This window comes from Polymorphospora sp. NPDC050346 (assembly GCF_040655695.1).
In the GTDB taxonomy this organism is placed as follows: Bacteria; Actinomycetota; Actinomycetes; order Mycobacteriales; family Micromonosporaceae; genus Polymorphospora; species Polymorphospora lycopeni.
The window spans coordinates 303,686-419,028 of the sequence record NZ_JBFAKM010000001.1 but is presented as its reverse complement, the minus strand read 5'-3'; the positions used below and the strand labels follow the sequence as shown (position 1 = coordinate 419,028).

General features: G+C 72.8%; 91 protein-coding genes and 3 pseudogenes (2 of these 94 running past the window's edge). 58 read left to right on the top strand and 36 right to left on the bottom strand.

Annotated elements, in window-relative coordinates; all coding sequences use genetic code 11:
• The 6 genes from AB0I42_RS01700 to AB0I42_RS01675 all read left to right on the top strand — a co-directional run.
• Window positions 1-493 carry the 3' portion of a sigma-70 family RNA polymerase sigma factor gene (locus AB0I42_RS01700; RefSeq protein WP_357533166.1) on the top strand. Its footprint begins 275 nt before the window's first position, so only the last 493 of its 768 coding nucleotides appear in the window; its start codon lies off the left edge, out of view; its stop codon occupies window positions 491-493.
• Window positions 468-941 carry a hypothetical protein gene (locus AB0I42_RS01695; protein ID WP_357533164.1) on the top strand — a complete coding sequence of 158 codons (474 nt, stop codon included), beginning with the start codon at window positions 468-470 and terminating at the stop codon, window positions 939-941. The genes AB0I42_RS01700 and AB0I42_RS01695 overlap by 26 nt, the downstream gene beginning before the upstream one ends.
• A 911-nt stretch (window positions 942-1,852) precedes the next feature.
• Window positions 1,853-4,543 carry a sugar-binding protein gene (locus AB0I42_RS01690; RefSeq protein ID WP_357533162.1) on the top strand — a complete coding sequence of 897 codons (2,691 nt, stop codon included), beginning with the start codon at window positions 1,853-1,855 and terminating at the stop codon, window positions 4,541-4,543.
• A gap of 204 nt (window positions 4,544-4,747) precedes the next feature.
• Complete coding sequence (locus tag AB0I42_RS01685) at window positions 4,748-5,266, top strand: hypothetical protein (RefSeq protein WP_357533161.1); 519 nt, start codon at window positions 4,748-4,750, stop codon at window positions 5,264-5,266.
• A gap of 142 nt (window positions 5,267-5,408) precedes the next feature.
• Window positions 5,409-6,731 carry an ABC transporter ATP-binding protein gene (locus AB0I42_RS01680; protein WP_357533159.1) on the top strand — a complete coding sequence of 441 codons (1,323 nt, stop codon included), beginning with the start codon at window positions 5,409-5,411 and terminating at the stop codon, window positions 6,729-6,731.
• A gap of 197 nt (window positions 6,732-6,928) precedes the next feature.
• The gene (locus tag AB0I42_RS01675) at window positions 6,929-8,458 is read left to right on the top strand and encodes a cellulose binding domain-containing protein (protein WP_357533439.1); all 1,530 of its coding nucleotides are present in this window, start codon (window positions 6,929-6,931) and stop codon (window positions 8,456-8,458) included.
• Between the two features lie 57 nt (window positions 8,459-8,515).
• On the opposite strand, the gene AB0I42_RS01670 is transcribed toward AB0I42_RS01675, so the two are convergent.
• Complete coding sequence (locus tag AB0I42_RS01670; RefSeq protein WP_357533158.1) at window positions 8,516-9,970, bottom strand: serine/threonine-protein kinase; 1,455 nt, start codon at window positions 9,968-9,970, stop codon at window positions 8,516-8,518.
• Between the two features lie 174 nt (window positions 9,971-10,144).
• Here AB0I42_RS01670 and AB0I42_RS01665 point away from each other — a divergent pair, with 174 nt between their 5' ends.
• From AB0I42_RS01665 to AB0I42_RS01645, 5 genes are all read left to right on the top strand, one after another.
• Window positions 10,145-10,981: a patatin-like phospholipase family protein gene (locus AB0I42_RS01665; protein ID WP_357533156.1), complete on the top strand. Its 837-nt coding sequence runs from the start codon at window positions 10,145-10,147 to the stop codon at window positions 10,979-10,981.
• A 28-nt stretch (window positions 10,982-11,009) separates the two neighbouring features.
• The gene (locus tag AB0I42_RS01660) at window positions 11,010-12,032 is read left to right on the top strand and encodes a 1-acyl-sn-glycerol-3-phosphate acyltransferase (protein WP_357533154.1); all 1,023 of its coding nucleotides are present in this window, start codon (window positions 11,010-11,012) and stop codon (window positions 12,030-12,032) included.
• A 9-nt stretch (window positions 12,033-12,041) separates the two neighbouring features.
• Window positions 12,042-12,365, top strand: coding sequence for a divalent-cation tolerance protein CutA (gene cutA / locus AB0I42_RS01655; RefSeq protein ID WP_357533152.1), 324 nt, complete (start codon window positions 12,042-12,044; stop codon window positions 12,363-12,365).
• Window positions 12,366-12,432: 67 nt separating this feature from the next.
• The gene (locus AB0I42_RS01650; RefSeq protein ID WP_357533150.1) at window positions 12,433-16,413 is read left to right on the top strand and encodes a hypothetical protein; all 3,981 of its coding nucleotides are present in this window, start codon (window positions 12,433-12,435) and stop codon (window positions 16,411-16,413) included.
• 148 nt (window positions 16,414-16,561) lie between these two features.
• Window positions 16,562-17,599: an acyl-CoA desaturase gene (locus AB0I42_RS01645; protein WP_357533149.1), complete on the top strand. Its 1,038-nt coding sequence runs from the start codon at window positions 16,562-16,564 to the stop codon at window positions 17,597-17,599.
• 55 nt (window positions 17,600-17,654) lie between these two features.
• Here the strand turns inward: AB0I42_RS01645 and AB0I42_RS01640 are convergent, their stop codons facing one another.
• Window positions 17,655-18,428 (bottom strand): hypothetical protein, encoded by a 774-nt coding sequence (locus AB0I42_RS01640; protein ID WP_357533147.1) that lies wholly within the window; start codon window positions 18,426-18,428, stop codon window positions 17,655-17,657.
• 159 nt (window positions 18,429-18,587) lie between these two features.
• Here AB0I42_RS01640 and AB0I42_RS01635 point away from each other — a divergent pair, with 159 nt between their 5' ends.
• Together AB0I42_RS01635 and AB0I42_RS01630 are read left to right on the top strand one after the other, a co-directional pair.
• Window positions 18,588-18,884, top strand: coding sequence for a 4a-hydroxytetrahydrobiopterin dehydratase (locus AB0I42_RS01635; protein ID WP_357533145.1), 297 nt, complete (start codon window positions 18,588-18,590; stop codon window positions 18,882-18,884).
• Window positions 18,881-19,993, top strand: a complete 1,113-nt coding sequence (locus tag AB0I42_RS01630) for an FHA domain-containing protein (RefSeq protein WP_357533143.1) — start codon at window positions 18,881-18,883, stop codon at window positions 19,991-19,993. Before AB0I42_RS01635 ends, AB0I42_RS01630 begins: the two co-directional genes overlap by 4 nt.
• Before the next feature lie 100 nt (window positions 19,994-20,093).
• On the opposite strand, the gene rocD is transcribed toward AB0I42_RS01630, so the two are convergent.
• From rocD to AB0I42_RS01615, 3 genes are all read right to left on the bottom strand, one after another.
• On the bottom strand, window positions 20,094-21,305 hold the full coding sequence (rocD, locus tag AB0I42_RS01625; RefSeq protein ID WP_357533141.1) for an ornithine--oxo-acid transaminase: 1,212 nt from the start codon (window positions 21,303-21,305) through the stop codon (window positions 20,094-20,096).
• Window positions 21,302-22,111, bottom strand: coding sequence for a dimethylargininase (gene ddaH / locus AB0I42_RS01620; protein ID WP_357533438.1), 810 nt, complete (start codon window positions 22,109-22,111; stop codon window positions 21,302-21,304). The genes rocD and ddaH overlap by 4 nt, the downstream gene beginning before the upstream one ends.
• A 306-nt stretch (window positions 22,112-22,417) precedes the next feature.
• On the bottom strand, window positions 22,418-23,149 hold the full coding sequence (locus AB0I42_RS01615) for a thrombospondin (protein ID WP_357533139.1): 732 nt from the start codon (window positions 23,147-23,149) through the stop codon (window positions 22,418-22,420).
• 116 nt (window positions 23,150-23,265) lie between these two features.
• On the opposite strand from AB0I42_RS01615, the gene AB0I42_RS01610 reads away from it, so the two are divergent.
• Entirely contained in the window at window positions 23,266-24,078 is an 813-nt protein-coding gene (locus tag AB0I42_RS01610) for a DNA-formamidopyrimidine glycosylase family protein (protein WP_357533138.1), read from the top strand.
• A 3-nt stretch (window positions 24,079-24,081) separates the two neighbouring features.
• On the opposite strand, the gene AB0I42_RS01605 is transcribed toward AB0I42_RS01610, so the two are convergent.
• Both AB0I42_RS01605 and AB0I42_RS01600 read right to left on the bottom strand, forming a co-directional pair.
• Window positions 24,082-25,452 carry an FAD-dependent oxidoreductase gene (locus AB0I42_RS01605; protein ID WP_357533136.1) on the bottom strand — a complete coding sequence of 457 codons (1,371 nt, stop codon included), beginning with the start codon at window positions 25,450-25,452 and terminating at the stop codon, window positions 24,082-24,084.
• A gap of 1 nt (window position 25,453) precedes the next feature.
• Complete coding sequence (locus AB0I42_RS01600; protein WP_357533134.1) at window positions 25,454-26,593, bottom strand: glutamate--cysteine ligase; 1,140 nt, start codon at window positions 26,591-26,593, stop codon at window positions 25,454-25,456.
• A 230-nt stretch (window positions 26,594-26,823) separates the two neighbouring features.
• On the opposite strand from AB0I42_RS01600, the gene AB0I42_RS01595 reads away from it, so the two are divergent.
• The 4 genes from AB0I42_RS01595 (at window position 26,824) to AB0I42_RS01580 (ending at window position 31,033) form a co-directional block, all read left to right on the top strand.
• Complete coding sequence (locus AB0I42_RS01595) at window positions 26,824-27,129, top strand: DUF6412 domain-containing protein (protein ID WP_357533437.1); 306 nt, start codon at window positions 26,824-26,826, stop codon at window positions 27,127-27,129.
• 121 nt (window positions 27,130-27,250) lie between these two features.
• Window positions 27,251-28,042, top strand: coding sequence for a membrane protein insertase YidC (locus AB0I42_RS01590; RefSeq protein WP_357533132.1), 792 nt, complete (start codon window positions 27,251-27,253; stop codon window positions 28,040-28,042).
• Between the two features lie 226 nt (window positions 28,043-28,268).
• The gene (locus AB0I42_RS01585; RefSeq protein ID WP_357533130.1) at window positions 28,269-29,678 is read left to right on the top strand and encodes a cellulose binding domain-containing protein; all 1,410 of its coding nucleotides are present in this window, start codon (window positions 28,269-28,271) and stop codon (window positions 29,676-29,678) included.
• Window positions 29,679-29,689: 11 nt separating this feature from the next.
• A complete protein-coding gene (locus tag AB0I42_RS01580) occupies window positions 29,690-31,033 on the top strand; it encodes a cellulose binding domain-containing protein (RefSeq protein ID WP_357533129.1) in 1,344 nt (447 codons plus the stop codon).
• 92 nt (window positions 31,034-31,125) lie between these two features.
• On the opposite strand, the gene AB0I42_RS01575 is transcribed toward AB0I42_RS01580, so the two are convergent.
• On the bottom strand, window positions 31,126-31,788 hold the full coding sequence (locus AB0I42_RS01575; RefSeq protein ID WP_357533127.1) for a DedA family protein: 663 nt from the start codon (window positions 31,786-31,788) through the stop codon (window positions 31,126-31,128).
• 140 nt (window positions 31,789-31,928) lie between these two features.
• Between AB0I42_RS01575 and AB0I42_RS01570 the strand changes: the two genes are divergently transcribed.
• The 3 genes from AB0I42_RS01570 to fabG all read left to right on the top strand — a co-directional run bounded on the left by AB0I42_RS01570 (window position 31,929) and on the right by fabG (window position 33,724).
• A complete protein-coding gene (locus tag AB0I42_RS01570) occupies window positions 31,929-32,351 on the top strand; it encodes a helix-turn-helix transcriptional regulator (RefSeq protein ID WP_357533125.1) in 423 nt (140 codons plus the stop codon).
• The gene (locus AB0I42_RS01565) at window positions 32,300-32,872 is read left to right on the top strand and encodes an ATP-dependent Clp protease proteolytic subunit (RefSeq protein ID WP_357523961.1); all 573 of its coding nucleotides are present in this window, start codon (window positions 32,300-32,302) and stop codon (window positions 32,870-32,872) included. The genes AB0I42_RS01570 and AB0I42_RS01565 overlap by 52 nt, the downstream gene beginning before the upstream one ends.
• 93 nt (window positions 32,873-32,965) lie before the next feature.
• Window positions 32,966-33,724: a 3-oxoacyl-ACP reductase FabG gene (gene fabG / locus AB0I42_RS01560; protein WP_357533123.1), complete on the top strand. Its 759-nt coding sequence runs from the start codon at window positions 32,966-32,968 to the stop codon at window positions 33,722-33,724.
• A gap of 6 nt (window positions 33,725-33,730) precedes the next feature.
• On the opposite strand, the gene AB0I42_RS01555 is transcribed toward fabG, so the two are convergent.
• Both AB0I42_RS01555 and AB0I42_RS01550 read right to left on the bottom strand, forming a co-directional pair.
• Window positions 33,731-34,120, bottom strand: coding sequence for a hypothetical protein (locus AB0I42_RS01555; RefSeq protein WP_357533436.1), 390 nt, complete (start codon window positions 34,118-34,120; stop codon window positions 33,731-33,733).
• A gap of 28 nt (window positions 34,121-34,148) precedes the next feature.
• Window positions 34,149-34,520 carry a hypothetical protein gene (locus AB0I42_RS01550; RefSeq protein WP_357533122.1) on the bottom strand — a complete coding sequence of 124 codons (372 nt, stop codon included), beginning with the start codon at window positions 34,518-34,520 and terminating at the stop codon, window positions 34,149-34,151.
• A 150-nt stretch (window positions 34,521-34,670) separates the two neighbouring features.
• Here AB0I42_RS01550 and AB0I42_RS01545 point away from each other — a divergent pair, with 150 nt between their 5' ends.
• The 4 genes from AB0I42_RS01545 (at window position 34,671) to AB0I42_RS01530 (ending at window position 37,677) form a co-directional block, all read left to right on the top strand.
• On the top strand, window positions 34,671-35,291 hold the full coding sequence (locus tag AB0I42_RS01545; RefSeq protein ID WP_357533120.1) for a hypothetical protein: 621 nt from the start codon (window positions 34,671-34,673) through the stop codon (window positions 35,289-35,291).
• A gap of 83 nt (window positions 35,292-35,374) precedes the next feature.
• Complete coding sequence (locus AB0I42_RS01540; RefSeq protein WP_357533118.1) at window positions 35,375-36,043, top strand: Pr6Pr family membrane protein; 669 nt, start codon at window positions 35,375-35,377, stop codon at window positions 36,041-36,043.
• Between the two features lie 29 nt (window positions 36,044-36,072).
• Window positions 36,073-36,987: a Gfo/Idh/MocA family oxidoreductase gene (locus AB0I42_RS01535; RefSeq protein ID WP_357533116.1), complete on the top strand. Its 915-nt coding sequence runs from the start codon at window positions 36,073-36,075 to the stop codon at window positions 36,985-36,987.
• A 150-nt stretch (window positions 36,988-37,137) separates the two neighbouring features.
• A complete protein-coding gene (locus AB0I42_RS01530; RefSeq protein WP_357533114.1) occupies window positions 37,138-37,677 on the top strand; it encodes an STAS domain-containing protein in 540 nt (179 codons plus the stop codon).
• Between the two features lie 89 nt (window positions 37,678-37,766).
• Here the strand turns inward: AB0I42_RS01530 and AB0I42_RS01525 are convergent, their stop codons facing one another.
• Window positions 37,767-39,149 carry an Hsp70 family protein gene (locus AB0I42_RS01525; RefSeq protein ID WP_357533113.1) on the bottom strand — a complete coding sequence of 461 codons (1,383 nt, stop codon included), beginning with the start codon at window positions 39,147-39,149 and terminating at the stop codon, window positions 37,767-37,769.
• Complete coding sequence (locus AB0I42_RS01520; protein ID WP_357533111.1) at window positions 39,133-41,208, bottom strand: Hsp70 family protein; 2,076 nt, start codon at window positions 41,206-41,208, stop codon at window positions 39,133-39,135. Before AB0I42_RS01520 ends, AB0I42_RS01525 begins: the two co-directional genes overlap by 17 nt.
• Before the next feature lie 525 nt (window positions 41,209-41,733).
• On the opposite strand from AB0I42_RS01520, the gene AB0I42_RS01515 reads away from it, so the two are divergent.
• Both AB0I42_RS01515 and AB0I42_RS01510 read left to right on the top strand, forming a co-directional pair.
• Window positions 41,734-43,671: a sensor domain-containing protein gene (locus AB0I42_RS01515; protein ID WP_357533109.1), complete on the top strand. Its 1,938-nt coding sequence runs from the start codon at window positions 41,734-41,736 to the stop codon at window positions 43,669-43,671.
• Window positions 43,635-44,279: a response regulator transcription factor gene (locus AB0I42_RS01510; RefSeq protein ID WP_357533108.1), complete on the top strand. Its 645-nt coding sequence runs from the start codon at window positions 43,635-43,637 to the stop codon at window positions 44,277-44,279. The genes AB0I42_RS01515 and AB0I42_RS01510 overlap by 37 nt, the downstream gene beginning before the upstream one ends.
• A 192-nt stretch (window positions 44,280-44,471) precedes the next feature.
• On the opposite strand, the gene AB0I42_RS01505 is transcribed toward AB0I42_RS01510, so the two are convergent.
• Window positions 44,472-44,663, bottom strand: coding sequence for a DUF2795 domain-containing protein (locus tag AB0I42_RS01505; RefSeq protein WP_357533106.1), 192 nt, complete (start codon window positions 44,661-44,663; stop codon window positions 44,472-44,474).
• A gap of 192 nt (window positions 44,664-44,855) precedes the next feature.
• On the opposite strand from AB0I42_RS01505, the gene AB0I42_RS01500 reads away from it, so the two are divergent.
• Window positions 44,856-46,160 carry an erythromycin esterase family protein gene (locus AB0I42_RS01500; RefSeq protein ID WP_357533104.1) on the top strand — a complete coding sequence of 435 codons (1,305 nt, stop codon included), beginning with the start codon at window positions 44,856-44,858 and terminating at the stop codon, window positions 46,158-46,160.
• Here the strand turns inward: AB0I42_RS01500 and AB0I42_RS01495 are convergent.
• Both AB0I42_RS01495 and AB0I42_RS01490 read right to left on the bottom strand, forming a co-directional pair.
• The gene (locus AB0I42_RS01495; protein WP_357533102.1) at window positions 46,142-47,002 is read right to left on the bottom strand and encodes an enoyl-CoA hydratase-related protein; all 861 of its coding nucleotides are present in this window, start codon (window positions 47,000-47,002) and stop codon (window positions 46,142-46,144) included. The two genes, AB0I42_RS01500 and AB0I42_RS01495, sit on opposite strands and share 19 nt — an antisense overlap.
• Before the next feature lie 81 nt (window positions 47,003-47,083).
• Window positions 47,084-47,869, bottom strand: a complete 786-nt coding sequence (locus AB0I42_RS01490) for an AraC family transcriptional regulator (protein WP_357533100.1) — start codon at window positions 47,867-47,869, stop codon at window positions 47,084-47,086.
• Window positions 47,870-47,959: 90 nt separating this feature from the next.
• On the opposite strand from AB0I42_RS01490, the gene AB0I42_RS01485 reads away from it, so the two are divergent.
• A complete protein-coding gene (locus AB0I42_RS01485) occupies window positions 47,960-48,445 on the top strand; it encodes a VOC family protein (protein WP_357533099.1) in 486 nt (161 codons plus the stop codon).
• Between the two features lie 46 nt (window positions 48,446-48,491).
• On the opposite strand, the gene AB0I42_RS01480 is transcribed toward AB0I42_RS01485, so the two are convergent.
• The 3 genes from AB0I42_RS01480 to AB0I42_RS01470 all read right to left on the bottom strand — a co-directional run bounded on the left by AB0I42_RS01480 (window position 48,492) and on the right by AB0I42_RS01470 (window position 51,246).
• Entirely contained in the window at window positions 48,492-49,223 is a 732-nt protein-coding gene (locus AB0I42_RS01480; protein WP_357533098.1) for a lysophospholipid acyltransferase family protein, read from the bottom strand.
• A 72-nt stretch (window positions 49,224-49,295) separates the two neighbouring features.
• Entirely contained in the window at window positions 49,296-49,709 is a 414-nt protein-coding gene (locus AB0I42_RS01475; protein ID WP_357533096.1) for a MerR family transcriptional regulator, read from the bottom strand.
• A 40-nt stretch (window positions 49,710-49,749) separates the two neighbouring features.
• Window positions 49,750-51,246: a SulP family inorganic anion transporter gene (locus tag AB0I42_RS01470; RefSeq protein ID WP_357533095.1), complete on the bottom strand. Its 1,497-nt coding sequence runs from the start codon at window positions 51,244-51,246 to the stop codon at window positions 49,750-49,752.
• 214 nt (window positions 51,247-51,460) lie between these two features.
• Here AB0I42_RS01470 and AB0I42_RS01465 point away from each other — a divergent pair, with 214 nt between their 5' ends.
• Window positions 51,461-52,372 carry a Wzz/FepE/Etk N-terminal domain-containing protein gene (locus AB0I42_RS01465; RefSeq protein WP_357533435.1) on the top strand — a complete coding sequence of 304 codons (912 nt, stop codon included), beginning with the start codon at window positions 51,461-51,463 and terminating at the stop codon, window positions 52,370-52,372.
• Between the two features lie 43 nt (window positions 52,373-52,415).
• On the opposite strand, the gene AB0I42_RS01460 is transcribed toward AB0I42_RS01465, so the two are convergent.
• Window positions 52,416-53,447 (bottom strand): PHB depolymerase family esterase, encoded by a 1,032-nt coding sequence (locus tag AB0I42_RS01460; protein WP_357533093.1) that lies wholly within the window; start codon window positions 53,445-53,447, stop codon window positions 52,416-52,418.
• 187 nt (window positions 53,448-53,634) lie between these two features.
• On the opposite strand from AB0I42_RS01460, the gene AB0I42_RS01455 reads away from it, so the two are divergent.
• A complete protein-coding gene (locus tag AB0I42_RS01455) occupies window positions 53,635-54,366 on the top strand; it encodes a siderophore-interacting protein (RefSeq protein WP_357533091.1) in 732 nt (243 codons plus the stop codon).
• Window positions 54,367-54,400: 34 nt separating this feature from the next.
• On the opposite strand, the pseudogene AB0I42_RS01450 reads toward AB0I42_RS01455, so the two are convergent.
• Window positions 54,401-54,508 (bottom strand): annotated as a pseudogene (locus tag AB0I42_RS01450) (DNA-binding response regulator); the annotation flags it as partial.
• A 2-nt stretch (window positions 54,509-54,510) separates the two neighbouring features.
• Window positions 54,511-54,666, bottom strand: a pseudogene (locus AB0I42_RS01445) (DedA family protein); the annotation flags it as partial.
• 224 nt (window positions 54,667-54,890) lie between these two features.
• Between AB0I42_RS01445 and AB0I42_RS01440 the strand changes: the two are divergent.
• The 3 genes from AB0I42_RS01440 to AB0I42_RS01430 all read left to right on the top strand — a co-directional run bounded on the left by AB0I42_RS01440 (window position 54,891) and on the right by AB0I42_RS01430 (window position 57,896).
• The gene (locus tag AB0I42_RS01440) at window positions 54,891-55,223 is read left to right on the top strand and encodes a metalloregulator ArsR/SmtB family transcription factor (RefSeq protein ID WP_357533089.1); all 333 of its coding nucleotides are present in this window, start codon (window positions 54,891-54,893) and stop codon (window positions 55,221-55,223) included.
• The gene (locus AB0I42_RS01435) at window positions 55,220-55,687 is read left to right on the top strand and encodes an SRPBCC family protein (protein ID WP_357533088.1); all 468 of its coding nucleotides are present in this window, start codon (window positions 55,220-55,222) and stop codon (window positions 55,685-55,687) included. The genes AB0I42_RS01440 and AB0I42_RS01435 overlap by 4 nt, the downstream gene beginning before the upstream one ends.
• 178 nt (window positions 55,688-55,865) lie before the next feature.
• Window positions 55,866-57,896: a glycerophosphodiester phosphodiesterase family protein gene (locus AB0I42_RS01430; protein ID WP_357533086.1), complete on the top strand. Its 2,031-nt coding sequence runs from the start codon at window positions 55,866-55,868 to the stop codon at window positions 57,894-57,896.
• 49 nt (window positions 57,897-57,945) lie between these two features.
• Here the strand turns inward: AB0I42_RS01430 and AB0I42_RS01425 are convergent, their stop codons facing one another.
• A complete protein-coding gene (locus AB0I42_RS01425; protein ID WP_357533084.1) occupies window positions 57,946-59,028 on the bottom strand; it encodes a carboxymuconolactone decarboxylase family protein in 1,083 nt (360 codons plus the stop codon).
• A 43-nt stretch (window positions 59,029-59,071) separates the two neighbouring features.
• Window positions 59,072-59,857: an alpha/beta hydrolase gene (locus AB0I42_RS01420; protein ID WP_357533082.1), complete on the bottom strand. Its 786-nt coding sequence runs from the start codon at window positions 59,855-59,857 to the stop codon at window positions 59,072-59,074.
• 247 nt (window positions 59,858-60,104) lie between these two features.
• Between AB0I42_RS01420 and AB0I42_RS01415 the strand changes: the two genes are divergently transcribed.
• The 3 genes from AB0I42_RS01415 to AB0I42_RS01405 all read left to right on the top strand — a co-directional run bounded on the left by AB0I42_RS01415 (window position 60,105) and on the right by AB0I42_RS01405 (window position 62,608).
• Window positions 60,105-60,653 (top strand): DoxX family protein, encoded by a 549-nt coding sequence (locus tag AB0I42_RS01415; protein WP_357533080.1) that lies wholly within the window; start codon window positions 60,105-60,107, stop codon window positions 60,651-60,653.
• A 140-nt stretch (window positions 60,654-60,793) separates the two neighbouring features.
• A complete protein-coding gene (locus AB0I42_RS01410) occupies window positions 60,794-61,516 on the top strand; it encodes a DUF899 family protein (RefSeq protein WP_357533079.1) in 723 nt (240 codons plus the stop codon).
• A 123-nt stretch (window positions 61,517-61,639) separates the two neighbouring features.
• Entirely contained in the window at window positions 61,640-62,608 is a 969-nt protein-coding gene (locus AB0I42_RS01405) for an ATP-binding cassette domain-containing protein (RefSeq protein ID WP_357533078.1), read from the top strand.
• Window positions 62,609-62,648: 40 nt separating this feature from the next.
• Here the strand turns inward: AB0I42_RS01405 and AB0I42_RS01400 are convergent, their stop codons facing one another.
• The 3 genes and pseudogenes from AB0I42_RS01400 to AB0I42_RS01390 form a co-directional block, all read right to left on the bottom strand.
• On the bottom strand, window positions 62,649-63,860 hold the full coding sequence (locus tag AB0I42_RS01400; RefSeq protein WP_357533463.1) for a hypothetical protein: 1,212 nt from the start codon (window positions 63,858-63,860) through the stop codon (window positions 62,649-62,651).
• 15 nt (window positions 63,861-63,875) lie between these two features.
• Window positions 63,876-64,088, bottom strand: a pseudogene (locus tag AB0I42_RS01395) (helix-turn-helix domain-containing protein); the annotation flags it as partial.
• Window positions 64,089-64,309: 221 nt separating this feature from the next.
• Complete coding sequence (locus AB0I42_RS01390; protein WP_357533076.1) at window positions 64,310-64,993, bottom strand: hypothetical protein; 684 nt, start codon at window positions 64,991-64,993, stop codon at window positions 64,310-64,312.
• Between the two features lie 322 nt (window positions 64,994-65,315).
• On the opposite strand from AB0I42_RS01390, the gene AB0I42_RS01385 reads away from it, so the two are divergent.
• The 12 genes from AB0I42_RS01385 (at window position 65,316) to AB0I42_RS01330 (ending at window position 83,700) form a co-directional block, all read left to right on the top strand.
• Window positions 65,316-66,152 carry a crotonobetainyl-CoA--carnitine CoA-transferase gene (locus tag AB0I42_RS01385; RefSeq protein ID WP_357533074.1) on the top strand — a complete coding sequence of 279 codons (837 nt, stop codon included), beginning with the start codon at window positions 65,316-65,318 and terminating at the stop codon, window positions 66,150-66,152.
• Complete coding sequence (locus AB0I42_RS01380) at window positions 66,149-67,426, top strand: cysteine desulfurase (RefSeq protein WP_357533072.1); 1,278 nt, start codon at window positions 66,149-66,151, stop codon at window positions 67,424-67,426. The genes AB0I42_RS01385 and AB0I42_RS01380 overlap by 4 nt, the downstream gene beginning before the upstream one ends.
• A 25-nt stretch (window positions 67,427-67,451) precedes the next feature.
• Window positions 67,452-68,318, top strand: a complete 867-nt coding sequence (locus AB0I42_RS01375; protein ID WP_357533070.1) for a class I SAM-dependent methyltransferase — start codon at window positions 67,452-67,454, stop codon at window positions 68,316-68,318.
• Window positions 68,315-69,454, top strand: coding sequence for an aminotransferase class I/II-fold pyridoxal phosphate-dependent enzyme (locus tag AB0I42_RS01370; protein WP_357533068.1), 1,140 nt, complete (start codon window positions 68,315-68,317; stop codon window positions 69,452-69,454). Before AB0I42_RS01375 ends, AB0I42_RS01370 begins: the two co-directional genes overlap by 4 nt.
• Window positions 69,455-69,489: 35 nt before the next feature.
• Window positions 69,490-70,812, top strand: coding sequence for an aminotransferase class V-fold PLP-dependent enzyme (locus tag AB0I42_RS01365; RefSeq protein WP_357533066.1), 1,323 nt, complete (start codon window positions 69,490-69,492; stop codon window positions 70,810-70,812).
• A 213-nt stretch (window positions 70,813-71,025) separates the two neighbouring features.
• Window positions 71,026-71,898 (top strand): DUF1702 family protein, encoded by an 873-nt coding sequence (locus tag AB0I42_RS01360; protein ID WP_357533064.1) that lies wholly within the window; start codon window positions 71,026-71,028, stop codon window positions 71,896-71,898.
• A gap of 33 nt (window positions 71,899-71,931) precedes the next feature.
• A complete protein-coding gene (locus AB0I42_RS01355; protein WP_357533062.1) occupies window positions 71,932-73,824 on the top strand; it encodes a VCBS repeat-containing protein in 1,893 nt (630 codons plus the stop codon).
• Window positions 73,821-74,954 carry an enediyne biosynthesis protein UnbU gene (locus AB0I42_RS01350; RefSeq protein WP_357533060.1) on the top strand — a complete coding sequence of 378 codons (1,134 nt, stop codon included), beginning with the start codon at window positions 73,821-73,823 and terminating at the stop codon, window positions 74,952-74,954. The genes AB0I42_RS01355 and AB0I42_RS01350 overlap by 4 nt, the downstream gene beginning before the upstream one ends.
• The gene (locus tag AB0I42_RS01345; protein WP_357533058.1) at window positions 74,951-80,560 is read left to right on the top strand and encodes an SDR family NAD(P)-dependent oxidoreductase; all 5,610 of its coding nucleotides are present in this window, start codon (window positions 74,951-74,953) and stop codon (window positions 80,558-80,560) included. The genes AB0I42_RS01350 and AB0I42_RS01345 overlap by 4 nt, the downstream gene beginning before the upstream one ends.
• A 6-nt stretch (window positions 80,561-80,566) precedes the next feature.
• Window positions 80,567-80,980 (top strand): acyl-CoA thioesterase, encoded by a 414-nt coding sequence (locus AB0I42_RS01340; RefSeq protein ID WP_357533057.1) that lies wholly within the window; start codon window positions 80,567-80,569, stop codon window positions 80,978-80,980.
• A gap of 324 nt (window positions 80,981-81,304) precedes the next feature.
• Window positions 81,305-82,213: an SDR family oxidoreductase gene (locus AB0I42_RS01335; protein WP_357533055.1), complete on the top strand. Its 909-nt coding sequence runs from the start codon at window positions 81,305-81,307 to the stop codon at window positions 82,211-82,213.
• A complete protein-coding gene (locus AB0I42_RS01330; RefSeq protein ID WP_357533053.1) occupies window positions 82,210-83,700 on the top strand; it encodes an MFS transporter in 1,491 nt (496 codons plus the stop codon). Before AB0I42_RS01335 ends, AB0I42_RS01330 begins: the two co-directional genes overlap by 4 nt.
• Window positions 83,701-83,764: 64 nt before the next feature.
• Here AB0I42_RS01330 and AB0I42_RS01325 read toward each other — a convergent pair whose 3' ends face one another.
• From AB0I42_RS01325 to AB0I42_RS01315, 3 genes are all read right to left on the bottom strand, one after another.
• Entirely contained in the window at window positions 83,765-84,403 is a 639-nt protein-coding gene (locus AB0I42_RS01325; RefSeq protein ID WP_357533051.1) for a flavin reductase family protein, read from the bottom strand.
• 19 nt (window positions 84,404-84,422) lie between these two features.
• On the bottom strand, window positions 84,423-85,661 hold the full coding sequence (locus AB0I42_RS01320; protein ID WP_357533049.1) for a hypothetical protein: 1,239 nt from the start codon (window positions 85,659-85,661) through the stop codon (window positions 84,423-84,425).
• 70 nt (window positions 85,662-85,731) lie between these two features.
• Entirely contained in the window at window positions 85,732-86,910 is a 1,179-nt protein-coding gene (locus tag AB0I42_RS01315; RefSeq protein WP_357533048.1) for a cytochrome P450, read from the bottom strand.
• A 503-nt stretch (window positions 86,911-87,413) separates the two neighbouring features.
• Here AB0I42_RS01315 and AB0I42_RS01310 point away from each other — a divergent pair.
• The 7 genes from AB0I42_RS01310 to AB0I42_RS01280 all read left to right on the top strand — a co-directional run bounded on the left by AB0I42_RS01310 (window position 87,414) and on the right by AB0I42_RS01280 (window position 105,996).
• Window positions 87,414-91,901 carry an amino acid adenylation domain-containing protein gene (locus AB0I42_RS01310; protein ID WP_357533046.1) on the top strand — a complete coding sequence of 1,496 codons (4,488 nt, stop codon included), beginning with the start codon at window positions 87,414-87,416 and terminating at the stop codon, window positions 91,899-91,901.
• A 114-nt stretch (window positions 91,902-92,015) separates the two neighbouring features.
• Window positions 92,016-92,219 (top strand): MbtH family NRPS accessory protein, encoded by a 204-nt coding sequence (locus AB0I42_RS01305; protein WP_212826898.1) that lies wholly within the window; start codon window positions 92,016-92,018, stop codon window positions 92,217-92,219.
• Window positions 92,220-92,254: 35 nt separating this feature from the next.
• Window positions 92,255-95,647 (top strand): amino acid adenylation domain-containing protein, encoded by a 3,393-nt coding sequence (locus tag AB0I42_RS01300; protein WP_357533045.1) that lies wholly within the window; start codon window positions 92,255-92,257, stop codon window positions 95,645-95,647.
• Between the two features lie 60 nt (window positions 95,648-95,707).
• On the top strand, window positions 95,708-97,003 hold the full coding sequence (locus AB0I42_RS01295; RefSeq protein WP_357533043.1) for an LLM class flavin-dependent oxidoreductase: 1,296 nt from the start codon (window positions 95,708-95,710) through the stop codon (window positions 97,001-97,003).
• On the top strand, window positions 96,996-98,795 hold the full coding sequence (locus tag AB0I42_RS01290; RefSeq protein ID WP_357533041.1) for a fatty acyl-AMP ligase: 1,800 nt from the start codon (window positions 96,996-96,998) through the stop codon (window positions 98,793-98,795). Before AB0I42_RS01295 ends, AB0I42_RS01290 begins: the two co-directional genes overlap by 8 nt.
• Window positions 98,792-104,434, top strand: a complete 5,643-nt coding sequence (locus AB0I42_RS01285) for an SDR family NAD(P)-dependent oxidoreductase (RefSeq protein WP_357533039.1) — start codon at window positions 98,792-98,794, stop codon at window positions 104,432-104,434. The genes AB0I42_RS01290 and AB0I42_RS01285 overlap by 4 nt, the downstream gene beginning before the upstream one ends.
• Complete coding sequence (locus AB0I42_RS01280; protein ID WP_357533037.1) at window positions 104,431-105,996, top strand: APC family permease; 1,566 nt, start codon at window positions 104,431-104,433, stop codon at window positions 105,994-105,996. Before AB0I42_RS01285 ends, AB0I42_RS01280 begins: the two co-directional genes overlap by 4 nt.
• A gap of 111 nt (window positions 105,997-106,107) precedes the next feature.
• Here the strand turns inward: AB0I42_RS01280 and AB0I42_RS01275 are convergent, their stop codons facing one another.
• The 4 genes from AB0I42_RS01275 to AB0I42_RS01260 are packed head-to-tail and all read right to left on the bottom strand — an operon-like array spanning window position 106,108 to window position 110,907.
• Complete coding sequence (locus tag AB0I42_RS01275; protein ID WP_357533035.1) at window positions 106,108-107,649, bottom strand: 4-hydroxyphenylacetate 3-hydroxylase N-terminal domain-containing protein; 1,542 nt, start codon at window positions 107,647-107,649, stop codon at window positions 106,108-106,110.
• Complete coding sequence (locus AB0I42_RS01270) at window positions 107,646-109,181, bottom strand: PLP-dependent aminotransferase family protein (RefSeq protein WP_357533033.1); 1,536 nt, start codon at window positions 109,179-109,181, stop codon at window positions 107,646-107,648. Before AB0I42_RS01270 ends, AB0I42_RS01275 begins: the two co-directional genes overlap by 4 nt.
• Window positions 109,178-110,212 (bottom strand): 4-hydroxyphenylpyruvate dioxygenase, encoded by a 1,035-nt coding sequence (hppD, locus tag AB0I42_RS01265; RefSeq protein WP_357533031.1) that lies wholly within the window; start codon window positions 110,210-110,212, stop codon window positions 109,178-109,180. Before hppD ends, AB0I42_RS01270 begins: the two co-directional genes overlap by 4 nt.
• On the bottom strand, window positions 110,212-110,907 hold the full coding sequence (locus AB0I42_RS01260; protein ID WP_357533029.1) for an O-methyltransferase: 696 nt from the start codon (window positions 110,905-110,907) through the stop codon (window positions 110,212-110,214). The genes hppD and AB0I42_RS01260 overlap by 1 nt, the downstream gene beginning before the upstream one ends.
• 117 nt (window positions 110,908-111,024) lie before the next feature.
• Here AB0I42_RS01260 and AB0I42_RS01255 point away from each other — a divergent pair, with 117 nt between their 5' ends.
• A complete protein-coding gene (locus AB0I42_RS01255; RefSeq protein ID WP_357533027.1) occupies window positions 111,025-112,320 on the top strand; it encodes an AarF/UbiB family protein in 1,296 nt (431 codons plus the stop codon).
• 30 nt (window positions 112,321-112,350) lie between these two features.
• Here AB0I42_RS01255 and AB0I42_RS01250 read toward each other — a convergent pair whose 3' ends face one another.
• From AB0I42_RS01250 to AB0I42_RS01240, 3 genes are all read right to left on the bottom strand, one after another.
• Entirely contained in the window at window positions 112,351-112,944 is a 594-nt protein-coding gene (locus AB0I42_RS01250; protein ID WP_357533025.1) for a methyltransferase domain-containing protein, read from the bottom strand.
• A gap of 219 nt (window positions 112,945-113,163) precedes the next feature.
• On the bottom strand, window positions 113,164-113,790 hold the full coding sequence (locus AB0I42_RS01245; RefSeq protein ID WP_357533023.1) for a DUF6073 family protein: 627 nt from the start codon (window positions 113,788-113,790) through the stop codon (window positions 113,164-113,166).
• 177 nt (window positions 113,791-113,967) lie between these two features.
• The gene (locus AB0I42_RS01240; protein WP_357533021.1) at window positions 113,968-114,870 is read right to left on the bottom strand and encodes an ABC transporter permease; all 903 of its coding nucleotides are present in this window, start codon (window positions 114,868-114,870) and stop codon (window positions 113,968-113,970) included.
• 334 nt (window positions 114,871-115,204) lie between these two features.
• On the opposite strand from AB0I42_RS01240, the gene AB0I42_RS01235 reads away from it, so the two are divergent.
• A protein-coding gene (locus AB0I42_RS01235) for a winged helix-turn-helix domain-containing protein (protein ID WP_357533019.1) crosses the window boundary here: on the top strand, window positions 115,205-115,343 show its 5' portion. 368 nt of this gene lie beyond the right edge of the window; 139 of the gene's 507 nt are visible here — the first part of the coding sequence; it begins with the start codon at window positions 115,205-115,207; the stop codon falls past the right edge of the window.

Genomic DNA, 115,343 nt, shown 5'->3' with positions numbered 1-115,343 from the left:
CGACGTGAACCAGACCGTGTGGCTTCGCCTGGTGGAGCAACTCGACCGGCTGCGGGAGCCGAGGGCCCTGGCCGCCTGGTTGGCGACGACCTGCCGGCGCGAGTGCTACCGGCTGGTCCGCATCGGCCGGCGCACCCAGCCCTTCGACCCGTACGACGACGCCGGGCACGCACCCGGTTCGCTGCTGGTCGACGCGGCGAGCCCGGACGAGGACCTGCTGCGCGCCGAACGGCACCAGGCGCTGCGGGAAGCGTTCGCTCAACTTCCGCCACGGTGCCAGAAACTGCTGTCGCTGCTCGCCGCCGACCCGCCGGCCAGCTACCGGCAGGTCGGCGAACGGCTCGGCATGCCGATCGGAAGCGTCGGCCCGACCCAGGGCCGATGCCTGCGCAAACTGCGGAGTTGCCCGGCCCTCGTGTCGTTCCTCGCGACGGGCCCCGACACCGAGCCGACCGGAGGTGAGCGCGATGCAGCCGTGGCTGCCGAATGCTGACGACAGCCTGCTCGCGGAGCTTGGTGCGGCACTGCGCGATCCCGGGCCGGTGCCCGAGGAGTTCCTGACCGCCGCCCTGGCGGCGTTCGCCTGGCGGACCGTCGACACCGACCTGGCGATCGCCGAACTCACCTTCGACTCGGCGTGCGATCCGGCGCCGGCCGGCCCGGTCCGGTCGGCGGGAACCGCCCGCTCCGCCCGTACCCTGGCCTTCCGCACCGGGCCGGTCAGCGTCGAACTCGAGGTCACCGGTGCCGGGATCGTCGGTCAGCTCACCCCGGCCAGCGGTGGCCTGATCACCGCTCGCACCCCGGACGGTCGCTACGACGAGAGCCCGATCGACCAGGTCGGCTTCTTCTCGCTGGGACCGCCGCCGGCCGGACCGGTCCAGCTCTGGGCGCGCACCGGCGGCCGTACGCTCGCGACCGCCTGGGTCAGCCTGCGCTGAGGCCGTGCCGGCCGGCGGGCGACCCGTCCGTGGTGGAGCAGGCCGTGGGTCCCGTCACGGCCTGCTCCGTACACCGGCCACCCGGCGCGTCTCCCCACCGATGTCGGCGGGTGGATATCAGTACGGAGGGCGATCGAGGCGGCGGGATACCTCGGCCGTGGCCGGGCATCGTCAGATGGCGAAAGCAGCGGCGAACGGGGCGTAGCCGCCGGGCAGGTGATTCCCCGCCCTCGCCGGCCGCGCCGGGCGTTCAGGTCAACGCGTGGCGGGCAGCCCAGCTGAATCCACTTTGGACGGCAGTGGGGCGGCCGGGACCACCGGGTGGTTGCTCGACCTCACGGCTCGGTGGGCGGGTGGGTGGCACCCTTTCTTCTTACGGCGAAGAAAAAGAGTCGTCAAGTAACGAGATGGTCTCGGTGTGTGGGGTCGTGTCGGCCGCGCTGGGCGGGTGCCGATGAGTTTGAATGTTCTCCCAGGTCATAGTGGTGTTGACGGTCCCATTGGACGGTCCACAGGGGGTGCGCGCGTTGCTACCGCGCCGCTCGCGTCCGGCTGGTAGGTCCTGCGGTCGGGGTACTTTGTTTCTTCGGGGAGGTAAGAAAGTCCCCGAGAACTATTGACGAGGAAGCGACAAGATCCTTAGCGTTACCGACCGAAGGCCTTCCGGTGGTAAGGAACCTTCCCTGCCACCGCTCCGTACCCGCTCGGTCATCCCCGCTGAGCGCGCGTCGTCGTGCCGTCGCCGCGGCGCGGCCGACCCGTAACCGTCAGTGAGACCGGATGTCGGTCTTCTGCCGGTTGCTAACCATCCAGCATGGCTGGGCGCGAAAGAAGCATCCGAGAGCCCCGGCCCGGACCCCCCGAACGTCCCCCCGGGACGCAGCACCCTGTTCCAGATAAGAGGTATGCCCATGAGGTGGCGCACCACCGCCGTGATCGCCATGTGCGGTCTGCTCACACTGAGCCTGGCCCAGCCGGTTCAGGCGAACCCAAGCAAGGATGCCGTCGACCTGGACGTCATGTTCATCGGCGCGCACCCCGACGACGAAGCCGGCCAGCTCGGCATGTTGGGGTACTGGAACGAATTCCACAACATGAAAGCCGGTGTCATCACCACGACCCGCGGCGAGGGCGGCGGCAACGCCACCGGCCTGGAGGAGGGGCCGGAACTCGGCATCCTGCGCGAGGCCGAGGAGCGTCGCGCGGTCGGCTGGGCCGGTATCGAACACATCTACAACCTGGACGCGCTCGACTTCTACTACACCGCGAGCGCACCGCTGACCGAGCAGGTCTGGAACTACGAGAGCAGCCTGTCCCGGATCGTGCGGGTGCTGCGCACCACCCGGCCCGAGGTCATCATCACGATGAACCCCTCGGCCACCCAGGGCAACCACGGCAACCACCAGGAAGCGGCGATGCTCGCCGTGGAGGCCTTCTACGCCGCGGCCAACCCGGCGGCCTTCCCGGAGCAGATCACCGAGGAGAAGCTCAAGCCGTGGCGGGTCTCCCGGATCTTCCAGTCCGGCGGTAGCGGGTCGAGCAGCACCGGCCCCGCCTGCGAGACGACCTTCACCCCGGCGCGGCCCGACAACGTCATCTTCGGCACCTGGCAGGGCTACGAGTCGGCGCGGCACGCCGGCACCCGGTGGAACCAGGTCACCGCCTGGGCCCGCCGCGAGTACGTCTCCCAGGGCTGGGGCGGCGGGGCCGACCCGACATCCAACCCCGCCAACATCAACTGCAACCGGCTGACCCTGATCGACAGCCGCACCCCGTACCCGGCCCCGAACGTCGGCGCCGGCACTGCGGCGCTGCAGGGTGCCACCCTCCGGGCCCCGGGCGGGCTGCCGCTCGGCACCGAGGTGCACGTCCAGCCCGAGCAGTGGGAGGTGCTCGCCGGCGTACCGTTCAAGGTGAAGACCGTGGTCCGCGCCGGGCAGGCGATCGCGGGCGGCAACGTCTCCGTCACCGCGCCGGAGGGCTGGACCGTCCGCGGCAGCGGCAGCCTCGGCTGGATCGGCCCGAACAAGGACATCGAGGCGACCTTCACCGTCACCCCGCCCCAGAACCTGACGGCGGGCACCAGGTTCCGGCTGGACGCCACGTTGACCAGCAAGAACGACGGCACCGGAACCAACAGTGCCCTCGTACAGGCGGCGGCACCGGTGCGGGGCACCCTCGAGCCCCTGCCCGAGGTCGGCAACTTCCGGGAGTGGACCCAGCGGCTCAAGGTGCAGACGCTCGACGCGCTCATCGAGTCGATCCTGAGTATCCCCAGCGGCGGCACCCGCGACGTCCGGGTCGACCTCACGAACCACAGCCACGAGGTCCAGGCGGGCACGGTCAAGCTGCAGGTACCGGCCGGATTCACGGTGGCCCAGCAGGACCTTCCCTACAGCGGTCTCCAGCCCGGCACCAAGGGCGCGGTGACGTTCACGGTGACGAACAGCGACGCGTCGCTGCCCACCGCCAACCGGGCGCCGAACAACGGCGCCTACCCGGTGCAGATCGTGACGAGTCACAACAGTGGCAGTGCCACCGAACCGGGGGTGTTCAACCTCGTGCCGGTCACCGCCATCCCGAAGGCGACCAGCGCCCCGGTGGTCGACGGCACGGCCGGCCCGGGTGAGTACACCGGCGAGGTCATCGACATCTCGACCCGCTGGGAGGGTACCGCCGCGCCGGCGGCGGACATCTCCGGCACCGCGCAGCTGACCTTCACCCACGACGCCCTGTACGCGCTGTTCTCCATCACCGATGACGTACTCGGCACCGTCCTGCCCGCCGAGGACTGCAAGCGTCCGCGGCGCAACGACAACATCGAGTTCGGTATCGACCCGCGCGGCGACTCGGCCAACACCTCCACGGTGTTCAACGTCGCGCTCTTCCCGATCACCAAGGACCCGGCCAACGGCAACCCGCCGTGCTTCGCCCGGGAACGGGACAACCACCAGGGCCCCGGCCCGGAGACGGCGCCCGGCATGCAGGTGGCGTCCGTTGTCACCACCGACCCGTACGTCGGATACCGGATCGAGGTCAAGATCCCGTTCAGCGTGCTGCCGGACACGATCGACCCGAGCCGGATGGGCATGAACATCCTGGTCAACGACTCCGACACGCAGGACCTGACCGCGCAGACCCGGGTGGGCTGGTCGACCTGGAGCGGGGTGCGTGCCGACCCGTACCGCTGGGGCGTGGCGACGCTGGACGGACTGGCGAACCAGCCGTCGGCGCCGAAGGCTCCGATCATGCCCGACACCGCCGCGATGAGCGTCAACTCGCCGCAGACCATCCTGCAGTCGAGCATGGACAAGGTCGCGCCGGGCGGCTGGCCGGCGCTTCCCAAGAACACGATCACGGTGCCGAAGCTGCTCACGTCGGACGAGGCGGTCACGCTGCGGCTGCGCGCCAAGGCTGCCGGTACCGCCAACGTGTACGTGTGGGACGGCAGCAAGGTTCTGGCCCAGAAGACGGTCGAGGTGACCGGCAACAACCTGGACCTGGTCCTGCCGCTGGCCGCGCCGTTGCCGGCCGGTTCGACCCTGCTCGTCTCCTACGAACGGGACGGCGCCACCACCGGTGTCGCCTACGTCCTGAGCTGACCGCGGAAACCTGATGGGCCGGACGATGTCCGGCCCATCAGGGCGTCCGGACCCGGTCCGCGACGACGGAACCGTGACCCGTCGGTGGTGGACTTCGGCCGGATCACCGGATGCGGGGTGGCACGATCCGGGGATCAAGGCCGAGGTGGCGAGCCGTAGCGTGTTCGGCAGACAAGCCATTGAGGCGTCACGGAGGGAACGACGATGAGCGACTACTCGACCAGCATCGATGTTGACGGCGACGGCACCTGGGACGAGCACACCGTCCACGAGCAGGCCGACGGCAGCGTGGAGCTGCACGCGGACATGAACGGTGACGGCCGGGTCGACTTCATCGGCCACGACTACGACGCCGACGGCCTGGTCGACGCCAGCGAGTACGACCGCAACCACGACGGCGTCTTCGAGACCCAGATGCGTGACACCGACGGTGACGGCTGGCAGGACGAGGAGATCGCCGACCGTAACGGCGACGGCGCCGTCGACCTCGCCGGCACCGACTACAACGAGGACGGGACGCTGGAGAACGTCGTCCTCGACAACGACTTCAACGGGCTGATCGACACCTTCGTCCAGGACACCGACCTCGACGGCCGCCAGGACACCATCGGCTTCGACTTCAACGAGGACGGCAACACCGACGCGGTGGTGCAGCACCCGAACGTGACCGAGTACGTCGACCCGGTCCAGTACCCGAACGTCAACCCGCTGCTGTCGAACTGACCCGGGGCGTACCGACGGTGGTTTGTCGATGACGGTGGGTCGGCCCGGTGCCGGCCCACCGTCGTACGTACCGAGGTTTTGCCAGCCAGACCCTGGCGTACGCCCGTCCCAGCGCTGACGATTGGGGCGGGAGGTGATCGCCTTGGTCGCCATCGCCACCGACCGGTTGACGAAGATCTTCGACGACGGCACCGTCGCCGTCGACGACGTGACCATCGACGTGCGGTCCGGGGAGTTCGTGGTCCTGCTCGGACCGACCGGGTGCGGCAAGTCGACGGTGCTCCGGCTGGTGGCCGGCCTGGAGCGGCCCACCTCGGGCGAGGTCCGGTTCGACGGCCGGGTGGTCGACGACATCGAGGCCGGCGACCGGGGCGTCGCCCTGGTACGTCAGGACCACGCCCTCTACCCGCACCTGACGGTGGCGCAGAACATCGGCTTCCCGCTGCGCTCGGGCAGCGACGCCGGTCCGGAGGTGACCGGCCGGATCGCCGAGCTGGCCGGGCAGTTGGGCATCACCGACGTGCTGCACCGGCTGCCCGGAAACCTGTCCGGCGGCCAGCGGCAGCGGGTCGCGATCGCCCGGGCGCTGGCCCGTCGCCCGGCGGCGTTCCTGCTCGACGAGCCGCTGTCCCACCTGGACGCCGGAATGCGCGCCGACCTGCGTGCCGACCTGACCGCGCTGGCCCGGCGCAACGGGACGACCACGATCTACGTGACCCACGACCAGGTCGAGGCGATGTCGATGGCGGACCGGGTCGCGGTGCTGCGCCGGGGGGTGCTGCAGCAGATCGGCCCGCCGTCGCAGGTGTACGGCGACCCGGCGACCGTCTTCGTCGCCGCCTTCCTCGGCAGCCCGCGCCCCAACCTCTTCCAGTGCGCCGTATACGCCGGCGACGGCCGGGTCGTCCTCGACCTGGGTACGCAGGTGATCGACTTTCCGGCCGACGATCCGCGCGGCGCGGTCCTCGCCGCCCGGCACACCGAGCGGGCGACGGTGGCCCTGCGGGCGGACGCCCTGCGCCCGGCCCCGGCCGACGCCGAAGGGCCGGTGCTGCACGGTGTCGTACGGGTGGTGGAGAACCTGGGGCACGAGGCGCTGGTGCACCTGGAGACCGGCGGCGTGCCGACCTCGGCGGCCGAGTCGAGGCTGGAACTGCCGGATTCCGTACGGCCGCTGTCCGGGCTGCTGGCCGAGCCGGAGCGGCCGGCGCGGGGCGGGCGGTGGTCGGGGCTGGGGCGCCTCATCCCGCGCCAGCGCGGCGGCGGGCGGCCGACGGCACGGACCCGCTACGGGTTCTATCCCGTCTACGACCCGGAGTTGCCCGACGACGAGTCGGCCGCCGGTGACCTGGTGGTCCGGGTGCCGGTGCCGGCGACGCCCCGGACGGGTGAGCGGATGACGGTGTCGGTCGACCTGGACCGGCTGCTGCTCTTCGACCGCGCCGGCGACCGTATCCGGCTCTGACCGCCGCTGGCCGGCACCGACCCGGGCGACGAGCGGACCGCCCTGCCGGTATGGCGCACTTCAGGCAAATTTCAGGGACGTCGTCGGGCTCCGCCCTGGACATTAACAGTTAACAGTCCTAATAATTGGCCAACTGTTCGACAGCGGCCGATGCCGCGCCGGGTTGGGAGGGACTGGTGATGAGACGCTCCAGGTCGTTGTTGCTCGCCGTGGTGTCGGCGTTGGCCGTGAGTGCGGGGGCGGTGTGGGTGGCGGGGCCGGCCCTCGCCGCCGGCCCGTCCGCGACGTTCGTCAAGACGTCGGACTGGGGTTCCGGCTGGGAGGGGAAGTACACGGTCACGAACGGCGGGGCGACCGCCCTGTCGTCGTGGGCGGTGGCCTTCACCCTGCCCTCGGGTTCCTCGGTCGGTTCGTTCTGGGACGCCGACATGACCCGGTCGGGTCAGCGGTTCACGTTCCGGAACCGCTCGTGGAACGGCAGCCTGGCGCCGGGGGCGTCGGTGTCGTTCGGGTTCATCGCCACCGGTTCGGGATCACCGGCGGACTGCACGCTGAACGGCGCGGCCTGCGGCGGCGGCACCCCGCCCACCACGCCGCCACCGACGACCCCGCCACCGACGACCCCGCCCCCGACCACGCCGCCGCCCACCACGCCACCCCCGACCACGCCACCGCCGACCACCCCGCCGCCGAACTCCGGGCTGCCGAAGCGGGCGCTCATCGGCTACCTGCACAGCAGCTTCGCCAACGGCTCCGGCTACGTGCGGATGGCCGACGTACCGGCCTCCTGGGACATCATCAACCTGGCGTTCGGCGAGCCGACCTCGGTCACCTCCGGTGACATCCGATTCCAGCTCTGCCCGGTCGCCGAGTGCCCGAACGTCGAGACCGAGGCGCAGTTCATCGCCGCGATCCGGGCCAAGCAGCAGCAGGGCAAGAAGGTGCTGATCTCGATCGGCGGCCAGAACGGGCAGGTGCAGCTCACCACCACCGCCGCCCGGGACCGGTTCGTCAGCTCGGTCGCCGCGATCATCGACCGGTACGGCCTCGACGGCCTCGACATCGACTTCGAGGGCCACTCGCTGTCGCTGAACACCGGCGACACCGACTTCAAGAACCCGACCACCCCGGTCATCGTCAACCTGATCTCCGCGGTCCGGTCGCTGAAGCAGCGGTACGGCAGCCGCTTCATCCTCACCATGGCGCCGGAGACGTTCTTCGTGCAGCTCGGTTACCAGTACTACGGATCGGGGCCGTGGGGCGGCCAGGACCCGCGGGCCGGTGCCTACCTGCCGGTGATCCACGCGCTGCGCAACGACATCACCGTCCTGCACGTGCAGGACTACAACTCCGGTCCGATCATGGGACTGGACAACCAGTACCACACGATGGGCGGCGCGCTCTTCCACATCGCCATGACCGACATGCTGCTCGCCGGGTTCCCGGTGGCCGGCAACACCAACAACGTCTTCCCGCCGCTGCGCGAGGACCAGGTGGCGTTCGGCACCCCGTCGTCGACCTCGGCCGGCAACGGCTACACCGCCCCGGCGGCCGTCCAGCAGGCCGTCACCTGCCTGGTACGGGGCACCAACTGCGCCGGCTACACGCCGCGCAGCGGCACCAACCCCAACTTCCGGGGCCTGATGACCTGGTCGATCAACTGGGACCGCTTCTACGGCTGGGAGTTCCAGAACTCGCACCGGCCATTCCTCAACGGGCTGTCGTAACACCCGTACGGGACGCAAGGGGGCGCGGATTCCGCGCCCCCTTCGCCGTCTGCCGGGTCAGACCGGCGGTGCCGATCCGGCGGTGGCGAGCCGGTCGAGCCCGGCGCGCAGCGCGCTGGCGTACTCGGGGGTGATCGCCCCCTCGTCGACCCGTAGCGCGATCTTGCTGCGCATGTGCTCGACCGGCCCGCCGACGTCGACCGGTCCCCGGGCCGCCGCGTTCCGCAGGTTGCGCAGCAGGTTCTGCAGGTCGAGCCCGGCGTCGTCGCGGATCGCGCCGGCCGCCAGCCCGGCGGTGACGATCTGGTCGAGATCGGCCACCGCCTCCGGCACGCTCGGGCCGGCGGTTCCGCCCGGCCCGGGCGTACCGGTCGGCGGAAGCCCGGTCGGCGGCCCTCCGGTCGGTGTCCCGCCGGGAGTGGGGCGGCCGGTCGGTCCTGGACCGGGCGACGGTCCACCGGTCGCCGGACCGTCGGGCGGCACGGCGTCCGGCGAGAACAGCGACGTCGGCCGGGCGGTGCCCGGTAGGCCGTCGGCCGACGGCGGCCGGTGGTCGTCCCGGGGCCAGGTGAACGCCAGTACGACCGCCGCGAGCGCCGCGACCGACGCGGCGGCCAGCACGGCGAGCCGCAGCGGCACGGCGCGCGCGGACGGCGCGGCCGGCTCCGCGACGGGGGGTTCGGGCGTGAGCTGCGCGCGCAGCACGAGCCCCACCTGGTGGGCGGTGGGCCGGTCGCGCGGGTCGCGGGCCAGGCAGTTCAGGCAGACGTCGGCCACCGCCGGAGGCAGTCCCTCCACACCGGACAGGGGCGGTGGTTCGGCGTCCGGCCTGCTGCGGGCCAGGTCCTCCCAGGTGTTGGCCGGGAACGGCACCCGGCCGGTCAGCGTCTCGTAGAGCAGGACCCCCAGCGAGTAGGTGTCGGTGGCCGGCTGGGCCGGGGTGCCGTCGAGCCGCTCCGGCGCGACGTACGCCGGCGTGCCGAACGTCTCGCCGTCGGCGTCCTCGTCGGGCGCGCCGACGTGCGTGGCGATGCCGAAGTCGAGCACCTTCGCACCGGTCGCGGTCATCATGATGTTGGCAGGGGTGACGTCGCGGTGGACGATGCCGAGCCGGTGCGCGGCGGCCAGCGCCTCGGCGACCTGGGCGCACACCTCGACCGCCTCGGGCCACGGCAGCGGGCCCTCGGTGAGCCGGGACTCCAGTTCCTCGCCGGAGAGCAGTTCCATCACGACGAAGGCGGTGACGGTGCCGTCGGGCGCGACCGTCTCGCCGTAGTCGTGGACCGACGTGACGTGGGGGTGTACGAGTTGCGCGGCGGCCCGGGCCTCCTCACGGACCATGCCGCGGAACCGGGCGTCGGCGGCCAGTTCCTCCGCGAGCACCTTGAGCGCGACGACCCGGTCGAGCAGTTCGTCGCGGGCGCGCCAGATGACGGACATCCCGCCCGCACCGATGCGGTCGATGAGGCGGTATCGGCGGGCGAGCAGACCGCCGGGGTGGAGCGAAGACATGTGGGCACCTGTCCGGGGTGGGGGGCGGTATCAGGCTGCGGGACGGAAAACACTCTGTCAACGGCTTGTAACGCATCGGTGCGAATCGTTTGAAACATGTCGCTCTCGGGCAACTCCGGGTAAGTGGCCGGCGGTGCGGGACGGACCCGAAGCCGGTCGTGCCAGGATGAGGCCATGGTCAACGGTCCGGTGGGGTTCGTGCTCGGTGGCGGCGGCGTGCTCGGCGCCGTCGAGGTGGGCATGCTGCGCGCCCTGTTCCGCGCCGGCTACCGCCCCGACATCGTCGTCGGCACCTCGATCGGCGCCGTCAACGGCGCCCTGGTCGCGGCCGACCCGACCGAGGCGGTCACCGAACGGCTCGTACGCCTGTGGGCCAGCCCCGAGGCGAGCGAGGTGTACGGCGACTCGGTAGCCCGGCAAGTGCGCCGGTTCGCCGCCCGTACCCACCTGCACTCGCCCCGGCCGCTGCGCAAGCTGCTGGAGAGCGCACTCGGCGCGGAAACCACGATCGAGGAGCTGAAGGTGCCGTTCCGGTGCTGCGCGGCGAGCATCGAACGCGCCGCCGAGCACTGGTTCGACCGTGGCCGGCTGGTCGACGCCGTACTGGCCTCGGCGAGCGTGCCGGGGCTGCTGCCGCCGGCCGAGATCGACGGCGAGCACTTCGTCGACGGCGGCATCGTCAACTCCATCCCGATCGGCGCGGCCGTCGACGCCGGCGCGAAACTGATCTTCGTACTCCAGGTCGGTCGGGTCGAGCGGCCACTGACCCCGCCGCGGCGGCCCTGGGAGGTGGCGCAGGTCGCCTTCGAGATCGCCCGGCGGCACCGCTTCGCCCGCGAGATGGCCGCCCTGCCCGACGGCGTCGAGGTGCACGTCCTGCCGACCGGCGGCGGGGAGTCCCGCGACGACACCCCCTGGGCCTACCGGGACATGGCCGCCGTCGGGCGGCGGATCAGCCGCGCCTACACCGCCTCCCGCCGCTACCTGTCGACCAACGTGGCGGACCGATGACCACGGCGACACGCACCGGGCGCCGCTGATGCGGATCCCGCCCCGCTGGCTGCGCCGGCTCCTGCTCGGCCCGGCCGTCGTCCTGCTCACCTTCCTGTTCGTGACCACCCTGCCGATCTGGCTGCTGGTCGCCGCGGCCGCCTCGCCGCTGGTCCCCGGCTACCTGCGGCCGCTGCGTGTGCTGTGGATGCTGACCTTCTACCTGGTCTGGGACGCCGCCGCGCTGATCGCCCTCTTCGTCCTGTGGCTCGCGTCCGGGTTCGGCTGGAAGAAACGGTCACCGGCGTTCCAGCGGGCCCACTACGTGCTCACCGGCTGGTTCCTCACCGCACTCTTCTGGCAGGTGAAGTGGACGCTGCGGCTGAGTATCGAGGTGGTCGGCACCGACCCGGACACCGCCCTGCCCGGCCGGCCGGAGATCGTCGTGAGCCGGCACGCCGGTCCCGGCGACTCGTTCATCCTCATCCACGCGCTGGTCAACTGGTACGCCCGCGAGCCGCGCATCGTCCTCAAGGACACCCTCCAGTGGGACCCGGCGATCGACGTCATGCTCAACCGGCTGCCCAACCGGTTCGTCGCACCCGGACACCAGCCCGGCGAGACGATCGAGCAACAGATCGCGCACCTGGCGACCGGGCTCGACGACAACGACGCCTTCGTGATCTTTCCGGAGGGCGGCAACTTCACCCCCCGCCGCCGGCTGCGCGCCATCGCCCGGCTGCGGGCGTTGGGCCTGGACCGGATGGCGAAGCGGGCCGAGGGGATGCGCAACGTGCTCGCCCCCAAACCCGGCGGGCTGATCGCGGCGCTGGACGCCGCACCCGACGCCGGCGTCATCTTCGTCGCGCACACCGGCCTCGACCGGATGCTCACCGTCGCCGACGTGTGGCGCGAACTGCCCATGGACAAACGCATCATCATGCGGTTCTGGTCGGTGCCACCCGAAGACGTACCGACCGGCGAGGCGGAACGGATCGAGTGGCTGTACGACTGGTGGAAGCGGATCGACGAATGGATCGACGAGCACCGTCCCGAGCCCGGTGGGGCGTAGGGTCGGCGGGTGGACCAGATTCACGTCGTGACGACCGTCGTCGACGCCCGCTCGGTGGCCGAGGTGCTCTCCGCCGCGGCCGTGGCCGGCCGGCTCGCCGCCTGCGCGCAGGTGAGCGGGCCACTCGACAGCACCTACTGGTGGGACGGCCGGATGGAGAGCACCCGGGAGTGGACGGTGCGGTTCAAGACCGCGCCCGACCGGGTCGACGCGCTGGTCGAGCACATCCGTGGCGCCCACCCGTACGACGTACCGGAGATCCTGGTGGCCGCGGTCGGCAGCGCCAACCCGGCCTACACGGCCTGGGTACACGAGCACACCCGACCGGCCTGAGTAGTCGGACCCCGGCTGAGTACGCACACTCTGTGACCACCCCGCCGGCGACGGAAATCATGCGACTGTGACCGAACCCGCGCCCGTCTACCCCTGCCCGGCCTGCGGCGGCACCGCCAACCTGGCGGTCGGCTGCCGCCGGTGCGGCCGGGCGCCCGATCCCGTCGCCGCCGAGGTGATCCGGCTCGACTACCAGATCCGCGTGCTCGCACCCCAGGTCGAACAGGCCCGCCAGCACCACCTGTCGCTGGCCGCCGCGCTGCGCGACGCCCAGCAGCGGCGCCAGGCCCTCGCGGTCCGGGTACGCGCCGCGACCCTCGCCGCCCGCCCGGCGACCCGGCCGGCACCCGTACCGCCGCCGGGCACCGTCGCGCCGCGTCCGGGGGCGCCGGTCCCGGCCGGGGTCGGCGCACCGGACGCCCCGACCGGGCCACCCGGCCCCGGGGCGGCTGGATGGCCGGCCGCCCCCGGGTACGGCGTGCCGGGCGGCCCGGCCGTGCCGGCCCGGCCGGAAGCCTCCACCCGGACGGTGCAGAACATCCTGTTCATCCTCGGCGGCCTGCTCTTCGGCACCGCCGCGATCGTCTTCACCTCCGTCGCCTGGGCCACCTACGGCGTCGTCGGCCGGGCCGCGATCCTGGCCGTCGTCACCGGGCTCGCGCTCGCCGTACCGCCGCTGGCCAGGTGGCGCGGGCTCACCGCCACCGCCGAGACGTTCGCCACCATCGGCCTGCTCCTGGTCCTGCTCGACGGGTACGCCGCCTGGTACGTCGACCTCTTCGGCCTCGCCGGATCGGCGGGTACCCGGTACGCCGGGCTGGTCTGCGCGGTCACCGCCCTGGTCGCCGCCGGGTACGCCGCGCTGACCCGGCTGTGGGCGCCACGCTACGTCGCACTGCTGGTCGCCCAGCCGGTCCTGCCGCTGCTGGCGTACGACCACCGGCCGGACCCGCTCGGGTGGGCACTGGTCTACGCGGCGGTCGCCGCCGGCAACCTGCTCGTCCTCCGGCTGGCCCGCCACGCCGTCGTACCCGTATCCGTCGTGCCCGGAGCTGTCACGCCCGGAGCCGTGACGCAGGGTGCCGTATTGCCGGGCGCACTCGCGCCCGGCGCCGGTCCGGTGCCGGCCGGTGCCGCGCCGGGCGGCGGCCGGCGGGTCGCGTTCCGGGTCGTCGGCTGGGTCGGGTACGCCGTCATGCTGGCCGTCGCGGCGATCAGCTCCCTGATCGCGCTGGTCGTCGCCGACGTGGCCGGACCGGTCGCCGTCGTCGGGCTGCCGCTCGTGGTCACGGCCCTGCTGCTGGTCGCCGCCGGTGCCGTGGCCGGCAGCGCGGTCCTTCGTGGACTGGCCGGCGCCGTCCTGGTGGTCGTGCTCGCGGTCGCGGCCCTGCGCCCGGTCGCCGAGGTACGCCCGTCGCTGCTGCTGGTGGCCGCCGCCGTGGTCGCGCTCGGGCTGGCCGTCGCCGTCACGGTGACCGCCCGGCCGCTGCCCGCCGCCGTGCGTACCGGCCACCGGATCGGCGCGCTGCTCGTCACCGGGGTCACCGCGCTGGTCACCGTGATCGCGACCGCTGTCGTCGCGGTGGCCACGATGGCCACCGCGCTGCCGGGCAACGACACCAGGGTCCCGTTCGACTGGCAGGTGCCGGTGGCGGTGCTGGTGGTCACCGGCGCACTCGTGGTGCTGCTGCCGCGGGCCGGCCGCGACGCCACCGCCGTCGTCGGCGCGGGCCTGGCGGTGCTCGCCCTGCCGGCCGCCGTGCCGATGGCCGGCTGGCCGGTCGCGGCGGTGGACCTCGCCGCGGTGGCGGCGCTGCTGTTCGCCGCGCTGTGGCACCGGGCCGTCGTCGGAGGCGTGCTCCGGGCCGGCACCGGCGCCGTCCTGACGCTCCACGCGGTCGGGGTCGGTCTCGCCCGGCCGTCCACGGCGACCGGCACGCTGGCCGTCGTACTGCTGCTCGGGCTCGCGGTGGCCGCCGTCGCCGATCGCCTGCCCGCCGGACCCGGCAACGGCCTACCCGCCGGACCCGGCGGCGGCCCGCCCGCCGGACCGGGCGACGCGGACGGTGCCGGCGCCGCCGGGCCGCTTCCCGGCGCCGTGGCCGGGCCGGCCGGCGGCGCGAACGTCACCGGCCCGGCCGGGCGCCCCGCCCACCGGCGGCCGATCGGCGGGCTCGCCTTCGCCGCCGCACTGGTCACCTGGCCGGCGCTGGTCGTCGCCGGGCTGGCCACCGCCACGATCGCGGGCTGGTGGCAGGCGAGGGCCGCGCTGCTCGCCGTCGCACTGCTGCTGCCGGTGCCGGTCCTGGTCCGGCGGCTGCGGCCGGCACTGCTGCCGTACGCCACCGCGGCGGTCGCGGTCGCCGTGGTCGCCACCGCCACGGCGGCCGGCGGCGGGCCGTACGACGAGCCACCGGCGGTGTACGCCGCCGTCGGCATCCTGCTGCTCGTCACCACCGCGCTGCTGGTCGCCTGGACACCGGGGCGGATCCTCGCCGCCGCGGCGACCCTGCCACTGCTGGCGATCGCCGTGGTCACCGTCGTGCCGGCGGTCGTCGGGGTGCTGCTTGCGCCGTACGCGTGGCTCGGGGAGATCTGGTCGGGTCGGCCGGCCGGCGGAGTGCCGACCCCGTCGCGGCGGTGGTTGGTCGAGTCCGGGCTCGACTCCGCCGCGCCCGCCCTGGCGCTCGGCGTGCTCACGGTCGCGATCTGGCTCGCCGCCCATCTGCTCCGCCCGGCCGCCGCTGGATCGGCCACCGCCGGGCCGGCCGCCGCCGGGCCGGCCATGGGTGGACCGGCCGCGGGTGGACCGGCCACCGCCGGGCCGGGCATCGGCAAGCCGGCCATCGCCGGGCCGGGCGCTGTCGAGCCGGCCACCGCCGGCCGGGGGATCGGGTGGTGGCAGGTGCGGGCCCGGCTCGCCACCACCGCGGCGCTACCGGTCGGCGTGGCCGCCGTCCTGGTCGCGCTGACCGTCGCCGGCACACCGTGGCCGGTCGTACCGGCGGTGTCGCTCGCCGCCGGGCTGGCGTACCTGCTCACCGCCGCCCTCGTGCCGGTGCGGACCGGGGCGGTCCTGGTCGCCGTACCGGTGGGGGTCGCCCTGACCGGGGCCGGCCTGGCCGGTGCGTTGCCGACCGAGGGCTCGACGATCGCCGCCCTCGGCCTGGTCGTCGCCGGCGCCGCCACGGTCGGCGTCGCCGGCCGGGGCCGGGGCGGCCGGATCGCCGGCTGGCTGGTGGCGGTCGTGGCCGGGTTGACCCTGGCGGCGACCGTGGCGCTCGCGGCCGACCTGCCACTGCGGCTGGTCGCGCTGGCGGTCCTCGGCGGCGCGGCGGTGGCGCTGGCCACCGGCACCGTGCTGCGGTTCCGGCGGCCCGCCGAGTCGGTGGCCGTCGAGGCGCTCGCCCACGCCGGGGCCCTGGTCGCGCTGCTGCTCAGTCTCGGCGGGATCCGGTACGTCGCCGCGGTGTTCACGCTGTGGGGCGTCGCCGTCGGGGTCCGGGCGCTGTGGGCCGGACCGGTGCCGGGCGCGGCGTTCCTGCACCGCCGCCGGGTGCTGGTCTGGGCGGCTCTCGGCAGTGAGCTGGTCGCCTGGTGGCTGCTGCTGGTCGCCGACCGGGTGGCGGTCCTGGAGGCGTACAGTCTGCCGGCAGCGGCCCTCGCCCTCGTCGCCGGCTGGCTGGCCGCCCGGTCCGGGCTGGGGAGCTGGTCCGCGTACGGTCCGGGGCTGGCCGCCGGCCTGCTGCCGAGCCTGGCCTCGGTGCTGGTCGGTGACGACCAGCCGATGCGCCGGCTGCTGCTGGGCACCGGCGCGGTGCTGGTCGTCCTCGCCGGTGGTGCGGCCCGCCGGCAGGCGCCGGTGGTGCTCGGCGGGGCCACCGTCGTCCTGCTGGCCCTGCACGAGTTGGTCGCAGTCTGGGACCTGCTGCCCCGGTGGATCTTCCTCGCGATCGGCGGTCTCGCGTTGATCGCCCTGGCCGTGACGTACGAGCGCCGTCGGCGTGACCTGGCCCGGCTGCGCGCCGCCGTCGGCCGGATGACCTGACCCGGTAGGAGGGGACGTATGGGGGGTGGGGTTAGCCCTACCCCCCATACGGGGGTGGCCAGGATTACCGAAAAGCCGGACTAAAAGGATGCTGGACGGCAGCGCGCGGCTCGACGACGGAGCGGCGACTGAGCGAACAGGGAGATCCATGACTGTCGGCGCGGTGGCGGAACGCACGCTGCAACGGGGAAGTGACTTCGCGCGGCTTTCCCGCCGGATCAACGAGGCCGGGCTGATGCGTCGCCGGCCGGGCTGGTACGCGGCGAAGATCGCGCTGACCGTGGGGCTCTTCCTGGGCGGCTGGGCCGCCTTCTTCCTCGTCGGTGACAGCTGGCTGCAACTGCTCGTCGCGGTGTTCCTCGCCTTCGCCACCACGCAGGTCGCCTTCCTCGGCCACGACGCCGGGCACCGGCAGATGTTCCGCAAGCGCCGGATCAGCGAGATCTCCGGTCTGATCGCCGGCAACCTCGCGGTCGGGCTCAGCTACGGCTGGTGGATCGACAAGCACAACCGGCACCACGCCAACCCCAACCACGAGGAGCACGACCCGGACGTCGAGGCCGGCGTGCTGGTGTGGACCCAGGAGCAGGCGGCGCAGACCAGCGGGTTCGGCCGGTGGATCGTCGAGCGACAGGCGTTCCTCTTCTTCCCGCTGCTCACCCTCGAAGGCCTGGCCCTGCACGTGGCGAGCGTGAAGGCGCTGCTGGGCAGCACCCCGATCCGGCACCGGCGCACCGAGCTGCTGCTGCTGGCCGTGCACACCGTCGGCTACTTCGCCGCGGTCTTCGCCGTGCTGTCGCCGCTCAAGGCGATCGCGTTCATCGTCATCCACCAGGGCCTCTTCGGGGTCTACATGGGCTGCTCGTTCGCCCCGAACCACAAGGGCATGCTGATGCCGACCGACGAGGACGACCTCGACTTCCTGCGCAAGCAGGTGCTCACCTCCCGCAACGTACGCGGCGGCGTCTTCGTCGACTTCGCGCTCGGCGGCCTGAACTACCAGATCGAGCACCACCTCTTCCCGAGCATGCCGAGGTCGAACCTGCGCCGGGCGCAGCCGATCGTCGCCGCCTACTGCGCCGAGAACGGCATCCCGTACGAGGAGACCAGCCTGGTCGACTCCTACCGGCAGGGGCTGGCGCACCTGCACGAGGCCGGCGCGCTCCTGCGGGCCGAGCGCCGCTGACGCCGTACGCGAAAATGGGCGACGCCGACCGGCGTCGCCCATTCTTTGCCTTCGCTCAGCGGCCGAGGAACTGCATCAGCGAGTCGGGTGCCTCGACGGTCTGGCCCGCCGGCGGTGCGGTGACGTTGACCGGGGAACCGAAGTCGGAGTACGTCATCTTGAGCGTGCCGAGCGTCGGCTCGACCGACGTGAGGTCGATGTCGAGCCCGGTGAGCCGGCCCTGCGCGTCGGTCGTCGCGGTGAACGGCAGCGCCTTCGCGTTGTCGCCCAGCGCCTGCTGGATCCCGAAGCTGCCGGCCGGCGTCTGGCTCAGGTCGAGGGTGCCGGAGAAGTTGGTCGGGCCGTCGCGCCGCGCCTCGACGACCGACTTGATCATCCGGTCGGCGCCGGCCGGGTCGCCCTCGGGCAGGATGTCGAAGTCGGTGCCGGCGAGCCGGGCGACGTCGACGCGTACCCATTTGTCGCCGACGTCGGGCAGCCCGGGGACCTTGAGGTAGACGGTCTTGTCGACCGCCACGACCTCGATCTGCACCGCCTGGCCCTGGCCGGTGTCCAGCGCCATGGTCATCGTGCCCCGGTCACCCTGCGGGTCGAGTTGGCCCCGGCTGCTCAGGCCGGTCGCCTCCATGGTGACCCGCAGGCTGTCGTCGTTGAGCCGCTTCGCCGCGGTGCTCAGCGCCTCGACCGCGGCCGGGTCGGCCGAGGGGGCGGAGGTCGCGGATCCGGTCGGTGCCGGGGACGCCCCGGTGCCGTTCTGGTCGGCGGGCGCGGCGCAGCCGGCCACGCCGAGCGTGAGTACGGTGACGAGGCCGAGCCCCGTGGTCGCCATGCGTGGAATCTGCCTCATTGGCACAGGGGTAACCGTTCGCGCGGAACGGTAAACATCGATCACGGGATGCCGGTGGGGTGCGCGGCGCCGGGATCGCGGACAGCCAGCGGTGGCGGGCGCGCGGCGGGCGGACGAGACCGCCGGCGGTACAGTCTGCGCATGGCAAAGGTGCTGGACACGGACGCGTTGCGTGGCGAGCTGGCGGGGCTCGAAGGCGACTGGGCCGGCGACTCCACGGCGATCACCCGCACGGCGGAGCTGCCCGGTTTCGTCGAGGCGATCGCGGTGGTCGACCGGGTCGCCGTGGTCGCCGAGGAACTCGACCACCATCCCGACATCGACATCCGGTGGCGCACGCTGACCTTCCGGTGCGCCACCCACTCCGAGGGCGGCGTCACGGAGCGTGACATCGAGCTGGCCCGGCGAATCGACGAGATCATCGGAGCGGCGACATGAGGTTCGAGATCAGCAAGGTCCTCGACGCGATCGAGGGCCGCCTGACCACCGACCCTAAGCTGGCCCGGGCCGTGCTCGACCTGGCCGAGGTGGTGCGCTACGTCGACTTCGACGGCGGCCGGCCGGCCACCCTGCTGCGGCTCGGCATGGTGGTCGACGCACTCGGCCGGCAGCTCGCCGAGGAGAACGTCCCGGTCTACGTCGTGGTGCACCGGGCGCTGCTGTCGGACGCCGACCTGACCTCCAACGAGCGGATGGTGGTCCGCCGCTGGGCCGACGACGGCGTCGTCGAGGTCCTGCCCAATCCCGGTGAGCGGGTGCTGGAGGTCGCCGACCTGCTCGGGCTGCCGGTGCTGAGCCGGTCCCGCTTCGACAACGCCGTCGGCCGCTACCCGTGGCTGGCCGACCAGCCGGGCCGGCTGCTCGCGCCGGTCCCCGCGGCCGGCGGCCCGGCGCTGGTCGCCCAGGTCGGCGGCGGGCACGAACCGACCTCGGCGGCACCGTCGCCGGTCGGCGTGCAGTTGCTCGGCCGGATGTGGCGCTGCCCCGACCCGGAGTGCTCCAGCTTCGGCTCGATGCGGGTCGGCCGGTCCGGCGGGCAGCCGCCGCCGACGTTGCGGACCGGCATGCCGACCTGTCCCCGGCACGACGAACGGCTCACCGACGCGGGGCACCGGCCCCGGGCGGAGCTGTTGTCGGTACGTATCGACGGGATGGTCCGGCGGCGGTTCGTGGTCGCCGCCGACGAGCCGGTCGTGGTCGGCCGGGCTCCGGAGGGTGGCGGGATCATCCTCGGCCAGTGGCTGACCGACGAGGCCCGGCGCTGGATCAGCCGCAGCCACGTCCGCTTCGAGTTGCAGGGCAGCGAGCTGGTCGCGCACGACGTCAGCACCAACGGGACCGGGGTGCGCCCGGGCGGCTCGACCGACGACGACCAGCGGGAGACGCTCAAGCGGCAGGCCCGCCCGCTCGGCCCGACGGACGTGGTCGAACTCTACGCGGGGGTGCAGATCGGCCGGTCCCGGCTGTGGCAGACCGGCGGGGTGGCCAACCCGACGTCGGTGATGGCCGAGGCACCGACGATGGCGATCCGGATCGCCGACCGCTGAGCCACCGGCCGTCCGGCCCGGCGGTCGACCGGGTCGCGGGGCGGTCGGTTGAGGAGAGCGGACCGCCCGGCCCGCGAACCGCGGGCCGGGCGGTCCCGGATCAGTGCAGTACGGCGGCGAGCTGGGCGATCGCGTGGTCGATCTCGGCCGCCTCGATGACCAGCGGCGGAGCGAGCCGGATCGTCGAGCCGTGGGTGTCCTTGGCGAGCACGCCCCGCTCGGCGAGCCGTTCGCACGCCTGCCGGCCGGTCATCAGCGCCGGGTCGATGTCGACGCCGGCCCACAGCCCCCGGCCGCGTACGGCGACCAGGCCCTCGCCGACCAGCGAGCGCAGGCCGGCGTGCAGCCGTACGCCGAGTTCGGTCGAGCGGCGCTGGAACTCGCCGGTGCGCAGCAGCCGTACGACCTCGGTGGCGACCGCGCAGGCGAGCGGGTTGCCGCCGAACGTCGAGCCGTGCTGGCCGGGGCGCAGCACGCCGAGCACGTTCCGGTCGGCGGCGACCGCGGAGACGGGCACGATGCCGCCGCCGAGCGCCTTGCCGAGCACGTACATGTCCGGCCGGACCCCTTCGTGGTCGCAGGCGAACGTCTCACCGGTCCGGCCCAGACCGGACTGGATCTCGTCGGCGATGAAGAGCACGTCGCGTTGCGTGCACAGGTCGCGTACGCCGGGCAGGTAGCCCGCCGGCGGGACGACCACGCCCTGCTCGCCCTGGATCGGCTCGATCAGTACGGCGACCGTGGTGTCGTCGATCGCGTCGGCGAGCGCGGCGAGGTCGCCGTACGGGACGATCTTGAACCCGGGGGTGTACGGCCCGAAGTCGTCGCGGGCGTCCGGGTCGGTGGAGAAGCTGACGATCGTGGTGGTGCGGCCGTGGAAGTTGCCGTCGGCCACGATGATCGTCGCCTGCCCGTCGGGCACGCCCTTGACCTGGTAGCCCCACTTGCGGGCCACCTTGATCGCGGTCTCGACCGCCTCGGCGCCGGTGTTCATCGGCAGCACCAGGTCCTTGCCGCACAGTTCGGCCAGTTCCCGGCAGAAGGTGGCGAACTGGTCGTGGACGAACGCCCGGCTGGTCAGCGTGAGCCGGTCGAGCTGGGCGTGGGCGGCGGCGATCAGGATCGGGTGCCGGTGGCCGAAGTTGAGCGCCGAGTAGCCGGCCAGGCAGTCCAGGTAACGCCGGCCGTCGACGTCGGTCACCCAGGCGCCCTCGGCCTGCGCGATGACGACCGGCAGCGGGTGGTAGTTGTGCGCGGTCCAGCGCTCGGCGTCGCCGATCGCCGCCGGGGTACGCATCCGTTCGACGATCACCGGTTCGCCTCCCGCAGTTCGAGGGTGCAGCACTTCGGGCCGCCGCCGGCCTTGCGCAGTTCGGACATGTCGACGCCGATGGTGTGGTAACCCCGCTCACGCAGCGCGGCGGCCAGTCCGGTCGCCTGCACCGGCAGGACCACGTTGCGGCCGTCGCTGACCGAGTTCAGCCCGAACACCGCGGCGTCCTCGGGCGTGGCGATCACCGCTTCCGGGAAGAGCCGGCGCAGCACCGCCCGGCTGCCCGGCGAGAACGCCTCGGGCAGGTAGGCCACGTTGTGCTCGTCGAGCACGAAGAGCGCGGTGTCGAGGTGGTAGTAGCGCGGGTCGACCAGTTGCAGGGTCACCGTCGGTCGCCCGAAGAGTTCCTGCGCCCGGGCGTGCGCGGCGTGCGTGGTGCGGAAGCCGGTGCCGGCGAGCAGCAGGTCACCGACGAGCAGCAGGTCGCCCTCGCCCTCGTTGACGTGCTTGGCCTCGTGCACCTCGAACCCGGCCCGCGACAGCCAGGAGGCGTACGCGGGTGCCTCGTCGGCGCGCTGCGGGTCGCGGAACTGCACGGCGAGGGCCTGCCCGTCGACGACGGTGGCACCGTTGGCCGCGAAGACCATGTCGGGCAGGCCCGGCACGGCCGGGATCTCCTCGACGGTGTGGCCGAGGTCCAGGTAGACCTGCCGCAGCGTGGTCCACTGCGCGATCGCCAGGTCGGCGTCGGTCGGCGCGGTGGGGTCCATCCACGGATTGATCTTGTATTCCACGGCGAAGTACGTCGGCCGGCACATCAGGTAGCGCCGGCTGGTGGCGTCCAACGACATCTGTCCTGCTCCCGTGATCGGCGCGCCCGGCCGGGTTCGGCCACTGGGCTGGCGCTTGTCGCCAACGCTATGCGGCCGGCTTCGGCGGCATCTACCGTTCAGGGTTGCGTTCTGTCGCGGATCGTTGCGTGGATCGGGGCAGCGACCATCGAATCGTTGCGTCGCCCCGCGAGTGACCCCGGACAGCGTTGAGGGGCGGCGAACCGCCGCCCCTCAATATGTGCTCTGCCAGAGGTGAACCACTTCGGGCGAGACTGCGGAACCGGTGAACCACCGCTTCCGTGCCAGCTCAGGTACCCGTCAGAAGCGCTCGATAAACTGTGTGTCAAGCCACTCTCGGAACCGCAGGACGGTGTCACCGTCCGTGGTCGGCCAGGCGAACTGGCCGGTCATCGCCAGGATGCCGATGACGACCGCCGCGAGCCCCAGCACCAGGCCCAGCAGGGCCTCCGTCTTGCCCGAGATGTGGCGCCGGGCGGTGGCCGAGATGCCCGCCACCCCGAGCAGGGCGCCGACCGCGCCGATCCCGATGCCGTAGCCGGCCAGCGCGCCGGTGAGCACGAAGAGGATGCCGGCGACACCGAGGATCAGGCTGATCGTGGCCAGCAGGCTGGTCCGGGGACGCGGGCCGGTCGGCGCGACCGGCCGCCCCTCCTCGGTTTCCGGCGTACGGTCGACGACCGCCGTATCGGCACCGCCCATGTCCCGGCGGTCGGCGCTCAGGTCCTCGGTGACGATCCGGCCGGTACGTGCCATTTCATCCCGGTCTGACCTGCGGTCAGGTGCCGGCGGCAGCACCGGCTCCGGCTTGCGGGTCTCGGTCCGCGTCCTCGTCGGGGCGGCCCCGGTCGCCGACCGGCTGCGGTAGGTCGTCGCCTCGTCACCCGGGCGGCCGGCGGTCGGGGCGGCATCGGCGGGAGCGGGCCGGGGCATGGTGGCGGTCGGGGTCGGCGCTTCCGAGCCGGCGGGACGCTCGTCGTCCCGCGTCGGCGCCGTCTCCTCCCGGCGCGCGAACGAAGGAATCCTTACCACAGCACACCTCCTGGTCAGTGCGTGGTGCCTCGGTGATGGCGCCTACGCGGGGAACACCATCGGAGTACCCCGATGGCCGACGAACCATGCCCGGGCCGCGGGGATAGGGTTTCGCTGTGCCTGAAGGTCACACCATCCACCGCCTCGCCCGCCGCCACCGCGAGCTCTTCGCCGGTGACAAGGTCACCGTCGCCAGTCCGCAGGGCCGGTTCGAGACCGGCGCCGCGCTGCTGTCCGGCACGGTCCTGCGCGACACCGAGGCGTACGGCAAGCACCTGCTGCACCACTACGAGAACGACCTCGTCCTGCACGTGCACCTCGGGCTGTACGGCAAGTTCACCGACGGCGCGGGGGAGCCGCCACCGCCGGTCGGCGAGGTACGGATGCGGGTCGCCTCCGACGCGTACTGGCTCGACCTGCGCGGACCGACCGCCTGCGAGGTGCTCGGCCCGCCCGAGACCCAGACGTTGCGGGACCGCCTCGGCGCCGACCCGCTGCGTGACGACGCCGACCCGGGCGCCGCGTACGCGCGCATCCGGCGCGGCTCGACCGCGCTGGCCGCTCTCCTGCTGGACCAGTCGGTGGTGGCCGGCACCGGTCTGATCTTCGTGACCGAGGTGCTCTTCCGGGCCGGGATCGCACCGACCACCCCCGGCCACCGGCTGACCCCGGCCGCCTGGGAGCAGATCTGGACCGACCTGCGCGAGCTGATGGCCACGGCGGCCGGGACGGGCGTCATCGACACCGTCCGGCCCGAGCACCTGCCGGAGGCGATGGGGCGGGCGCCCCGGGTCGACCGGCACGGCGGCGAGGTCTACGTCTACCGCCGGGCCGACCTGGCCTGTCACGTCTGCGGGACCGAGGTCCGGCGCGGCACGCTGGGCGGCCGCAACTCCTACTGGTGCCCGACCTGCCAGCCGGCCGGCTGACGCTCAGCCCCCGGCCAGCGCCTCGACCGCCCGCCGGGCGGCGATCAGCACCGGATCCCAGACCGGGGCGTACGGCGGGGCGTACCCCAGGTCGAGGCCGGTCATCTCCTCCACCGTCATCTGGTTCCACAGGGCGACGGCCAGCGGGTCGATCCGCTTCGCCGCCTCGGACCGGCCGACGATCTGGGCACCGAGCAGCAGCCCGCTGCGCCGCTCGGCGAGCAGCTTGACCGTCATCGGGTCGGCGCCGGGGAAGTATCCGGCCCGGTTCGTCGACTCGACCTTCACGGTGACGAACTCGTAGCCGGCCGAAGAGGCGTCCTGTTCCCGCAGCCCGGTACGCGCCACCTCCAGTTCGCACACCTTGGTGACCGACGTACCGATGACGCCGGGGAACGTCGCGTAGCCGCCGCCGATGTTGATGCCGGCCACCCGGCCCTGCTTGTTCGCGTGGGTGCCGAGCGGCAGGTGCACCGCCTGCCCGGTGAGCCGGTGCACGGTCTGCACGCAGTCGCCGGCCGCCCACACCCCGTCCACCCCCATCACCCGCATCCGCAGGTCGACCTGGATTCCGCCGGTCGTCCCGACCGGCAGGCCGGCCCGCCGCGCGAGCGCGGTGTTGGGGCGTACGCCCAGGCCGAGCACGACCACGTCGGCCGGCAACTCGCCGGCGTCGGTGACCACCGCCGCCACCCGGCCGGCGCGCTCGGTGAGCCCGGTGACGGTGACCCCGCTGCGTACGTCGATCCCGAGCCCGACCAGCGCGTCGCGGACCAGGACCGCCATGTCGGGGTCGACGGTCGACATCGGCTGGGGACCCCGCTCGACCAGCGTCACCGACAGCCCGCGCCGGATCAGCGCCTCGGCCATCTCCACGCCGATGTAGCCGCCGCCGACCACGACCGCCGTACGCGGCCTCGGGTCGCCGTCGAGCCAGGCCCGCAGCGCCGAGCCGTCGTCGAGGGTCTGCACCCCGAACACCCCGGCCGCCGCCGTCCGCGCCCACGGCGGGTCGACCGGCACCGCACCGGCGGCGTACACCAGCTGGTCGAAGTGCTCGCGGACCTCGCCCCCGCCGTCGAGGTCGCGGGCCACCACCACCCGGCGGTCCAGGTCGATGGCGGTGACCTCGTGCCGGAGCCGTACGTCGATCCGGTACTTGTCGCGGAACACCTCCGGCGATCGCGCGACCAGGTCGTCGCGGCTGTCGACCAGACCCCCGATCCAGTACGGGATCCCGCACGCCGAGTACGACGTGAAGTGGCCCCGTTCGAAGGCCACGATCTCCAGCTCGTCCGGACCCAGCCCGCGGCGGGCCTGGGACGCCGCCGACATGCCCGCCGCGTCGGCGCCGACGACAACCAACCGGGTCAACTCAGCTCCTCGTCGCCGCGGCCAGGTGGTCGACCACGCTGCCCAGATCACCCGTACGGTCGTGCACGGCGCGCTGGCGGGCCGCCCCGGAGCCCTGACTGCGCAGCTTCTCCAGCAGCGGGGTGACGTTGTCGAGGTCGCCGTGCCGGGCCAGTTGCGGGCCGACCCGGTCGACGAGCCGGAGCAGCAGTTCCCAGGCCGGCCGCAGGCCGCCGCCGAGCAGGTCGACGGCCAGCCCCTCCAGCCCGTCGTGTGCCGCCCGCCAGTGCGCCGACACCAGCAGGTGGTGGTCGATCCGGGGCGCCGGCCGGCCGGCGGCGATGTCGTCGAGGGCGGCGCCGACCAGACCGCGTACGAGGGCGGCGACCAGGATCGTGTCGTCGAGGCTGGCGCAGACGTCGCCGATGCGGATCTCGACGGTCGGATAGCGGGCGGACAGCCGCGAATACCAGTAGAGCATCCCCTCGTCGAGGATCACCCCGGACTCGATCAGCTCCCGCAGCAGCCGCTCGTAGTGTTCGTGCGAGTCGAGCCAGGGCATCGGGCCGACCGACGGCCACCGGTTCCACAGCATCGAGCGCCAGCTCGCGTAGCCGGTGTCGCGGCCGGCGTAGAACGGCGAGTTGGCGGTCGCGGCGTGCAGCACCGGCAGCCACGGGCGCAGGTGGTCGAGCACCCGGACACCGGTTTCCGGGTCGGGTACGCCGACGTGGACGTGCATCCCGTTGAGGCCCGGCCCGGGCACCAGCATCCCGTACCGCTCGATCATCCGGTGGAACCGCGGATTGTCGACCAGCGGCGGCACCGGGCCGTCGACCGGGCCGGTGCCGACCGCGAGCAGTCGTACGCCGGCCTGTTCGGCGGCGTCGGAGACGCCGGTACGCAGCAGCCCGAGCGAGTGCCGCAGCGCGTCGAGGCAGAGCCCCGGCGGGCTGCCGATCTCGATCTGGCTGGTCTGGAACTCGAGCTGCACCTGACCGCGCAGCTCGGGCGGTACGTTCGCCAGGACCGCGTCGACCGCCGGCGCGGCGATCCCGGTCGCGGCGTCGACGAGAAGGAATTCCTCCTCGACCCCCACGGTCAGTAACTCCGACGTGCCCGCCGTCGCGGGTCTCACCTGCTCGGCCACCCCACCGGCCATCGCCGCCACCGCCGTTCTTCACCCCGTTGCCCGGGCGGATGCCCGCGCCTGCCGTCCTGACTACCCACCGTCGCCGGCCGGGAAAACGCATCCCTTCTCATCCGGCCGCGCGTCGGCCTGGTCCGGCCGGGTCCGTTCGGCCGCGCGTCGGTCTGGTCCGGCCGCGTCCGTTCGACGCGGGGCGGTGTCGGAACTGGCGGCGGAGCCGTAAGCTGGGCTGCGTGCCGGGGATGCTGATGAGCCTGATGGGCCTGTGGGCCTTCGCCCTGGCCCAGTTCGCCGCGCACTCCGCACACCCCGCCGAGTTGCTGGCCGGGGCGACCGTCGCCGTCGCGGCGCTGCTCGCGGTCGCGGTCGCGGTCCACCTGGTGGTCGCCGGCCCGCGGGGCGCGGATGAGAGCACCCGCGCCGGCGCGACGCTGCGTGAGCGGGCCCGTCGTAGATCTCTGCCCCGCCTGCTCGATCCCGACGCCGCCGGCCGGCCACGGCCGCGAGCACCCGCACCGGGCCGGGTCCATCCCGTCCCGGCCGTGTAGCACCACTTTTCCTCCGCCGCTGCGCGGTCGATTCCACCGCACCTAAACCGTCCACATCGGACTGTCAAGCCGGGCCGCCGCGTGCCGCCCGGACACGGAATCGAACCCAGAGGGATCACCCATGCTCGCCTTCGCGCCCCTCGACGCCGCGGTCACCGCCGCGTCGACCGCCGTCACCGCCCTGGCCGACCTCGTCGCCCCGCTCGCCGGCGGCGCCGCGACCGCCGCCGCCATCGTCCTGTTCACCTTCGCCGTACGACTGCTGATCTCGCCGCTGAGCTGGGCGCAGGTACGCGGCGAGCGGAGCCGTACCGCGCTCGCCCCGCGACTGCGGGAGATCCAGCGCAAGTACGCCGACGACCCGGCCAGGATGCAGGCCGAAGTCGTCGGCCTCTACCGGTCGGCGGGTGCCTCGCCGCTCGCCGGCTGCCTGCCGGCCCTGCTCCAGGCACCGTTCTTCCTCGTCATGTACCGCCTCTTCACCACCGCGGACCCGGATTCCGGGCTGCTCGCCGAGCGGCTTGCCGGGGTGTCGCTCGGGCACCACGTCGCCGACGGGCTCGGCGGGGCGGCGGGACCGCTGTTCGCCGTACTCTTCGCGGCCCTGCTGGTGCTGGCCTGGTGGTCGTCGCGGCGGATGCGCCGTACGGCCGCCCTGGCCGCGGCGGCCGGCGCCGGGACCGCCACGCCCGCGAAGGCGGCGGGCCGGGCGGGGGAGTCGCAGCCCGACGTGGCGGCGCTGCTCGGCCGGATCATGCCGCTGCTGCCGTACGGGACCCTGATCGTCGCGGCGGTCGTCCCGCTGGCGGCCGTGCTCTACCTGGTGGCGACGACGGCGTGGACGGCGCTGGAGCACGCGGTGCTGCGCCGGCCGCAACCGGCTCCGCTGGCCGTTCCGGTGCCCGGCCGGTGAGTCGCCGGCCCGGCCCGTAAAGATCCGCGTGATCAGGGGCGGTGGCCGGCGACGCGCCGGCGACCCGCGCGATTTGGTCCCTGATCACGGGGATCTTGGGGTGGGACTTCAGGCAAATTTCAGGGACCGGGTCGGGGAGCGCTCTGGACATTAACAGTTAACAGTCCTAATAATTGGCCAACTGTTCGACGGCGGCCGATGCCGTGCCGGGTTGGGAGGACTGGTGATGAGACGCTCGAGATCCTTGTTGCTCGCGGTGGTGTCCGCACTCGCCGCAGGTGTGGGTGCGGTCTGGGTCGCCGGCCCGGCGCTGGCGGCGGGACCCACCGCGACGTTCGTCAAGACGTCGGACTGGGGCTCCGGCTGGGAGGGGAAGTACACGGTCACCAACGGTGGCGCGACCGCGCTGTCGTCGTGGGCGGTGGCGTTCAGCCTGCCGTCCGGTTCGTCGGTCAGTTCGTTCTGGGACGCGGACATGACCCGGTCGGGCCAGCGGTTCACGTTCCGCAACAAATCCTGGAACGGCAGCCTCGCGCCGGGCGCGTCGGTGTCGTTCGGCTTCATCGGCACCGGCTCCGGTTCGCCGACGGACTGCACGCTGAACGGCGCGGCCTGCGGCGGCGGCACCCCGCCCACCACGCCGCCACCCACCACCCCGCCGCCGACCACGCCACCACCCACCACCCCGCCGCCGACGACGCCGCCACCGACCACCCCGCCGCCGAACCCCAACGACGGCCTGCCCAAGCACTTCCTCACCGGCTACTGGCACAACTTCGACAACCCCGCCGTCGAGCTGCGGCTGCGTGACGTACCGAACGAGTACGACCTGATCGCCGTCGCGTTCGCCGAGGCGACCAGCACCCCCGGCCAGGTCACCTTCGGCATCGACCCCGGCCTGTCGGCGTCGCTCGGCGGATACACCAACGCCCAGTTCAAGGCCGACGTCGCGACCCTGCACCAGCGCGGCAAGAAGGTCATCATCTCGATCGGCGGCGAGACCGGCCGGGTCCAGGTCAACGACTCCGCCTCGGCGACCGCGCTGGCCAACAGCCTCTACTCGATCATCCAGGAGTACGGCTTCGACGGCGTCGACATCGACCTGGAGAACGGCCTCAACCCGACCTACATGGCGCAGGCGATGCGTGCGCTGCGCAGCCGGATCGGCGCCAGCCTGATCATCACGATGGCGCCGCAGACCATCGACATGCAGAACCCGACGGTGTCGTACTTCAAGCTCGCGCTCGACATCAAGGACATCCTGACCGTCGTGCACACGCAGTTCTACAACTCGGGCTCGATGCTCGGCTGCGACCAGATGCAGGCGTACTCGCAGGGGTCGGTGAACTTCATGACCGCGCTGGCCTGCATCCAGCTGGAGGCCGGTCTGCGGCCCGACCAGGTGGCCCTCGGCCTGCCGGCCGGACCGGGCGCGGCCGGCGGCGGGATCGTCGCCCCCGCGATGGTCAACCAGGCGCTCAGCTGCCTGGCCCGGGCGACCAACTGCGGCAGCTTCCGCCCGCCGCGCACCTACCCCGGCATCCGGGGCGCGATGACCTGGTCGATCAACTGGGACGTCTCCAACGGCAACAACTTCGCCCGCACCGTCAAGCCGCACCTGGCGACGCTGCCATGACGGGAGTACGCATGAAGATCAGACCGCTCCGCACGGCGGCGATCGCCGCCGGCCTGGCCGCCGCCGTCGCGGCGACCACCCTGGTCCTGGCCCCCTCGGCCGCCGCGGCCACCGCCACCTACGTCCGCACCTCGAGCTGGGGCAGCGGGTACGAGGCCAAGTTCACCGTCACCAACAACACGTCCTCGGCGATCAGCTCCTGGACGGTCGCGTTCGACCTGCCGACCGGCTCGCGGGTCAGTTCCTTCTGGGACGCCGACCTCACCACCGCAGGTCAGCGGGTGACCGCCCGGAACAAATCGTGGAACGGCGCCCTCGGGGCGGGGGCGACCGCCTCGTTCGGGTTCATCGTCGCCGGCTCCGGCGACCCGACCAACTGCACCGTCAACGGCACCTCGTGCGGTGGCGGGCCGGTCCCGACCACGCCCCCGGTCACCACGCCGCCGCCGACCACGCCCCCGCCGACCAACCCGCCCCCGTCCGGGGCGATGCGGGCGGCGCCCTACATCTACTCGTGGGGCAGCGTCCCACCGATCAACACGATCATGCAGACGACCGGCATCCGCTGGTTCACCAAGGCGTTCATCCTGTCCGGTGGTGGCTGCACCCCGGCCTGGGACGGCAGCCGGCCGCTGCTCGGCGGCACCGACGCCGCGCAGATCGCCCAGATCCGGGCGGCCGGCGGCGACGTGATCCCGTCGGTCGGTGGCTGGAGCGGCAACAAGCTCGGCCCGAACTGCTCGACCCCGCAGGCCCTGGCCGGCGCGTTGCAGCAGGTGGTGACCGCGCACAACCTCAAGGCGATCGACCTCGACGTGGAGAACACCGACGAGTTCGAGAGCGAGGTCGTGCAGGACCGGATCCTGAACGCGCTGAAGATCCTCAAGCAGAACAACCCGAACCTGAAGACGATCGTGACCATCGGTACGGCGACCACCGGCCCGACGTACTGGGGCACCCGGATGATCAACCGGGCGGCGGAGTTGCAGGCCAACGTCGACGTCTGGACGATCATGCCGTTCAACTTCGGCGGCGGGGCGAACATGTACACCTCGACGGTCAGCGCCGCCGAGGGGCTGAAGAACACGCTGAAGACCGCGTTCGGCTGGTCCGACGCGACGGCGTACGGCCGGATGGGCATCTCCGGGATGAACGGCCGGTCCGACCAGAACGAGATCACCACGCCGCAGCAGTGGACGCAGATCCGCGACTGGGCGAAGTCGAAGAACCTGGCCCGGCTGGCGTTCTGGTCGGTCAACCGGGACCGGCCGTGCCCGGGCGGCGGCCTGAGTTCGGAGTGCAGCAGCATCGCGCAGCAGAACTGGGAGTTCACCGCGATCACCGCGGGATTCTGACCGGACGGTAGGAGGCTGACCGCGGCGGGCGGAAACCCGCAGCGGTCAGCCTCTCCGGCGTGAACCGTCACGCGGTCAGCCCTTCCCGGCGGTCAGCCTTCCGGGCGGCCGGCCGAGGCGGCCTTCGCCCGTCGCTTGCGCACCTTCTTCACCACCCACCAGGCGATCAGCACCACGAAGAGTCCGATGATCCCGTAGTCGAAGTAGTTGTAGTACCGGTCGACCTCGTGCCAGCGCGAGCCCAGCGCGAAGCCCAGACCGATGAAGATCGAGTTCCAGATCCCGCTGCCCAGCGTGGTCAACGCGGTGAACTGCACCAGCGGCATCCGGTCGGCGCCGGCCGGGATCGAGACCAGGCTGCGTACGACCGGCACCATCCGGCCGAACAACACCGCCCACCGGCCGTGCCGCTCGAACCAGCGGTCGGCCTTCTCCAGGTCTTCGAGATCCACCAGCGGCACCCGGTCCAGCCAGCGTTTCAGCCGGTCCTCGCCGACCGCCGCGCCGAGCCAGTAGAGCAGCAGCGCGCCGAGCACCGAGCCGGCGGTCGCCGCGATGGTCACCAGGACGACGTCGACCCGGCCCTCGCCGGCCAGGTAACCGGCCATCGCCAGCACGATCTCGCTCGGGATCGGCGGGATGAGGTTCTCCAGCGCGACCAGGAGGCCGACGCCCACCTCGCCCATCGACTCGATGACACCGGCGACCCAGCCGGTCAACCCGCCGATCTCGGTCGGCTCGGCGGCAACGGCCATGGGGCATGCTCCCTCACCTGGAATCCTGCCTGATCCCGTTCTCTACCCCGGTGATCACGGAATCACACCCGGCGGGGCGCGGGCATACCTCGCGGTCACCGGGCGGGCAGAATGGGGTGACGGACACGGAGGTGGTCGGAATGTCGCTGTTGCGGTGGGCGATCGGTACGGTGCTGCGGCGTACCCGGCACGCGCAGGGGCGGATCCTGCGCGAGGTCGCGGCGGCGGCCGGTGTCTCCGTGCAGTACCTCTCCGAGATCGAACGCGGCCGTAAGGAGGCCTCGTCCGAGATCCTCGCCGGCATCTGCCAGGCCCTGGACCTGCCGCTGGTCGACCTGCTCGAGGAGGTCCGCGCCGAGTTGCTGCGGGGCGGCCGGGGGGCGGGCGGGCCGCGGGTCCGGCTCCGGGCCGCCGGTCAGCTCTTGGCCGCCGGCCATGGATCTGCCGTGGGCAGATCCGCCTCGGGCAGAACCACGGGCGTCCGGGACCGCCGGTCCCGCACGCTGGTCACATGCAGCAGCCCCCGACGTCGTACGACGCCCAGCTTTTCGACCAGCTCCTGAAGGAACGCATCGTCCTGCTCGGCAGCGAGGTGACCGACCAGACGGCCAACGCGGTCTGCGCCCAGTTGCTCCTGCTGGCCGCGGCCGACCCGAAGCGCGACATCCACCTCTACATCAACTCTCCCGGCGGCTCGGTGAGCGCCGGGCTCGCGATCTACGACACGATGCGGTTCATCGGCAACGACGTGGCCACGATCGCGATGGGCCTGGCCGGCTCGATGGGGCAGTTCCTGCTCTGTGCCGGCACCGCCGGCAAGCGGTTCGCCCTGCCGCACACGCGGATCATGATGCACCAGCCGTCGGGCGGCTTCGGCGGCACGGTCGCCGACATCAGGATCCAGGCGGAGAACATGCTCTTCGTCAAACGGACCGTCCAGGAGCGGATCGCGTTCCACACCGGACAGCCGGTCGAGCAGATCGAACGCGACGCCGACCGGGACCGGTGGTTCACCGCCGAGCAGGCCCGCGAGTACGGCCTCATCGACGCCGTCATCAGCGCGACCACCGAGGTGCCCGGGTAGCCGACCGGCGGCCGGCGGTCCGGTGCGCGGGCGCCCGGGCGGTCACCGGGTTAGGCTGCGGCCCCAGGTTCGTCACCGGCGAAAGGTCGCAGCATGTTCGAGGAGTCCCGCGTCGCCCTCGTCACCGGTGCCGCTCGCGGCATCGGGGCCGCCACCGCCCGCCGGCTGGCGGTCGACGGGTTCACGGTGGCCGTGCTCGACCTCGACGAGGCGGCCTGCGCCGACACGGTCGCGCAGATCACGCGGGACGGCGGCCGGGCCCTGGCCGTCGGCGCGGACGTGGCCGACGAGACCGGGGTGCGGGCGGCCGTCGACCGGGTCGCGGCCGAACTGGGCCCGCCCGCCGTCCTGGTCAACAACGCCGGCGTGCTGCGCGACAACCTGCTCTTCAAGATGACCGAGGCCGACTGGGACACGGTGCTCGGCGTACACCTCAAGGGGGCCTTCCTGGTCACCCGGGCGGTGCAGAAGCACATGGTCGACCAGCGGTACGGCCGGATCGTCAACCTGTCCAGCACCTCGGCGCTGGGCAACCGGGGGCAGGCGAACTACGCCGCGGCCAAGGCGGGCATGCAGGGCCTCACCAAGACGCTGGCGATCGAACTGGGCCCGTTCGGGATCACCGCCAACGCGGTGGCACCCGGCTTCATCGTCACCGAGATGACCGCCGCCACCGCGGCCCGGCTCGGCGTCGACTTCGCGCAGTTGCAGGAGCGGGCCGCGGCCGAGACCCCGGTACGCCGGGTCGGCCGGCCCGAGGACGTCGCGTACACCATCGCCTTCCTGGCCAGCGAGGGTGCGTCGTTCGTGTCCGGGCAGGTGATCTACGTCGCGGGCGGCCCGCGCGACTGATCCGGCTCAGGCCCGGGTGGACCGGGTCCGCCAGAGCCAGAGCAGGCCGAGCGCGGGCAGCAGGAGCGGGATGTAGCCGTACCCCTCGCCGAAGCCCGACCACACCGTGTCGTCGGGGAACGCGGACGGGACGAGCAGGCTCGCGGTGCCGACGACGAGCACCCCGACGAGTTCGATCGTGCAGCACACCAGCGCGATCCGCCGGCCGAGTTCGCCGGCCCGGGCCAGGCCGTAGGTGGCGATGATGTAGACCACCGCGGCGAACGCCGACAGCAGGTAGGCCAGCGGCGCCTCGCCGAAGCGGGTCGCGATCTGCAGGCCGGCGCGGGCGGTCGCCGCGATCGCGAAGAGCAGGTAGACGGCGATCAGCACCCGGCCGGGGCCGCCGTTGAGCATCCGCGACACCCGGGTGTCCGTACGCGGTTCAGACACCGGCCACCTCCCAGGTCTGCTGCAGCCGTACGACCAGCACCGGGATGACCAGGCAGACGACGGTGACGATGATGGAGCCCCACCGGGTCGGTTCCATCCGGGCGAGCACGGCGGCGATCGGTGGCAGGCAGACGATCGTGGCGAGGTAGCCCCAGAAGGTGCCGGGCTCGGCGGGACTTTCCCCACCGGCGATCGCCACCAGGGCCGCGACGCCGAGGGCGAGGATCGCGACCTCGACCACGGCGAGGCCGATCAGGTGGGACCGGTCGGGGGCCCGGTCGCGCACGGTCGCGACCAGCCCCCACGCCGCCAGCGCGAGGGCGAGCACGATCGTCAGGGTTTCGAGAGCGCCGTTCACGGCCACACTCTACTAACGCCTGTAGTAAGGCGATCCGCGGATGGCGCTTCTGGAATCGATCATGTGAAACAGATCAATATGCGGCTATAGTTCTCGGGCATGGGCGGGACGGGCATGTGGGCTTTGCCGGTCGTAGGCGGATGTGTCCTGTTGGCCATGGTTGTCCTCGCGTTGATCCTCGACCGTCCGCGTGGGCCCCGCCCCGACCTCGGGCAGCTTCGGGCCGAGGCCACCGAGCTGGCCGCGCACGCGGTCGCCGCCCAGGAGCGGGCCGGCCGGGCCGGTGCGGCCGCGGTCGAGGTCCGCTCGGCGGCGCTGGCCGCGCGGCGGGCCCGCGACGAGGCGTGGACCGCCCAGGAGCGGGCCGCGAAGGGATACCACCTGGCCTGGCAGGAGGTGCTGGCGGCGCGGGAGACGGCGGGGGCGGTCGACGGCGCCGGCGGCCGGGACCGGACGGTGACCCGGGCGGCGCTGTCGGCGTACCGGCGGGGCGACATCTCGATCGACGAGCTGCGCCGGGTGTGGTCCGGCGCGGACGGGGCCGACCCGGTGCTGGCCGAGCGCGAGCGGGCCGCCGAACGGTGGCGGATGCGGGAGCTGGGGGCGCGGCGGGTCCACGACCGGGCCAACCTGGCGCTGCGCCGGGCCGACGAGGCGGCCGGGATCGCCGAGTGTGCGGCGCGGGCGCTGCTCGACGAGGCCGTGGTGGCGGCGACCGAGGCGCACGAGGCGATGCTCGCGGTCGAGTGGCGGGCGAGCCGGTCCCGGTTGCGCTGACGTCGCGTACGGGCGGGAGAATTCCGACAAAAGTGGCAAGTGTCGTCCGGGGTGGCGGCGGTCGGGACTGATAGCTTCCGCTCATGATCGATGGTGGTCGCCGGGTGGCCGTCGCCCTGCGGATCGTGACCGTGCTGGCGGTGCTGGTCGGGGTCGGGGTGACCGCGGTCGGCGCCGACACCCTGCCCGGACTGCTGCCCTACTTCACCATCCAGAGCAACCTGCTGCTCGGCTGCTTCGCCGCGTACGCCGCCCTGCTCGCCCGGCGCGGCGGGCAGCCGCCGGCGGTGGTCAAGGGCGCGGTCACCACCTACATGGTCATCACCGGGCTGGTCTACCACCTCGTGCTGATGAACGGCGCCGGTGAGTTCTCCATGGCCGACGAGGCCGCCGCCGCGTCGGCGCTGCTCCAGCTCGGTAACCAGCTCACCCACACCCTGACCCCGATCCTCGCGGTCCTCGACTGGCTGCTGCTCGACCGGTCCCGGGCCCGCTTCCGGTACGCGCTGCTCTGGCTGGCGTACCCGCTGGCCTACCTGGCCTTCGCGCTGGTCCGCGGCCTGGTCACCGGGACCTACCCGTACCCGTTCGTCGACGTGACCGAGCTGGGCTACGGCGGGATCGCCGTCAACACCCTGGTGTTCGGCGGCGCCTTCTACCTCATCGGGCTGGCCGTCGTGGCCGCCAACCGGGCGGTGACGAGACCGCGCCGGGGGCGCGGAACGGCCCCGGCCGCCGGTCGGGCAGACTGACCGGCGACGAGGCGACCGGAGGGGGCGGGATGGGACTGCGGTTCGGGCTGTTCGGCACCGGCAACTGGGCGGCGAATGCGCACGCCCCCGCGATCGTCGGGCATCCGGGGGCCGAACTCGTCGGCGTCTTCGGCCGCGACCCGGCCAAGGCCGCCGACCTCGCCGACCGCTACGGCGCCCGCCCCTACCACGACGTCGACGAACTCATCGCCGACGTCGACGCGGTCGCCGTCGCACTGCCGCCCGACGTGCAGGCCCAAATCGCCGTACGGGCCGCGCAGGCCGGCAGGCACCTGCTCCTCGACAAGCCGCTCGCGCTCGACCTCGCCGAGGCCGACCGGGTGGTCGACGCCGTACGGCGCAGCGGGGTCGCCTCGGCCGTCTTCTTCACCAACCGGTTCCGCGGTACCGTCGTCGACTTCCTCGACCGGGCGGTGACCACCGGCGGCTGGACCGGCGCCCGGGCGATCCTCTTCGCGTCGATCTTCGAGCCGGGCAGTCCACACCTCGGCTCGACCTGGCGGCGCCGGCACGGCGGGCTGTGGGACGTCGGGCCGCACATGCTCTCGGTGGTCGTACCGGTGCTCGGGCCGGTCACCCACGTCGCCGCGATGGACGCCCCGGACCACACCGTGCACCTGCTCCTGCGGCACGCCGGGGGCGCGGCCAGCACCATGTCGCTGACCGTCGACGCCCCACCCGCCGCCCGGACGAACGAGGTCACGTTCTACGGGACGGCGGGGCTGGCGACCGTGCCGCCCGGCGAGACCACCGCGGTCGAGGCGCTCACCACCGCCGTCGACCTGCTGCTCGACGAGATCGCCACCGGGGCCCGGGGCGGGCTGCTCGACGTCCGGTTCGGCCGCGACGTGGTGGCCGTACTCGCCGCCGCCGAACTGGCCCGGTCCGGCGCCGGCACGGTGGCGGTCGCCCCGGCCCGCTGACCGGCGGCTGGGGGACATCCCCCGTACGCCACTCAGGGTCGGCCTCCTACCCGGGGCCTACTCCGTACGGCCCGGTCTGCGCCGAAGGGGCAGGCCCGACTCCGCTGTCAGCAGGTCGCGGATGTCAGAGGGGGTGCCTAGGCTCGGTATGTGGAGCTGATCAGGGTGCAGGCACTGTCGACGACCCGTCTGGACGTGACCGTGGACGCCGCCGGTGACACGCTGGAGGTGCGGGTCGTCGGGGAGATCGACATCGCCAATGTCGACGAGTTCCGGGTGCTGCTGTGGTCGCTACCGGCCGGCGCGACGACCGCCCGGGTGGATCTGTCCGGCCTCGAGTTCCTCACCGCGGCGGGGGTCCGTGCGCTGATCGCCGCGCACCTGCGGCTGCGCGCCCGGGGCACCCAGCTCGTGCTGTGCCGGCCGACCCCGCTGGTTCGGCGCGTACTGCGGATCAGCCGGGTGAACCGGGTCATCCCGGTCGTCGGCTCGGCCCGACCGGCCGCGGACCAGCCGTCCGCCGGACAGTGGGGCGGCGAATCGCGAGGAGCCGAGCGGCCCGCCAGCCGACCCGGCGTCGAGCGGCCGGGACCGGAGAAGGTGACGTCGGACAAGGCCGGCCAGCGGGTCTGGCAGCCCGGCCCGCTCCGCGACGCCCACCACCCGGTCCGCTGCGGCCGGGCCGCCTGACCAGGGTTCCGATCGGTCGGCCGAGCACTGGCCGGGCGAGCACCGGCCGGGGCCGCCCCGCCGGTGCTCGGGCCGCGCCGGCCAGGGGCTCAGTGCCGGGCCAGCGCCAGCCAGTCCTGGCTGGTCACGTCGGTCCCCGGCTGGACGAGCAGGCGTTCGAGGGTGCCGGGGTTGGCGGCGGTCAGATCCCAGATGGCACCGCTCGGCAGCCGGGTACGGGCCAGCCGGGTGCCGGCCGAATAGACCTCGCCGGGCCGGACCAGCCAGCGCAGCAGCCGGGTCGAGCCGCCGGGGATGCCGAACGACAGCGGTGCGATCCGTTCCGGTGACGACCACGCCGGCAGCGTCCGCGGCCCGCTGCGGGCCAGCCAGCGGGCGGCACCGAGCACGGTCGCCAGTTCGGGGTCGTCGGCGGTACGGATCGGGCGGCCGAAGGCACGCCGTACCGTCTCGGTGACCGCCGGCATCCGCGACCCGCCACCGACCAGCAACACCGCGTCGACCTGGTGGGCCGCGACGTTCAGGCGGTCGAGCATGGCCGCGCAGCACTGCGCCGTACGGCTCAGCAGCGGCGCCGCCAGGGTGGCCAGCTCGGTGCGCGACAGCCGGTAGGCGGGCACGTCCGGCAGCAGGTAGTCCTCGACCGTGGCGGTGTCGCTGAGCCGGTGCTTGATCCGCTGCGCGAAGTCGGTCACCGCCATGCCCAGCCGCAGCGTCGCGGGCGCCGACGGGCTGGCCGCCGCGGTCCGCAACAGTGGAGCGAGCCACTGCTGCCCGTCGCTGTGGATCTGGGCGGCCAGCAGGGCGTCGATGTCGCGGCCCCCGTCGTCGATGGCCGCGTGCCCGAGCACCTCGTGCCGGCGTTCGTCGATCCGCACCAGCGCGGTGTCGAAGGTGCCGCCGCCGAGGTCGTAGACGAGTACCAGGTCGCCGTTGCCCAGCGGTGGCCCGGCGACCGGGGCGAAGGCGGCCGCGACCGGCTCGGGCAGCAGTTCGACGGTTTCGAAGCCGGCCGCCTCACCGGCGGCGACCATCTGCGCCCGGCGGGTGTCGGCCGGGGCGGTGGCCGTGGGATCGAGCGGGGTCGGCGCATAGGTGGCCGGTACGGTGATCACCGCCCGCTCGATCCGCCCGCCGTGCAGCCGTTCGGCCTCCGTACGCAGGGCCACGAGCACGGCCGCCACCTGCTCGATCGGCCGGAACCGCCGGTGCCCGAGCACGGTGGGGGTGTCGGCCGCCAGGCCGCGCTTGAACTCCGTGGCGTAGGCCGTCGGATCGGACCGTTTGCGCTGCTCGGCGGGGCTGCCGACGAGCATCTGCGCGCCGTCCCAGTAGACGGCCGAGGGCCAGCTGCGCAGGCCGGTCGCCGGCTCGGGCACCAGGGACACCGAGTCGCCGCGGACCACCACGGCCGACGACGAGGTGGTGCCGATGTCGATGATCAGCACCGGCTTGTCAGACGTCGTAGACATCGACCAGGCTCCGTTCCTCGGACTCCCAGTTGACCAGTAGATAGCGGCTGTCGGCGCTGAACCCGACCCGGCCCTGGTGGCCGGCGCTGCCGCGTAGGCGGAACAGTTCGTGGTCGGTGGTCGCGTCGTGTACGGCGACGACCGGATCGCCGTTCGGCGCGGGGCTGGCGTCGGCCCTCAGCTGACCGTCGGGGCTGGTGGTCGTCGTGCCGAAACCGTCCCGGCCGCTCAGCTCGGCGAAGCCCGGATGCTGCCGGCGCCAGTGCTCGTCGCTCAGCCGTTCGAGCCGGCTGCCGGTGCGCAGGTCCCACAGCGTCGTCGCGGCGCGGCGGCGTAGTCCGACCCCACGGCTGCCGCCCTCGGTGGCCAGCCGCCACGCGGTCTCGTCGACCAGGACCTTGAACGGCCCGCCGGGATCGCGGAACCGGGTGTTGAGCTTGCCGGTCTCCACCTCCCACACCGAGAACCACCCGTCGGCGTCCCAGCCCACGAGGCAGAACCGCCCGTCCGGGTCGACGAACACCCGGCCCCTGGTGGTCGCGTCCACGCCGGCCTCGGGGCGGAAGTCGCCGAGCACCGCCCCGTCGAGCAGCGAACGTAGCCGTACCGACGGGGCCCGGGTGCACTCCACCAGCAACTGCCGGTCGGCGTGCAGTTGCCAGACACCTCGCGACTCCAGGTGCAGGCGGCGGTTGGGCGCGTCGAGCGGCATGCCCCCGCGGTCGCGGGCGGCACCGGCGACCATGACCGGGCCGACGGGTCCGCCCGCGGCGGACCGGTGCGAGACCAGGGTGCCGGACCGGGCCACGGTGAGGTCGAAGACCCGCTCGTCGGCGGTGCGGACCCGGGCGACCGGCTCGCCGGCCGCGAACGGCGCGCCCTCGGGGACCAGCCAGCGCTGCAGCCGTCCCACGCCGCCGGGGATGTCCCAGGTGAGTGGTTCGACCTGCCAGCGGGGTCGCTCGGCGGGAACGACCCGGGCGGCCGCGCCGGCCGCGTAGCGGGCCGCGCCGCGCAGCACCGCCAGTTCGGGCTCGCCGGAGCGGCGTAACGGGTGGGCGGTGGCGCCGTCGCGGAACCCCAGCCCGTCGAGCATCCCGGGTACGACCATCTGCAGCCGGGCGCCGCCACCGGCGAGTACGACGGCGGCGACGTCGGCCAGGGTGAGCCCGTGCTCGCTGACGAGCGCGTGGCAGCTCTCCACCAGCCAGTGCAGCGCCGGGGTGGCGATCGCGGTGAGCCGGTCGCGGGTGAGCCGGTGCGGCGGGCTGAGCGCGGTCAGGTGGTCGACGACTTCCTCGCCGCCGCCGCTGAGCTGGTGCTTGAGCTGCCGGATGAAATCGATCATCTCGTAGTAGGCCCGCAGGCCGGGATCGCCGGGCGCGGCGAGCAGCGGTTCGAGCCAGTCCCGGGCCCGCTCCCGCAGATCGTTGATCAGTTGGGCGTCGATGTGGTGGCCGGCGGCGCTGCCGCGCTGCGACAGCAGGGTGGTGTGGCTCCCGTAGACCTGGACCAGACCGACCGTCCAGTTCGTACCGAGATCGCAGACCAGCACCAGCGCGCCGGCCGGAAGGTTGTCGCTGACGTCGGGGTCGAGTGCGGCGGCGACCGCGTCGGGCAGCAGTTCGACGTCGGTGAAACCGGCCGCCTCGCCGATCCCGATCATCAGGTCGCGGCGGGGGTCGCCCGGCTCGTAGTCGGCCGGCACGGCGAGCGAGAGGCGGGACGGCGGGCTACCCAGCAGCCGTGCCGCCTCGGCGCGCAGGACACTCACGAACAGGGTCAGCGCGTCGACCCCGCTGATCTCCCGGTCCTCCAACCGCATCGAGGCATGGGCGTCGAGGGCCCGGCGCGGCCCCTCGATGTAGCGGCGGGGCAGGGTGCGCTTGCACAACTCGGCGGCGGTGCCGACGACCGGTCCGGCGTCGTCGAGGCAGATGGCGGACGGCCAGCTCGACCCGCCCCCGGGTTCCTTGACAAGGGTGACCTGATTGCCGTCGACGAGCGCGGCCCGGGTGCCTGACGTGCCGAGGTCGACCACCAGGATCGGTTCGCTCACCGTAATCCCCCACACGTCGTCGGTCATCACTATCCGAAGTAGTGCGGGCATAGTGTCCGCGAGGGGTACACGTTCCGTCCAGCCTTGATACGGCACTGTGTCCGCACCCCGGACGGAGTGCGGTTACGTGAAATGAGGCCGTAACCGAGCAGAACCGGCCATCCGGTCGAGGTGCTGCGCCGAACGCCGTACGTGCGGTCGAACGCGAGTGACCGAAGGCTGCCAGGCATGACGCTCCGTGACGGTTCAGCATCGCGTCGGGCCGGGCGCCTGTCGGCCGTACCCGACGGTCCGGGGACCGGGACGGGCGACGGAGGTCAGCCGGCCGGGATCGCCCTGACCTGACCGGAACCGCAGGGAGGGCGGAAAGACTCTTACCTACCCAATCGGGCGTATATCACGGCTTGTCGATGTATGGGGGTCGCAAAGCTCGCCGTGACCGTCACCGGGGTGGGGTTAGCCACACCCCGGGGTGGCGCGCAGGGTCAATGCCGGCACGAACACCGGTCGGCCAGACTGGTCGACATGACAGGCGAGCTGGTCCGGCGGCACACGGGGGCCGTCGTACGCGGGTTCGCCCTCGGCGGGCTCGCCGTCGCCGCGGCCGTCTCGTTCACGCTGCAGATGGCGCTCTTCGTGCCGGGGTTCATCCTCGGCATGGTCTTCCTGCTGCCCCGGCCGCTGGTCGTCGCCAGGTGGCTGCCCGACCTGGCCCGCCGGCTCGCCGGGCGCTGGTCCGGCGTCGAGATCTCCTCGCCGTACCGGCCGCGTCCGCAGCCGCCGCAGCCCGGCCCCGACGGGCTGTACGAGCGGGACCGGCAGCTCTACCGCAGGCCGTGGTTCCCGGCGTGGATGGACCGGATCGACTGGGTGCTCGGCGACACCGCCACCTGGCGCGACCTGCGCTGGGCGTTCCTCGAACCGGTCGTCGGCGGGCCGCTCGCCGTGCTGCCCGCCGCACTGGTCGCGGGCGGCGGGTGGCTCGGGTACGTCGGTGTCACCGATCCGACCGGGGCCGGCTGGTGGGCCGTCCCGCTCGGCCTGCTCGCCGCCACGGCCGGCGTCACCGTCGCACCGGCGCTGCTGTCGGCGCACGCCCGCTGGACCCGGCTGCTGCTGCGCCCGGTGAAGCCGGTCCTCACCCCCGTCAAGCGGTGGATCCTGCTGCGGCTGCTGGTGCTGGTCCGGATGCTCGCCCTGCTCGGCCTGACCCTGCTCGTCGTACCGGTCGGGGTGCTGAGCGCGCTCGCCGTCATCCTCTCCTACGGGGTCGGCCTCATCGTCGTCCTCCCGCCCGTCGTCGAGCACTCCCGCCCGCTGGCCAACCTCCGCCGCCGGCTGGCCCGCTGGTCCGGGGTGGACATCCCCGAGCCGTACCGGCCCAGGCCGTCCCTGCAGCGTCGCCCCGACGGGCTCTACCAGGTCGACAAGGCCCTGTACAAGACGACCCGGATGGCCGCCTACGCCCAGCGGGTGACCTGGCTGAACCGCGACCCGGCGAGCTGGCGGGACATCATCTGGCAACTGCTGGACCCGCTGGTCGGGGGAGCGCTGCTGACGGTGCCGCTCGGCGCGATCGGCTACGGCATCTGGGGACTGGCGCTGCCCCGGTTCACGGTTCTCATCGGCCTGCGGGGCGACGACCTCGGACCCTGGCACGGCAACGTCGCCGGGAACGGCGCGGCCGCCGTACCGGTCGGGTTGGCGCTGGCCGCCGCCGGCCTGGTCGTCGCACCACGGCTGCTGCGCCTGCACGGCCGCTGGACGGCGCTGCTGCTCGGCCCGACACTGCGGGCCCGGCTCGCGCTGCGGGTGCGGCGGCTGACCGAGACCCGCGCCGACGCCACCGAGGTGCAGGCCGCCGAACTGCGCCGCATCGAGCGCGACCTGCACGACGGCGCGCAGGCCCGGCTCGTCGCCCTCGGCCTCACCCTCGGCGCCGCCGAACAACTCGTCGAACGCGACCCGGCCGTCGCCCGCGAACTGATCGCCGAAGCCCGCGACAACGCCGCCCGGGCCCTGACCGAACTGCGCGACCTCGTACGCGGCATCCACCCGCCGGTGCTCGCCGAACGTGGCCTCGGCGACGCCGTACGGGCGCTGGCCCTGGACTGTCCGCTGCCCGTCGAGGTGACCGTGGACCTGCCGGGCCGGGCGGAGGCCCCGGTGGAGTCGGCGGCCTACTTCGCGGTCAGCGAGCTGATCACCAACGCGGTGCGGCACGCCGGGGCGGGCCGGATCGCCGTCGACATCGGCCACCGCGACGACACCCTGCGGATCGTCGTCACCGACGACGGCCACGGCGGCGCCGACCCGACCCGCGGCACCGGGCTACGCGGCATCGAACGGCGGCTCGGTACATTCGACGGCGTCGTGACCGTCGACAGCCCGCCGGGCGGTCCGACGACCGTCGTATTGGAGCTGCCGTGCGTGTTGTCCTCGCCGAGGACCTCTACCTGCTGAGGGAGGGGTTGTCGCGGCTGCTCACCGCGCACGGGTTCGAGATCGTCGCGGCCGTCGAGACCGGCCCGGAACTGCACGAGGCGCTGATCGGGCTGCGACCCGACGTCGCGGTCGTCGACGTACGGCTGCCGCCGACCCAGACCGACGAGGGGCTACAGGCCGCGCTGGCCGCCCGCCGGGAGATCCCGGGCCTGCCGGTGCTGGTGCTGTCGCAGCACGTCGAGCAGTTGTACGCCCGCGAGCTGCTCGCCGACGGGTCGGGCGGCGTCGGCTACCTGCTCAAGGACCGGGTCTTCAACGCCGACCAGTTCGTCGACGCCGTACGGCGGGTCGCGGCCGGCGGCACCGCGATGGATCCCGACGTCATCGCCCGGCTGCTCACCGGCACCGGCCGGGCCGGACCGCTCGCCCGGCTGACCCCACGTGAGCGCGAGGTGCTGGAGCTGATGGCGGAGGGGCGCTCGAACAGCGCCATCGCCCAGCGGCTGTTCCTGAGCGAGAGCGCGGTCGGCAAACACACCGCGAGCATCTTCGGCAAACTCGACCTGACGCAGTCGGACGACGACAACCGGCGGGTGCTGGCCGTGCTGGCGTACCTCAACGGCTGACGGCCTGCTCCCGGCCGTGGGCGGCGCGCTTCGGCCGCCGGCCGGTGCGGTGCGGCCGCGTGCCGGTGCGGGCTGGACGGCCGGCGGCCGTGCTGGTTCGGTGGCCCGGCCGGGTGGCGCGGGGTGGACGGCCGGTGTCGGTCGGTCTGGTTCGGTGGCCCCGGCCGGGTGACGCGGGATGGGCGGCCAGGGTCAGCGGAGCGGGCCGAGCGCGCCGGTGACCTCGGCGGCGGAGCCGAACCGGTCGACCGACAGCGAGCGCAGTGCCTGCATCGTCTTGGTGTCCGCGCCGCTCTCCTGCGCCCGCCTGATCAGATCCTCCTTCGACACCGGATAGTCCAGGCCGCTGAGCTGTTCCTCCCACGGAAGCTGCTGACTGGTCATGACCACCCCCGTACCCGCAAACCCCCGTCCACACTCCCGCCCCGCCCCTTTCGCGTTGATCAAGGAGAAAGCGTGCCCGTCTTATGGCGGATTGCCGCTTAACTTCTCCTTGATCAACGCGGCGGGTGGGGGGCGGGGCGGCGCGGGGTGGGGGTGGGGGTTTGGTGGTGGTAGGGGTGGGTAGGAGTTGGTATGTCCTTGTATGACGCTAACCTCGGCGAGAACGACGCCGGCTGGGGTGGGACGTTGGGGCGGATCGCCCACCGGCTGGCCGGCCCGGACGACTTCGACCCCCTCCTCGCCCGGATCGGCGACGCCCGGATCGTGCAACTCGGCGAGGCGAGCCACGGCACGTACGACTACTACCGGCTGCGCGAGCAGCTCACCCGTCGGCTCGTCACCGAGTACGGGTTCTCGTTCGTCGCCGTCGAGGGAGACTGGCCGGACTGCGACCGGGTGCACCGCTCGGTCACCGGCGTACCCGGCGCCGATCCCGACCCGCAGGTCGCGTTGCAGCGGTTCGAGCGGTGGCCGACCTGGATGTGGGCCAACGCGGAGGTGGCCCGCTTCTGCCGGTGGCTGCGGGCGTGGAACCTCGACCGGTCGCCGGAGCAGCGGGTCGGCTTCCACGGGCTCGACGTCTACAGCCTCTGGGAGTCGATCCACGCGATCCTCGACCATCTGGGGGAGGACGACCCGCCGGCCCGTCGCGCGGCGGAGGAGGCGTACCGCTGCTTCGAGCCGTTCGGTGGCGACCCGCAGGTCTACGCGATGGTCGACGACGAGTGTCAGGGCGAGGTCGTCCGGATGCTCACGCAGCTGCGGACGCGCGCCGCCCGGGACGGCGCCGACCGCTTCTCGGCCTGGCAGAACGGCGAGGTGGTCGCCGGGGCCGAGCGCTACTACCGGGCGATGGTCCGGGGCGGCCCGGATTCGTGGAACGTCCGCGACACCCACATGGCCGACACCCTCGACCGGCTGCTGACCTTCTACGGCACCGGTGCGAAGGCCGTGGTGTGGGCGCACAACACCCATGTCGGGGACGCCCGGGCGACCAGCATGACCCGGTCCGGGCTGGTCAACATCGGCGAGCTGGCCCGGGAGCGGTACGGCCCCGACGACGTGGTCCTGGTCGGCTTCGGAAGCTATCGGGGCGAGGTGGTCGCCGGCAGCGAGTGGGGTGCGCCGGCGCAGGTGATGGAGTTGCCGCCGGCCCGCCCGGGGTCGCTGGAGGACCGGCTGCACACGGTGCTTCCGGAACGCGCCCTGCTGGTCTTCCCGCGCGAGGATCGGCCGGCCTGGCTTGCCGCGGAGTTCGAGCACCGGGCGGTCGGCGTCGTCTACGACCCGGAGGTCGAACGCTGGGGCAACTACGTGCCGACCCGGCTCGGCGACCGCTACGACGCCTTCGTCTGGTGCGACCAGAGCACGCCGTTGCACCCGCTGTCGGCCCGGATGGTGCCCGGCGAACTGGAGACCTATCCGGCCGGCGTCTGACCGGGGCCGGGCGGGTTCCAGGTGAACCTCGGTGCGCGGCGCTCGTGGAACGCCGCGACCCCCTCGGCCAGGTCACCGGCGGTCCGCATCTCCCGCTCCCAGTACGCCACCCGCCCGGCACCCGGGTCGGCGCCGCCGTGCCGGGCCGCGGACGCCAGGGCGACGTACTCCTTGGCGGCGGACTGGGTGAGCAGGGACCGTTCGGCCAGTGTCGCGGCGAGGGCGCGTACCCGGTCGGCCAGCCGGTCGGCGGGCACCACCTCGTCGACCAGCCCGATCCGGGCCGCGTGCGCGGTGTCGACGAGTTCGGCGGAGTAGAGCAGGTATTTCGCCGCGGCCGGCCCGACCAGCTCGACCAGCCGGCGGGTGGTGGGCAGCGGGTAGACCACGCCCAGCCGGGCCGGTGGTATCCCGAACCGGGTGCCGTCGGCGGCGATCCGTAGGTCGCAGGCGACGGCGAGCTGGCAGCCGCCGCCGACGCAGTGGCCACGGATCTCGGCGATCGTCGGTTTCGGGAACGCCGCCAGCGCGGTTTCGGCGACCACCGCGGCGATCTGGCCGTCCCCGCCGTCGCCGCCGACGCCGAGCAGTTCGTCGAGCGAGCCGATGTCCGCGCCGGCACAGAACGTGTCGCCGGCCCCGGTCAGCACGAGCACCCGTACCCGGGGGTCGGCGGCGAGCCGGTCGAGCAGCACCGGCAGCTCCCGCCACATTCGTACGGTCATCGCGTTGCGCTTGGCCGGGTTGTCGATCCGGATCGTCGCGGTGCCGCCGGCCACGTCGAGCCCGAGCCCCGGACGGCCCGCCGCCCGGTCCCCGCCCAGCGTCCTGTCGTCGGCCATCGACCACTCCTCCCACGCGTGCACCGACCCTACCGGCCGGTAACGCGAGCTGGCGCCACACCCGCCCCGGTACGGCGCGGGTCAGGCGCTCACCGGCTGGACGTGGCGGCGGCAGGCGTCGGCGTACGCGGCCGGGGTCATCCCCACCGCCGCGCTGAAGTCGCGGATGAAGTGCGACTGGTCGAAGTAGCCCAGGTCGGCGGCGACCTCGCTCCAGTTGGCCGGCCCGTCCTCCGCCAGCCGGGCGGCCGCCTCGTGCAGCCGGTAGCGCCGGAGTATCCACTTCGGACTGACTCCGACGTAGCGCTGGAAGAGCCGCTGCAACGACCGGGACGACAGCCCGAACCGGGTCGCCACCTCGTCGACCCGGACCACCGACCGGTCGTGCAACAGGGTCCGTACGATCCGCCCGACCCGCTCGACCTCGGGATCCGGGGCGGGCCGGCGGGCCCGCAGGTGGCGCTCGGCGATCGTCGCCAGCGCGTCGAGATCCGGGCCGGCGGCCGCCAGTTCGCGGGCCAGCCGGGCGGCGTCGGCCGCGCCCCAGAGTTCGGCGAGCGGCCTGGTCTGGCCGGTGAGCCGGGCGACCGGGCCGGCCAGGAACGGTGCGAACCCGCCCGGTCGGAACTTCACCCCGAAGACGTGGCCGCGCCCCCGGTAGCGGTAGGTGAACACCGTGTCGCCGACCCCGGCCACGGCGACCGGTCCACCGGTGGCGAACAGGTTGACGCACGGGTGGGGGAGCAGGCTGACCGAACCCTCCCGGTCCTCGGGAAGGTCCCAGCGGACCAGCCAGTGCCGCTCGACGAGGCCCGCGAGGTCGGCCGAGGCGGGCGCCCGGTCGAGGTCGAAATCCCGGGCGCGCACGCCGAGCAGGCCGTGGCGGCTCGCGGTCGGCGCCGGAAGGTGTCGCGTTTTTCCAAGCGGTGGCCGGTCCACCAGAGCAGCATGCACCATATGACCGACAACAAAACCCCTGCTCGTGGGCCGGCGCCGGCCGGCACGCAACGCCTGATGCCGTACGTCACCGTCAACGACTCGGCCCGGGCCGTCGACTTCTACCGCGACGTGCTCGGCGGGGAGGTGCTGACCAGGATCGACGGTCCGGACGGCGAGATCATCCACGCGGAGGTGCGGCTCGGCGACTCGGTCTTCCAGCTGGGTGCCCCGATGCCCGACCTCGGGCTGGTCGGACCGCCGGAGCAGGGCAACGCTTTCACGTTGACGTACTGGGTCGAGGACCCGGACGCCGTCTTCGCCCGCGCGGTGTCCGCCGGGGCGACCCCGCTGTCGGCGGTCGGCGACGCGTTCTCCGGCGACCGGATGGGAGTGTTCCGCTGCCCCTTCGGGCTGCGCTGGTGTGTGGCCCGGCACGACCGCGACATACCGGTCGAGGAGATCCGGGCCGCCGCGCTGGCCTGGACCGCCGAGGGCGACGACTGAGCGCACGGAGGTGGTGCCGCCGGACGGGCCGGCGGCACCACGGCGGTCAACGGGCCGGGGCCGCGTCGTCGAGTGCCGCCGCCTCCTGCGGCGTCGGGGCGCTGCCACCCAGATGCGCCGGCTGCCACCAGCCGTCCTCGGGCCCGGACGGCAGGTCCGGATAGTCGCGCTGGGCGCGGTCGACCAGCGTGGAGAGCGCGGTGTGCAGCTCGGCGGTGACCGCCTCCTGGTCACGCTGCGTGGGCACCGGCTCGCCGATCAGGATCGTGATCGGCACGTGGCGGGTGAACGTACGGGGCCGGCCCTTCGTCCACAACCGCTGGGTGCCCCAGATCGCCATCGGGATCAGCGGGACCTTGGCACTGTGCGCCATCCGCGCGGCCCCGGTCTTCAGCTCCTTGACGGTGAACGACCGGCTGATCGTGGCCTCCGGGAAGACGCCGACCACCTCGCCGTCCTTCAACTTGGCCAGCGCCTCGCGGTAGGAGGCGATCCCCGCGTTGCGGTCGACCGGGATGTGTCGCATGCCACGCATCAGCGGCCCGGATATCCGGTGGTCGAACACCGACTTCTTGGCCATGAACCGCACCAGCCGGCGGGCCGGTTGGGCGCCGAGACCGCAGAAGATGAAGTCCAGGTAGCTGACGTGGTTGCTCGCGATCACCGCCCCGCCCTGCCGGGGGATGTGCTGCTCGCCCTCTACCCTGATCCGCAGGTCCAACACCCGGAACATCGCCTTTGCGGTGGCGATGACGGGCGGGTACACCAACTCCGCCATGGGATGAACCTAGCCGGCTTCGCTGGGAGGCGCCCGGCAGCCCGCCCCGGCGGGCGCCGGACCTACGCCGGGTCAGCGCCGGTGGATGTCGAGCTGGTCCTGCATCTGGCGGGCGAAGCCCTCGGCGGTGGCGAGCTGGTCCCGCAGCGCCTGCACGCGCGCCATCGCCGCCTGGTGGAACATCGCCAGCCGTTCGAGCAGGGCGGTCCGCTCGTCGCCCGGGTCGGTGCCGGACAGCGCGTCGAGCAGGTCGAGCAGGTCGCGCATCTCCTCCAGGGTGAACCCGAGGGGCTTCATCCGCTTGACCACGGCGAGGCGGTCGAGGTCCGGCTGGGTGTAGAGACGGAACCCGCCGTCGCTGCGGGCCGACGGGACGATCAGTCCGGCCTCCTCGTAGTGGCGGATGGTGCGGATGCTCAACCCGACCCGCTCGGCGGCCTCGCCGATCTGCATGAGCTGATTGGATCCCTCACTCCGCTCGGTCATGCGCCCCCTCGCTCCGCTCGGTCATGTCACCTAGTGTCCATCAGTGTCCGACCTTCAGTTGACCGGCCAGGGTGGCGTGCATCCGGGCGCTCGACTCGTTCAGTCCGGTGATCTCGACGGTGGTGCCATGGGCCGCGTACCGGGTGACGATCGCGTCGAGCGCGGCCACCGACGAGGCGTCCCAGATGTGCGCCGCCGACATGTCGATCACGACATGGTCCGGGTCGGAGGCGTAGTCGAACCGGGTGACGATGTCGTTGCTGGACGCGAAGAAGAGTTCGCCGTAGAGGGAGTAGATCCGGGTGCCGCCGTCCGGGTCCAGCACGCTGGTGACCTCGACCAGGTGGGCGACCCGCCGCGCGAAGATCACCATGGCCGCCAGTACGCCCAGCACCACGCCGATGGCGAGGTTGTGGGTGACGATGGTGGCGGCCACGGTGGTGACCATCACGATGGTCTCGCCCCACGGCATCCGCCGCAGGGTGGCCGGCGCGACGCTGTGCCAGTCGAAGGTGGTGGCCGAGACGACGATCATCACGGCGACCAGGGCGGCCATCGGGACCATGGCCACCACGTCGCCCAGCACCACGACCAGGACCAGCAGGAACACCCCGGCGAGGAACGTCGACAACCGGGTACGGGCGCCGGACGTCTTCACGTTGATCATCGTCTGGCCGATCATCGCGCAGCCGCCCATCCCGCCGAAGAGGCCGGTCACCACGTTCGACACACCCTGCCCCCAGGACTCGCGGGTCTTGCTCGACCGGGTTCCGGTGATGTCGTCGACGAGCTTGGCGGTCATCAGCGACTCCATCAGCCCGACCAGGGCCAGGCCGAAGGCGTACGGGGCGATCACGCGCAGCGTCTGCCAGTCGTACGGGATGTCCGGCAGGCCGAGGGTGGGCAGGCTGTCGGGTAGCTCGCCCTGACCACCCACCGTCGGTACGGCCACGTGGGCGAGTGCGGTGAAGGCGGTGAGCGCGACGATGGCGACCAGCGGGGCCGGGACCGCGGTGGTGATCCGCGGCAGCCCGACCATGATCACGAGGGCGGCGGCCGCCAGGGGATAGACCAGCCAGGGAACGCCGAGCAGGTGCGGAACCTGCGCCACGAAGATCAGGATCGCGAGGGCGTTGACGAAGCCCACCATCACGCTGCGCGGGATGAACCGCATCAGCCGGGCGACCCCGAGCAGCGCCAGTACGATCTGGATCAGCCCGCCGAGGATGACGGCCGCCACCAGGTGGTCGACCCCGTGTGTGCGAACCAGCGGTGCCACGACGAGGGCGACCGCGCCGGTCGCCGCCGAGATCATCGCCGGCCGGCCGCCACAGATGGCGATGGTGACGGCCATCGTGAACGACGCGAAGAGCCCGACCCGGGGGTCGACCCCGGCCAGGATCGAGAACGAGATCGCCTCGGGGATCAGGGCCAGGGCGACGACGAGGCCGGCCAGTGTCTCGGTGCGCAGGACCCGGGGGGACAACCAGGAGGGGCGGGACAGGCGCGGTCCACGGACCGCCGATGGTGCTGGCAACGCGCGACTCATTCCGGGGTCGAAGGTGGGTGGGGCGGCGAGCCCCGGGCAGACCCTACTCTCTGGTTAGAGGAGAGTTGCCCCATCCGTGCGGTGGTCATCGTCACCGCCCGCCTGCCGGGACCGGCGCATCTGTCTTCTTACGAGAGAGTAGAGTTGCCGGCCTTAGGATGGTCGTCATCCACGGCGGCGCACGGATTGTTGGGGGCCAGCGATCGACCTCTTCGAGATCCTGCTGGTGGCCGTACGCCGCTGGTACGTCTCCGTGCCGGCGGTCCTCGTCGCGATCCTGACCGCGGTGGCGGTCGGATTCGTCATGCAGCCCGAATACAAGGCATCCGCCACCGTCCTGCTGATCCCGCCGACGGTGAACCCCAACGACCGCCGGCCGACGCCGGCGAGCGCCACCCCCGTGGAACGCAACCCGTGGCTCAGCCTCGGCGAGGTCGGCATGGCGCAGGCGGTCCAGGTTTCCCTCACCGCCCCGCAGGCCCGCCAGCGCGTGGAGGCCGCCGGTGGCGTCCCGGACTACGAGGTCGGGCACACCGTCCGCACCGGCCTGCTCACCATCGACGTCGCGGCGCCGACGCCCGAGCAGGTGGCGGTGACCGTCGACACGGTCACCGCGCTCATCGCCGAGGAGGTGGTCGAGCGGCAGCGTGACTACGATCCCGGCCCGGGCGAGGCGATCGGCACCCAGTTGCTCGACAGCGGCGCCGGCGTCGTCACCTCCCGCTTCCACATCCTGCGGACCCAGTTGATCGTCGGTGCCGTGGGGATGGTGCTCGCCACCGTGTTCGTGGTCTCCTTCCACGCGATCGCCCGCCGCCCGTCCCGGAGCCGCCGGGAGCAACTCGCGTCGGCCAGCCGGTCCGGCACGGGCAGCGTCGGAGTGGCCAGCGTGGGGGCGTCCCGGATCGACCCGGCCAGCCCCGAAGCCGCCCGGGTCGACCGGGACGTCCGCCCGGCGCGGCCCGGAAACGGCCGCGCCACCGGCGCCGCCTCCGTCGGCCGGGCCGGCAGCGTCGGAGTGGCGAAGGTCGTCGGACCGGCACCACCCTCGGCATCCGCGCCGCCGCCCGCGCCGGCCACCTGGCCGCCCGCGCCGCCCGGCGGGCGCGGCTGAGGCCACGCGATCCGGCCCGGCGTCCGGCGGCGGGCGAAGCGGGTCAGCCGTCCAGCCGGCGGACCATGTTCATGATGGTCTCCAACTGGGCTCCGCCCTTGATCGCGTAGTTGGTCGCGCCGAGGTATCCCCACCAGTCCCAGCAGCCGTTCGGGTTGACCGCCGACGGGACCGCCTGCGGGTACAGCACGATCAGGCGGTTGGTGTCGGCGTACTGGTTGAGGTTGGCCCGGTCGACGAAGGCCGTGCCCACCTCGGCGTGCCCCTGCTTGCAACCGTGCAGCGCGACCAGCAGCCGGCAGGACTGGCCGGCGGCGCACGACGCCGGCACGTACGCGAACCCGGTCGGGCCCATGCTCAGCCCGGGCGCGTAGCCGTTCACCGCGAAGCTGTTCTGGTTGAAGCTGACGAGCTGCCCGCCGAGCGCGCCGGTGTTGCGCGGGCTGACCGAGCCCAGCAGCTTGCGCAGGAAGGCGTTCTGCGGGTCGGTGCCGCAGTCGTTCAGGTACGGCTGTGCGGTGGCCGAACAGCCGACCGTCCCGTACGGCGTCACCCAGCCGTGCCCGGCCGGCGAGCCGGTGTCGTACTGCACGCTGGCGCCGAAGTGCTGGTAGAAGTTGACCAGCGCGTCGTTGACCGGCTTCTTCACCACCGTGTCGCCGGTGCCGCGGAAGGCGTAGACGGGCCGGCCGGACAGGTTCGTGACCGGATCGATCCACCCGTACGCGGCCCACAGCGGCGGATACGTCTTCAGGGCCGCCAGGTTGGTCGGCCACAGGTCGTCCATGCAGCCGTACGTGGCCTGGGCGGCGTTGAACTGGGCGCAGTAGTAGGGGCCGGCGGCGAAGATCGCGGCACCCCTGATCCGGGCCGAGTAGGCCAGGTGCAGTTGGGTGGCCATGTAGCCGCCGGACGAGACCCCGGCGACGTAGACCGCCGACACGTTGTAGGTGTTCAGTGAGCCGGGCACCGGTGGTCTGGTCGGTGGGTCGGCGGCCTGGGCGGCGGTCGCGGGTAGGACGGTGAGCAGGGCCGCCGTGGCGGCCGCGGTGATGGCGCGGACGAGGAACTTCATGGGTCCTCCTGTTCCGGGCCGGGCCGGTGGGCGCGGCATGCGCCGAGGTTAGGGGCGGCGGGAGCGGGCCGTACATCGATGTGGGTGACATGTTTCGGCCGCCCGGAGTGTGGCGCACCCCACAGGTGGCGTTCGATTTAGGTTAGGCTAACCTCTGCGGGTTGGATGTCCGCGATTCGGAGTCGGCATGGGCGTGAACTGGCAACGGGGTGTGCTGCGGCTGCTCAACGTCGCGAACCATCCGGTCGAGGTCGTCGCGGTCCGCGACATCACCCCCTGGTACCGGCGGATCACCTTCGCCGCGCCCGAACTGCTCGAGGTCGTCGAACCGTTCCCCACGCTGTGGCTCCGACTGTGGATCCCGAACCGGAACGGCACGCTCGTGCAGCGCGGCTACACCTTTGTCGGCATCGACAGGTCGGACGCCACCTTCACCCTCGACTTCGTGCTCCACGACGTCTCCGGCCCGGCCGGCGACTGGGCCCGGGCGGCGACGGTCGGCGCCACCGCCGAGGTCGCGCTCACCCCGGCGAAGATCTCGGCACCCGACGGCACCCGGACGATGATCCTCGCCGGTGACGCCACCGCGTTGCCCGCGATCAACACCTGGCTGGAACACCTGCCGGCGGACGTACGGGCCGAGGTCTATCTCGCCGACAGTCATCCGGACCGTGCGGACCTGCCGGTCGTCGACCGCGCGAACACGGAGCTGACCTGGGTCGACGCCACTTTGGACGGTGCCCCGCTCGCCGCGGCCGTCGCCGCCACCGGCACCGGCCCGGCCGGCGTCTACGCCTGGGCGGCCGGCGAGAAGAACCTGGTGAAGGCGCTGCGTCCGGTCTTCGCCGAGCGGCTCGGGCTCGACCGGCGGCAACGCTTCACGCAGTTCTACTGGATCCGGGGCCGGGCCGCCGGCTGAGCCCGGATCGACACCGGCCCGTGCGCGCGGACGGCTAGGAACCGAGGTAGCGCAGGATGGCGAGAACCCGGCGGCTGTAGCCGGTGGCGTGCGACAGGTCGAGCTTGTCGAAGATGGTGTTGACGTGCTTCTCGACGGCGCTCGGTAGAGCGCGAGCGCACCCACCACCGAGCCGAGCGTCGTCCAGAGGATCGCGCCGGCCAGGCTCATGTCGCCCCTGCTCGCGGTGAAGCCGGCGAGCGGCAGGATCACCTCGCTCGGGATAGGTGGAAAGAGGTTCTCCAGGGCGATGACGAGGCCGACCAGGCCACCGGTTTCGTCGTTGGCGGGCGATGACGCCGCGGTCTGAAGCATGATCTGAAGCTATGAACCGGTCGGACCCGCCACCATGAGGTCCACCGCCCGGGGCGAATGGGCGGACCACACCGGCGCGGGTGCGGAAAACCCCAGGTTCGGCTTGACGGCACTGCTGTGACCTGTATATTCAACTCATCGGTTAATCAACCAATTGGTTGAGAGGAGAGATGACGGCAGATCCGGTGAGCACCGTGTTCGCCGCGCTCGCCGACCCGACCCGCCGGGCGATCCTGGCCCGGCTGGCCGAGGGCGACGCGACGGTCAACGAGTTGGCGGAGCCGTTTCCGGTCAGCCTCCAGGCCGTCTCCAAGCACCTGAACGTGCTGGAGCGGGCCGGGCTGATCGTGCGGACCCGTGAGGCGCAGTGGCGGCGCTGCCGACTCGACCCCACCCCGCTTCGCTCCGTCGCCGAGTGGATCGACCAGTACCGCCGGCACTGGGAAGGGCGGTACGACGTGTTGGACGACTACCTGCGTGAACTGAAGGAGAGACCGCGATGACCAACGACCTGAGCGTCGAGCACCCGTCCGACCTCGAGATCACCCTCAGCCGGGCCGTCGACGCCCCGCGTGACCTGGTGTTCGCCGCGCACACCCAGGCAGAGCACCTGAAGCACTGGTGGGGCCGGGGCAATCCGCTCGACGTCGAGATCGACTTCCGGGTCGGCGGCAGGTACCGCTACGTCGAGCACACCCCGGACGGCGAGAGCCACGCGTTCCGTGGCGAGTTCCGGGAGATCGTCCCGAACGAGCGGATCGTGCAGACCTTCGAATACGAGCCGATGGCCGGCCACATCCTGGAGGAGACGGTGGTGTTCGAGGAGCGGGGCGGCCAGACCGTGGTGACGAGCACGTCGCGCTTCGCCAACAAGGAGGACCGGGACGGCATGGTCGCCTCCGGTATGGAGGACGGCGCCGCCGAGTCGTACGCCGTCCTCGACAACTACCTCAAGACCCTCGCCTGATCGGCGGGCGTGGTGCCGGCCCGTGCCGGCACCACGCCGCGTCCATCGAAAGCCGATCGATGCGAGGTGGTCGGCATCGGTTCACGCCGATGTCGACCGTCGATCGCCTGCGCGCCGCCCGGCCTCACCATGCTGGCCGCCGACCGGCGGGACCCGCCCGCCGCGGAGGGAGACCAGCGTGCGCAAGACACGCCGTATCACCACGGCGGTGCTGGTGGCGGCCACGGTGCTGGCCGGCACCCCGGCCCTCGCCGCCCCCGCCAAGGGCAAGACGTTCGACCTGCAGGCCCACCGGGGCGGGCTCGGCCTGCGGGTGGAGAGCAGTCTCGCCTCGTTCGGCAACGCGCTCCGCCTCGGGGTGGGCACGCTCGAACTCGACGTGCAGATCACCGAGGACGGCCAGGCCGTGGTCACCCACGACCGCCGGGTCGCGGCCAACAAGTGCGTCGACACCGCCCCGGTCACCCCGGGCGACCCCGAGTTCCCCTACGTCGGCAAGTACGTCAACACGCTGACCCTGGCGCAGGTCCGGACCCTCGACTGCGGCACGCGGACCCTGCCCGAGCATCCCGGCCAGCTCGCCGTGCCGGGCTCCACGATGCCGCTGCTGCGAGACGTGTTCGCGCTGGTCAAGCGGTACGGCGCCGACGACGTCACGCTCAACGTCGAGACCAAGGTCGAGGCCGGCGCGCCGCACGAGACCGCGCCCCGCGAGCAGTTCGTCCAGGTCACCGCCGCCGAGATCCGGGCGGCCGGGCTGCTCAAGCAGGTCACCATCCAGAGCTTCGACTGGGGCGCGCTGATGCGGATGCGCCAGGTCGAGCCCCGGCTGCCGCTGGTCGCGCTGACCAACTACGACTTCCTCCAGACCGGCCAGCCGGGCCGGTCGCCGTGGCTGGGCGGCCTCGACATCGACGACTTCGGCGGCGACCCGATCAAGGCGATCAAGAGCTTCGGGGCGAAGACCTTCTCGCCCGTGCACGGGTTCCCGCAGAACGGCTCGGTCGCCGACCCCGGCTACCGGCCGTACGTGACGAAGGAGATGGTCGACCACGCCCACCGCAACGGCATCAAGGTGGTGCCGTGGACGGTCAACGACGTACCGACGATGGCCAAGCTGATCGACGACGGGGTGGACGGGATCATCACCGACTACCCGGACCGGCTGCGCGGGCTGATCGCCGGTCGCGGCTACCGGCTGCCGAAGGCGTACGTGGCGCCGTTCGACATCCAGGCGCACCGGGGCGGCAAGGCGACCCGACCGGAGAACACCCTGCCGGCATTCGCCAACGCACTGTCCAACAAGGACATCTCCACTCTGGAACTGGACACCGGCGTGACCTCCGACGGCCACCTGGTGGTGTCGCACGACCGCACCGTCAACGGCTCGCACTGCGTCGACACCGCACCGGTCCGCCCCCGCGACCCGAAGTTCCCGTACGTCGGCAAGCCGGTCCGGGAACTGACGCTGAAGCAGATCAGGACGATCGACTGCGGCTCGAAGACGACCGAGCCGACCCAGGTGCCGGTGCCCGGCGCCCGCATCCCCACCCTCGACGAGGTCTTCTCGCTGGTGAAGGGGAGCGACCGGCCCGACGTACGGCTGAACATCGAAACCAAGATCAGCCCGCTGGTGGCGGACACGGCCCCGTACCGCAACTTCACGGCGAAGCTGGTCCGGGCCGTCGAGAAGGCGGGCTTCGTCGACCGGGTCACCATCCAGTCCTTCGACTGGCGGACCATCCGGCACGCCAAGAAGCTCAACCCGCGGATCGAGACGGTCGCCCTGGTCTGGCAGTACGGCCCCGCCGAGTGCGCCGGCCTCGCCGACGAGTGCTCGCTCCAGACGGTGTACGGCGACCCGTCGGTGCGGAGCCCCTGGACCGGTGGCCTGGACTGGTGGCGTCACCGTGACCTGGGCAAGCTGGCCCGCGCCGCCGGGGCCGGCACCGTCTCGGCGAACTGGCAGGTGCACGACCCGGGGCAGGGCACGGTCGCCTCGGCCGACTGGTACCTGCGGGAGAACCCGGCCTACTACCACGGGCCGGACGTGCCGGTGCTCCAGCGGCGCGACGGGCTGAAGGTGGTGCCGTACACGGTGAACGACCCGGTGATCATGCAGCGGGTGATCGATCTCGGGGTCGACGGGATCATCGCCGACGACCCGGAAACGCTGATCAGGGTCGCCATCCGCAACGGCCTGCGCTGATCGGCGCGGGTGGCCCGGCCCGGGCGGGCCGGGCCACCCGGCGGGCGGTTCAGGGGTGGCGGGCCGGCTCGCCGGGGAAGCCGGCACCGTCGCGGGGGCCGGCCAGTCGGGCGCCGATCCGGCGGCTGGCGGCCAGCGCCGCCCACGCGCAGAGCGCGACCAGGTCGGCGTCGGTGGCACCGGTTCGCCGGAACGCGTCGACGGCCGGCTGGTCCACCCGGTAGGCGGCGAACGCGACCAGCATCGCCAGCCGGCCGGCGGGCCGGTCGGCCTCCGCCAGCCCGGCCACCGGTTCAGCCAGCCAGGACGGGTCGAGCGGCCGGGCGGTGCCGTCCCAGGCGTCGAGTTCACGCCGCACGAGTTCGCGTACGGGGGCGGGAACCGACCGGGTGGCGGCGGCCTCGACGGCGGCGACGGCGGCACCGAACGCCGCGGCGACGTTCGGGTTCGTCGCGGTCCACCAGAGGTCGGCGGGTGGCTCGGCGGCCGGCAGCAGGCCGAGCGAGTGGCCGGCGGGGTGCGATCGACCGGCCTGCCCGACGATCAGCCGGCCGAGCACCTTCATGACCGGCCCCAGCGCCTGGCGCGGCACCCCGGGCGGCAGCGGAATGTCGTACAGCAGCACGTTGACGACCCGGTTCAGGTAGTGCATCAGCACCGCGCTGCCCACGATCTCCGGCGTGTGTGCGGGCGGGAAGGGCAACTCCCGCCCGGGGGACGGCGTCGTCACCCAGTCCGCGATGGCGTCGAGGCGTGGGCCGGGCCGGCCGGCCCGCGTGCCGGGCAGCATCGCCTGCCGGCCCAGGCTCTGCGACATCTCGTTGTGCACGGTGATGCAGTACGGGCAGGTGTTGGCCCGCGACACCGCGGCCGCGATGGTCTCCTTGGTCAGCCGGTCGACGGCGCCTTCGACGATCACGGTCTCCCGCAGCAGCAGCCAGCAGGCGGCGAGCACCTCGGGTGCCGGGGCGTGCAGCGCGACCGGCGGCGCCAGCACCCCGAAGTCGCGCTCCAACTGCCGGTAGACCTCGGCGACCAGGCCGCGCGCCGCGCCACGGCGGACCGGGGCCACGTGCCGGACCTGGGTGAGCCCCAGCATGCCGAGCACCGGAACCAGGAGCTTCTTCGACATCGCACTCTCCTTCCGCCGCTTGGCACACCGGTCGGTGGCGCGGTCACCGCCAGCCGGCGAGGCCCGCCGCGAGCGCCGTGGCGAAGCCGGTCGGGTTTTCGTCCATCATGGAGTGACCGGCGTCGGGCACCTCGTACGCCGGGATGCCGTGCGCCGCGAAGGCGCCGACGTCGACACCGGACCGGGCGCCCACCACCACCGCCCGACCCATCGGCAGCCGGTAGAGCTGGTCCCGGAAGCCGGGGTCGCGGGGTTGCCGCAGCGAGCGGCCGCTGCGGTGCATGGCGTGCGGTGCGGCGGCCCGGACCGCGGCGGCGAAGTTGCCGGCCCCGGTGTGCCCGTCGGCCGCGGCCTTCGCCAGCATCTCGACCAGTTCCCGGTGGCCCCGCTCGACGAACTCCGCCTCGTCGAGGTCGGCCAGGTAGGGGCTGAGCATGCCGCGCCCCCGGTCCAGCGCCGGTTCGGCGAGCAGCAGGTATCCGACGAGGTCGGGCCGGGCGGTGGCCAGGGTGATCGCGACGGCGCCACCCATGCTGCTGCCGACCACCGCGCAGCTGGTCAGGCCGAGGTGGTCGAGCAGGGCGGCGACGGTCGCGGCGTGGGCCTCGATCGTGTAGGAGAAGTCGGCCGGCCGGTCGCTGAACCCGACACCGAACGGGTCGACCAGGATCCACCGCCGGTCGCGGATCGCCGGATGCGCCGCGGTCTCCGGGAAGTCGGCCGACGCCGAGCAGGCCAGACCCGGAATGTAGACGCCGGCGGGCCCGGTGCCGGGCAGGTCGTGGTAGCGAAGGGCACCACCCGCGTCGGCGAGGTGCAGCGACTGCATCTGGCTCACCCCCTGGTCGGTCCTCTTTATAACGAAAAACCGCTGTCCGGGACCGGAATCTTTCGCCGTACGGACAGCGCCCGCCGGGCCGACGGGGTGCCGGCGGGCGAGGGGCTTTCGCCGTACCGACAGATGTGCACCGAGGGCCGTACGGCGTCGTTAGCGTCAATCCATGACTAGTGATGCGGTCCGTCCGGGGCACTGGGGCGGCGAAGTGGACAGTGACAGTGCCGGTTCAACCGCGACCGTGACCGCGCGGCGAGGCCCCGCCGACGCGACCACCCAGGACAACTGGGTCGCCTCGGCGTTGCTCGTGCTGCGGCTGGCCGTGGGCAGCACCTACCTTCTGCACGGTCTCCAGAACCTCTTCGGCGTGTGGACCGGCTGGGACACCGCCAAGATGGCCGGATACCTGGAGCCGAAGGGATTCGGCGGCGCCTCGACGGTGTTCGCCTGGATCCTCGCCGTGACCGAGACGCTCGCCGGCCTCGCCCTGCTGCTCGGGGTGTTCACCGCGCTCGGCGCCTCGCTCGTGGTGATCATGATGGCCACCTCGGCGTCGCTCAAGCTCGGGGTCGGCTTCTTCATGCCGGGCGGGTTCGAGTGGGAACTGGCGGTGCTCGCCTGCGGGCTCGCCGTCCTGCTGGCCGGCGCCGGCAAGTGGTCCATCGACGCCTGGAAGATCCCGTCCCGTACGGTCTCCCGGGTCCGGACGATCGCACTCGGGATCACCATCGTCATGACGCTGGTCATGGTCGTGGTCACCTGGGGATCGCCGCCACCGCACGTGCAGTGAGTGTGTCGACGTCGGGGGTGCCACGGACGGACCGGTGGCACCCCCGGCGCGCTGCGTTACCCGCCGGTTCGTCCGCTATACGATGGTTGCGCCGGCGGTCGCCGGTGACCGGCCATGCCGACGGCTGAGGGGGAGACACCGTGACCGAGACCATCGGGCAGCTCAACCGCGCAGTGTCCGGGGACTACCGCACGGCGCGGGCGGCGCTGCTCACCGCGGAGCGCGAGCTGCGCGACGCGACCGAGCGGGTGGCGGCCCTGCGCCGGGCACTGCCGCCCGGTCCGGTGGTCGCCGCCGACACCCCGCTCACCGCCCTCGACGGCACCGTGACCTCGCTGGGTGAACTGTTCGACGGGCACCCGACGCTGTTCACCTACAACCTGATGTTCGACCAGGACTGGCCCGAGCCGTGCCCGATGTGTGCGATGTGGATCGACGGGCTCGACCCGCTGGTGCCGCACCTGCGCGAGAACACCGGCGTCGCCGTGCTCGCCCCGGCCGCCCCGGACCGGCTCGCCGCCCTGGCCCACGCCCGGGGCTGGCACCGGGTGCCGGTCTACTCGACCCGCCCCGGCGACCTGAGCGACCAGCTCGGCCTGCGCCTGCCCGGCGGCGACATGGTGCCGGCGGCCACCGTCTACCGCCGCGACGGCGCCGACCTGCGGGTGCACTGGCACGGGACGGCCGACCTGACCGACCCCGCCGACCCGGAGGCGACGCCCTACCACGCCGGCGACGGCGGCGACTCCCGCGGCCTCGACCCGATCTGCGCGACCTGGCCGGTGCTCGACCTGCTGCCGCAGGGGCGCGGCGACTGGTACGCCAGCCACCCCGAGCCGACCGGCGGCGGATGCCACGCCTGAGCGAACCTTCGGCTGGCTGACAGGTCTGTCGGTCCCCGGCCACCGCTGCGGCACAGTGGAGTGACGGGCACCCCGGCCGGTGGTGTACGACCCTGGCGGCCCGCTGCGGGATGGGTGATCTGGTTGATCTCCGACTGTGCGATCGAGGTCGAGGGGCTGCACAAGCGATTCCGGCGTACGCACGCGTTGCGCGGGCTGGATCTGCGGGTGGCGGCCGGAACGGTCTGCGCGCTCCTCGGCCGCAACGGCGCCGGCAAGACCACCGCCGTACGGGTGATGACGACGCTGACCAGGCCGGACGCCGGCCAGGTCCGGGTGGCCGGCTACGACGTGGTGCGCGAGGCCGAGACCGTACGCCGCAACATCGGCCTCGCCGGGCAGTACGCGGCGGTGGACGACGACCTGACCGGCCGGGAGAACCTGTGGGTCTTCGGACGGCTGCACCACCTCGACGACCGGACCGCGAAGGCGCGGGCGGCCGAGCTGCTCGCCCGCTTCGACCTCGCCGGCGAGGCCGACCGGCCGGTGAAGGGGTACTCGGGCGGCATGCGTCGCCGCCTCGACCTGATGGCCAGCCTGATCACCGCGCCGCCGGTGCTCTTCCTCGACGAGCCGACCACCGGGCTCGACCCGGGCAGTCGGCGGCAGATGTGGCGGCACATCGCCGACCTGGTCGCGGCCGGCACCTCGGTGCTGTTGACCACGCAGTACCTCGACGAGGCCGACAGTCTCGCCGACCAGATCGTGGTGGTCGACCAGGGCCGGGAACTCGCCGCGGGCACCCCGGCGGAGCTGAAGTCGGCCATCGGCATCCGGGTCGACGTGGTGCTCCGGGAAACCGCCGAACTGGCCGCCGCAGCCGGCATCCTGGCCGGCTTCGCCAGCGCCGAGCCGGAGATCGACCATGATCAGCGTACGGTGCGGGTCGCCGTGCCCACCGGCGCGATCACCCTGCCGGTGGTCGTACGCCAGCTCGACGCCGCCGGGTTGGTGGTGGAGGACGTGGCGTTGCGTCAGCCGAGCCTGGACGCGGTCTTCTTCCGGTTGACCGAGCGGGCCGCCGGGGCCGGCGCGGACCGGGCGGGCGGCTGATCCGCCGACCGGCCGACCCACGCCGCCGGGGCGCGGTACGTCAGCGGTCCGGCCGGCGGGGCCGACGGTCCTGGCGGGGGGTGCGGGTCGCCCGGCGCGGGGGAGCGGGGCGGTCGTCGTCGGCGGGGCGGGCCGGCCGCAGTGCCGGGGTCATCTCGACACCGAGGCTCTGGATGGCGCGGCGGTAGGCGACGATCGCCGCGTCGGTCTCGCCGACCTGGGTCATCGCCTCGCCCAGCTGGGACCAGAGCCGGGACGTCTGTGCCGAGTCGGCCAGCTCCTCGAGCTCGTCGCGGGCGGTCCGGCAGGTGGTCCGGGCGCCGTCGGTGTCGGCGAGGATGGACTGGGCGGCGGCCAGCAGCAGCAGTGTGTCGATCCGTTCCGGGGTCGACCGGCCCGCCGTGCTGTCCAGCAGCTCACGGGCGCCGCTGACCGCCTCGTCGGGGCGGTCGAGCAGGATCAGTGCCGAGAGCAGGTCGTTGCGGCACCGGATGATCTCCAGCACGCTGCCGGTCGACCCGAGGTCGACCAGGGCCTGGGTGAGGATCTCGTGGGCCAGCTCCGGGTCGACCGGGGGCTGGCGCAGCAACAGGCCGCCGTAGAGGGCCCGGAGCATCCCGATGATCCGCTGGTGGTCGTGGCCGAGGCTGGCGTCGATGGCCCGGCCGAGAAGCTCCATGGCCCGCCCCGGATGTCCGGCCTCGGCGGCCGTGGCGCTGGCCCGGTGGTAGACCGCCATCAGGTCGTGCCGGTCGGTGATCTCCGGAACGATCTCCAGCGCCTCGGCGATGGGCTTGCGGGCGAGCCCGGGCTCACCGAGTTCACACTGGACACTGGCGATGATCGCGCGGATCTCGACCCCGACATCGGAACGGTCGAGGCCGATCTGCTCGATGTGGTTGGCGGTGGACCGGGCCACCGCGAGCGCCTGCTCCGCCCGGCCGAGCTGGGCCAGGCACCGGGACAGCCCGAGGCCGGCCGACAGCCGGTTGCTGTAGCCGGTGTCGGTCTCCGCGGCCAGGCAGGTCTCGTAGTGCCGGGCCGCCTCGGTGGAGCGGCCGGCCGCCTCCTCGACCTGGGCGAGCCCGAGGGTGGCCTCGCCGAACACCGCCGGGACGGTCGGGTGGGCGTCGGCCAGCTCGGCGTACGCGAGCCGGGCCTGGTCCAGCTCTCCGGCGAGAAGTGACACCCTGGCCAGCTTGAGTTCGACGGTGGCGGTTCCCGGCGTGGGCTGGTCGGCTTGGGGTGGCATCCACAGATCCTCAGGGCGACAGGTCAGGCGCTCGGAGAGCTGGCGGACGACCCGCTCGGTGGGCGCGCGACGGTCGGACTCAAGAAAAGAGATATAGCTGGCGGAGAGGTGTTCACCGGCGAGGTCGCGCTGACGTAGGCCGCGATCGAGGCGTAGCAGTCGCAGCCGGGTGCCGAATGACTGCGGCTGTGAGGACGCGTCGGGTGTCCGGGTCGAACCTGAATCCATCATGACTGCCAGCCTGTGAGATGCGTTAACAGCGGGTGGAGACGAGTAGTGGAGAGGACCGATGGTGCACCCATAGTAGTCGAACAATGGGTGGACAGAGGTGCCCCTTCAATACTCAATCACAGGCAAAGTCAACTTAGGATCACTGACTTGACAAGTTGATCACAGCAAGTCATCACTGCGGAACCGCATGGTAGCCGTCGGTCGCGGGCCGGGTGCGCTCAGTTGATCGGCCATCCGGTGGTAGGCGCGGCCTGACGGAACGCGAGCTGCGCGCTGAGTTCGGACCAGCGCGGCAGCGGCACCGGCGTGATCCGGCGGATCGAGTGACGGTGGTCGGCGCCCCGGTCCGGGCCGGTCACGCCGGCCGTCGGGTGCCCGGCCAGCGCCGGGCCGAGGTCCGCCGTGGGGAGCAGGTGCTCGGCGGGACGCTCGTCGGTCGCGTCGGCCACGGCGCTCCACGGCTCGCCGGCCGCGCCGTCGAGCCGGGCGATGATCGTGTCCAGATCCACGTTGCGACCGCTGCGCTGGAATCGGGTATAGAAGGCCAGACCCAGCCTGGCGGCCACCGTCTGGCGCGGGGCGCTGCCCACCGAGGTCTGCGACCAGGCGTGTTCGAGTAGTTCGATCGCATTGTCGAGACGCTTGTCGTCACCGGTGTGGCGGGCGTATTCCAGCATCGCCGAACCGAGGTCGCTGGCATGCGACCAGCACAGGTCGCGATGCCGATCGGTGGCATTGGTCTGGTTTCCGCGGGCCTTGGTGACGAGAAGGTCCTGGCAGCGGCGCAGCCACGGCAGGGGCCCCGGTTCGCTGGCGGGAGGGCTGTCGGTGGGCGGTCCGTCGACGCTATCGAGCGAGGTGGATCGACATCGTGAGTGCTCGTCCGGTTGCTGGCCTTCCATGCCCGCCCCCCACCGTAATGCAAAACTCGATCTTGGCCCAGGTGGAACATGGTCAAGGTTAATCGATGTCTCCGGAGGTTCGCTATGCCAAAGTAAAGAGACAGTGTGCCCGTTATGTCGGCAGAACATATGCAATAGCGTTCTTTTCACTACCGGAGATGGCGGGGTTGTTAACCTGCCCGCCTTCTTCTGCCACCGGAACCCGACCCGTCACCGTCGCCGGGCATACGGCCCCGGGCCGGCGACACACCCCACGCCGTACGTCTTTCGCCCCGCTAACGGATGTCTGGCCGGCTGATCAGGCGTCCCATAACTTACGGGCATGGCTGCTGGGTCCGTCTCCAGACGCCGCTTGCCCACGGCCGGCGGCGCCGCCGGCGTGCCCGCCGAGGTGGACCTGGCCGTCGTGGCGCAGACCTACGTGGACAGTCGTACGCCCCCCGGCGCCCCGGGCGGCCCCGCCCTCGCCCGGCTCGCCGACGTGGCCGTACGGCTCGACGCCGACTACTGCCGCGCGGTGGCCGAGTATTTCGACCGCGCCCCCATGCTCGGGCTCGATCCGCGGCTGACCGAACTCTACGAAGGACTGAAGGCCGAGAACCGGCGCCAGTTCCGGGCCATCGTCGACGCCGGCATCGAGGTCCGGCCGTGGTCGGCGCCGGGCCAGCCGTACCACGGCTCCCGGGAACTCATCACCGGCGTCCGCGAGACCGGCGTGCTCTACGTCTACCTCACCAGTTCCGGGCACGGCCCGGCCGCGCCGACCGGGTTCCACCCGCTGCGCGAGCCGTCCGGCGTGGTGATCGACGGCGTCGAACTCAGCCACAACGACGTCTTCCGCGCGGTCCACGACATCTTCGGCCACGTCATGTTCGGCAACAGCTTCGGGCCGGTCGGCGAGTTCAAGGCGACGTACTGCCACCTGCACATGTATCCGGCCGAACTGCACCCGGTGCTTTTCGTCGAGCACGTCGGGCAGCTCTGCTGGTTCTTCTACGGCCCGCACCTGCGCGACCCGCGGGGGCGGCTGCCCGCACCCACCGAACCCGGCTACCGGTCGCCGGCCAGCCGGCCGTACGCACAACAGAAGGTGTTTCCGTTCCCCCAGGGCTACATCGACCAGTTTGTCAGCATGTTCCACTACCGGGAGCCAGCATGACCCAGATGCAAGATTCCAGGTTGGACGACCGGCGGCTCGCGGCGGTCAGGCAGGACTTCCCGCTGTTGCAGTCAGGTGGCGGCTCGCTCGCCTACCTGGACAACGCCGCCACGACCCAGAAGCCCACCGCCGTGCTCGACGCGATCGTCGACTACTACCGCCACGCCAACAGCAACGTCGGCCGTGGCTACCACCGGCTGGGCCTGGCCGCCACCGAACTGTTCGAGCAGGCCCGGGAGACCGTACGCGCCTGGATCGGCGCGGAGCACCCCGACGAGGTCGTCTTCACCAGCGGCACCACCGCCGCCACCAACCTGGTGGCCGAGACGCTCGGCCGGCGGCTCGTCGGCGCGGGCGACCAGATCGTGGTGACCGCGATGGAGCACAACAGCAACCTGCTGCCGTGGCGGCGGCTGTGCGAGCAGGCCGGCGCCGAACTCGTCGTCGTGCCGGTGAACGCGGCCGGCGTGGTGGAGACGGCCGACTTCGCCGCGGCGCTGGGACCGCGGGTGCGGATCGCGGCCTTCTCCCACGTGTCCAACGTGCTCGGCACCGTCAACCCGGTCCGGGAGATGATCGCCGCCGCCCACCGGCACGACGTGGTGACCGTGGTCGACGGGGCGCAGGCCGTCCCGCACCGCCCGGTCGACGTACGCGACCTCGACGCCGACTTCTACTGCTTCTCCGGGCACAAGGTCTACGGCCCGATGGGTATCGGCATCCTCTACGGCCGGCGCGAACTGTTCGCCACGATGGGGCCGTACCAGGTCGGCGGCGGCACGGTGAAGGGCGTCTCGTTCGAGGAGCCGGTCGCCTACCAGCCGCTGCCCAGCCGGATGGAGGCCGGCACGCCGGACGTCGCCGGCGCGATCGGGCTCGCCGCCGCGCTGCGCTACGTCGACGGCATCGGCTGGGACGCGCTGCGCGCCCACGACGCCGACCTGGTGCGCGGCGCGGTCCGCGAACTGGGCCGGCTGGACCGGGTACGGATCATCGGCGACCCCGGGCACGACCCGAGCGGCATCGTCTCCTTCGCGGTGGACGGGCTGCACCCGTACGACGTCGGCGGCCACCTCGACCAGCACGAGATCGCCGTGCGCTGCGGCGTGCACTGCGCCAGCACCTTCCTGGACAGCCTGGGCCTGGTCGGCACGGTGCGGGTGTCGTTCGCCGCCTACAACACCTGGTCGGAGGTCGAGCGCGTGATCGAGGCGCTCGGCACCGTACGCCCCGGCTTCTGGACCACCGAGCAGCCCACCACCCGGTTCCTGTGAACCGCGACGAGAGGAGCTAGCGGCCATGGTTTCGGCACTGGAGACGGCGGCCGTACTGCGCCAGCAGCGGGCCAACTGGGACGCGGTCGCCGCCGGCTGGCGGACCTGGACGGTGCCGTTCGAGCGGGGCGCCGCCGTGGTGACCGACCGGCTGGTCGCGCTCGGCGGGGTGGCGGCCGGCCGGCGGGTGCTGGACCTGGGCACCGGGGCGGGCGAACCGGCGCGTACCGCCGCCGGACTCGTCGCACCGGACGGTCGGGTGGTCGGCGTCGACCCCTCGCCCGTGATGATCGAGGCGGCCCGGGAGCGGTGCGCCGGGCTCGGGGTCGACTTCGTGGTCGGCGACGTCGCCGCGCCGGAACTCGCCGACCAGCGGTTCGACACCGTACTGGCCCGCTGGTCGCTGATGTTCGCCGCCGACCGGGTCGACAACCTCGCCAAGGTGCGGCGACTGCTGGTGCCCGGTGGCGTACTGGCCGCCGCCGTGTGGGGACCGCCGCCGGCCGTACCCATGATCAGTCTGGGCTTCGCGGTCGTCTCCGCCGAACTCGCGCTGGCGCCGCCACCACCGGGACCCGGCCCGTTCACGATGGCCGACCCGGAGCAGGTGGTGGCGGAGTTCACCGCCGCCGGGCTGCGCGACGTCACGGTGCACGAGCAGGTCGTGCCGTTCGTGCTCGACTCGGTCGACGACTTCGTCCGGTTCACCTGCGACGTGCTGCCGCCCCGGATGCGCCAGGTGATCCAGGAGCACCGCGGCTCGGTCGACGACCCGGCGGTGTGGGCGGCGGTCGGGCGCGCCGCGCGGCGGTTCGTTAACGGGGACGGCCGGGTCGAGCTGCCGTCGACGGCGTACTGCGTGCGGGCCGTCGCGCCGGGGGCGGGCGGATGAGGTTCGACACCCGGCTGGTGCACGTCGGCCAGACCCCGACCCCCGGAACCGGGGACGTGGTCCCGCCGCTGCACCTGGCGACGACGTACGAGCGGTCGGCGCAGGGCACGCCCCGCTACTTCTACGGGCGGGGCGAGAACCCGACCCGGGAGGCCCTGGAGGCGGCGCTCGCCTCGCTGGAGGACGTCGAGCACGCCAGTGTCTACTCCTCCGGCCAGGCGGCCACCGCGACCGTGCTGTCGCTGCTGCGGCCCGGGCAGCGCCTGGTCGCCTCCGACGACGTGTACGGCGGCACCTGGTCGCTCATGCAGACCCTGCGCCGGTACGGCATACACGTCGAGCACGCCGACCTGACCGATCCGACGGTCGTGGCGGCGCTGTCCGACCCCGACCGGTTTCCCGACCTGGCGATGGTGTGGGTCGAGTCGCCGACCAACCCGCTGCTGAAGATCGCCGACCTGGCCGACGTGTCGGCCCGGGCCCACCGGCGTGACGCGCTCGTCGTGGTCGACAACACCGTGTGCAGCCCGGCGGGGCAGCAGCCGCTGCGCTTCGGCGCCGACGTCAGCGTCTACAGCACCACCAAGTCGATCGCCGGCCACCTCGACGTGATCGGCGGCGCCCTGGTCTGCGCCGACCCGGCGCTGCACGCGGCCTTCGTCGAACACCGCACCACCGCCGGGAACGTGCCCGGCGGGCTGGACTGCTACCTGGTCCACCGCGGCCTGAAGACGCTCTCGCTGCGGGTCGAGCGGCAGGCCCGGACCGCGCGGGTGATCGCCGAGGCGCTCATTCGGGAGCCGCTCGTCGGCCGGGTGCACTACCCGGGGCTTTCCGACCACCCCGGTCACGACGTCGCCCGCCGGCAGATGGCCGGCCCCGGCTCGATGATCAGTTTCGAGTACCGCGCCGACCCGGAGAAGCTGATGACCCGTACCGGGCTGTTCGCCTGCGCGGTCAGCCTCGGCGGCGTGCGGTCGCTGATCGAGTGCCCGGCGCTGATGACCCACCGGCCGATTCCCCGCGAGGTCCGGCTGCGGTCCGGCGTGACCGACGACCTGATCCGCCTCTCCGTCGGCATCGAGGATCCGGCGGACCTGCTGGAGGACCTGCTCAGCGCGATCCGGGCCGGCTGACCGGCCGTCCCGGCGGGACGAAGGAGGACGTCGAGGTGACCACAGACACGGCCGGTACGGAGCACCGGGTGCCGGAGGGGACCGGCGGATCGCTGGACGACCCCACGGTCTGGCGCCGGATTCGCGAGCTGTTCCTGCTCGACCCGTCGACCGTCCACCTCGACACGGCCACCGTGGGCTCACCGCCCCGGGCGGCCCTGGACCGGCTGGGGGTCGCCGACCGGGAACTCGCCCGCGTCCCGCGCGACCCGTACGACGACAGCGCCCTGGTCGACGTGCGGACCGTCCTGGCCGGCGGGTACGGCTGCGCGCCGGACGAGATCTGTGTCGCCGGCAGCGCCATCGACGCCAACACGAGGGTCCTCAACGGACTGGAGCTGGCCGAGGGCGACGAGATAGTCAGCACCGACCACGAGTGCTTCACCATCCGTACCCCGCTCAACGCACTCGTCAACCGGCGTGGCGTGGTGATCCGCCGGGCCGCCCTGCGGGTCGGGCCGGAGCAGCGGGCCGAGGACATCGTCGCCGCCTTCGCGGCCGCCATCGGGCCACGTACCCGGGTCCTCCAGTGGCCGGCGGTGAGCCTGACCACCGGGACCGTCTTCCCCAGCCGGCTGCTGGCCGAACTCGCCCACCGGCACGGCCTGGTGTCGGTGGTCGACGGTGCGCAACTGGCCGGGCAGCTCGAACTCGACCTGCACGCGCTCGGGGTGGACTTCCTGACCGGGTCGGGGGCGAAGTTCCAGTGCGGCCCGCAGGGCACCGCCTTCGTCTACGCCCGCAACCGGGTGCTGCCCCGGCACAACCCGCTTCCGCTGCCGGCCTTCTGGCCGGCGCCGTCGCTGGCGTACCCGGCACAGGGTGGCCTGCCGCCGCGCACCACCACGACCGAGCCCGCGTACGACCTGGCCGACCTGATGCAGCGCGCCGACACCGTCGACCTGTCGCGGGCGGCCGCCCTGCGGTTGTCGTGCCAGCTCTGGGACCGGATCGGGCGGGCCGAGATCGGCCGGTACGTCCGCGCGCTCGGCGACCGGCTGCTGTCCGGTGTCGCCGAGCACTTCGGTACGGCGGCGCTCTACAACTCGGTCGAGGACGCCCGGCTGCGCTGCGGGATGATCGCCTTCACACCGTTTCCCGAGGCCGCTGACGGTCCCGCGGAAATGGCGCGGTACGGCGAGTTCGCCGGCCGGCTGCGCGACGAATACCGGATCGCGACCTCGGTGACCGGTTTCGTTACGCCGAACAATTCAGGTATGCGATTCGCAATACGCGTCTCGCCGCACCTTTACAACACTTACGACGAAATTGATACGGCGGTGTCCGCGATGGCGGCCCTGGCCAGCCGGGTGAGCTGACCTGTAATGCCTGCTCACGGCCGAGTTGTGGAGCGGTGTGCGGACCGAGTTGACAGAAGCTGTCAATGAAACTTGACTGCTGCCAATATTCGATGATAATCAATTGGCAGTGGTTGGCTCACACTGGAGGACCACGTGTTGCAGAAAGCCAACAAGCCTGCGTCAAATGATCTCGGCGCGTTTCCCGTGCAGTCCTGGCCATTGCCGATGCGGATGGCCGACTTCGCGCACCGCGGCTTCCGGTGCACCCGCCCGGAAGCCCGCGCGCTGCTCGAACGGCACGCCCGCAGCTTCCTCACCGGCTTCAACCTCGCCGCCCGCAACCGCGGTGATCTGCACGGCCCGCTCGCGGCGGTCACCGCCGAGGAACGCGGGTTCGCGTACGAGGGCGCCGCGATGTTCGCCTCCATGCTCGACGTCGTACCGGCCCGCCGGCAGGCCCTGAGCCGGCTGCTCGCCGGCCCCGGCGACGGCTACGCCCACCTGATCCACGTCGGTGCCGGCTGGACCTTCGCGCCGATGCGGCTGCCGCTGCCCAGGCTGCCGGTGACCCCGCTGCTGCGCTGGCTGGCGCTCGACGGCGCCGGCTTCGCCGAGACGTTCTTCGGCGGGCCGGCGGCGCTGACCCGGCGCTGCGCGCGCCACACCGGCGAACGCTGGGAGGCCGTCGTCGCCGGCTGCGGGCGGGCGCTGTGGTTCCTCGAGTCCGCCGACGTCGACGGCATCGCCGCCGCGATCGAACGGCAGCCGTTCGCCGCCCGGGCTCCACTGTGGAGCGGCGTCGGGCTGGCCTGCGGCTATGCCGGCGGGGTCAGCGAAGAGGAGATGGACCGGCTGCCGGTCCACGCCGGCGTACACGCCGCGCACCTGCGCCAGGGCGTCACCTTCGCCGCCGGCGCCCGGGTCCGCGCCGGCATCGTGCCCGCGCACACCACGCTGGCCTGCCAGCGCCTGGTCGGCGCCTCGGCGGAGACCGCCGCCGGCTGGACCGACACCGACGCCGAAGACCTGCTGACGTCGACGGAACTGCCCGCGTACATGGAATGGCGGGCCAGGCTACGCCGCCGCTGCGACTCGCGCTCTTGACATCCGGCGCTGCCCTCGAGGAGGTAGACAGACATGCCGAAAGCCCTACGGCTTGCGCTTGCCCCGGTGTTGGGGGTGGTGCTGTGCGTCGCGCTCGGGTTGCTGGTCAGCCGACCAGCGCTCGGTGACGCCGAACGCGCCCGGACCGCGGAGCGCTTCGGGTTCGCCGTACAGAACCTCAACTCCACCCCACCCGACGCGCGGTACATGCGGCCGGTCGCCCCGGCGCTGTGGGGGCTGCGCTCGTGGATCTCCGCCGTCGGCGCGGCCGTCGGCCTGGCCGACCTGACCGGGCAGGGCCGGGCCACCGACGCGTGTCTGGTCGACCCCCGCGACGACTCGGTGACGGTGCGGCCGGTGCCCGGCGCGGGCGGGCCGGCGTACGCCCCGGTCGAGCTGCTCCCGACCGGGCTGCCGTACGACGCCACGATGGCGCCGATGGGCTGCGTGCCGGCGGACCTCGACGAGGACGGCGACCAGGACATCATCGTCTACTACTGGGGCCGCACGCCGGTGCTGTTCGTCAACACGGCCGGCCCCGCCACGACCCCGACCGCGGCCACCTTCCGGGCCGTCGAGATGGTCGTACCGATGCAGGTCTGGAACTCCACCGGCCTCAACGTCGCCGACGTCGACGGGGACGGCCACCTCGACGTGATGGTGGCCAACTACTTCCCGGACGAGGGCAAGGTCCTCGACCCCGCCATCACCAACGAGGCCCGCATCGCGATGCAGGACTCGATGGCGCTGGCCGCCAACGCCGGCATGAACCGGCTCTACCTGGCCCGGCCGACCGGCCAGCCGGACACCCTGCCCGTGCTGACCGACGCCTCCACCGCGATCCCGGAACGGGCCGGCACCTCGTGGACCCTGGCGATCGGCTTCCAGGACCTCACCGGCGACCACCTGCCGGAGGTCTACCTCGCCAACGACTTCGGCCCCGACCACCTGCTGGTCAACCACTCCACGCCCGGCAAGGCGCGGTTCGAGGCCGTGACCGGCGACCGGGACATGGTCACGCCGAAGTCGCTGGTGCTCGGCCGGGACTCGTTCAAGGGCATGGGCATCACCTACACCTACGACCGCGGCAGCGAACTGCCGATGATGGTCGTCAGCAACATCACCACCCCGTTCGGGCTGCACGAGAGCAACTTCGCCTTCGTGCCCGACGGCAAGGGCGAGGACCTGCTGCGCGGCAAGGTGCCGTTCCGCAACGACAGCGAACGGCTCGGCCTGTCCCGGTCCGGCTGGGGCTGGGACGTCAAGTCCGGTGACTTCGACAACGACGGTGTCGACGAACTGGTCCAGGCGACCGGCTTCATCAAGGGCGAGGTCAACCGCTGGCCGCTGCTTCAGGAGCTGGCGATGGGCAACGACGGCCTGACCCGGTTCCCGGTGTCGTGGCCGGTGTTCGGCCCCGGCGACGACCTGTCCGGGCACCAGCACAACCCCTTCTGGGTACGCGGATCCGACGGCCGCTACACCGACCTGGCCAAGGACGTGGGCCTCGGCGCGCAGGACGTGTCCCGGGGATTCGCGTTCGGCGACGTCAACGGCGACGGCAAGCTCGACATGCTGGTGGCCAACCAGTGGGAGGACTCCCGGGTCCTGATCAACGAGGGGCCGGCCGGGCCGGGCGCGTTCCTGCGGCTGGAGATGCCGGCCGGTGCCGGCACCCGCCCGGCGATCGGCGCCAAGATCGAGGTGCACGACCCGGAGGGCGTCCGCCGGACCCAGTTCTTCCCGGCCAACGGGCACGCCGGCGTCTCCGCCGCCGAGGTCTCCATGGCCCTGCCGTCGGCCGGCGCGACCCGGGCGACCATCACCTGGCGGGCCGGCACCACGGTGCACCGGGCCGACGTCCAGCTGACCGCCGGCCGGCACACGATTCTGCTCACCCCGAACGGAACGGCGGAACTGCGATGACGACGACGGCCGCACCCCCCACCAGTACGCCGGCCGACAGGCCGGAGCCGGTCGGTGGCGGCACCACCACCGAACCCGCCGTCGCGGCGGCCAAGCCGCCGACCCCGCCCCGGGTCAAGGCGCTGCAACGGTTCGCGCTCTCCATCACCGTGTTCAACATCGTCGGGCACCTCTTCCTCGGCTTCGAGCAGTCGCCGATCACCCCGATCCTCGCCCTGCTGGGCAGCTACGCGACCGCCCTGCTGATGGAATGGGTCGACAGCAGGGCGCGGGGCCGGGTGCCGGAGTTCGTCGGCGGCACCGGCAACCTGGTGACGTTCCTGCTCCCGGCGCACATCGCCGGGCTGGCCTGCGCCATGCTGCTGTGGGGCAACGAGTCGATCTGGCCCTACCTGTTCGCGGTCACCGCCGCCAACGCCAGCAAGTACGTCATCCGGCTGCGCGAGAACGGCCGGCTGCGGCACATGCTCAACCCGTCCAACGCCGGTATCGCGCTGACCCTGGTGGTCTTCCCGTGGGTCGGGATCGCGCCGCCGTACCACTTCACCAACAACATCTCCGACACGCTGGACTGGCTGCTCCCGCTCGCGGTGCTCGGCGCCGGGACGATGCTCAACGCCGGGCTGACCAAGAAGATCCCGCTGATCATGGCCTGGGTCCTCGGCTTCGCGGCCCAGGCGTTCCTGCGCTGGCTGTTTCTCGACCACTCGCTGGTCGGCGCGCTGCTGCCGATGACCGGCTTCGCGTTCATCCTGTTCACCAACTACATGATCACCGACCCGGGCACCACACCCAGATCCCGGCGCGGCCAGGTGATCTTCGGGCTGACCGCCGCCGCGATCTACTCGATCCTGGTCCTGGCCGAGGTCTCCTTCGGACTCTTCTTCGCCCTCGTCATCACCTGCATCCTGCGCGGCCTGATCCTCCTGTTCAGCCCGGCCCGTCGGGAGTCCAACCGGCGGGCGGCCGAGGCCGCCACGGCCGGAACCGCCACCGCCACGGCCGGAACCGCCACCGCCACGGCCGGAACCGCCACCGCCACGGCCGGAACCGCCACCGCCACGGCCGGCACCACCCCCGCCGCCCCGGTTGCCGAGCCCGCGAAGACAGTGGCCGGACCGCCGAAATGAGTACCGAACCGATCGCCATCGTGGGGATGGCCTGCCACTACCCCGACGCCACCGACGCCGGACAGCTGTGGCAGACCGTCCTCGGCCGGCGCCGAGCCTTCCGGCGACTGCCGGAACAGCGGCTCGGTGCCGGCTACCGGGGCACCCCGGACGAGGCGGACACGACGTACGTGACCCACGCCGGTCTCCTGCGGGACTGGTCGTTCGACCGGCAGCGGTTCGGGATTCCCGGACCGCTGTACCGGTCGGCGGACCTCAGCCACTGGCTGGCCCTCCAGACCGCCGCCGAGGTGCTCGCCGACGCCGGCCTGTCCGGACCCGACCTCGACCGGGCCGGGGTCGACCGCGACCTGGTCGGGGTCGTGCTCGGCAACTCGCTGACCGGCGAGTTCAGCCGGGCCGCCACGGTACGCGCCCGGCTGCCGTTCCTGCGCGACGCCAGCGCCCTGGCCATGCGCCGCAGCGGGATCGAACCCGACCGGGTCACCGCCACCCTCGGCGAACTCGAACAACTCGTCGGCGACGCCTTCGCCGCGCCCAACGACGAGACCCTGGCCGGAGCCCTGTCCAACACCATCGCCGGCCGGATCTGCAACCACTTCGACTTCCACGGCACCGGCTACACCGTCGACGGCGCCTGCTCGTCGAGCCTGCTCGCGGTCATGACCGCCTGCCGGGCCCTGCGCGACCAGGAACTCGACCTGGCCATCGCCGGCGGCGTCGACCTCAGCCTCGACCCGCTCGAACTCGTCGGCTTCGCCCGGGTCGGCGCGCTCGCCGTCGACGAGATGCGGGTCTACGACGCCAACCCGACCGGATTCCTGCCCGGCGAGGGCTGCGGGATGGTCGCGCTGATGCGGGCCTCGCACGCCGACCGGCTCGGCCTGCGCACGTACGCCACGATCGTCGGCTGGGGCACCTCCTCCGACGGCTCCGGCGGCCTCACCCGGCCCGAGGTGAGCGGCCAGACCCGGGCGCTGGCCCGCGCCTACCGGATGGCCGGCGTCGACCCGGCCGCGGTCGGCCTGATCGAGGGGCACGGGACCGGCACCGCCGTCGGCGACCAGGTCGAGATGCGGGTGCTGCGCCAGGTGCTGGACCGCGCCGGCACCCCGGCCGCCTTCGGCAGCATCAAGGCCAACATCGGCCACACCAAGGCCGCCGCCGGCGTGGCCGGACTGATCAAGGCGGCACTGGCGACGTACCACCGGATCCTGCCGCCCACCACCGGCTGCGAGGAGCCGCACGAACTGCTGCGCGGACCCGGCGTACCGGTCCGGATCCTCGCCGAGCCGCAACCGTGGACCGACCCGGAGCCGGTCGCCGGCGTCTCGTCCATGGGCTTCGGCGGGATCAACACCCATCTGGTCCTGCGCGGAGCCGGCAGCGGCGTCCCGCTGCCGGCACCCGCCGTCGCCCGCTGGGCGGCCCCGGTGCCGGAGTACGACATCGTGCTGCTGCACGGCCGCGACCGGGCCGACCTCGCCGACCGGCTCGACCTGCTGGCCGCCCAGGCCGACCGGCTCAGCGTCGCCGAACTGCACGACCTGGCCGCCACCTGCCACCACACCGGCGACCACGGCCCGGCCCGCGCGGCACTGGTCGCCGCCCGGCCCGACCAGCTCGCCGCCGCCGCCCGCCGGGCCCGGGAACTCCTGGCCGAACCCGTCGCGGTCGGCATCGACGAGCGGGCCGGGTGCGCGGTCGGCGTCGGCGCGCCGGCCCGGGTCGGCCTGCTGTTCCCCGGCCAGGCCGCGCCGGTCCGCGCCCGGCTGCCGTACTGGCTGGACCGACCCGGCGTGCCGGTGGTCCCCGACGGCGTCGAGCTGCGCGACGGCGACGCCGCGACCCAGGTGGCCCAGCCGGCGATCGTCCGGCAGAGCCTCGCCGGCCTGGCCTGGCTGCACGCGCTCGGCTGCCGGCCGGTCGCCGCCGTCGGGCACAGCCTCGGCGAGATCACCGCACTGGTCCACGCCGGTGCCCTCGACCCGGTCGACGGGCTGCGCCTCGCCGCCGTACGCGGGCGGCTGATGGCCGACTACGGCCGGCCCGGCACCGGCATGGCCAACCTGGCCACCGACGCCGACCGGGTCGCCGCCCTGCTCGACGGCACCGGCGTGGTCGTCTCCGGCCGCAACGGCGCCCACCAGACGACGGTCGCCGGCCCGGTCCCGCGGGTGCGCGAGGTGCTGCGGCGGGCCGCCGCCGCGGGCGTCAGCGGCGTCGAACTCGCCGTCTCGCACGGCTTCCACAGCCCGGCCATGGAACCGGTCGCCGACCCGCTGCGGTTCGCGCTCAGCGGCTTCACCTTCGGCGAGCCACGCGCGACGGTGGTGTCCACCACCACCGGCGCCCCGCTCACCCCGGCCACCGACCTCGCCGCCCTCCTGGTGGAGCAGCTGACCCGACCGGTCGACTTCCTGGCCGCGGTGCGGGACCTGGCCGGCCGGTGCGACCTGCTCGTCGAGACCGGACCGGGCACCATCCTGACCCGGCTGGCCCCCGACTGCGGGGTGCCGCTGCCGGCCGTCAGCCTCGACTGCGGCGGCGGGCAGCGCCAGCACGCCATGGCGACCGCCGTACTCGCCGCCGCCGGCGCCGCCGACCTCGGCCCGTACTTCGCCGGCCGGGGCTACCGGCTGATGGCCGCCGGGCAGCCCGTCGAACTGCTCACCAACCCGTGCGAGACGCTGCCGGTCGACGAGGTCGCCGACGTACGCCCACCGGCCCGCGCCGTCGCGCCCGTGCCGGCCGCCGCGCCCGTCGCCGAGGCCGCCGCACCGGTCACCACCGACGGCGAGCCGCTGACCGTCCTGCGCGAACACCTCGCCCGGACGCTGGAGCTGCCGGTCGCCGCCATCCGGCCGACCGCCGACCTCCTCGGCGACCTGCACCTCAGCTCACTGCAGGTGGTGCACACGGTGAGCGAGGTGGCCCGGATGCTCGGCCGCGACGTGAAGCTCACCCCGGTGCTGCTGGCCGGCGCCACCGTCGCGCAGGCGGCGGAGGTGCTCGCCAGCGCCGACCGGCCGGCCGCATCCGTGGCGGCGCCCGACGCCCCGCCGGAGCCGCCGCCCGGCCCCCGGGTCTTCGCCCACCGCCTCGTCGAACACCGGACGCCGGACCGGCCCGCGCCCGCGGTCGCCTGGCGGGTCGTCGCACCGGACGGGCACTGGCTGGCCGAGCGGCTGGCCGCGCCGGACGACGTACCGGCGACCGGGCTGGCCGTGGCGCTGCCCGAGGTCGATCCCGGCGTGCCGAGCGACCACCTGGCCGGGCCGGTCGCCGAACTACTGGCCCGGATCGGCCGGGAGCGGCCGGAACGGCTGCTCGTGACGCACCACGGCCATCCCGCCGCCGCGGCCGTCGCCCGCAGCGCGGTCGCCGAGTACGGATGCCACGCCACCGTGGTCGAGCTGCCGGCCGACGCCCGGCCCGACGACCTGCCCGCCCTGGTCGCCGACGGCTACCAGGAACTGCGGATCGGGCCCGACGGGAGCCGGCACCGGGTCGAGACCTCGGTCCGGGCCACCGGCGAGGGCGGCGACGCGCCGCTGCGCCCCGGCGACGTGCTGGTGGTCACCGGCGGGGTCGACGGCATCACCGCCGAGGCCGCGTCGGTGCTGGCCGAACGCAGCGGCTGCCGGCTGCTCGTGCTCGGCCGCACCGCCGCCGACGCCCCGGCCGTCGTGGCCGGCCTGGACCGCCTGCGCCGCCGCGCCCCGGCGACGTACGCCAGTTGCGACGTCACCGACCCCGACCAGGTACGGCGGACGCTGGCCGCGGCGGCGGCCGACGGGGTCGTCGCCGGCATCGTGCACGGCGCCGGGATCAACGAGCCCCGCCCGATGTCGGCCGTGGACGCGGCGTCGCTGCACCGGGTGCTGCGCCCCAAGGTCGACGGCCTGCGGCACCTGCTCGACGCCGCCGGCCCCGACCTGCGGCTGGTCGTCGGCTTCGGCTCGATCATCGGCCGGTGCGGGCTGACCGGGCAGCCGGAGTACTGCGTCGCCAACGACTGGATGCGGCTGCTCGTCGAGCGGTGGGCAGCCGCGCACCCGGACCGCCGTGCCCTGGTGCTGGAGTGGTCGGTCTGGTCGGACCTCGGCATGGGGGTCCGGCTGGGCGCCGTCGACAGCCTCGCCCGGCGGGGCGTGGCGCCCATCCTCCCGGCCGACGGCTGCGCCGTCCTGCTCGACCTGGTCGGCGATCCCGGCGCCCCGGTCACGGTGACGGTCACCAGCCGCTTCCCGGCGATGCCGACGTTCGCCACCGCGACCGTCGAGGTGCCCGCGCTCCGGTTCGCCGAGAGCCGCCGCGACCTGCTGCCCGGGGTGGAGGTGGTGCTGGAGAACTCGCTCTCGCTCGGCGCCGACCCCTACCTCGACGACCACCGGCTGGACGGTACGGCGGTCTTCCCGGCCGTACTCGGCCTCGAGGCGATGGCGCAGAGCGCCCGGTCGCTGCGGGGGCCGCGGCCGGTCTGGTCGGTGTGCGACGCGGAGTTCGCCGCCCCGATCACCGTGCCGGAGCGGGCGGAGCGGGCACTGCGCTGCTCGGCCGTCGGCGCGGCGACGAACCCCGACGCCGTCACCGTGACACTGCGCGACGACAGCGACGGCTTCGCCGCCGACCGCTTCCGGGGAACCGTCGACCCGCTGCCGCCGGCCGCGCCGCCCGACGCCGAGGTCGGGCCGGCACCGGCCGGTGCGGCGCCGCACCCCTTCTACGGCGACCTGCTGTTCCACAGCGGACGGTTCCGCCGCCTGGTCGGCTACGACCGGCTGTCCGCGTTCGAGGTACGGGCCTGGGTGGGCGCCGACCAGGCGGGCCGCTGGTTCTCCGCGTTCCACGGCGACGAGTTGCTGCTCGGCGACCCCGGCCTGCACGACGCCAGCATCCACGTACTGCTCGCCTGCGTACCGCACCGGCGGGCGCTGCCGGTGGGGGTGGACCGGTTCACCGTGTGGCACCGCCCGGACGGCCCGGTCCTGGTGACCGCCGTCGAGCGCCGGCACACCGCCGACGACTACGTCTACGACGTCGAGGCCCGGGACGCCGCCGGCCGGGCGGTCGCCGCCTGGGAGGGGCTGCGGCTGCGCGCGGTGGGCCGGCCCCGGCCCGGTCCGCTGCCGGTGGCGGCGGTCGGCCCGTACCTGGCCCGCCGGCTCATCGAGTGCGGGGTCGCGGACACCGTCGACCTGTCCTCGGCACCGTCCGACGCCGACGTCCCGGGGGTGCTCGGCGCGGTCGCCGGCGGACCGGTCGGCCTGGAATGGCGGTGGGCCACCGACGAGGTACCGGCCACCGGCGACGCCCCGGCCGGCGAGGGGGAGGGGTGGCAGCACCAGCTCGCCCGGGATGTCGCGGACAAGGCCGACGAACCCTTCGCGCAGGCGCTCGGCCGGGTCACCTCCGCCTGGGCCGCCCTGCGCCAGCTCACCGGCGGTACGCACGACCAGCCGCTGCGCGTCGACATCGTGGTCGACCCCGGCACCGTCGTACTGCGGGCGAACGGCACGCAGGTGCTGACCGCGCGGATGTCGCTGGTCGGCGCCGACCGGCCGGCGATCGCGGCCGTCGCGGTGGCCGTGGAGGGAAGGTGACATGACATGTCCGTGTACGTCTACCGGCACCTGGTGACCCTCGACGAGACGAACCTGGTGGGCAACGTCTACTTCGCCCACTACCTGCACTGGCAGGGGCACTGCCGGGAACGCTTCCTGGTCGACCACGCCCCCGGGGTGATGGCCGCGCTGAAGTCCGGGGAACTCGCCCTGGTCACCATCTCCTGCGGGATGGACTACTACGCCGAGTGCTTCGGGCTCGACCTGGTGGAGGTGCAGATGACCCTGCGCGACACCGGCGGCAACCGGATCGCGATGGACTTCAGGTTTCGCCGCGGTGACGAGACGGTGGCCGTCGGCCGGCAGACCGTCGGTTGCCTGCGCCGGGCCGAGCCGCATCCGGTGCCGGTCCCGGTGCCGGACGAACTGGTCCGGGCGGCGGCGGCGTTCCCGTCATGATCTTCACCGCGAAAACCTGTAGCTGCCGGTCCCGGCGTACGCGGGGGTCCCGGTTCGCCCGGCAAGCTGCGGTCGCGCTGCCGGCAACGGTTGGATCGGTCCGGCGACCGTCACGTCATGGTTCTACCTGAATCATTTCTGTGATTGACTAACTACCCCTTTGAGGAGCAGATCAGAAAGTCGCCGGGCGCACGTCCGGCCGATCCGCGTGGGTGCGTCACGGGGCGCGGCCGGACCGGGCACGGTGGACGGTCGGTGGCCGGACGGCACGTGATTCGCCCGCGCGACCGGCCGGGGGCGTGCCGATCGTTGGAGGGCAGGTCGTTGGTGGACAGGACGCTGGCGGGCAGGGTCGCCGTCGTCGCGGGTGCGACGAGGGGCGCCGGCCGGGGCATCGCGGTGGAGTTGGGGGCGGCCGGTGCGACGGTGTTCGTCGCCGGGCGGTCGACCCGGCAGGCGCCGTCGGCGATGAACCGGCCGGAGACGATCGAGGAGACCGCCGAACTGGTCGACCGGGCCGGCGGGCGCGGCATCCCGGTCCGCGTCGACTTCTGCGAACCGGCGGAGGTCGACGCGCTGCGCGACCGGATCCGGTCCGAGGTGGACGGGCGGCTCGACATCCTGGTCAACGACGTCTGGGGCGGCGACCCGCTGGTCGAGTGGGGCAAGCCGTTCTGGGAGCACGACCTCGACCGGTTGCTGACCGCCTGGCGCAACGGCGTGCAGAGCCACCTGGTGTCGCTGCACCGCCTCGTCCCGCTGCTCATCGACCGGGGCGGACTCCTCGTCGAGATCACCGACGGCGACCGTGAGGACTACTACGGCTCGCTGTTCTACGACGTGGTCAAGGCCAGCGTCCGCCGTCTCGGCAAGGTACTGGGCGAGGACCTCGGCAAGCACGGGGTCACCGCGGTCTCGCTGACGCCCGGCTTCCTGCGCTCCGAGGCGATGCTCGAGGGTTTCGGCGTCGCCGAGGGCAACTGGCGGGACGCGGCGAGGAAGGACCCCCACTTCGCCATCTCCGAGACCCCGCACTACGTCGGCCGGGCGGTGGCCGCACTGGCCGGCGACGAGAAGGTCGCCCGGTGGAACGGGCAGGTGCTGTCCTCGTGGCAGCTCGCCAACGAATACGGGTTCACCGACGTCGACGGGTCCCGCCCCGACTGGGGGAAGTACCGCGTCGACGTCTTCGAGAACGGTCGCAAGGACGTCGATCCGGAGGACTACCGATGAGCGCAGAGGTCACCAAACCCCCCACGGGTGGCACCGCACCGTCCGGGGCAACCGACACCGATTCTGGCGGCGGCGGCGGGCTGCTGCTCTGGGTGCTCTGCCTGGCCCAGTTCATGCTCATCCTCGACGTCGCCGTGGTCGCGGTGGCGATGCCCACCGTCCAGGGCGACCTCGGCATCGCCCCCGGCGACCTGATGTGGATCGGCACCGCCTACTCGCTGACCTTCGGCGGCTTCCTGGTCGTCGCCGGGCGGCTCGCCGACCTCCTCGGTGCCCGGCGGATGGTGCTGATCGGCCTAGCGGTGTTCGCCCTCGGCTCGCTCGGCTGCGGCATCGCCGTCAACGGCTGGACGCTCTTCGTCTCCCGGGCGCTGCAGGGCATCGGCGCGGCGATGATCTCGCCCGCCGCGCTGTCGCTGGTGATGACGAGCTTCGGCGAGGGCGCCGGCCGGGCCAAGGCGCTGGGCATGTGGGGCGCCGTCTCCGCCGGCGGTGGCGTCGTCGGGCAGCTGCTCGGCGGTGTCCTCACCGACCTGGCCTCGTGGCGGCTGATCTTCCTGATCAACCTGCCGTTCGCCGCGCTGGTGGTCTTCGCCGTGCTGCGCCAGGTCGCCGCCGACCGCCCCGGCCAGTCCCAGGGCCGCACCGACCTGACCGGCGCCGGCCTGCTCACCGGCGGCATGGTGCTGCTCGTCGCCGCGGCCGGACAGGCCGCCAACGGCTTCGGCCCGTTCGTCGCGGTGAGCGCGCTCGCCGGGCTCGCAGTGCTGGTCGCCTTCCTGCTCGTGGAACGGCGGGTGGCGAACCCGATCGTCCCGCTCGGCCTCTTCAGCAACCGGCACGTCAGCCTCGGCAACGTCATCTGCTTCGCCTCGGCCGGCGCCACCATGGGCACCGTGTTCTTCGCCGCCCTGGTCATGCAACAGGTGCTCGGCGCGTCGGCGCTGGTGGCCGGCCTGTCGTTCGCGCCCGTCTCGGCGGTCATCACGATCGTGGCGCTGAAGTCGGGCGCCGCCGTCGCGAAGTTCGGGGTGAAGGCCGTCCTGCTGGTGTCCGCGGCACTGAACGCGCTCGGCATGATCCTGCTGGCCAGCGCCCCCGCCGACGGCAGCTTCCTGCTGAACGTCGTACCCGGCCTGGTCGTCTTCGGCATCGGCGGCGGCCTCGGCTTCGCGCCGGCGATGTTCGTCGCGACCACCGGGGTCGCCAACGAGCAGCAGGGCCTCGCCTCCGGGCTGCTCTCCACGGCGCAGCAGATGGGTGGCGTCGTCGTGCTGGCCGTCCTCAACCTGATCGTCGTACGGGTGATCGTGGCCAACGGCGGGCCGGAGTCGGCGGAGGCGGCCATGGCCGGCTACCGGACCGGCTTCCTGTCCGCGCTGGTGCTGCCCGCCCTCGTGGCGATCTGCGTGCTGGCCCTGCCCCGCCAGCCGGCAGCGCCGGCACCGGTCAGCCCGGCCCCGGCCCCGGCCGGCCCGGCCGACTGACGGCACCACACACGCGAAAAGGTGGGGTGGTCACCTCGGTGACCACCCCACCTTCGTCGTACCGTCAGGTGAACACGTGCGGGGCGGGCTCCTCCTCCGCGGTGACCTCCGGGCTGAGCCGGCCGTAGCAGCGGGAGAGCCGCAGCACCGGATCCATCAACGTGCTGTCGACCCGGCCGTTGCGCCACACGCTCGGCTCCACGTGCACGTGCACGACCCGGCCCAGCACCAGGTTGCCGTTGCCCACCGGGTGGATGCCGGCGACCTCGCACTCCATGTGCGCCTTCGCCTCCCGGACCCGGGGCGGCCGGACCCGGACCGACGGCACGGGGGTGACCCCCACCTCGAGAAACTCGTCCTGGTCGGGGCCGAAGTGTGCGCCGGAGTTGTCGAGCTTCTCCAGCAGCCCCTGGTCGGCCAGGTTCACCACGAACTGGCCGGTGGCCCGGATGTTGCGCAGCGTGTCCTTCTCGCCGATGGAGCTGAACGCGACGTGCGGCGGGTGGTCGGCGACCAGGCTGAAGTACGAGTACGGGGCGAGGTTGCGCCGGCCGGCGGGCGACACCGTGGAGATCCAGGCGATCGGCCGGGGCACCACCAGCGAGGTGATGAGCTGGTAGACGTCCGGCTTCGACCAGTCGGCTGGATCGACTTCCAGGGGCTCGTCCAGTTCCCTGGGGGCGAGCGCGGGCTGGATGGTCATAGCGACTCCAATCGGCGGGTCAGCGCGACATCCGGGTCAGCCACCGGTCGCCGAACTGCATCAGCGGGCAGTAGTTGGCGGCCCTCATGTGGCGCATCTTCCGCAGGGTGCTCGTCGCGTTCTGGGTCGTCGTACCGGGCTGGACCAGGGACCGTTCCCCGCCGACCAGCACGGCCGCGAGCGTGATGTGCCGTTCGAGGTCGAGCAGGTCGGCCTCCAGCACCTCGTCGCGGGCGTCGGCCAGCTCGGGGCGGGTCAGCATCAGGTCGGCGTACGGCTCGGGCACGGCGGTGATCAGTTCCTCGACCGCGGCCCGGTAGCGGCGGTGCTCGATCTGCATGACGCCGGTGAGGTTGATCGGCACGTACGGCGGCGACATGGTCGGGCGGACCACGTCCTGGTAGTACTTCGCCGGCATCGCACCACTGTGGATCATCGCGGCGGTGAAGCCGCGGATCAGGACGGCGGCGTCGGCCAGGGCGGCCGCCGCCGGCCCGTCCGCGCCGGCCCGGGCGTGCTCCACCGCCCGGTGGATCAGCGCGGCGGCGTAGACGTTGAGCACGAAGTAGTAGTGGTGGACCAGGAACCAGCGGTCCATCCAGTCGCCGTCCGGCCGGTACGCCGCGGCAGACCCCGCCGGGTCGTCTGGCGCCGCCGTGCCGGCGGCCGTACCGTTTGGCGCCGCCGTGCCGGCGGCCGAGCCGTTCGGTGCCGACGGCTGGGTCGGCGGCGGTCCGGCCGGTACGTCGGCCGGGGGGCCGTCGGGGGTCGAGCCGTTCGTCCCGCCGGCCGACGCCGGCCGCAGCAGCCGGAAGAGCAGCGACATGCTGGCGACCTCGGCGAGCACGTCGTTGATCTCCAGCATGGTGAGGCGGAGGTCGGCGAGCGTACGGAACACCGCCACGGCGGTCTGCGCGGCCTGCTGGTGCGGTGTCAGCGGGGTGTGCCGGACCCGGAAGTAGTCGGAGTGCACCGGGACCGGGGGCGGCAACCGCCACGGCTCCTCGACCGGGGCGATCGCGTCGAGCCGGGCGGCCAGCGCGGCGGTGCTGTCCACGGCGAACTCGAAGCGCCGGGCGACCTCGGTGCTGTTGCCGCCGCGCTGCATGGCGTCCATCAGCATGCCGAGGCTGGCCTCGGCGCTGGCCCACACCGCGCGGGTCGACGCGTCGAAGCGGGCCCGTTCCCACTGCACCGGATAACCGACCACCAGCAGCGGTACGCCGCCGGACGGGGCGGGCTCGGCCGGGTCGACCATGACACTGCTCCTCATCGCAGAGGCGGGGACGCGCCTGAGGCCCGTCCCCGCCGAAATCTGAACCGACGTCTCAGCTTCCGACCGGCACCGCACCGGTCAGGCTCAGCGGGATGCTGGAGTGGCCACGCAGCGTGGCGTTCTCCCAGAAGTGCGTCTCGCCGCTGACCCGCAGATCGGGGTAGCGCTTGAGGACCGCGGTCAGGGCGACCCGTCCCTCGATCCGGGCGATGATGTTGCCGAGGCAGGAGTGGGTGCCGCGGCCGAAGCCGAGGTGCGGGTTCGGCGCCCGGTCCATCACCAGTTCCTCGGGCCGGTCGAAGCGCGCCGGGTCGCGGTTGGCGGCCGCCAGAACGATGACGACCATGTCGCCCTTGCGCAGCCGGGCCCCGCCCAGCGTGGTGTCCTCGGTGCAGACCCGGCTGACGACGTGGACCGGGCCGGAAAACCGGACCAGTTCCTCGACACCGGTGTCGACGTCCGACCACATCCGTTCGAGCGCGTCGGGGTTGGCGAGCAAGGTGGTCAGGGCGTTGCCGAGGAACCGGGCCGGTACCTCGAAGCCGGCGTGCCAGAAGGCCCGCAGCGAGTTGAAGAGCACGGCGTCCGGGTAGTCGACCTTGGCGCGGTTGGTGGCGACGTACCCGGAGATCCCGTCGGCGGGTCCGGTGGCCAGCCAGCGCGCGACGAAGTCGCTGAAGTGCTGCCGGGCGGTGAGACCGGCCTCCTCGCTGTTGGGGTCGAGGCCGGCGTCCATGCTGCGATGCAGCTCGTCGTTGCGCTGCCGCCACTCCTCGTCCTTCTCCGGCGGCGGCATCCCGACCAGGTCGGAGATGGTGCCGAGGGTGAAGGGGGTGGCGTAGTCGCTGACGAAGTCGATGCTGTCGCGTCCGGCCAGGTCGTCGAGCAGCCGCTCGGCGCGTTCGGCCGCGTTGCGTTGCAGGGCGCCGAGGTCCTGGGAGCGCAGCGCGTCGACGGCGAAGTGGCGCAGCGGGGTCTGGTCCGGCGGGTCGAGGGTTTGCAGGCTCAGCAACGGCCCCGGGGTGGGAATCCCGACCTTGCGGAAATCCGCCGCGAAGACGGCCGAATTCTTCAGCGCCTCGAGGCAGTCGGCGTGCCGGGTCAGGATCCAGGCGCCCAACTGCTCGTGCCAGTGCACCGGATCCGTTTCGCGTAGCTGCCGGTAGACCGGGTACGGGTCGCGGATCGTGTGCGGGTCGAGCGGATTGAAGATTTCCTTCTGGGAGCTCACTTCGGTCTGCCGATCTGGCCGGCGGGGCGGCCGGTGAGAAGGTTCCGTGGCCGAGAAGTGGTGCGTGCGATCGAGTGGGCCGTGGCCCGGCCACGCCGGCCGGGCCACGGCGCACTACCCTAGTTTCAGTGCAGGTAACGCATGGCCTTCCCTCCTTTCGCGATGGCGGACCGGGGAAAGCCAGGGACGCGCCCACGCGTTACGGCACTTCGCCCCTGACGACTGAGCCGGATAATGCGAATCGATTGTCTACCTGGGCGAGGCGTAACTGGATTCTTCGGCCCGGGTCGCAAACGGGTCAAGCGGATCTGACAGATCTTTCTAATTCCTGAAAGCGAACGGTCCGGCCGTCGCGCGGTGTTCCGGAAACGAAGTGGCCAGGCAGAGAGTCAGCAAGAAATCTATCAAGCATCAGCTTGTTTTCCGATCGACTCGTTAACGTGTAATCCGCGTTGATCCGCTCAGTTATTGGAGCCCTGGATCGAGAGAGGACGGAGCACACGGTGTCGAGTGTCCGCGAACAGGTAGCAGAGCTGTCCGATGAGGAGAAGCGTGCTCTCCTGGCCCAGTTGCTCGGCCAGGACGGCAACCGGGAAGGTGAGCGACTGCTGCCCCCGCAGCGTCGGTACTGGGTGTTGCACCAGGTCTCGCCACAGGTCCCCACCCATGTCGTACGCACCGTCGACGTGACGGGCGAACTGGACGTCAGCCGGTTGGAGCAGGCCTTCAACCTGCTGGTCGACAGGCATGAGCAACTACGCACGAGTTTCGTCAGCGTGGAGGGCCGGCCGGTGGCCGCGCTCGCCGACGCCGGCGCCGTACGGCCCGGCATCGCCACGTTCGAGGTCGGCGACGGCTCCGCCGAGCCGGCGGAGGAGGCGCTGCACAAGGTGCGGGTCCGGGAGGCGGGCCGCCCCTTCGACCTGGACGTCGCCCCGCTGGCCCGGGTCGCCGTCGTACGGCGCACCGCCGACCACCACGAGGTGCAGCTCACCGCGCACCAGATGATCGCCGACGAGGTGACCGCCGACCTGCTGCTCGGCCAGCTCGCCGAGGCGTACGACGCGCTGTCGGCCGGCCGTGAACCGGCGGAGGCGCCGGTGGCGGCGTCGGTGACCGCGGTCGTCGACCGGCAGCGGAGCTGGCTCGGCACCGCCGCGGCCCGCCGCGAGCTGGAGTTCTGGACCCGGCGGCTGGCTGCCGTGCCGAACCTCGACCTGCCGATCGACCACCCGCGTCCGCTCGACCGGATGCCGCTGCTCAAGGGTGCCCGCAGCACCGTGGAGCTGGGCCCGGAACTGGTCGCCGCGGCCCGTGAGCTCGCCGCGGCCCAGGGCGCCGACCTGTCGTCGGTGGCGATGGCCGGCCTGCTCGCCGTCGTGGCCCGCTACACCCGGGAGAAGGACATCGCCATCGGCATCCCGGTCGCCGGCCGCGATGACGCCGATCTCGCCAACACGCTGGGCACCCTGGAGAACACCGTCGTCGTACGCAGCGAGGTCGGCGCCGACACGACGCTGCGCCAGCTCGTCGACCAGGTGTACGCCAACACCGAGCAGGCCCGGGCGCACCAGCAGCTGCCGTTCGAGCAGGTCGTGGCGAAGCTGCGGCCGGAGGCCGACTTCAGCCGCTCGCCGCTGCACCAGATCCGGTTCGTCGACAGCCAGCCGAAGTTCGACACCCGGGAGGTCGGTGGCGCGAGCTGGCGGCTGGCGGACCTTGACATCGGGCTGGCCGCCTTCGACCTGACCGTCTACCTGCGGCACACCGAGGACGGCCGGACGCTGCTGCACGGCGAGTACAACGCCGAGCTGTTCAAGTCCGAGACCATCGGCCTGTTCCTGGAGCACCTGACCACGCTGCTGACCCGGGCGCTGGCCGAGCCGGACCGGGGCTGCGCCAGCCTGCCGATGCTGTCGGAGGCCGAGACGGCCAAGGTGCTCACCGAGTGGAACGACACCACGGTCGACTACCCGAGCGACGCGCTGCTGCACGACCTGATCACCGCGCAGGCCGCCCGTACGCCGGACGCGCTGGCGGTCATGGCCGGCTCGGACCGGATCACCTACCAGGAGCTGGACACGTGGTCGAACCGGCTGGCCCGGCGGCTGCGGGCGCTCGGGGTCGGCCCGGAGACGCTGGTCGGGGTGACCGCCAGCCGCAAGATCGGCACGGTCGCCGCGTTCCTCGGCGTGATGAAGGCCGGCGGCGGCTACGTGCCGATCGACCCGGACCAGCCCGCCGACCGGCTCAGCTCGCTGCTGGCCGACGCCGGCATCCGGGTGATGGTCGCCGCCGACGACCAGGCCGCGTTCCACCAGGAGGCGAGCGACGTGTGGGTCCGCCCGGACTCCGCCGACGTCGACGCGGAATCCGACGAGCCGCTGCCGAAGCTCGTCGACGCCGACAACGTGGCGTATGTCATCTACACCTCCGGCTCGACCGGCCGCCCGAAGGGCGTCGTCGTGCCGCACCGGCAGATCGTCAACTCGACGCTGGCCCGCAGCGGCTTCGGCCGCGAGGCGCCCGAGGCGTACGCGATCCCGGTGGCCCTGTCGTTCGACGCCTCGGCGGCCGGCCTCTACTGGACGCTGACCAGCGGCGGCCGGGTGGTGCTGCCCAGCGAGGACCAGGTGCGCAACCCGGCGCTGCTGGCCCGGCTGGTGCAGCACGAGCGGGTCACCCACATCACCCACATGCCGTCGTACTACCAGCTCCTGCTCGCCGCCGGCGGCCGTCAGCTGATCTCGCTGAAGGACATCTCGGCCGGTGGTGACGTGTTCCCGGCGCAGCTCGCCGTGGACCACTACAAGACCCTGCCGTGGGCGCACCTCTACAACGACTACGGTCCCACCGAGGTCACCGTCTGGGCGACCGCCCAGCTCTCCACCGCGGAGGAGGACGGCGCGAGCGTCCCGATCGGACGGCCGATCAACAACACCCGGGTCTACCTGCTCGACGAGCAGCTCAACCCGGTGCCGGTCGGCGTGCCCGGCGAGATCTACGTCGCCGGTGACGGGCTGGCCCGGGGCTACCTCGGCCAGGCCGGCGCGACCGCCGACCGGTTCGGACCCGACCCGTTCGCCAGCACCCCCGGCGCCCGCATCTACCGCACCGGCGACCTGGCCCGGCACCTGCCCGACGGCCGGCTGGAGTTCCTCGGCCGGGTCGACACCCAGGTGAAGATCCGCGGCTTCCGGATCGAACTCGGCGAGATCGAGAACGTGCTCCAGGGCCACGACGGGGTGCTCAGCGCGGTCGCCGACGCCCGCCGCCACCCGACCGGCGACGACGCCGACCTGATCGCCTGGATCATCCCGGCCGACGCGGCCGCGCCGCCGTCGGAGACCGACCTGGTCGCGCACCTCAAGCGGCAACTGCCGCACTACATGGTGCCGGGCCAGATCGTCGTCTGCGAGGAGTTCCCGCTCAACGCGCACGGCAAGGTCGACCGCCGGGCCCTGCCCGACCCGGTCGCCACCCCGATCTCGCTGCCCAGCGGCGAGGTGCCGCGCCGGCGGATCGAGAAGGAGATCGCCGACGTCTTCTCCGAGGCACTCGGCGTCGCCCGGGTCGGCCTGCACGACGACTTCTTCTCGTTCGGCGGCAGCTCGCTCCAGCTTTCCCGGGTCGGTGCCCGGCTGTCCAAGGCGTACGGCCTGGAACTGCCGCTGCACGCACTGTTCAGCACGCCGACCGTCGCCGGGGTGGCGGCCCGCGTCGAACTCTACGAGCGGGAGGGCTTCGAGGGTCTGAAGGCCACCCGGGACGCGGCCGACGACCTCGACCGCGAGTCGGAGCTTGACGAGACGATCACCGGCGAGAACCTGGCGCAGGCGGACTTCTTCGCCCCCAAGGCGATCCTGCTCACCGGCGCCACCGGCTACTTCGGCGTCTTCCTGCTCGACCAGCTCATCGACCAGACCGAGGCCGACATCTACTGCCTGGTCCGGGCCCGGGACGTACCGGGGGCGATCCGGCGGCTCAAGGAGACCTGCGCCCACTACGAGGTGCCGTGGGACGACCGGTTCGAGCGCCGGGTCAAGGCGGTCGTCGGTGACCTCGGCAAGCCGCTCTTCGGCCTGTCGCCGTCGATCTTCGACGACCTGGCCAAGCTGATCGACGTCATCTACCACAACGGCGCGCTGGTCAACTTCTCGATGCCGTACTCGGCACTGAAGGCGCCCAACGTGGACGGCACGGTCGAGATGCTCCGGCTGGCCTCGCGCTACAAGGCCAAGCAGGTGCACTTCGTCTCCACCATCGACGTCTTCATCGCCGGTCACATGAACCGGCCGTTCCTGGAGCTCGAGCTGCCGAGCCGTCCGCCGCAGGTGCCGTTCAGCTACCCGCAGAGCAAGTGGGTCAGCGAGAAGATCATCATGAAGGCCAAGCAGCGTGGCCTGCCGGTCAGCATCTACCGGCCGTCGATCATGATGGGGCACCCGAAGACCGGCGCCTGCCACGCACAGAACTACGTGCTCACCGCACTGCGCGGCTTCCTGGAGTTCGGCATCCTGCCCGACTACCCGGAGTCGATGAACGCCATCACCCTCGACTACGCCAGCGCCGCGATGGTGCACGTGTCGCGGCAGGAGGCGTCGCTCGGCAACATCTACCACCTCTGGAACACCGAGGCGATCCCGCACAACGCGCTGTTCCCCTGGATCCAGTCGTTCGGCTACAAGTTCGACACCGTCGACTTCGACGAGGCCGTCCAGCTGGCGATCAACGCGGGTCCGGACCACCCGATCTACCCGATGGTCCCCGTCCTGCTGCTCTACACCAGCGGTGACGCCGGACTGGAGATGTCGATGGAGACCGAGGACGCCATCGACAACCGGTCGGAGTGCATCAACCTCCTCGACGGCATCAAGGGCACCGGCTACAAGCCCGCCCCGCTGGACGAGAAGTACATGCACGACTGCCTCGCCTACCTGGTCCGCCACGGCCAGCTCGACCCGCCGGAGGCGTTCCCCCGGCGGCGGTGACCCGGTGGCGCCTCCCCGTACCCCACCCGGGGAGGCGCCACCGTCACCCGCCAACGCCCCAAGACCGGCAGCGCGCGGTCGCCCCGACCGCCGTACCCCCGAGGAGACGCACCGATGAGCACCGACACCGACCTGTCCACGTTCGCCGTCGTGGTCAACGACGAGGAGCAGTACTCGGTCTGGCCGGCCGGCCGTACCCTGCCCGCCGGCTGGCGGGAGACCGGGTTCACCGGGCCGCGCGGCGCCTGCCTGGCGCACGTCGACGAGGTCTGGACCGACCTGCGCCCGAAGTCGCTCCGGCAGCGCATGGGCGCCTGAATCCCCGATCCCGGAACCACTTGCGGAGGCAGGTAATGAGCAATCCCGAAGCCGGCCCGAAGCTGTCGGCGGCAAAGGCCGAGCTGCTGCGCCGCTGGCGCGCCGGTGAGTCGGTGGCCGGCACCCCGGCCGCCGCGGAGCCGACCATCCCGGCATTCGGGACCGGGCCGGCGCCGCTGACTCCGGCCCAGCACCGCCTGTGGTTCCTGGACCGGCTGTTGCCCGGCTCCGCCGCTTTCAACCTGAGCCACTGCGTCGCCCTCGACGGCCGGCTCGACCCGACCGCGCTGGACGCCGCGCTGACCGATCTGGTCGAGCGGCACGACGTCCTGCGTACGGTCGTGGCGACCGTCGAGGGTGAGGCGCGACAGGTGATCCGCGACGAGGCCCGCCCCGTCGCCGAATGGGTCGACCTGACCGACCTGCCCGCCGACCGGGCCCGCGCGCAGGCGCTGGAGCGGGCCCGCGAGGCGGCCGACACCCCGATGGACCTCGCCACCGGGCCGCTGGCCCGGCTGGTCGTCTACCGGCTGCCCGACACCGACCTGATGCTGCTGGTGGTGCACCACGTCATCGCCGACGGCTGGGCGCTCGGCGTCGCGCTGCGCGAACTGTCCGGGCACTACCGGTCCCGGCTCGCCGGCACCGCACCCGCCGCCGTGACCCCCGGCCCGCGGTTCGCCGACTTCGCCGCCTGGCAGCACGACACCGCCGGCGACCTGTCGACCGAACGCGACTACTGGCGTGACCGGCTCGCCGGCATGCGCGCCCCCGAACTCCCCACCGACCTGCCCCGCCCGCCGGAGTTCGGCTACGCCGGCGACTGGCGCCCGGTCAGCCTGCCGGAGCCGGTCGACCGGGCCGTACGCGACCTCGCGCGGGCCCAGGACGCCACCCCGTACCACGTGCTGCTGGCCGCCCTGACCGTGGTGCTGAACCGCTGGACCGGGCAGCGCGACATCGTCGTCGGCGGCGCGGTCACCGGCCGCGAACTCGGGCAGACCCACGGCATGCTCGGCAACTTCACCAACACCGTGGCGCTACGCAACGAGGTGACCGCCGGCGCCACGTTCCGCGACCTGCTCGCCTCGGTACGCCTGAACACGCTGGCCGCCCTGGCCCACCAGCGGCTGCCCTTCGACCAGGTGGTCGCCGACCTGAACCTGCCACGCAGCGCCGCCCACGCCGGGCCGCTGCCGGTCACCTTCGTCCTCCAGCCCGGCGGCCCGGTACGCGACTTCGGCGGCCTCGCCGCCGAGCCGATCCAGCTCGGCTGGCGAACCAGCCGGGCCGACCTCGAACTGCACATGTGGGACCAGCCGACCCTGCACGGCGGGCTGGTCTTCCGCACCGACCTGTTCGAGGCGGTCACCGCCGACCGGCTGGCCGCCCGGCTCACCGCCGCCGTCGCCGACCTGGTCGCCCACCCCGACCTGCCGCTGGCCGAGCAGACGCTGCTGCCGCCGGACGAGCGCGCGGTGCTGGCCCGCTGGTCGGCCGGACCGAGCCGGCCCGCACCGGCCGGGACGATCACCGAACTGGTCGCCGGGCAGGTACGCGCCCGGCCCGACGCGACCGCGGTCACCGGGGTCGGCGGCACCCTCGACTACGCCGGGCTGGCCCGGACCGCCGACCGGCTGGCCGCCCGGCTCGCCGCGGCCGGCGTACGGGCCGAGACCCCGGTCGCGGTCTGCCTGGAACGTGGCGCCGGCCTGGTCAGCGCCGCCCTCGGCGTGCTGCGGGCCGGCGGCTGCTACCTGCCGCTGGACCCGGCGTACCGGCCCGGCCGGCTCGCCGCCACCCTCGACGACGCCGGGGCGACGGTGCTGGTCTGCGCGAGCACCGACGAGGCGGCCCGGATCACCGCGGAGACCGGCCGGGAGCTGACCGTACTTCTCTGGCCGGAGCCGGAGCCGGACCCCGGCCCGGACGCGCCCGACGCGCCCGACACCGGCTGGGAGCCGCCGGCGGTCGACCCGGACGCGCTGGCCTACCTGATCTACACGTCGGGCTCGACCGGCCGGCCGAAGGGCGTCGCGGTCACCCACCGGTCCGCGGTCAACTACCTGGTCTCGCTCGCCGAGGAACACGGCTTCGACGAGCGGACCGTGCTCGGCGCGATCGCCTCGCCCGCGTTCGACGCCTCGGTCGCCGAACTGTTCGGGCCGCTGTCGGTCGGCGGCACCGTCCACCTCGTCGACGCCGAGGACATGGTCGACGGCAACCGGCTGGCCAACGCCCTGCGGGCCGGCGCGGTGACCACGATCTCCGGCACCGCCACCGTCTGGCAGCTCCTGCGCGGCGCCACCGAGCAGGTCCACATCGACGCCCTCGTCGGCGGCGAGCGGGTCGGCGACGACCTGGCCCACTACCTGGCCACCACCCAGCGCTCGGCGTGGACCCAGTACGGCCCCACCGAGGCCACCGTCTGGGTCACCGTCACCCGGCTCGACCCGGACGGGCCGGTGTCGCTGGGCCGCCCGGTCCGCAACGTCACCTGCCACCTGCTGGACGAGGACCTGCAACCGGTCCCGATCGGCGCGGTGGGCGAGGTCTGCGTCGGCGGGGTCGCGCCGGCCCGCGGCTACGCCAACCGGCCCGGCCTGACCGCCGACCGGTTCGTGCCGGACCCGGCCGGCGAGCCCGGCGCCCGGATGTACCGCACCGGCGACTTCGCCCGCTACCGGCCGGACGGCACCCTCCAGTTCGCCGGCCGGCGCGACGAGCAGGTCAAGGTCCGTGGTTTCCGGATCGAGCTGGGCGAGATCGCCTCGGTCGCCGAACGGCACCCGGCGGTGGCCCAGGCCGCGGTCACGGTGTTCCCCGACCCGTCGACCGACGACCAGCTCCTGGTGGCGTACCTGGTGCGGCGGGCCCGGCCCGGCGACCCGGACAGCGACCTGGTGCCGACCGTACGCCGGCACCTGCGCGACGCGCTGCCGGCGTACATGGTGCCGGACCGGTTCGTGGTGCTTCCCGAACTGCCGGTGACCGGCACCGGCAAGGTCGACCTCAACGCGCTGCCGGCGCCGGCCGGCAACGTGCGCCGCACCGACGTCGCCTACGTCGCACCGCGCACGGCGCTGGAGATCGAGATCACCAAGGACGTCGAGGAGTTCCTGGAGATCGACCGGGTCGGCCTGCACGACGACTTCTTCGAGCTGGGCGGCCACTCGATCCGGGCCGCGCAGCTCGTGGTGCGCATGCAGGACCGGTACGGCGTCGAGATCGTCATGCAGAAGCTCTTCGCCTCCCCGACGGTGGAGCACCTGGCCACGCTGATCAGCGCCGACATCGACCGGCGCAAGCAGCTCGCCGACGAGCGCGAGGGGCTGCGCCGCATGGTCGGCGAGTTGTCGGACGACAAGCTCGACGGGCTGCTCGCCAGCCTGCTGGCGCAGCAGGGCCAGCGGCCGCCGGCCCCCTGACGGGCCGGCTTCCACCGGCGTCGTGACTTCGACCGCCCGGATCGTGACCTGGAGGAACCGATGCAGTTCGGGATGTTCTTCGAGCTTCAACTGCCCCGGCCGTGGGCCGTCGACAGCGAGCAGAACCTGATCAACAACGCCCTCACCTGGGCCGAGCTGGGCGAGGCGGCGGGCATCGAGTACGCGTGGGCGCAGGAGCACCACTTCCTGGAGGAGTACTCGCACTCCACCGCCCCGGAGGTGTTCCTCGCCGCGGTCAGCCAGCGCACCACCCGGATGCGGGTCGGGCACGGCATCGCGCTGATGGCCCCGGCGTACAACCACCCGGCCCGGGTCGCCGAACGGGTGGCGATGCTCGACCTGGTCAGCGGCGGCCGGGTGGAGTGGGGGACCGGCGAGTCCAGCTCCCGGCTGGAGCTGGAGGGCTTCCGCGTCAACTACATCGAGAAGCGGGCGATGTGGGCCGAGGGGGCCCGCGAGGCGGCCCGGATGATGGCCGCCGATCCCTACCCCGGCTACCGGGGGAAGTACTTCTCGATGCCGTCGCGCAACGTCGTACCCAAGCCGGTGCAGCGGCCGCACCCGCCGATGTGGGTGGCCTGCACCAACCGGGACACGCTGAAGATGGCCGCCCGGCTCGGCCTCGGCGCGCTCACGTTCTCCTTCATGGATCCCGGCGAGGCGCGCTTCTGGGTCAACGAGTACTACGAGACCTTCAAGCGGGAGTGCACGCCGATCGGGCAGACGGTCAACCCGAACGTGGCGATGCTGGCCGGCGTCATGTGCCACCCGGACGCCGAGGTCGCCCGGGCCCGGGGGCTGGAGGGGCAGCAGTTCTTCAAGTGGGCGCTGGCCCACTACTACCGGTTCGGCGCCCACGTACCCGGCCGGACCAACCTCTGGGAGGAGTTCAAGGCCAGCGAGCCGGAGCCGATGGCCGGCCTCGGCGCGGTCAACGACCCGGCCGGGGCGCGGGAACACTTCCGGGGGCTGGAGGAGGCCGGCGTCGACCAGCTCATCCTGTTGCAGCAGGGCGGCCGGTACGAGCACGAGCACATCTGCGAGTCGCTGGAGCTGCTCGGCACCTCGGTGCTGCCGGAGTTCGCCGAGCGGCACGCGATCCGGCAGGCGAAGAAGCAGGCCGAGCTGGAGCCGTACATCGAGCGGGCGCTGTCGCGGGTCACCCCGATCGAGGCGGCGCCGGACGAGGTCGTCGAGTCGTACCCGCGGCTGTGGGAGCGCGAGGGCGTCACCAAGGAGCACGTCGGCACGCAGCGGGCGCTGGACGCCGCCTCGCTGTGGCGGCTGCACGTCGGCGGGTCCGGGGCCGGGCGGCGGGGGCCGGGCAATGCCTGACACCCTGGCCGCGCTGGTACGCGAGCGCGCCGACCGGCAGGGCGACGAACTCGCGTACTCGTTCCTGGCCGACGGCGAGCAGGAGCGGCACGACCTGACGTACGGGCAGCTCGCCGACCGGGCCGGCGCGGTCGCCGCGTACCTGGCCCGGCGGGTGGCCCAGGGCGGCCGGGTGGTGCTGGTCTTCGAGCCCGGCCCGGACTTCCTGGTGGCCTTCTTCGCCTGCCAGCTGGCCGCGGTCGCGGCGGTGCCGGTGTATCCGCCGTCGCCGGCCAAGCCGCTGCCCGGCCTGGCCAACCTGGACCGGGTCGTCGTCGACTGCCGGGCCGAACTGGTGCTGACCAGTGCCGCCGGCGCGGGGTTCGCCGCCGCGGCCGGCGGGTTCGGCGGGCTGGCGGCGGTGCCGTGGACGGCCATGCCGGACGCCGAGGCGGCCGGGCGGGACGCCCCGGCCCCGGCCGTCCGGGTGACCCCGGACGCGCTGGCCCTGTTGCAGTACACGTCCGGGTCGACCGGCACGCCGAAGGGCGTCATGCTGCGCCAGGAGCACCTGCTGGCGAACCTCGACTCGATGCACTGGTTCGTCGGCCGCCCGGCGACCGGCACGGTCGTCTCCTGGCTGCCGATGTACCACGACATGGGGCTGATCGGGACCGCGCTGTACCCGGTCTACCGGGGCATCCCGGGGCACCTGATGTCGCCGATGCACTTCCTGCACCGGCCGCTGCGCTGGCTGCGGCTGATCACCCGGGTCGGCGCGACGATCAGCGGCGGCCCGAGCTTCGCGTACCAGTTGTGTGCCCGCCGGGTGGCCGCCGACGACCTCGCCGAACTCGACCTGTCCAGCTGGGAGGTCGCGTTCAACGGCGCCGAGCCGATCAACGCCGAGGTGCTGACCACCTTCGAGAAGACGTTCGCCCCGGCCGGGCTGCGCCCGGGCACCGTGGTCGGCTGTTACGGGATGGCCGAGGCGGCGCTGCTGATCACCGGCGGCCGGCGCGGCGACGAGCCCCGGATCCTGCGGGTCCGCGAGGACGGCCTCCAGGCCGGCAAGGCGGTCGCCTGCGCCGACGACGAGCCCGGCCGCAACCTGGTCAGCTCGGGCCGGCTGCCGCCCGGACACGACGTGCGGATCGTCGACCCCGACGGCGGGCGCGAACTGCCCGCCGGGCAGGTCGGTGAGATCTGGTTCGCCGGGCCGAGCCTCAGCCACGGCTACTGGCGCAAGCCGGCCCAGACGGCGGCGGCGTTCGGCGCCCGCCTCGACGGTGCCGGGGCCGGCGGTTTCCTGCGTACCGGCGATCTGGGCTTCCTGCGGGACGGGCAGCTCTTCGTCACCGGCCGGGTCAAGGACCTGCTCATCGTCCGGGGCCGCAACGTCTACCCGCAGGACGTCGAGGAGACCGCGCAGAACGTCGACCCGCGGCTGCGGCGCGGTGCCGGCGTCGCCGTCAGCCGTCCCGGCCGGTTCGGCGACGGGATCACGCTCGTCCAGGAGGTGTCCACCCGCGACCCGGAGTACCTGCGCCGGCTGGCCGGCGCGATCCGGGGCGCGGTGCTGACCGAGCACCAGGTGCCGATCGACGAGATCTACCTGGTGGTGCCGCGCAGTGTCGGCAAGACCTCCAGCGGAAAGCTGCGCCGGGCCGCGACCGCCGCCGCGGTACGGGCCGGCGACGTCGCCGTACTCCACCACGACGTCCATCCGGAAGAGCACGACGTCCACCCGGAATCGCACGACGTCCATCCGGAATCGCACGACGTCCATCCGGAACAGGAGGAGACCGAATGATCCCGGCCGAGCGGGCGGACGAGTTCCGGAACTGGCTGGTCGGGCGGATCGCGGCCCTCGCCGGCCGCCCGGCCGGCGACGTCGACCCGACCGACACCTTCACCGCGAACGGGCTGGACTCGGTGCGGCTGGCCCGTCTCGCCGAGGAGGCCGGCCGGGAGTGGGGCGGCACGGTCGACCCGGTGGTGCTCTTCGAGAACCCGACCGTCGACGCCGTGGTCGACCACCTGACCCGCCCGCCGCGTCCGGATCGGGGGGCGGCGGCTCCGGCCGTCGCACCGGACGGCGGGCCGGTGGCGGTCGTCGGGCTCGCCTGCCGGATGCCGGGTGCCGCCGACGCGGCGGCCTTCTGGGACCTGCTGCTCGCCGGCCGCCCGGCCGTCGGGCCGGTCCCGCCGGACCGCTGGTCGGCCGACCTCGTCACGACCGACCCGGCCGAGCCGGGCCGGATGGTCAGCGGGTACGGCGGATTCCTCGACGACGTCGCCGGCTTCGACGCCGGGTTCTTCCGGATCACCGGGGCCGAGGCCGACGGCATGGACCCGCAGCAGCGGCTGCTGCTGGAGACGTGCTGGGACGCGGTGCAGGACGCGGCGGAACCGGCCGCCGGGCTGCGCGGCTCGGCGACCGGCGTCTTCGTCGGCATCTCCACCAACGACTACGCGCACCGGCAGATCGCCGACCGGGAGCTGATCGGCCGGCACACCGCGACCGGCAACTCGCTGGCCGTCGCGGCGAACCGGGTCTCGTACGTCTTCGACTGGCGTGGCCCGAGCGTCGCGGTCGACACCGCCTGCTCGTCGTCGCTGGTCGCCGTCCACCTCGCGGTCCGGGCGCTGCGGTCCGGCGAGTGCGACCGGGCGGTGGCCGGCGGCGTCAACGTGATCCTCGACCCGGAGCTGTCGATCGGGCTCAGCAAGGCCGGGATGCTCGCCCCGGACGGGCGCTGCAAGACGTTCGACGCCGAGGCCGACGGCTACGTGCGGGGCGAGGGCTGCGGGGTCGTCGTGCTGAAGCGGCTCGCCGACGCGGTCGCGGCCGGCGACCGGATCTACGCGGTGATCGGTGGCAGCGCGGTCAACTCCGACGGTGGCTCGAACGGGCTGACCGCGCCGAATCCGGCCGCCCAGCGGGCCGTCCTGCGGGCCGCCTGGGCCGACGCCGGGACCAGTCCGGCCGCCGCCGGCTACCTGGAGTGCCACGGCACCGGCACCCTGCTCGGCGACCCGATCGAGGCCCGGTCACTGGCCGAGGTCCGGGGCACGGCCACGCCGGCCGGCGGTCCGGCCGCTGAAGGCGGGACGCGCGGCGGTCCGGCCGCTGACGGCGCGGCGCCCGGTGGGGACGCGCCGCTGCTGATCGGGTCGGTGAAGACGAACATCGGGCACCTGGAGTCCGCCGCCGGCATCGCCGCCCTGATCAAGACGGTGCTCGCCGTGCACCACGGCACGATCCCGCCCAGCCTCAACTTCCGCCGCCCCAACCCGGCGATCCCGTTCGACGACTGGGGGCTGCGGGTGGTCACCGAGCCGACCCCGTGGCCGGCCGGAACCCGGTACGCCGGGGTGAGCGGGTTCGGCTTCGGCGGCACCAACGCGCACGTCGTGCTGACCGCCGCGCCGGCCGTACCGGCCCCGGCGGCGCCGGCCGGACCGCTGGTGGTGCCGCTGACCGGCCGCGGCCCGGCCGGGCTGGCCGCGCTGGCCCGGGACACCGCCGAACTGGCCGCGGCCGGACCCGACCCGGCCCGGCTGGCGGCGCTCGCCGCGACGATGGCGACGAGGCGCACCCGACACCGGCCGTACCGCCTGGCGGTCGCCGCCGAACCCGCCGACCTGGTGCCGGCGCTGCGCGCGGCGGCCGACCGGCTCGCCCGGCCCGGTGACCCGCCGGTGGCCGCGCCACCGGCCGCACCCGCCGTCTGCCTCGTCTTCTCCGGCCAGGGCGGCCAGTGGGCCGGCATGGGCCGCGAACTGCTCGCCACCCAGCCGCTCTTCCGGTCCACGATCCGGCGTTGCGACGAGGCCGCCGCCGACCTGCTCGACTGGTCGATCGAGGAGGTGCTGGCCGGCGACCGGCCCGCCGACCTCGACGACACCGCCGTCGCCCAGGTGCTGATCGTCGCCGTCCAGCTCGGCCTGGCCGCGGTGTGGGAGTGTTTCGGCGTACGCCCCGCCGCCGTGGTCGGCCACAGCGTCGGGGAGATCTCGGCGGCCGTCGTCGCCGGGGCGCTGTCGCTGCCCGACGGGATCGCCCTGGCCGTGCGCCGGGGCGCCGCCATGGGCCGTGGTGGGCCGGGCGCGATGCTGGCCGTCGGGCTCGACCCCGATACCGCGACCGCCCGGTACGGCGACCGCGTCGACCTGGCGGCGGTCAACAGCCCGGGTTCGGCGGTGCTGTCCGGCCCGGCCGCCGACCTCGACGCGATCGCCGCCGAACTGGCCGGCGAGGACGTCTGGACCCGCCGGCTGCCGGTCGCGTACGGCTTCCACAGCCGGCTGATGGACGGCGCGGCCGTCGAGCTGGCCGGGCTGCCGGCGCCGCCGGTCCGTGAACCCGGTGTCCCGTTCTTCTCCACCGTGCTCGCCGGCCGGATCGGGGTCGCGGAGCTGACCGACGGCTACTGGGCGAGGGGCGTACGCGCCCCGGTCCGGTTCGCCGACGCGGTCACCGCGATGCTCGCCGACGCGGCCGTGGCCGGCGGTGCGGTGCTGCTGGAGGTCGGCCCCCGGCCGGTGCTCGGGTCGGCGCTGCGCCGGACCTCCCCGGCGACCCCGGCGGTGTCCACCGTGGATGGTGAGGACGGCCAGTGGCTCGGTGTGCTGCGGGCCGCCGCCGACCTCTACCGGTATGGCGTCGAGGTCGACTGGCGGCACGTCTACCCGGACCGGCAGCCGGTGGTGAGCACCCCCGGCCACCCGTGGGACCGCACCCGGCACTGGATCGAGCGCCGGTCGCCGGGCCGGACCGCCCCGGTCGGGCTGCTCGGCGCCCCGGTCGACCTGGCCGACGCCGGTGGCCGCCGGATCTGGCAGGCCGAGATCGATCCCCGGCTGCTGCCGTCGCTCGCCGACCACCGGGTCGGCGGCACCGCCGTGTTCCCGGCCGCCGGCTACGCCGAGATCCTGCTGCGGGCCGCCGAGGCACTGGACGCCGACCTGGTGCCGGCCAACCTCGCCTTCGTCCGGCCGCTGCCGGTCGACGGGCGCGTCCTGCTCCAGTGCACCGTCGACGAACGCGGCGGTGGGCGTACGGCCACCGTGCACGCCCGGCCGATCGACGGGACCGGCTGGCAGGTGCACGCCACCGCCGACCTGCTGCCCCGGGGCGCGGCCCCGGCCCGGCCGGACCTCGACGCGGTGCGCGCCCGCTGCCCGCACCCGGTGCCGACCGATGCCCTCTACGCGGCGCTCGCCGGGCGGGGCCTGTCGTACGGTCCGGCGTTCCGGGGTGTGGCCGACGTGCTGGCCGGCGAGAACGAGGCACTGGCGGCGCTGACCGTGCCGGCCGCGGACCCGGCGACCCGGCGGGCGCGGCTGCTCGACGCCGCCTGCCACGCGGTCGCGGCCACCGTCGCCGGCCGGTCGGTCGGCGGTGACGCGCCGGTGCTGCCGGTCGCCGCCGGCGAGCTGACCTGGTGGGGCGAACCCGACGCCGTCACCGGCGTCCTGGCCACCGTCACCGAGGCGGGGCCCGCCGACCTGGTCGCCGACGTACTGCTGCTCGGTGACGGGGCGCCGGTCGCCCTGCTGCGGGCGCTGCGGCTGCACCGCACGGCGATGGCCGACACCGACCCGGCGGACGGGCTGCGCCACTACCGGCTGCTGTGGCGCGAGCAGCCGGCCGAACCGGTGGCCGGCGACCCGGGCCACTGGCTGGTTCTGGCCCCGCCGGCCGGACCCGGTCTCGACCTGGCCCGCAAGCTCGCCACCGACGCCGACCGGATCGAACTGGTGGTGTGTGCCGCCGATCCGGCCCGGGCGGCCGGGGAGACCTGGCTCGACCCGACCTCGCCGGCGGACTTCGCCCGGCTGATCGACCGGGCCGGCCCGGACCTCACCGGCGTGCTGCACCTGCTGGCCGTCGACGACGACCCGGCGTACGCGCGGACCGGCGGCGGGGACCCGGCCGCTGCCGGTGGCGCGCCGGGCCTCGACCCGGTCGCCCTGCCGGTGGAGTCCGCCCTGCACCTGATCCGGGCGGTCACCTTCGCGGCCGCGGCCCGCCCGCCCCGGCTGGTGCTGGCGACCGTCGGCGCCCAGCCGGTCGGCGACCGGCCGGTCACCGCGCCGCTCGGCGCCACCCTGTGGGGGCTGGCGAAGACGCTGCCCATCGAGCATCCGCTGCTGCCGCTGGTCTGCGTCGACCTGGACCCGGCCGGCGACCCGGTGCCCGCGCTGCGCTCCGAACTCGCCGCCGCCGGCCCGGACGCCGAGGTCGGCTACGCCGGCACCGCCCGCCACGTACGGCGGATCGTCGCCGAGCGGCCACCGGCCGGTGCGCCGCTGCGCCTGGACCCCGAGGCCGTCTACCTGGTGACCGGCGGCACCGGCGCGCTCGGCCTCCAGGTGGCCGGCCGGCTGGCCGACCGGGGCGCCCGGCACCTGGTGCTGGTGTCCCGGCACGGCGCGGACGGGCCGCTGCCGGCGACCCTCACCGACCGGTGCGACGTACGGGTGGTCCGCGCCGACGTCGCCGACCGGGCCGCCCTGGCGGCCGCGCTGGCGCCGGTACGCGACACCGGCCGGCCGCTGCGCGGGGTGGTGCACGCCGCCGGGCTGCTCGACAACGGCGCGCTGCTCGACCTCGCCCCGGCGCAGGTACGCGCGGTGCTGGCGCCGAAGGTTCTCGGCGCGACCCATCTGCACGAGCTGACCGCCGCCGACCCGCTGGACTGGTTCGTGCTGTTCTCCTCCGCGGCCGGTGTCCTCGGCTCTCCCGGGCAGGCCAACTACACCGCCGCCAACGCCTGGCTCGACTCGTACGCCCACCACCTGCGCGCCGCCGGGCGGGCCGCCGTCTCCGTCGACTGGGGACCGTGGGCCGACGCCGGGATGGCCGCCGAACACGAGGACAGCCTCGACCGCGAGCTGCGGGTCGGGGCGAGCGCCATCCTGCCGGCCGCCGGCCTCGACGCGCTGGAGGCGGCGATCGCCGCCGGCCTGCCGCAGCCGGTGGTGCTGCCGTTCGACCTCAGCGACCTGGTCCAGTTCTATCCCTCGGCGACCGGCCGGTCGTTCCTGTCCGAGATCACCACCGCCGACGCCGAGGCGTTGCACTCGATCGGTACGCCGACCACGGTGCGCCCGGACCTGGCCGTGCCGTACGTCGCCCCGCGCGACGAGGTGGAACGGCGGATCGTGGCGATCTGGCAGAAGTCGATGGGCATCGAACCGATCGGCGTACACGACCGGTTCTTCGAACTGGGCGGCGACTCGGTCCTGGCCAACCAGATCCTCGTCGAGGTCAACCGGGTGCTCGGCGTACGCATCCAGCCGGACGGGGCGTTCACCGACTTCACCGTCGAACACCTGGCCCGGATGGCGCAGGAGCAGGTGCTCGCCATGCTCGACGGCCTCACCGAGGACGAGGCCGTACGGCGTCTGGAGGACGCCCACCCGGAAGGAACCACCCGATGAACGATCAGTCCGATCCGGTGCTCACCCGGCACCCGCTACCCACCGCCCCCACCGCCCCGGCCGCCGCGCCCGTACCGCCGGCGTCCGGGGCCGCCGTGACCGAGCCGGCCGCCGCGACCGCCCCGGCCGCCGCTCCGGCGGGCAGCGGCCAGTTGCGCCCCAACGCCGTCGGCGCACACCACCTGGTGTTCTTCGTCGTCTCCTCGGCGGCACCGCTGACCGGCATGGCCGGTTTCATCGGGCTCGCCTTCATCCTCGGCGGGATCGTCGTACCGTCCGGGTACCTCATCGCCGGCATCACGTACGCGGTCTTCGCCGTCGGCTTCACCGCGATGAGCCGCCACATGCGCAACAGCGGCGCCTTCTACGCCTACATCACCGCCGGGTTCGGCCGGACAGCCGGCGGCGGCGCGGCGGTGCTGGCGTACGTCGCGTACGCGCTGGGCCAGGTCGGCTTCGCCGCGGCGGCCGGCGTCTTCACGTCGCTGATGCTCGACGCCGTGGCCGGCCTGACCGTCTCCTGGCAGGCGTGCGCGCTGGTGTCCGGGCTGGTCATCGCCGCGCTGTCGTACTCGAAGGTGACCATCGGCGCCCGGGTGCTGGCGGTGCTGCTGACCCTGGAGATCGGCATCCTGTTCGTGATGGCGGTCTTCGTGCTCGCGCAGGGCGGCCACGAGGGCCTCTCGTTCGCCAGCTTCAACCCGGTCAACCTGGTGACGCCGTCGATCGGTGTGCTGTTCGTCATCACGTTCATCATGTTCATCGGCTTCGAGCAGACCGCGATCTACAGCGAGGAGGCCCGCGACCCCCGCCGCACCGTGCCCCGGGCGACGTACTGGTCGATCGGGGTGCTGACGGTGACCTTCACGTTCATCTCCTGGGTCATCCTGATGGCGGCCGGCCCGAGCCGGCTGGAGTCGCTGCTCGCCGGCGACCCGTCCAGCCTGATGTTCAACCTGAACGACGAGTTCGTCGGCGAGGCGATGACGGCGGTCATGCAGATCCTGATCGTCACCAGCTTCTTCGCCTCGGTGCTCGCCTTCCACAACGCCGGCAGCCGCTACCTGTTCTCGCTCGGCCGCGAGGGCATCCTGCCGGCGGCCCTGGCCCGCACCGGCGGCCGGACGAAGACGCCCAGCGTCGCCGGGATCGTGCACACCGTGCTGGTGATCGGCCTGCTGGCCGGCTTCGGGCTGACCTCGCTCGACCCGTACACGCAGATCATCGCCTGGACCAACGCGCCGACCCTGGTCGGCGTGATCGCCCTGGAGATCGCCACCAGTCTCGCGGTGATCCGCTTCCTGGGCCGGTCCGGCACCGGCGAGAGCCGCTGGCAGCGGCTGATCGCGCCGGCCCTGGCCACCGTGCTGCTCAGCGGCGCGCTCGGGCTGATCCTGTGGCAGCTCGGCCTGCTGACCGGGCTCGGCTACGCCGGCAACGCGCTGGTGCTCAGCCCGCTGCTGGTCGGCTTCGTCGCCGGGGCGGTCCGGGCCCGCCGGGTGGGCCGCGACGGCGGGGTCGGGGACCTGATCCCGGCCCAGCGCACCGGCTCCGGCAGCTGAACCCGAAACGGCGGGGCGGGACGGTCAGACCGTCCCGCCCCGCTCGCGTTTTCCCGGCGTTCGGGCGTCGTCGTTGGTTCCCGTCCCGCCCCGCCCGCGTGTTCCCGCCGGTCAGGCGTCGTCGGCGGTGACCGGCCCGGCCGGGTTCACCAGGTCGGGCGCGGTCCAGCCGTTGAGGTCGTACTCCGACAGGCAGCTGTCGACCAGGTCGAGCATGTGGCCGGCGAGCCCGGCCGCGGTGCCCTTCTTCAGCGTCTGGACCCGGGTCTCCTCGGCGTTGCCGGCGTGGCTGCGCTCGTAGAGCTCGTGCCGGCCGGCGAACTCGCTGCCGACGGAGTCCCACAGCAGCTTCATCACCTTGACCCGGTCGACCGCCGTGTGCCCGTGCGAGCCGCGCAGGTAGCGGTCCAGGTACGGGCGGATCTCCTCGGCGTGGAAGTCGGCCACGTTGGAGTTCAGGTAGATCAGCCCGCTGCCGGCGGTGTGCTGGACCAGTTCGCGGACCTTGCCGTACGCGATCGGCGCGAGCACCCGGTACGTCAGCGCGTACTCCTCGTTGGGCTGGACGAAGCCGCCCGCCCACGGCCGGGACCGTTCGATCATCGCGTCCGACAGCGCCCACATCAGGTGCCGCCAGACCATCACCTCGCCGATGTTGGCCTGCACGCTGCGGAAGTCCGAGGTGCCGTTGATCTCGACCGCCTTGATCAGCAGGCCGCAGATGAAGTCGAGCTTGACCGCCAGCCGGGTCACCCCGTGCAGGGTGAACCGGGGCAGGAAGCCGGAGTTGTGGAAGAACGTGTTGGCCTTCTCGGCGTCGCCGTAGACCAGAACGTTCTCCCACGGGATCAGCGCGGAGTCGAAGACGATCACCGCGTCGTTCTCGTCCATCCGGCTGGCCAGCGGATAGTCGAACGGGCTGCCGGTGCGGGCCGCGGTCATCTCGTACGAGGCACGGCAGAGCAGCTTGACCCCGGGGGTGTCCATCGGGGCGAGGAACACCACCGCGAACGGCTTCTCCTTGATCGGCAGGCCGTGGTGGGCGATGAAGTTGTAGTGGGTCAGCGCCGACCCGGTGGCGACCACCTTCGCGCCGCTGACGATGAGGCCGGCGTCGGTCTCCCGCTCGACGTGCACGTAGACGTCGGCGACCTCGTCGGGCCGGCGGTGCCGGTCCACCGGCGGATGCACCAGGGCGTGGTTGACGTGCAGCACCCGCTGCTGGGCCCGCCGGTACCAGGCCCGGGCGTTGTCGGCGTACGGCGCGTAGAAGTCGGCGTTGGCGCCCAGCGTGGCCAGGAACGACGCCTTGTAGTCCGGGGAGCGGCCGAGCCAGCCGTAGCAGTGCCGCTGCCAGGCGGCGATCGCGTCCCGGGAGCGGCGCAGCTCGTCGACGTCGCGCGGCGCGCGGAAGAAGCGGTGCGTGAACCCGCCGGACCCGGTGTCGGTCGGCATGGTCAGCACGTCGCGCTCGGCCTCGCCGTGCAGCGCGTCGTAGAGCCGGGCGACCATCCGGGCGTTGTTGCGGAAGGCCGGATGGCTGGTGACGTCCTTCACCCGCTCGCCGTAGATCCACACCTCCCGGCCGTCCCGCAGGCTCTCCAGGTACTCCGCGCCGGTGAACGGCCGCTCGTCACTGCCGGGTAGCGTCACGGCGCACCTCCTGCGTCGGCCGCCTGCGTGGCGGCGGTCTGGTTTGCGGCCGCGGGCGCGGCGGTGTGGTCTAGGCCGGTCGCTGACGCGGCGGTGTGGTCTAGGTCGGCCGCTGACGCGGCGGTGTGGTCTAGGTCGGCCGCTGACGCGGCGGTGTGGTCTAGGTCGGCCGCTGACGCGGCGGTGTGACCGGGGCCGGCGGCCGCGTTGCGGTTCCGGACAAGGCGGGCCAGCCGGCGTACGCCCTCGGTGATCTGGTCGGGCGGCAGCGCGCTGCACGCCAGCCGGAGCTGGTGGGTGCCGCCGCCACCGGCGTAGAAGTAGCTCATCGGCGTCCACAGCACCTGGTAGTCGGCGGCGGACCGGGCCAGTAGCTCCTCGTCGGCCGGAAAGGGCAGGTCGAGTACGACGAAGAAGCCGCCGGCCGGCGAGTGCCACGACACCCCGTGCTCGGCGCGGCGGTCCGGCGGGAACTCGGCGGCCAACCGGTGCAGCAGGTGGCGCATGTTGTCGCGGTAGAACCGGGTCCGGTCCTCGTTGAGGGCGTCCAGCCGGCAGCCGGACCGGACCAGCATCCCGCCGATGACCGCCTGGGCGATCGCCGACGTGTTGACCGTGATCATGCTGCGGATCAGGCCGAGTTGGTCGGCCAGCAGCGTCTGCCGGCCGTCGCTCGTGCGTACCGTCTGGTCTGCGATGACGTAGCCGACCCGGGCGCCGGGGAAGCAGGTCTTGGCGAAGGTGCCGATGTGCACGACGTGACCGGTGGTGTCCAGCGCCTTCAGTGCCGGCAGGCGGTCCTGCGGCGCGGCGAGGAAGCCGTACGGGTCGTCCTCGACGAGGAGCAGCCGCTGCTCGCGGGCCACGGCCAGCAGGGCCTCGCGGTCCGGTGTGGACATCGTGTGCCCGGAGGGGTTGGCGAAGTTCGGCACGACGTACAGGGCGCGCGGGGTGCGGCCGGCGGCCCGGACCCGGGCGGCCGTCGCGGCCACGTCGGCGGGACGCAGCCCGCCGGGCCCCTCGGGTACGCCCACCACGGTGACGTCGAGCAGGCTGGCCGCGCCGAGCATCCCGATGTAGCACGGGGTCGGCACCAGCAGCACGTCGTCGGGGCCGGCGCACAGCGCGCGGGCGGTGATGAACATGCCCTCCTGCGCCCCGGTGACCACGACCACCGACTCCGGGTCGACGACCAGCCCGGTGTCGTTGGCGACCGTACGCGCCACCAGTTCGTGGATGTGCCCGGCGGTGCGGCCGTACTGGAACAGGTGCCGGGTCACCGCCGCGTCGTCGAGCCCTTCGGCCCGCAGGTGGCGGACGTACTCGTCGACGAGACCGGTGATCTCGCCGGGGTCGAAGAACCCGTCGTACGGCCGCCCGGCGGCCAGCGAGATCGCGGCCGGGTGCCGGGAGGCGATCTCGTTGAGGAAGGTGGCCGATTCGATGACCGGGTCGGAGAGCGCGGCGCACAGGTCGGCGGCGCGCAGTTCGAGCCGTCCGTCCGCCGCCGTGGCGACCCGCGTGGCGGTCATTTGCGGTCGGGTGCCCCGGCGGTGAGCCGGTCGTGTTCGACGGCGGCGTACAGGGCGCGGATGTTGCCGCTGCCGAACGTACGGGCCTGGCGGCGCTCGATGATCTCGTAGAACAGCGTGCCCCGGGGGTGCCGCGACTGGGTGAAGATCTGCAACAGGTGTCCCCAGTGGTCGTTGTCGAGCAGCACGTCCAGCTCGCGCAGCGGCGAGATGAGGTCTTCCAGGTGGGGCAGCCGCTCCGCCAGCATCGGGTAGTAGCTGTCCGGCGCGGTCAGGAAGGTGATCGACCGGTCCCGCAGCGTCGGCACGGCGACGGTGATGTCCTCGGTGAGGAACGCGAGGTGCTGCACGCCGGGGCCGCCGTGGTCGGCGACGAACGCGTCGATCTGGCCGGGGGCGCGGCTGGTGTCCGGTTCGATCAGGGTCAGCGTGATGTCGGTGTGCCGGTTCTGCACCACGATCGAGTTCATCGCCTGGTCGCCGACCTCGATCTTCTCCTCGAAGATCGTCTGGAGGCCGAAGACCCGGCTGTAGAACTCGACGGTCGGTGCCAGTTCCCCGGCCGGGACGCACATGGCGACGTGGTCGATGAGGGTGAGCAGCGCTCCGTCGCGGGACGCGGGCGGGGCGGGCTCGAGCCGCTGGACCAGCGAGTGCACCAGGTCGCCCGGGCCGGCCACGACGGCGACCAGGCCGGGAGTGCCGTCCGGCAGCGTCCGGACCGCGGGCGCGGCGAGCGACTGGCCGCCGCGGCGCAGCGCCGTCGCGTACGCCTCGGCGGCGTCGGCGACACCGAACGCGATGTCGCGTACGCCGTCGCCGTGCCGTTCGACGTACCGGGCGGCGCTGTCGTCGGCGGAGCCGGGGGTGATCAGCAGCCGGATGTCGCCCTGGGCGAGCAGGACGCGGCCTCCGCCGGCAGGGTCGTCCACCGGCCGGGCGGTGCAGCCCATGCCGTCGCGGAAGTACGCCACCAGCCGGTCGGGCTGGTCGGTGCACAGTTCGACGTGGTCGATGCCGGCGGGGTCCATCAGCGGGTCGCCTTCTTGCGTCGGATGAACATCATGCCGTCGCGCACACTGGCCAGCACGCAGACGAGGTCGGGCCGGGCGACGACGGTGTCGTTGAACCGGCGGATGCCCTCGGTGGCCGGCTCGTTGTCCTCCGGGTCGAGCACCGCGCCGCTCCAGAGCACGTTGTCGGCGACCACGACGCCGTCCTCGGACAGCAGCGGGAGCACCAGATCCAGGTATTCCGGGAAGTGCCGCTGATCGGCGTCGAGAAGCACGAAGTCGTACGGGCCGGTAAGCGTGGAAACAGTTTCCAGCGCCGGTCCGACGCGTACGGAAATGCGATCCCCGTAACCGGCGGCGGCAATGTGCTTACGCGCGATGTCAGCGTGTTCCTGACTGATCTCGCAGGTGGTGATCTCGGCGTCCGGCGGCAGTACCTCGATCATCGACAGCGAGGAGTAGCCGGTGAACGTGCCGACCTCCAGAACACGCTTCGGTTGCAGCGTGAGCAGAAAGAACTGGAGGAAGCGCGCCTCGACCGGGCCGATCATCATGTGCGGCCGCTCGCAGCGGGCCCGCGTTTCGGCGGCTAGGTCGAGCAGGTGGTCCGGATCTGCCGTGGTATGGGCGGCGGCATATTCCTCGACGCCCGGTATGGTAATCACCTTCACGCGACCGAAGTTAGTGCCGGTCGCGGACGTCGGACAACACATCTTTCAGGCGGTGGCAACAAGTCCGTGCGCTATTTGTGGGCACAGTTGCACGCTGGTTGGGCGCTATTGACCCTAATCTGTCGGTCAAGCAGTATGGCGCGTACCTAGGGGGTGCGTATGGCCGAGCCGCGCTGGCGTCAGTTGGGACTCCGGACGGTGCAACTCGCCGGCATCGTCACCGGTCACGCGGTGGCGTCGGTCCCGGCGGTGGTCCGGGTCGCGCCCCGCGGCCGGAAGGCGGTCCGCGAGGCGTTGTGGACCCGGCTGCGTGGCCTGCTCACCGCGATGGGGGCCAGCTACATCAAGGGCGCCCAGTTGCTCAGCACCCGGCAGGACCTCCTGGATCCCGCCCTGTGCGAGTCGCTGAGCAAGCTCCAGGACCGGGTGCCGGCGATGTCGGACCGGCAGGTGCGGGAGACGGTGGAGAAGGCGTACGCCGGCGGGGACTGGCCGTTCGCGGAGTTCGACTGGGAGCCGCTGGCCAGCGGGAGCATCGCCTGCGTCTACCGGGCCCGGCTGCTCGACGGCACGGACGTGGCGGTGAAGGTGCGCCGGCCCGGGCTGGCCTGGCGGATGACCGCCGACTTCGGGCTGATGGCGACGGGTGCCGGCGTGATCCAGCGGATTCCGGGCTTCGCCCGGCTGCCGGCCGTCACGATGGTCCGGCAGATCCGCGAGGCGGTGCTCGGCCAGCTCGACTTCGCCGCCGAGGCCGACGCGCTCAACCTGCTGCGGGCCAACCTGGGCGACCTGACCTACCTGCGGGTCCCGGCACCGGTGGCGGACGCCAGCCGGGAGGGCGTCCTGGTGATGGAGTTCGTGCCCGGACTGCGCCGGTTCCGGCGCGACGAACTCGCCCCGGAGGTCGCCGAGCTGGCGGTACGCCGGGTGCTCCAGTGCGTCTACCGGATGCTGTTCATCGACGGTGTGGTGCACTGCGACCTGCACCCGGGCAACCTCTACCTCGACGAGGAGGGCGAGGTCGTGCTGCTCGACGCGGGCTTCGTCGTGCACCTCACGCCGCGGGTACGCAAGCTGTTCGCCGAGTTCTTCTTCAACATGTCGCGCGGCAACGGGCGGCAGTGCGCGTCCATCGTGGAACGCAGCGCGCGCAACGAGGCCGGTACGGCCGACCTGGAGCGTTTCCGGGCCGGCATCATCGATCTGGTCGAGGGCGCGCATGCCAAGCCGGCGGGGGAGTTCCAGCTCGCCCCGTTCGCGGCCACCCTGTTCGACCTCCAGCGTCGGTGCGGGCTCTTCGCCGCGCCCGAGTTCGTCTTCCCGCTGCTGTCGCTGCTGGTCCTCGAGGGCATGATCAACGAGTTCGACGCAGACGTCGACTTCCAGGCCGAGGCCAAGCCGGTGCTGATCCGGGCGCTGCTGACCGCCATCCCGAAGGAGAAGGCCGCCTGACAAGCTCGTCAAGCGGCCGGGGCACCCGTGTCAGGCCGGTACGGCGACCACCAGCAGCAGCCCGCCACGGACCCGGCCGGCGCGGACCACCCGCAGCCCGGCCGCCTCCACCAGCCGCCGTGTCGTCGGCTGGTCGTGGTGTGCCGGCAGTTCGCCGAACACCCGCAGCAGACGCCGGGACCAGGCCGGCGGCGGGGTGTGTTCGGCGAGCACGAACCGGCCCTGCGGGGCCAGGGCCCGGGCCACCTCGCGCAGCCCGGCGGGCTGGTCCGACCAGTGCCCGAACGACGTCGTGCTCAGCACCAGGTCGACCGTGCCGTCGCCGACCGGCAACTGTTCGGCGGTGCCGGTGAGCAGGGTCGCTTCGGGCAGTTTGGTCCGGGCGACCCGGATCATCTCCGACGCCGGGTCGATACCGGTCAGGTGGGCCGCCGGCCACCGTAGCGCGACCCGGTGCAGCAGGCGGCCGGTCCCGCAGCCGATGTCGAGCACGGTGCGCGGGGACACCCCGTCGAGGGCGTCGAGGACGTCGTCGTCGGCGCGGCGGCAGCCGAACTGGCCGGGGTGGCGGTCGTAGCGGTCGGCGATCCGGTTGAAGTTCGCCACCGATCCGGGGTCGGCCATCAGTGCCGCCCCTCGCCGAACCGCCGCCCGGTGGGGCGTACGGCGAGGTCGGCCCGACCCCGCCGGTGGGTCCACCGCGGATACCGCCGGATCGTGCAGGGCTTGCGACCGGTCACTCGGTTCCTCCCTGGGCTCGACGGCCGGGCCGGTGCCGCACGGCCGTACCGCCCAGGCGACGCAGGTCGCCTGGGCGGCAGGTGTCAACGCTTACGGTGAAGGTCAGGCCTTCGCCGGGGCGCTGGTGAGGGTGCTGGCGGTACGCGCCCACTCCGCGGCGACTTCCTGGCTGGCCACGAAGTCCTCGTTGCGGGCGTTGAAGTCGCCGCTGACGTACTGGCCGACGATCTTGCGGGTGGCCAGCATGTACATGATCGGCTCGCTGTCCGGGTTGGCCTTGTCGTACATGCCGACCCGGTCGCCGGGGGCCATCTCGCCGACGGCGCCGATCGGCGGCAGGGCGCCGAACAGACCCGAGATGTTGATCGGGTCCTTGTTGATCAGGGTCTTGCCCTGCTCGAGGAGCTGCAGCTCGAAGAACACGTTGAAGTAGCCCTTGAACCGCGTCGCGAACTCCTCCGGGGCGAAGGTCATTTCCTCGCCCATGGTCGGGAGCTGCGGGTTGATGGTGAAGAGGAACTCACCGAGGTGCTCGCTGTGGCCCCGCAGGTTCATCTGCAGGATCTGGACGATGATCTTGTTCGGGTCCTCGCGCAGCGGGAAGCTGCGGTTGACGACGAACCAGCCGTCGGCCTCGATCGTCTCGGTGTCGCCGGCGATCTCGATCACGGCGTCGGTCCAGAGGTGCAGGTAGTCGGTACCACCGGGCGGGAAGTAGTTCTGGGACATGCTGGGCTCCTCTGCTAGGAGTACGGCAACTGCTTCATAAGAATATAGTGACGACCCTCTCGGTCAAGAGGTTCGTCGATGCCTGGCGTCCCGTTGATCGCCAGATCCCAGCGTTGAAGTGCAGAAACGTCGCCGATCGGTGGTCCGAAATCGTGGTTGAGAATTATGTAGTGAGGGTCAACGGCGGGTGCTGCGGTGGTAGGCGGCGGCCGTCAGTGGCACGAACACCGCGCAGATGACGGCGGTCCAGACGAGAGCCCGGACCGCGCTCGTGCCGACCGGCTGGTCCAGCAGGAGCGCGCGGATGGCGTCGATGAACGCGGTCAGCGGCTGGTTGGCCGCGAACGCCTGGATCGGCCCGGGCATGCTCGCCACCGGGACGAACGCGCTGCTGATCAGGGTGAGCGGGAACAGCAGGCTGAGGCCGAGGGTTTCCACCATCTCCACCCCGCCGGCCAGCAGCGCCACCAGTGCGGTGACCCAGGCCATGGCGAAGGCGACCAGGAGCAGCAGGCTGATGGCACCCAGCCAGTCCAGCGGCCCACCGGTCGGGCGGAAGCCGACGAGCAGGCCGGTGAGCACCATGGCCAGCAGCACCACCAGGCTGCGTACCAGGCCGGCCAGGGTGTGCCCGGCCAGCACCGAGGCCCGGGCGATCGGCATCGACCGGAACCGGTCCAGGGTGCCGCCGTGCAGGTCGCGGGCGAGGCTGGAGCCGATGGTGACCGCGCCGAGGGTGGCCGTCTGCACCAGGATGCCGGGCACCATGAAGTCGGCGTAGCTCCCGTCGACGCCGGTGTCGACCGCACCGCCGAAGACGAACCGGAACATCAGGACCAGCAGCACCGGCTCGATGATGGAGAAGATCAGCAGCGCCGGCCGGCGGCGCATCTGGATCAGGTTGCGCCGGGCGAGTACGACGACCTCGTCGACCCGGTTGCCCACCGAGCGCAGCCGGTTCGCGGCGTACGGCGGGGGTGGCGGGCCGCTCCGGGGGCCGGCGGCGGAGCGGGGTGGCGGGGTTGGCGGGGCCGGGGTCGCCGCACCCGGGGCCCCGGCCGGTGTCGTCGATTGCTGCACGGAGTCGCTCCCTGTGGTCGTCGCGGATCGCGCCCGGTCGCTGCCCATTCAAGTTCCGTCAACCGGCGGTTACGACGGCATCCGTCAGCTCGTTGACGGATTCGTCGTACGGTTGCCGGTACGCGTGCCCTCGGCGTGGGAAGCGTTGGCAGCAAAGCGATCCGGGGTGCCCCCGGGCAGACTTGACCAGACCTCGGTAGAGCGTTCGACTGCTTGTCAAGTGATTGACAGGGTCCGTGTCCGGATGTAAACCTGTCGATGGCCGGGCGATTCCTTGTCAATGACAGACACCCGGACTCTTCCCATCGGTAGTCCGCCAAGTGGTAGGTGAACCGTGACCGGAATCCACAACGATACGGATGTGAAGCTCGTTCGCTGGCCGGCGGAGGAAGTCCGGCGGGAACGGTACAAGGCCCTGGGTATACCCAGGCTGCTGGTGGTGGAGGGCGGCTGCCGGCCACCACTGTGCAGCG

Excerpts from the sequence above, each read along its gene's own strand:
- AB0I42_RS01540 (WP_357533118.1), top strand. The coding sequence starts at position 35,375 with ATGATCGATGGTGGTCGCCGGGTGGCCGTCGCCCTGCGGATCGTGACC.
- AB0I42_RS01685 (WP_357533161.1), top strand. The coding sequence starts at position 4,748 with ATGAGCGACTACTCGACCAGCATCGATGTTGACGGCGACGGCACCTGG.
- AB0I42_RS01535 (WP_357533116.1), top strand. The coding sequence starts at position 36,073 with ATGGGACTGCGGTTCGGGCTGTTCGGCACCGGCAACTGGGCGGCGAAT.
- AB0I42_RS01385 (WP_357533074.1), top strand. The coding sequence starts at position 65,316 with ATGGCTGCTGGGTCCGTCTCCAGACGCCGCTTGCCCACGGCCGGCGGC.
- AB0I42_RS01590 (WP_357533132.1), top strand. The coding sequence starts at position 27,251 with ATGCTCGCCTTCGCGCCCCTCGACGCCGCGGTCACCGCCGCGTCGACC.
- AB0I42_RS01545 (WP_357533120.1), top strand. The coding sequence starts at position 34,671 with ATGGTTGTCCTCGCGTTGATCCTCGACCGTCCGCGTGGGCCCCGCCCC.
- AB0I42_RS01635 (WP_357533145.1), top strand. The coding sequence starts at position 18,588 with ATGGCAAAGGTGCTGGACACGGACGCGTTGCGTGGCGAGCTGGCGGGG.
- AB0I42_RS01525 (WP_357533113.1), bottom strand. The coding sequence starts at position 39,149 with ATGTCTACGACGTCTGACAAGCCGGTGCTGATCATCGACATCGGCACC.
- AB0I42_RS01330 (WP_357533053.1), top strand. The coding sequence starts at position 82,210 with ATGAGCGCAGAGGTCACCAAACCCCCCACGGGTGGCACCGCACCGTCC.
- AB0I42_RS01300 (WP_357533045.1), top strand. The coding sequence starts at position 92,255 with ATGAGCAATCCCGAAGCCGGCCCGAAGCTGTCGGCGGCAAAGGCCGAG.
- AB0I42_RS01320 (WP_357533049.1), bottom strand. The coding sequence starts at position 85,661 with ATGGTCGACCCGGCCGAGCCCGCCCCGTCCGGCGGCGTACCGCTGCTG.
- AB0I42_RS01375 (WP_357533070.1), top strand. The coding sequence starts at position 67,452 with ATGGTTTCGGCACTGGAGACGGCGGCCGTACTGCGCCAGCAGCGGGCC.
- AB0I42_RS01455 (WP_357533091.1), top strand. The coding sequence starts at position 53,635 with ATGGGCGTGAACTGGCAACGGGGTGTGCTGCGGCTGCTCAACGTCGCG.
- hppD (WP_357533031.1), bottom strand. The coding sequence starts at position 110,212 with ATGGACCCCGCCGGCATCGACCACGTCGAACTGTGCACCGACCAGCCC.
- AB0I42_RS01575 (WP_357533127.1), bottom strand. The coding sequence starts at position 31,788 with ATGGCCGTTGCCGCCGAGCCGACCGAGATCGGCGGGTTGACCGGCTGG.
- AB0I42_RS01630 (WP_357533143.1), top strand. The coding sequence starts at position 18,881 with ATGAGGTTCGAGATCAGCAAGGTCCTCGACGCGATCGAGGGCCGCCTG.
- AB0I42_RS01640 (WP_357533147.1), bottom strand. The coding sequence starts at position 18,428 with ATGGCGACCACGGGGCTCGGCCTCGTCACCGTACTCACGCTCGGCGTG.
- AB0I42_RS01350 (WP_357533060.1), top strand. The coding sequence starts at position 73,821 with ATGACGACGACGGCCGCACCCCCCACCAGTACGCCGGCCGACAGGCCG.
- AB0I42_RS01340 (WP_357533057.1), top strand. The coding sequence starts at position 80,567 with ATGTCCGTGTACGTCTACCGGCACCTGGTGACCCTCGACGAGACGAAC.
- AB0I42_RS01440 (WP_357533089.1), top strand. The coding sequence starts at position 54,891 with ATGACGGCAGATCCGGTGAGCACCGTGTTCGCCGCGCTCGCCGACCCG.
- AB0I42_RS01505 (WP_357533106.1), bottom strand. The coding sequence starts at position 44,663 with ATGACCAGTCAGCAGCTTCCGTGGGAGGAACAGCTCAGCGGCCTGGAC.
- AB0I42_RS01480 (WP_357533098.1), bottom strand. The coding sequence starts at position 49,223 with ATGGCGGAGTTGGTGTACCCGCCCGTCATCGCCACCGCAAAGGCGATG.
- AB0I42_RS01555 (WP_357533436.1), bottom strand. The coding sequence starts at position 34,120 with ATGCTCAACGGCGGCCCCGGCCGGGTGCTGATCGCCGTCTACCTGCTC.
- AB0I42_RS01390 (WP_357533076.1), bottom strand. The coding sequence starts at position 64,993 with ATGGAAGGCCAGCAACCGGACGAGCACTCACGATGTCGATCCACCTCG.
- AB0I42_RS01370 (WP_357533068.1), top strand. The coding sequence starts at position 68,315 with ATGAGGTTCGACACCCGGCTGGTGCACGTCGGCCAGACCCCGACCCCC.
- AB0I42_RS01355 (WP_357533062.1), top strand. The coding sequence starts at position 71,932 with ATGCCGAAAGCCCTACGGCTTGCGCTTGCCCCGGTGTTGGGGGTGGTG.
- AB0I42_RS01280 (WP_357533037.1), top strand. The coding sequence starts at position 104,431 with ATGAACGATCAGTCCGATCCGGTGCTCACCCGGCACCCGCTACCCACC.
- AB0I42_RS01270 (WP_357533033.1), bottom strand. The coding sequence starts at position 109,181 with ATGACCGCCACGCGGGTCGCCACGGCGGCGGACGGACGGCTCGAACTG.
- AB0I42_RS01290 (WP_357533041.1), top strand. The coding sequence starts at position 96,996 with ATGCCTGACACCCTGGCCGCGCTGGTACGCGAGCGCGCCGACCGGCAG.
- AB0I42_RS01585 (WP_357533130.1), top strand. The coding sequence starts at position 28,269 with ATGAGACGCTCGAGATCCTTGTTGCTCGCGGTGGTGTCCGCACTCGCC.
- AB0I42_RS01695 (WP_357533164.1), top strand. The coding sequence starts at position 468 with ATGCAGCCGTGGCTGCCGAATGCTGACGACAGCCTGCTCGCGGAGCTT.
- AB0I42_RS01665 (WP_357533156.1), top strand. The coding sequence starts at position 10,145 with ATGGTCAACGGTCCGGTGGGGTTCGTGCTCGGTGGCGGCGGCGTGCTC.
- AB0I42_RS01325 (WP_357533051.1), bottom strand. The coding sequence starts at position 84,403 with ATGACCATCCAGCCCGCGCTCGCCCCCAGGGAACTGGACGAGCCCCTG.
- AB0I42_RS01600 (WP_357533134.1), bottom strand. The coding sequence starts at position 26,593 with ATGGCCGGTGGGGTGGCCGAGCAGGTGAGACCCGCGACGGCGGGCACG.
- AB0I42_RS01570 (WP_357533125.1), top strand. The coding sequence starts at position 31,929 with ATGTCGCTGTTGCGGTGGGCGATCGGTACGGTGCTGCGGCGTACCCGG.
- AB0I42_RS01420 (WP_357533082.1), bottom strand. The coding sequence starts at position 59,857 with ATGCAGTCGCTGCACCTCGCCGACGCGGGTGGTGCCCTTCGCTACCAC.
- AB0I42_RS01255 (WP_357533027.1), top strand. The coding sequence starts at position 111,025 with ATGGCCGAGCCGCGCTGGCGTCAGTTGGGACTCCGGACGGTGCAACTC.
- AB0I42_RS01495 (WP_357533102.1), bottom strand. The coding sequence starts at position 47,002 with ATGGCCGACGACAGGACGCTGGGCGGGGACCGGGCGGCGGGCCGTCCG.
- AB0I42_RS01305 (WP_212826898.1), top strand. The coding sequence starts at position 92,016 with ATGAGCACCGACACCGACCTGTCCACGTTCGCCGTCGTGGTCAACGAC.
- AB0I42_RS01485 (WP_357533099.1), top strand. The coding sequence starts at position 47,960 with ATGACCGACAACAAAACCCCTGCTCGTGGGCCGGCGCCGGCCGGCACG.
- AB0I42_RS01660 (WP_357533154.1), top strand. The coding sequence starts at position 11,010 with ATGCGGATCCCGCCCCGCTGGCTGCGCCGGCTCCTGCTCGGCCCGGCC.
- AB0I42_RS01670 (WP_357533158.1), bottom strand. The coding sequence starts at position 9,970 with ATGTCTTCGCTCCACCCCGGCGGTCTGCTCGCCCGCCGATACCGCCTC.
- AB0I42_RS01500 (WP_357533104.1), top strand. The coding sequence starts at position 44,856 with ATGTCCTTGTATGACGCTAACCTCGGCGAGAACGACGCCGGCTGGGGT.
- AB0I42_RS01595 (WP_357533437.1), top strand. The coding sequence starts at position 26,824 with ATGCTGATGAGCCTGATGGGCCTGTGGGCCTTCGCCCTGGCCCAGTTC.
- AB0I42_RS01285 (WP_357533039.1), top strand. The coding sequence starts at position 98,792 with ATGATCCCGGCCGAGCGGGCGGACGAGTTCCGGAACTGGCTGGTCGGG.
- fabG (WP_357533123.1), top strand. The coding sequence starts at position 32,966 with ATGTTCGAGGAGTCCCGCGTCGCCCTCGTCACCGGTGCCGCTCGCGGC.
- AB0I42_RS01580 (WP_357533129.1), top strand. The coding sequence starts at position 29,690 with ATGAAGATCAGACCGCTCCGCACGGCGGCGATCGCCGCCGGCCTGGCC.
- AB0I42_RS01460 (WP_357533093.1), bottom strand. The coding sequence starts at position 53,447 with ATGAAGTTCCTCGTCCGCGCCATCACCGCGGCCGCCACGGCGGCCCTG.
- AB0I42_RS01690 (WP_357533162.1), top strand. The coding sequence starts at position 1,853 with ATGAGGTGGCGCACCACCGCCGTGATCGCCATGTGCGGTCTGCTCACA.
- AB0I42_RS01360 (WP_357533064.1), top strand. The coding sequence starts at position 71,026 with ATGGCCGACTTCGCGCACCGCGGCTTCCGGTGCACCCGCCCGGAAGCC.
- AB0I42_RS01565 (WP_357523961.1), top strand. The coding sequence starts at position 32,300 with ATGCAGCAGCCCCCGACGTCGTACGACGCCCAGCTTTTCGACCAGCTC.
- AB0I42_RS01380 (WP_357533072.1), top strand. The coding sequence starts at position 66,149 with ATGACCCAGATGCAAGATTCCAGGTTGGACGACCGGCGGCTCGCGGCG.
- AB0I42_RS01645 (WP_357533149.1), top strand. The coding sequence starts at position 16,562 with ATGACTGTCGGCGCGGTGGCGGAACGCACGCTGCAACGGGGAAGTGAC.
- AB0I42_RS01475 (WP_357533096.1), bottom strand. The coding sequence starts at position 49,709 with ATGACCGAGCGGAGTGAGGGATCCAATCAGCTCATGCAGATCGGCGAG.
- AB0I42_RS01295 (WP_357533043.1), top strand. The coding sequence starts at position 95,708 with ATGCAGTTCGGGATGTTCTTCGAGCTTCAACTGCCCCGGCCGTGGGCC.
- AB0I42_RS01250 (WP_357533025.1), bottom strand. The coding sequence starts at position 112,944 with ATGGCCGACCCCGGATCGGTGGCGAACTTCAACCGGATCGCCGACCGC.
- AB0I42_RS01245 (WP_357533023.1), bottom strand. The coding sequence starts at position 113,790 with ATGTCCCAGAACTACTTCCCGCCCGGTGGTACCGACTACCTGCACCTC.
- AB0I42_RS01260 (WP_357533029.1), bottom strand. The coding sequence starts at position 110,907 with ATGTGTTGTCCGACGTCCGCGACCGGCACTAACTTCGGTCGCGTGAAG.
- AB0I42_RS01435 (WP_357533088.1), top strand. The coding sequence starts at position 55,220 with ATGACCAACGACCTGAGCGTCGAGCACCCGTCCGACCTCGAGATCACC.
- AB0I42_RS01515 (WP_357533109.1), top strand. The coding sequence starts at position 41,734 with ATGACAGGCGAGCTGGTCCGGCGGCACACGGGGGCCGTCGTACGCGGG.
- AB0I42_RS01400 (WP_357533463.1), bottom strand. The coding sequence starts at position 63,860 with ATGCCACCCCAAGCCGACCAGCCCACGCCGGGAACCGCCACCGTCGAA.
- AB0I42_RS01345 (WP_357533058.1), top strand. The coding sequence starts at position 74,951 with ATGAGTACCGAACCGATCGCCATCGTGGGGATGGCCTGCCACTACCCC.
- AB0I42_RS01425 (WP_357533084.1), bottom strand. The coding sequence starts at position 59,028 with ATGTCGAAGAAGCTCCTGGTTCCGGTGCTCGGCATGCTGGGGCTCACC.